The organism is Affinirhizobium helianthi, from assembly GCF_042680945.1.
Taxonomy (GTDB): Bacteria; Pseudomonadota; Alphaproteobacteria; order Rhizobiales; family Rhizobiaceae; genus Neorhizobium; species Neorhizobium helianthi.
The window spans coordinates 113,027-225,558 of record NZ_JBHUEQ010000023.1 but is presented as its reverse complement, the minus strand read 5'-3'; the positions used below and the strand labels follow the sequence as shown (position 1 = coordinate 225,558).

Annotated in this window: 111 protein-coding genes, 1 pseudogene and 1 riboswitch (1 of these 113 cut by a window edge); of the genes and pseudogenes, 39 read left to right on the top strand and 73 right to left on the bottom strand. The window is 59.3% G+C overall.

The window, feature by feature from the left end; translation table 11 throughout:
- Positions 1-276: 276 nt before the first annotated feature.
- From ACFSE1_RS13250 to ACFSE1_RS13215, 8 genes are all read right to left on the bottom strand, one after another.
- Positions 277-684, bottom strand: coding sequence for a F0F1 ATP synthase subunit epsilon (locus ACFSE1_RS13250; RefSeq protein WP_377402043.1), 408 nt, complete (start codon positions 682-684; stop codon positions 277-279).
- A gap of 72 nt (positions 685-756) precedes the next feature.
- Positions 757-2,187, bottom strand: a complete 1,431-nt coding sequence (gene atpD, locus ACFSE1_RS13245; protein ID WP_377402040.1) for a F0F1 ATP synthase subunit beta — start codon at positions 2,185-2,187, stop codon at positions 757-759.
- Between the two features lie 21 nt (positions 2,188-2,208).
- Positions 2,209-3,084, bottom strand: coding sequence for a F0F1 ATP synthase subunit gamma (locus tag ACFSE1_RS13240; RefSeq protein ID WP_377402037.1), 876 nt, complete (start codon positions 3,082-3,084; stop codon positions 2,209-2,211).
- Between the two features lie 27 nt (positions 3,085-3,111).
- Positions 3,112-4,641: a F0F1 ATP synthase subunit alpha gene (gene atpA, locus ACFSE1_RS13235; protein WP_377402034.1), complete on the bottom strand. Its 1,530-nt coding sequence runs from the start codon at positions 4,639-4,641 to the stop codon at positions 3,112-3,114.
- Positions 4,641-5,207, bottom strand: a complete 567-nt coding sequence (locus ACFSE1_RS13230) for a F0F1 ATP synthase subunit delta (protein ID WP_377402031.1) — start codon at positions 5,205-5,207, stop codon at positions 4,641-4,643. The genes atpA and ACFSE1_RS13230 overlap by 1 nt, the downstream gene beginning before the upstream one ends.
- 258 nt (positions 5,208-5,465) lie before the next feature.
- Complete coding sequence (locus ACFSE1_RS13225) at positions 5,466-5,876, bottom strand: AGROH133_08824 family phage infection protein (protein WP_377402028.1); 411 nt, start codon at positions 5,874-5,876, stop codon at positions 5,466-5,468.
- A gap of 45 nt (positions 5,877-5,921) precedes the next feature.
- On the bottom strand, positions 5,922-8,141 hold the full coding sequence (locus ACFSE1_RS13220) for a primosomal protein N' (protein ID WP_377402025.1): 2,220 nt from the start codon (positions 8,139-8,141) through the stop codon (positions 5,922-5,924).
- Positions 8,142-8,193: 52 nt separating this feature from the next.
- Positions 8,194-9,102: a GNAT family N-acetyltransferase gene (locus tag ACFSE1_RS13215; protein ID WP_377402022.1), complete on the bottom strand. Its 909-nt coding sequence runs from the start codon at positions 9,100-9,102 to the stop codon at positions 8,194-8,196.
- 153 nt (positions 9,103-9,255) lie between these two features.
- Between ACFSE1_RS13215 and ACFSE1_RS13210 the strand changes: the two genes are divergently transcribed.
- A complete protein-coding gene (locus ACFSE1_RS13210; RefSeq protein WP_377402019.1) occupies positions 9,256-10,191 on the top strand; it encodes a tyrosine recombinase XerC in 936 nt (311 codons plus the stop codon).
- Between the two features lie 92 nt (positions 10,192-10,283).
- Positions 10,284-11,369 (top strand): TraB/GumN family protein, encoded by a 1,086-nt coding sequence (locus tag ACFSE1_RS13205; protein ID WP_377402016.1) that lies wholly within the window; start codon positions 10,284-10,286, stop codon positions 11,367-11,369.
- 264 nt (positions 11,370-11,633) lie between these two features.
- On the opposite strand, the gene lpdA is transcribed toward ACFSE1_RS13205, so the two are convergent.
- The 16 genes from lpdA to sdhC all read right to left on the bottom strand — a co-directional run bounded on the left by lpdA (position 11,634) and on the right by sdhC (position 29,121).
- A complete protein-coding gene (lpdA, locus tag ACFSE1_RS13200) occupies positions 11,634-13,040 on the bottom strand; it encodes a dihydrolipoyl dehydrogenase (protein WP_377402013.1) in 1,407 nt (468 codons plus the stop codon).
- Positions 13,041-13,123: 83 nt separating this feature from the next.
- Positions 13,124-13,762, bottom strand: a complete 639-nt coding sequence (locus tag ACFSE1_RS13195) for a LysE family translocator (RefSeq protein ID WP_377402010.1) — start codon at positions 13,760-13,762, stop codon at positions 13,124-13,126.
- Positions 13,763-13,794: 32 nt separating this feature from the next.
- Positions 13,795-14,208: an MAPEG family protein gene (locus ACFSE1_RS13190; RefSeq protein WP_377402007.1), complete on the bottom strand. Its 414-nt coding sequence runs from the start codon at positions 14,206-14,208 to the stop codon at positions 13,795-13,797.
- A 204-nt stretch (positions 14,209-14,412) separates the two neighbouring features.
- Entirely contained in the window at positions 14,413-15,651 is a 1,239-nt protein-coding gene (gene odhB / locus ACFSE1_RS13185; protein WP_377402004.1) for a 2-oxoglutarate dehydrogenase complex dihydrolipoyllysine-residue succinyltransferase, read from the bottom strand.
- Between the two features lie 61 nt (positions 15,652-15,712).
- Positions 15,713-18,709: a 2-oxoglutarate dehydrogenase E1 component gene (locus tag ACFSE1_RS13180; protein WP_377402225.1), complete on the bottom strand. Its 2,997-nt coding sequence runs from the start codon at positions 18,707-18,709 to the stop codon at positions 15,713-15,715.
- A gap of 178 nt (positions 18,710-18,887) precedes the next feature.
- Positions 18,888-19,790, bottom strand: a complete 903-nt coding sequence (sucD, locus tag ACFSE1_RS13175) for a succinate--CoA ligase subunit alpha (protein WP_377402001.1) — start codon at positions 19,788-19,790, stop codon at positions 18,888-18,890.
- 2 nt (positions 19,791-19,792) lie between these two features.
- Positions 19,793-20,122 carry a hypothetical protein gene (locus ACFSE1_RS13170; RefSeq protein ID WP_377401998.1) on the bottom strand — a complete coding sequence of 110 codons (330 nt, stop codon included), beginning with the start codon at positions 20,120-20,122 and terminating at the stop codon, positions 19,793-19,795.
- 67 nt (positions 20,123-20,189) lie between these two features.
- On the bottom strand, positions 20,190-21,386 hold the full coding sequence (gene sucC, locus ACFSE1_RS13165; RefSeq protein WP_377401995.1) for an ADP-forming succinate--CoA ligase subunit beta: 1,197 nt from the start codon (positions 21,384-21,386) through the stop codon (positions 20,190-20,192).
- A 34-nt stretch (positions 21,387-21,420) separates the two neighbouring features.
- Positions 21,421-22,383 (bottom strand): malate dehydrogenase, encoded by a 963-nt coding sequence (gene mdh, locus ACFSE1_RS13160; protein ID WP_377401991.1) that lies wholly within the window; start codon positions 22,381-22,383, stop codon positions 21,421-21,423.
- 175 nt (positions 22,384-22,558) lie between these two features.
- The gene (gene zapE, locus ACFSE1_RS13155; RefSeq protein ID WP_377401988.1) at positions 22,559-23,725 is read right to left on the bottom strand and encodes a cell division protein ZapE; all 1,167 of its coding nucleotides are present in this window, start codon (positions 23,723-23,725) and stop codon (positions 22,559-22,561) included.
- A 354-nt stretch (positions 23,726-24,079) separates the two neighbouring features.
- The gene (locus ACFSE1_RS13150; RefSeq protein ID WP_377401985.1) at positions 24,080-24,616 is read right to left on the bottom strand and encodes a protease inhibitor Inh/omp19 family protein; all 537 of its coding nucleotides are present in this window, start codon (positions 24,614-24,616) and stop codon (positions 24,080-24,082) included.
- 169 nt (positions 24,617-24,785) lie between these two features.
- The gene (locus tag ACFSE1_RS13145) at positions 24,786-25,565 is read right to left on the bottom strand and encodes a succinate dehydrogenase iron-sulfur subunit (protein WP_377401982.1); all 780 of its coding nucleotides are present in this window, start codon (positions 25,563-25,565) and stop codon (positions 24,786-24,788) included.
- Positions 25,558-26,484 (bottom strand): glycosyltransferase family 25 protein, encoded by a 927-nt coding sequence (locus ACFSE1_RS13140; protein ID WP_377401979.1) that lies wholly within the window; start codon positions 26,482-26,484, stop codon positions 25,558-25,560. The genes ACFSE1_RS13145 and ACFSE1_RS13140 overlap by 8 nt, the downstream gene beginning before the upstream one ends.
- Before the next feature lie 3 nt (positions 26,485-26,487).
- On the bottom strand, positions 26,488-28,329 hold the full coding sequence (gene sdhA, locus ACFSE1_RS13135) for a succinate dehydrogenase flavoprotein subunit (RefSeq protein ID WP_377401976.1): 1,842 nt from the start codon (positions 28,327-28,329) through the stop codon (positions 26,488-26,490).
- Between the two features lie 7 nt (positions 28,330-28,336).
- Positions 28,337-28,717 (bottom strand): succinate dehydrogenase, hydrophobic membrane anchor protein, encoded by a 381-nt coding sequence (sdhD, locus tag ACFSE1_RS13130; RefSeq protein ID WP_377401973.1) that lies wholly within the window; start codon positions 28,715-28,717, stop codon positions 28,337-28,339.
- An 11-nt stretch (positions 28,718-28,728) separates the two neighbouring features.
- The gene (gene sdhC / locus ACFSE1_RS13125) at positions 28,729-29,121 is read right to left on the bottom strand and encodes a succinate dehydrogenase, cytochrome b556 subunit (RefSeq protein ID WP_377401970.1); all 393 of its coding nucleotides are present in this window, start codon (positions 29,119-29,121) and stop codon (positions 28,729-28,731) included.
- Positions 29,122-29,401: 280 nt separating this feature from the next.
- Between sdhC and ACFSE1_RS13120 the strand changes: the two genes are divergently transcribed.
- On the top strand, positions 29,402-29,881 hold the full coding sequence (locus ACFSE1_RS13120) for a hypothetical protein (RefSeq protein WP_377401967.1): 480 nt from the start codon (positions 29,402-29,404) through the stop codon (positions 29,879-29,881).
- Between the two features lie 12 nt (positions 29,882-29,893).
- On the opposite strand, the gene ACFSE1_RS13115 is transcribed toward ACFSE1_RS13120, so the two are convergent.
- Genes ACFSE1_RS13115 through tsaD form a run of 5 tightly spaced genes read right to left on the bottom strand, consistent with a single transcriptional unit; the run spans position 29,894 to position 33,397 of the window.
- Complete coding sequence (locus tag ACFSE1_RS13115; RefSeq protein ID WP_377402222.1) at positions 29,894-30,541, bottom strand: class I SAM-dependent methyltransferase; 648 nt, start codon at positions 30,539-30,541, stop codon at positions 29,894-29,896.
- A 10-nt stretch (positions 30,542-30,551) separates the two neighbouring features.
- Positions 30,552-30,992 carry an EVE domain-containing protein gene (locus tag ACFSE1_RS13110; RefSeq protein WP_377401964.1) on the bottom strand — a complete coding sequence of 147 codons (441 nt, stop codon included), beginning with the start codon at positions 30,990-30,992 and terminating at the stop codon, positions 30,552-30,554.
- A gap of 6 nt (positions 30,993-30,998) precedes the next feature.
- Positions 30,999-31,295 carry a YciI-like protein gene (locus tag ACFSE1_RS13105; protein WP_377401961.1) on the bottom strand — a complete coding sequence of 99 codons (297 nt, stop codon included), beginning with the start codon at positions 31,293-31,295 and terminating at the stop codon, positions 30,999-31,001.
- Positions 31,296-31,316: 21 nt separating this feature from the next.
- On the bottom strand, positions 31,317-32,306 hold the full coding sequence (locus tag ACFSE1_RS13100) for an NAD(P)H-dependent glycerol-3-phosphate dehydrogenase (RefSeq protein ID WP_377401958.1): 990 nt from the start codon (positions 32,304-32,306) through the stop codon (positions 31,317-31,319).
- A complete protein-coding gene (tsaD, locus tag ACFSE1_RS13095) occupies positions 32,303-33,397 on the bottom strand; it encodes a tRNA (adenosine(37)-N6)-threonylcarbamoyltransferase complex transferase subunit TsaD (RefSeq protein WP_377401955.1) in 1,095 nt (364 codons plus the stop codon). The genes ACFSE1_RS13100 and tsaD overlap by 4 nt, the downstream gene beginning before the upstream one ends.
- Positions 33,398-33,478: 81 nt before the next feature.
- Between tsaD and hemC the strand changes: the two genes are divergently transcribed.
- The 6 genes from hemC (at position 33,479) to ACFSE1_RS13065 (ending at position 39,431) form a co-directional block, all read left to right on the top strand.
- On the top strand, positions 33,479-34,408 hold the full coding sequence (hemC, locus tag ACFSE1_RS13090; RefSeq protein ID WP_377401952.1) for a hydroxymethylbilane synthase: 930 nt from the start codon (positions 33,479-33,481) through the stop codon (positions 34,406-34,408).
- A gap of 3 nt (positions 34,409-34,411) precedes the next feature.
- The gene (locus ACFSE1_RS13085) at positions 34,412-35,107 is read left to right on the top strand and encodes a uroporphyrinogen-III synthase (RefSeq protein WP_377401949.1); all 696 of its coding nucleotides are present in this window, start codon (positions 34,412-34,414) and stop codon (positions 35,105-35,107) included.
- Positions 35,108-35,198: 91 nt separating this feature from the next.
- Positions 35,199-36,545, top strand: a complete 1,347-nt coding sequence (locus ACFSE1_RS13080; RefSeq protein ID WP_377401946.1) for a hypothetical protein — start codon at positions 35,199-35,201, stop codon at positions 36,543-36,545.
- Between the two features lie 11 nt (positions 36,546-36,556).
- Positions 36,557-38,170 carry a heme biosynthesis protein HemY gene (locus ACFSE1_RS13075; protein ID WP_377401943.1) on the top strand — a complete coding sequence of 538 codons (1,614 nt, stop codon included), beginning with the start codon at positions 36,557-36,559 and terminating at the stop codon, positions 38,168-38,170.
- A 9-nt stretch (positions 38,171-38,179) separates the two neighbouring features.
- Positions 38,180-38,656, top strand: coding sequence for a tellurite resistance TerB family protein (locus ACFSE1_RS13070; protein ID WP_377402219.1), 477 nt, complete (start codon positions 38,180-38,182; stop codon positions 38,654-38,656).
- A gap of 13 nt (positions 38,657-38,669) precedes the next feature.
- Complete coding sequence (locus ACFSE1_RS13065; RefSeq protein ID WP_377401941.1) at positions 38,670-39,431, top strand: glutamine amidotransferase; 762 nt, start codon at positions 38,670-38,672, stop codon at positions 39,429-39,431.
- 8 nt (positions 39,432-39,439) lie between these two features.
- Here ACFSE1_RS13065 and ACFSE1_RS13060 read toward each other — a convergent pair.
- Positions 39,440-40,699, bottom strand: a pseudogene (locus ACFSE1_RS13060) (MFS transporter); the annotation flags it as partial.
- A gap of 117 nt (positions 40,700-40,816) precedes the next feature.
- On the opposite strand from ACFSE1_RS13060, the gene ACFSE1_RS13055 reads away from it, so the two are divergent.
- Both ACFSE1_RS13055 and ACFSE1_RS13050 read left to right on the top strand, forming a co-directional pair.
- Positions 40,817-41,110 (top strand): YggT family protein, encoded by a 294-nt coding sequence (locus tag ACFSE1_RS13055; RefSeq protein ID WP_377401938.1) that lies wholly within the window; start codon positions 40,817-40,819, stop codon positions 41,108-41,110.
- Positions 41,077-41,418 carry a DUF167 domain-containing protein gene (locus ACFSE1_RS13050; protein ID WP_377401935.1) on the top strand — a complete coding sequence of 114 codons (342 nt, stop codon included), beginning with the start codon at positions 41,077-41,079 and terminating at the stop codon, positions 41,416-41,418. The genes ACFSE1_RS13055 and ACFSE1_RS13050 overlap by 34 nt, the downstream gene beginning before the upstream one ends.
- Before the next feature lie 108 nt (positions 41,419-41,526).
- Here the strand turns inward: ACFSE1_RS13050 and ppa are convergent, their stop codons facing one another.
- Both ppa and ACFSE1_RS13040 read right to left on the bottom strand, forming a co-directional pair.
- Positions 41,527-42,060, bottom strand: coding sequence for an inorganic diphosphatase (gene ppa / locus ACFSE1_RS13045; RefSeq protein ID WP_377401932.1), 534 nt, complete (start codon positions 42,058-42,060; stop codon positions 41,527-41,529).
- 321 nt (positions 42,061-42,381) lie between these two features.
- Entirely contained in the window at positions 42,382-42,822 is a 441-nt protein-coding gene (locus ACFSE1_RS13040; RefSeq protein WP_377401929.1) for a helix-turn-helix domain-containing protein, read from the bottom strand.
- A gap of 68 nt (positions 42,823-42,890) precedes the next feature.
- Here ACFSE1_RS13040 and ACFSE1_RS13035 point away from each other — a divergent pair, with 68 nt between their 5' ends.
- Positions 42,891-44,138: an MFS transporter gene (locus ACFSE1_RS13035; protein ID WP_377401926.1), complete on the top strand. Its 1,248-nt coding sequence runs from the start codon at positions 42,891-42,893 to the stop codon at positions 44,136-44,138.
- A 403-nt stretch (positions 44,139-44,541) separates the two neighbouring features.
- Here ACFSE1_RS13035 and ACFSE1_RS13030 read toward each other — a convergent pair whose 3' ends face one another.
- The 4 genes from ACFSE1_RS13030 to ACFSE1_RS13015 form a co-directional block, all read right to left on the bottom strand.
- Positions 44,542-45,048 carry a GNAT family N-acetyltransferase gene (locus ACFSE1_RS13030; protein WP_377401923.1) on the bottom strand — a complete coding sequence of 169 codons (507 nt, stop codon included), beginning with the start codon at positions 45,046-45,048 and terminating at the stop codon, positions 44,542-44,544.
- Positions 45,049-45,235: 187 nt separating this feature from the next.
- Positions 45,236-47,056, bottom strand: a complete 1,821-nt coding sequence (gene typA / locus ACFSE1_RS13025; RefSeq protein ID WP_377401920.1) for a translational GTPase TypA — start codon at positions 47,054-47,056, stop codon at positions 45,236-45,238.
- Between the two features lie 139 nt (positions 47,057-47,195).
- Positions 47,196-48,776, bottom strand: coding sequence for an alkaline phosphatase D family protein (locus tag ACFSE1_RS13020; RefSeq protein ID WP_377401917.1), 1,581 nt, complete (start codon positions 48,774-48,776; stop codon positions 47,196-47,198).
- 139 nt (positions 48,777-48,915) lie between these two features.
- Complete coding sequence (locus ACFSE1_RS13015) at positions 48,916-51,009, bottom strand: M3 family metallopeptidase (RefSeq protein ID WP_377401914.1); 2,094 nt, start codon at positions 51,007-51,009, stop codon at positions 48,916-48,918.
- A gap of 172 nt (positions 51,010-51,181) precedes the next feature.
- Here ACFSE1_RS13015 and ACFSE1_RS13010 point away from each other — a divergent pair, with 172 nt between their 5' ends.
- The 3 genes from ACFSE1_RS13010 (at position 51,182) to ACFSE1_RS13000 (ending at position 53,406) form a co-directional block, all read left to right on the top strand.
- Positions 51,182-51,604 (top strand): hypothetical protein, encoded by a 423-nt coding sequence (locus tag ACFSE1_RS13010; RefSeq protein WP_377401912.1) that lies wholly within the window; start codon positions 51,182-51,184, stop codon positions 51,602-51,604.
- Positions 51,605-51,718: 114 nt separating this feature from the next.
- A complete protein-coding gene (locus ACFSE1_RS13005; RefSeq protein ID WP_377401910.1) occupies positions 51,719-52,201 on the top strand; it encodes a MarR family winged helix-turn-helix transcriptional regulator in 483 nt (160 codons plus the stop codon).
- 29 nt (positions 52,202-52,230) lie between these two features.
- A complete protein-coding gene (locus ACFSE1_RS13000; RefSeq protein ID WP_377402216.1) occupies positions 52,231-53,406 on the top strand; it encodes a multidrug effflux MFS transporter in 1,176 nt (391 codons plus the stop codon).
- A gap of 55 nt (positions 53,407-53,461) precedes the next feature.
- On the opposite strand, the gene ACFSE1_RS12995 is transcribed toward ACFSE1_RS13000, so the two are convergent.
- Positions 53,462-54,685: an argininosuccinate synthase gene (locus ACFSE1_RS12995; protein WP_377401907.1), complete on the bottom strand. Its 1,224-nt coding sequence runs from the start codon at positions 54,683-54,685 to the stop codon at positions 53,462-53,464.
- Between the two features lie 195 nt (positions 54,686-54,880).
- Between ACFSE1_RS12995 and ACFSE1_RS12990 the strand changes: the two genes are divergently transcribed.
- Complete coding sequence (locus ACFSE1_RS12990; RefSeq protein ID WP_377401904.1) at positions 54,881-55,741, top strand: SDR family NAD(P)-dependent oxidoreductase; 861 nt, start codon at positions 54,881-54,883, stop codon at positions 55,739-55,741.
- Positions 55,742-55,801: 60 nt separating this feature from the next.
- Complete coding sequence (locus tag ACFSE1_RS12985) at positions 55,802-56,443, top strand: LysE family translocator (RefSeq protein WP_377401901.1); 642 nt, start codon at positions 55,802-55,804, stop codon at positions 56,441-56,443.
- Between the two features lie 22 nt (positions 56,444-56,465).
- On the opposite strand, the gene ACFSE1_RS12980 is transcribed toward ACFSE1_RS12985, so the two are convergent.
- The 9 genes from ACFSE1_RS12980 to ACFSE1_RS12940 all read right to left on the bottom strand — a co-directional run bounded on the left by ACFSE1_RS12980 (position 56,466) and on the right by ACFSE1_RS12940 (position 63,705).
- Positions 56,466-57,260, bottom strand: a complete 795-nt coding sequence (locus ACFSE1_RS12980; protein ID WP_377401898.1) for an ABC transporter ATP-binding protein — start codon at positions 57,258-57,260, stop codon at positions 56,466-56,468.
- Positions 57,257-58,138, bottom strand: a complete 882-nt coding sequence (locus ACFSE1_RS12975; protein WP_377401895.1) for an ABC transporter permease — start codon at positions 58,136-58,138, stop codon at positions 57,257-57,259. The genes ACFSE1_RS12980 and ACFSE1_RS12975 overlap by 4 nt, the downstream gene beginning before the upstream one ends.
- Before the next feature lie 85 nt (positions 58,139-58,223).
- Positions 58,224-59,177, bottom strand: coding sequence for an ABC transporter substrate-binding protein (locus ACFSE1_RS12970; RefSeq protein ID WP_377401892.1), 954 nt, complete (start codon positions 59,175-59,177; stop codon positions 58,224-58,226).
- Positions 59,178-59,293: 116 nt separating this feature from the next.
- Positions 59,294-60,538 carry a dual-specificity RNA methyltransferase RlmN gene (gene rlmN / locus ACFSE1_RS12965; RefSeq protein WP_377401889.1) on the bottom strand — a complete coding sequence of 415 codons (1,245 nt, stop codon included), beginning with the start codon at positions 60,536-60,538 and terminating at the stop codon, positions 59,294-59,296.
- A 279-nt stretch (positions 60,539-60,817) separates the two neighbouring features.
- Complete coding sequence (locus tag ACFSE1_RS12960; RefSeq protein WP_377401886.1) at positions 60,818-61,327, bottom strand: invasion associated locus B family protein; 510 nt, start codon at positions 61,325-61,327, stop codon at positions 60,818-60,820.
- A gap of 297 nt (positions 61,328-61,624) precedes the next feature.
- Entirely contained in the window at positions 61,625-62,020 is a 396-nt protein-coding gene (locus ACFSE1_RS12955) for a YkvA family protein (RefSeq protein WP_377401883.1), read from the bottom strand.
- Positions 62,021-62,074: 54 nt separating this feature from the next.
- Positions 62,075-62,377: a 4a-hydroxytetrahydrobiopterin dehydratase gene (locus ACFSE1_RS12950; protein WP_377401880.1), complete on the bottom strand. Its 303-nt coding sequence runs from the start codon at positions 62,375-62,377 to the stop codon at positions 62,075-62,077.
- Positions 62,378-62,386: 9 nt separating this feature from the next.
- Complete coding sequence (gene thpR / locus ACFSE1_RS12945; protein ID WP_377401877.1) at positions 62,387-62,974, bottom strand: RNA 2',3'-cyclic phosphodiesterase; 588 nt, start codon at positions 62,972-62,974, stop codon at positions 62,387-62,389.
- 86 nt (positions 62,975-63,060) lie between these two features.
- The gene (locus ACFSE1_RS12940; RefSeq protein WP_377401874.1) at positions 63,061-63,705 is read right to left on the bottom strand and encodes an arylesterase; all 645 of its coding nucleotides are present in this window, start codon (positions 63,703-63,705) and stop codon (positions 63,061-63,063) included.
- An 84-nt stretch (positions 63,706-63,789) separates the two neighbouring features.
- Here ACFSE1_RS12940 and ACFSE1_RS12935 point away from each other — a divergent pair, with 84 nt between their 5' ends.
- The 4 genes from ACFSE1_RS12935 (at position 63,790) to ACFSE1_RS12920 (ending at position 68,628) form a co-directional block, all read left to right on the top strand.
- On the top strand, positions 63,790-64,500 hold the full coding sequence (locus ACFSE1_RS12935) for an ABC transporter ATP-binding protein (protein WP_377401871.1): 711 nt from the start codon (positions 63,790-63,792) through the stop codon (positions 64,498-64,500).
- Positions 64,497-67,043, top strand: a complete 2,547-nt coding sequence (locus ACFSE1_RS12930; protein ID WP_377401868.1) for an ABC transporter permease — start codon at positions 64,497-64,499, stop codon at positions 67,041-67,043. Before ACFSE1_RS12935 ends, ACFSE1_RS12930 begins: the two co-directional genes overlap by 4 nt.
- A gap of 169 nt (positions 67,044-67,212) precedes the next feature.
- Positions 67,213-67,959, top strand: a complete 747-nt coding sequence (locus ACFSE1_RS12925; protein WP_377401865.1) for a Bax inhibitor-1/YccA family protein — start codon at positions 67,213-67,215, stop codon at positions 67,957-67,959.
- Between the two features lie 111 nt (positions 67,960-68,070).
- Entirely contained in the window at positions 68,071-68,628 is a 558-nt protein-coding gene (locus ACFSE1_RS12920; RefSeq protein ID WP_377401862.1) for a GNAT family N-acetyltransferase, read from the top strand.
- Positions 68,629-68,636: 8 nt separating this feature from the next.
- Here the strand turns inward: ACFSE1_RS12920 and ACFSE1_RS12915 are convergent, their stop codons facing one another.
- From ACFSE1_RS12915 to ACFSE1_RS12900, 4 genes are all read right to left on the bottom strand, one after another.
- Positions 68,637-69,005 carry a DUF2794 domain-containing protein gene (locus tag ACFSE1_RS12915; RefSeq protein WP_377401859.1) on the bottom strand — a complete coding sequence of 123 codons (369 nt, stop codon included), beginning with the start codon at positions 69,003-69,005 and terminating at the stop codon, positions 68,637-68,639.
- 383 nt (positions 69,006-69,388) lie between these two features.
- The gene (locus ACFSE1_RS12910) at positions 69,389-70,165 is read right to left on the bottom strand and encodes a DUF1223 domain-containing protein (protein ID WP_377401856.1); all 777 of its coding nucleotides are present in this window, start codon (positions 70,163-70,165) and stop codon (positions 69,389-69,391) included.
- 175 nt (positions 70,166-70,340) lie between these two features.
- Positions 70,341-73,037, bottom strand: a complete 2,697-nt coding sequence (gene acnA, locus ACFSE1_RS12905) for an aconitate hydratase AcnA (protein ID WP_377401853.1) — start codon at positions 73,035-73,037, stop codon at positions 70,341-70,343.
- Positions 73,030-73,257: a hypothetical protein gene (locus ACFSE1_RS12900; RefSeq protein WP_377401850.1), complete on the bottom strand. Its 228-nt coding sequence runs from the start codon at positions 73,255-73,257 to the stop codon at positions 73,030-73,032. The genes acnA and ACFSE1_RS12900 overlap by 8 nt, the downstream gene beginning before the upstream one ends.
- Positions 73,258-73,305: 48 nt before the next feature.
- Between ACFSE1_RS12900 and ccmA the strand changes: the two genes are divergently transcribed.
- Genes ccmA through ACFSE1_RS12875 form a run of 5 tightly spaced genes read left to right on the top strand, consistent with a single transcriptional unit; the run spans position 73,306 to position 76,201 of the window.
- Complete coding sequence (ccmA, locus tag ACFSE1_RS12895; protein ID WP_377401847.1) at positions 73,306-73,953, top strand: heme ABC exporter ATP-binding protein CcmA; 648 nt, start codon at positions 73,306-73,308, stop codon at positions 73,951-73,953.
- Positions 73,950-74,609 (top strand): heme exporter protein CcmB, encoded by a 660-nt coding sequence (gene ccmB / locus ACFSE1_RS12890; RefSeq protein ID WP_377401845.1) that lies wholly within the window; start codon positions 73,950-73,952, stop codon positions 74,607-74,609. Before ccmA ends, ccmB begins: the two co-directional genes overlap by 4 nt.
- Before the next feature lie 44 nt (positions 74,610-74,653).
- Complete coding sequence (locus ACFSE1_RS12885) at positions 74,654-75,412, top strand: heme ABC transporter permease (RefSeq protein WP_377401842.1); 759 nt, start codon at positions 74,654-74,656, stop codon at positions 75,410-75,412.
- 4 nt (positions 75,413-75,416) lie between these two features.
- Positions 75,417-75,593 (top strand): heme exporter protein CcmD, encoded by a 177-nt coding sequence (gene ccmD / locus ACFSE1_RS12880; RefSeq protein ID WP_377401839.1) that lies wholly within the window; start codon positions 75,417-75,419, stop codon positions 75,591-75,593.
- Positions 75,590-76,201, top strand: coding sequence for a DsbE family thiol:disulfide interchange protein (locus ACFSE1_RS12875; protein WP_377401836.1), 612 nt, complete (start codon positions 75,590-75,592; stop codon positions 76,199-76,201). Before ccmD ends, ACFSE1_RS12875 begins: the two co-directional genes overlap by 4 nt.
- A 4-nt stretch (positions 76,202-76,205) precedes the next feature.
- Here ACFSE1_RS12875 and ACFSE1_RS12870 read toward each other — a convergent pair whose 3' ends face one another.
- From ACFSE1_RS12870 to ACFSE1_RS12825, 10 genes are all read right to left on the bottom strand, one after another.
- On the bottom strand, positions 76,206-76,793 hold the full coding sequence (locus ACFSE1_RS12870; protein ID WP_377401833.1) for a DUF2585 domain-containing protein: 588 nt from the start codon (positions 76,791-76,793) through the stop codon (positions 76,206-76,208).
- Complete coding sequence (locus tag ACFSE1_RS12865) at positions 76,790-77,437, bottom strand: septation protein A (protein WP_377401830.1); 648 nt, start codon at positions 77,435-77,437, stop codon at positions 76,790-76,792. The genes ACFSE1_RS12870 and ACFSE1_RS12865 overlap by 4 nt, the downstream gene beginning before the upstream one ends.
- Positions 77,438-77,491: 54 nt before the next feature.
- A complete protein-coding gene (gene ftsY, locus ACFSE1_RS12860) occupies positions 77,492-78,838 on the bottom strand; it encodes a signal recognition particle-docking protein FtsY (protein ID WP_377401827.1) in 1,347 nt (448 codons plus the stop codon).
- A 15-nt stretch (positions 78,839-78,853) separates the two neighbouring features.
- Positions 78,854-80,128, bottom strand: a complete 1,275-nt coding sequence (gene mtaB, locus ACFSE1_RS12855) for a tRNA (N(6)-L-threonylcarbamoyladenosine(37)-C(2))-methylthiotransferase MtaB (protein WP_377401824.1) — start codon at positions 80,126-80,128, stop codon at positions 78,854-78,856.
- Positions 80,125-81,027 carry a diaminopimelate epimerase gene (dapF, locus tag ACFSE1_RS12850; protein ID WP_377401821.1) on the bottom strand — a complete coding sequence of 301 codons (903 nt, stop codon included), beginning with the start codon at positions 81,025-81,027 and terminating at the stop codon, positions 80,125-80,127. Before dapF ends, mtaB begins: the two co-directional genes overlap by 4 nt.
- Before the next feature lie 722 nt (positions 81,028-81,749).
- A complete protein-coding gene (locus ACFSE1_RS12845) occupies positions 81,750-82,526 on the bottom strand; it encodes a thiazole synthase (RefSeq protein WP_377401818.1) in 777 nt (258 codons plus the stop codon).
- 1 nt (position 82,527) lies between these two features.
- The gene (gene thiS, locus ACFSE1_RS12840; RefSeq protein WP_377401815.1) at positions 82,528-82,725 is read right to left on the bottom strand and encodes a sulfur carrier protein ThiS; all 198 of its coding nucleotides are present in this window, start codon (positions 82,723-82,725) and stop codon (positions 82,528-82,530) included.
- A complete protein-coding gene (thiO, locus tag ACFSE1_RS12835) occupies positions 82,722-83,702 on the bottom strand; it encodes a glycine oxidase ThiO (RefSeq protein WP_377401812.1) in 981 nt (326 codons plus the stop codon). The genes thiS and thiO overlap by 4 nt, the downstream gene beginning before the upstream one ends.
- A 2-nt stretch (positions 83,703-83,704) precedes the next feature.
- Positions 83,705-85,525: a phosphomethylpyrimidine synthase ThiC gene (gene thiC, locus ACFSE1_RS12830; RefSeq protein ID WP_377401809.1), complete on the bottom strand. Its 1,821-nt coding sequence runs from the start codon at positions 85,523-85,525 to the stop codon at positions 83,705-83,707.
- A 92-nt stretch (positions 85,526-85,617) separates the two neighbouring features.
- A riboswitch (TPP riboswitch) is annotated at positions 85,618-85,742 on the bottom strand.
- A gap of 99 nt (positions 85,743-85,841) precedes the next feature.
- Positions 85,842-86,918 (bottom strand): MBL fold metallo-hydrolase, encoded by a 1,077-nt coding sequence (locus ACFSE1_RS12825; RefSeq protein WP_377401806.1) that lies wholly within the window; start codon positions 86,916-86,918, stop codon positions 85,842-85,844.
- A gap of 344 nt (positions 86,919-87,262) precedes the next feature.
- Between ACFSE1_RS12825 and ffh the strand changes: the two genes are divergently transcribed.
- The 5 genes from ffh to trmD all read left to right on the top strand — a co-directional run bounded on the left by ffh (position 87,263) and on the right by trmD (position 91,162).
- Entirely contained in the window at positions 87,263-88,834 is a 1,572-nt protein-coding gene (ffh, locus tag ACFSE1_RS12820; RefSeq protein ID WP_377401803.1) for a signal recognition particle protein, read from the top strand.
- Between the two features lie 19 nt (positions 88,835-88,853).
- Positions 88,854-89,174 carry a chorismate mutase gene (locus tag ACFSE1_RS12815; RefSeq protein ID WP_377401801.1) on the top strand — a complete coding sequence of 107 codons (321 nt, stop codon included), beginning with the start codon at positions 88,854-88,856 and terminating at the stop codon, positions 89,172-89,174.
- A gap of 68 nt (positions 89,175-89,242) precedes the next feature.
- Entirely contained in the window at positions 89,243-89,605 is a 363-nt protein-coding gene (gene rpsP, locus ACFSE1_RS12810) for a 30S ribosomal protein S16 (protein WP_377401798.1), read from the top strand.
- Positions 89,606-89,854: 249 nt separating this feature from the next.
- Positions 89,855-90,451, top strand: coding sequence for a ribosome maturation factor RimM (gene rimM, locus ACFSE1_RS12805; protein WP_377401795.1), 597 nt, complete (start codon positions 89,855-89,857; stop codon positions 90,449-90,451).
- Positions 90,452-90,457: 6 nt separating this feature from the next.
- Complete coding sequence (trmD, locus tag ACFSE1_RS12800) at positions 90,458-91,162, top strand: tRNA (guanosine(37)-N1)-methyltransferase TrmD (RefSeq protein ID WP_377401792.1); 705 nt, start codon at positions 90,458-90,460, stop codon at positions 91,160-91,162.
- Here trmD and ACFSE1_RS12795 read toward each other — a convergent pair.
- Positions 91,144-91,890, bottom strand: a complete 747-nt coding sequence (locus ACFSE1_RS12795; RefSeq protein ID WP_377401789.1) for a sulfite exporter TauE/SafE family protein — start codon at positions 91,888-91,890, stop codon at positions 91,144-91,146. The two genes, trmD and ACFSE1_RS12795, sit on opposite strands and share 19 nt — an antisense overlap.
- A 309-nt stretch (positions 91,891-92,199) precedes the next feature.
- On the opposite strand from ACFSE1_RS12795, the gene rplS reads away from it, so the two are divergent.
- On the top strand, positions 92,200-92,721 hold the full coding sequence (gene rplS / locus ACFSE1_RS12790) for a 50S ribosomal protein L19 (protein ID WP_377401786.1): 522 nt from the start codon (positions 92,200-92,202) through the stop codon (positions 92,719-92,721).
- A 158-nt stretch (positions 92,722-92,879) separates the two neighbouring features.
- Here rplS and blaOXA read toward each other — a convergent pair whose 3' ends face one another.
- The 3 genes from blaOXA to ACFSE1_RS12775 all read right to left on the bottom strand — a co-directional run bounded on the left by blaOXA (position 92,880) and on the right by ACFSE1_RS12775 (position 95,672).
- On the bottom strand, positions 92,880-93,689 hold the full coding sequence (gene blaOXA / locus ACFSE1_RS12785) for a class D beta-lactamase (RefSeq protein WP_377401783.1): 810 nt from the start codon (positions 93,687-93,689) through the stop codon (positions 92,880-92,882).
- A 68-nt stretch (positions 93,690-93,757) separates the two neighbouring features.
- On the bottom strand, positions 93,758-94,261 hold the full coding sequence (locus ACFSE1_RS12780) for a nuclear transport factor 2 family protein (protein ID WP_377401780.1): 504 nt from the start codon (positions 94,259-94,261) through the stop codon (positions 93,758-93,760).
- 130 nt (positions 94,262-94,391) lie between these two features.
- Complete coding sequence (locus ACFSE1_RS12775) at positions 94,392-95,672, bottom strand: MFS transporter (RefSeq protein WP_377401777.1); 1,281 nt, start codon at positions 95,670-95,672, stop codon at positions 94,392-94,394.
- 169 nt (positions 95,673-95,841) lie between these two features.
- Here ACFSE1_RS12775 and ACFSE1_RS12770 point away from each other — a divergent pair, with 169 nt between their 5' ends.
- Together ACFSE1_RS12770 and ACFSE1_RS12765 are read left to right on the top strand one after the other, a co-directional pair.
- Positions 95,842-96,648, top strand: coding sequence for a transporter substrate-binding domain-containing protein (locus ACFSE1_RS12770; RefSeq protein WP_377401774.1), 807 nt, complete (start codon positions 95,842-95,844; stop codon positions 96,646-96,648).
- Positions 96,645-97,457, top strand: a complete 813-nt coding sequence (locus ACFSE1_RS12765; RefSeq protein WP_377401771.1) for an amino acid ABC transporter permease — start codon at positions 96,645-96,647, stop codon at positions 97,455-97,457. Before ACFSE1_RS12770 ends, ACFSE1_RS12765 begins: the two co-directional genes overlap by 4 nt.
- A gap of 19 nt (positions 97,458-97,476) precedes the next feature.
- Here the strand turns inward: ACFSE1_RS12765 and ACFSE1_RS12760 are convergent, their stop codons facing one another.
- Complete coding sequence (locus ACFSE1_RS12760; protein WP_377401768.1) at positions 97,477-98,496, bottom strand: diguanylate cyclase domain-containing protein; 1,020 nt, start codon at positions 98,494-98,496, stop codon at positions 97,477-97,479.
- Between the two features lie 133 nt (positions 98,497-98,629).
- On the opposite strand from ACFSE1_RS12760, the gene ACFSE1_RS12755 reads away from it, so the two are divergent.
- The 3 genes from ACFSE1_RS12755 to ACFSE1_RS12745 all read left to right on the top strand — a co-directional run bounded on the left by ACFSE1_RS12755 (position 98,630) and on the right by ACFSE1_RS12745 (position 101,254).
- Positions 98,630-98,752 carry a hypothetical protein gene (locus ACFSE1_RS12755; RefSeq protein ID WP_377401765.1) on the top strand — a complete coding sequence of 41 codons (123 nt, stop codon included), beginning with the start codon at positions 98,630-98,632 and terminating at the stop codon, positions 98,750-98,752.
- Between the two features lie 79 nt (positions 98,753-98,831).
- On the top strand, positions 98,832-100,241 hold the full coding sequence (gene leuC / locus ACFSE1_RS12750; RefSeq protein WP_377401762.1) for a 3-isopropylmalate dehydratase large subunit: 1,410 nt from the start codon (positions 98,832-98,834) through the stop codon (positions 100,239-100,241).
- Between the two features lie 182 nt (positions 100,242-100,423).
- Complete coding sequence (locus tag ACFSE1_RS12745) at positions 100,424-101,254, top strand: EamA family transporter (protein WP_377401759.1); 831 nt, start codon at positions 100,424-100,426, stop codon at positions 101,252-101,254.
- Between the two features lie 53 nt (positions 101,255-101,307).
- On the opposite strand, the gene ACFSE1_RS12740 is transcribed toward ACFSE1_RS12745, so the two are convergent.
- A complete protein-coding gene (locus tag ACFSE1_RS12740) occupies positions 101,308-103,302 on the bottom strand; it encodes a PhoX family protein (protein WP_377401756.1) in 1,995 nt (664 codons plus the stop codon).
- A gap of 95 nt (positions 103,303-103,397) precedes the next feature.
- Positions 103,398-103,940 carry a L,D-transpeptidase family protein gene (locus tag ACFSE1_RS12735; protein WP_377401753.1) on the bottom strand — a complete coding sequence of 181 codons (543 nt, stop codon included), beginning with the start codon at positions 103,938-103,940 and terminating at the stop codon, positions 103,398-103,400.
- 115 nt (positions 103,941-104,055) lie between these two features.
- Here ACFSE1_RS12735 and ACFSE1_RS12730 point away from each other — a divergent pair, with 115 nt between their 5' ends.
- A complete protein-coding gene (locus ACFSE1_RS12730) occupies positions 104,056-104,739 on the top strand; it encodes a response regulator transcription factor (protein WP_377401750.1) in 684 nt (227 codons plus the stop codon).
- Positions 104,740-104,753: 14 nt separating this feature from the next.
- Complete coding sequence (locus tag ACFSE1_RS12725) at positions 104,754-105,209, top strand: cyclic nucleotide-binding domain-containing protein (protein ID WP_377401747.1); 456 nt, start codon at positions 104,754-104,756, stop codon at positions 105,207-105,209.
- Here ACFSE1_RS12725 and ACFSE1_RS12720 read toward each other — a convergent pair.
- From ACFSE1_RS12720 to ACFSE1_RS12695, 6 genes are all read right to left on the bottom strand, one after another.
- Positions 105,202-105,951, bottom strand: a complete 750-nt coding sequence (locus ACFSE1_RS12720; protein WP_377401744.1) for an SDR family oxidoreductase — start codon at positions 105,949-105,951, stop codon at positions 105,202-105,204. The two genes, ACFSE1_RS12725 and ACFSE1_RS12720, sit on opposite strands and share 8 nt — an antisense overlap.
- Positions 105,952-106,032: 81 nt before the next feature.
- Positions 106,033-106,833 carry an exodeoxyribonuclease III gene (locus tag ACFSE1_RS12715; RefSeq protein ID WP_377401741.1) on the bottom strand — a complete coding sequence of 267 codons (801 nt, stop codon included), beginning with the start codon at positions 106,831-106,833 and terminating at the stop codon, positions 106,033-106,035.
- Positions 106,834-107,158: 325 nt separating this feature from the next.
- The gene (locus ACFSE1_RS12710; RefSeq protein WP_377402213.1) at positions 107,159-107,746 is read right to left on the bottom strand and encodes an outer membrane lipoprotein carrier protein LolA; all 588 of its coding nucleotides are present in this window, start codon (positions 107,744-107,746) and stop codon (positions 107,159-107,161) included.
- Positions 107,747-107,972: 226 nt separating this feature from the next.
- Complete coding sequence (locus ACFSE1_RS12705) at positions 107,973-110,630, bottom strand: FtsK/SpoIIIE family DNA translocase (RefSeq protein WP_377401738.1); 2,658 nt, start codon at positions 110,628-110,630, stop codon at positions 107,973-107,975.
- Positions 110,631-110,910: 280 nt separating this feature from the next.
- On the bottom strand, positions 110,911-112,275 hold the full coding sequence (locus ACFSE1_RS12700; protein ID WP_377401735.1) for an ammonium transporter: 1,365 nt from the start codon (positions 112,273-112,275) through the stop codon (positions 110,911-110,913).
- Between the two features lie 29 nt (positions 112,276-112,304).
- Positions 112,305-112,532: the 3' portion of a P-II family nitrogen regulator gene (locus ACFSE1_RS12695; protein ID WP_377401732.1), read on the bottom strand. Its footprint extends 111 nt past the window's final position; 228 of the gene's 339 nt are visible here — the last part of the coding sequence; its start codon lies beyond the right edge, outside the window; the stop codon is at positions 112,305-112,307.

Here is a 112,532-nt window from a genome sequence, read left to right as displayed (position 1 = left end):
CCCTCTCCTTCAACCTATCCAATGCCTGCAAGACGGCTGTGATCTGTCATCAATGAACTGAAGTGACCAGAGAACCAGTCGAGCAATGGTCCGTCAGCGGTATTGCGTCCGCATTGCGCCATAACAGGTACTAAGGCGTTTCAGATGATTCCGATCTAGGCGGAAATGCTCTCCTATCCAGAAGAACCCGATACTGATCAAGATCAATCGATAGCGTGCCGAAAACGCAAAACGGCGACCTCTCGGTCGCCGTTTTCAAAATCAGTCTGGCAGGGATCAACCCGGCAGAACATTCTGGTTGAGATGCGTCAACTCGGACAGCATATGCTCAAGCTTGGTGCGATGCTCATCCGTCGGCGCATCCGAAATATCGGCGCGCAGAGCGTCGATACGGGCCTGGAACAAATCGCGGCTTGCCTCTTCCTTGGCAACCGCAGACTCGGCCAAGACCGTGCAACCGGTTGGCAGAATATCGGCAAAACCACCGAAAACGACATATTTGCGCGTCTCGCCAGAAGCGAGTTTAACCGTCAAGACACCTGGCTTGATGGTCGTCATCGCTGGCGCGTGCTTCGCCAGCACGGTCATCTCACCCAGCGTTGCCGGAATGATGACTTCCGTCACCTTTTCGGAAACGAGAAGGCGCTCGGGCGATACCAGTTCAAAATCGAAAGAGTCGGCCATGACGGTCCACTTCTCTGGGCGTTATGCAGGACGGAGCGGCGCGCGATAACCGCGCGCCCTCTCTCAGTGGAATTAAGCGGCAGCTGCCAGCTTCTTTGCCTTTTCGATGGCTTCGTCGATCGAACCCACCATGTAGAAGGCTGCTTCCGGCAGATGGTCGTACTCGCCGTTGACCAGGCCCTTGAAGCCCTTGATCGTGTCTTCGAGCGAAACCAGCTTGCCCGGCGAACCGGTGAAGACTTCGGCAACGAAGAACGGCTGCGACAGGAAGCGCTCGATCTTACGGGCGCGGGCAACAGTCATCTTGTCCTCTTCGGACAGTTCGTCCATACCGAGGATGGCGATGATGTCCTGAAGCGACTTGTAGCGCTGCAGAGTCGTCTGAACCTTACGAGCCACTTCGTAGTGCTCTTCGCCGACAACCATCGGGTCAAGCATACGCGAAGTGGAGTCGAGCGGGTCAACAGCCGGGTAGATACCCTTTTCAGCGATCGAACGGGACAGAACCGTCGTTGCGTCGAGGTGGGCGAACGATGTGGCCGGAGCCGGGTCGGTCAAGTCGTCGGCCGGAACGTAAATAGCCTGAACCGAAGTGATCGAACCCTTCGTCGTCGTGGTGATGCGCTCCTGCATGGCACCCATGTCCGTTGCGAGCGTCGGCTGATAACCAACGGCGGACGGGATACGGCCGAGCAGAGCCGACACTTCGGAACCTGCCTGCGTGAAGCGGAAGATGTTGTCCACGAAGAACAGAACGTCCTGACCCTTGTCACGGAAGTCTTCAGCGATCGTCAGACCGGTCAGAGCAACGCGTGCACGCGCACCCGGAGGCTCGTTCATCTGGCCGTAAACGAGGGCTGCCTTGGAGCCTTCGCCACCGCCATGCTTGTTAACGCCGGACTCGATCATTTCGTGATAGAGGTCGTTACCTTCACGCGTACGCTCGCCAACGCCAGCGAATACCGAGTAACCGCCGTGCGCCTTGGCAACGTTGTTGATCAATTCCATGATCAGAACGGTTTTGCCAACGCCTGCACCGCCGAAGAGGCCGATTTTGCCGCCCTTTGCGTAAGGTGCGAGCAGGTCAACAACCTTGATGCCGGTGACGAGGATCTGACCTTCTGTCGACTGCTCGACATAGGCCGGAGCTTCCTGGTGGATCGAGCGCAGCGTGGACGTGTCCAGCGGACCGGCTTCGTCAACCGGCTCACCGATAACGTTCATGATACGGCCGAGCGTCTGGTCACCGACCGGAACGGAGATCGGCGCACCCATGTCCTTGACCGGCTGGCCGCGAACCAGACCTTCGGTCGAGTCCATGGCGATGGTGCGGACCTGGTTTTCACCGAGGTGCTGAGCGACTTCCAGAACGAGGCGGTTGCCGTTGTTGTCCGTCTCAAGCGCGTTCAGGATTGGCGGAAGGTCGCCATCAAATGCGACGTCAACGACGGCGCCGATAACCTGGGTCACCTTGCCGAGGGACGAGCCCGTTGCGATAGCCATGATTCTTACCCTCTTTGTTCCTTAGAGCGCTTCCGCGCCCGAAATGATTTCGATGAGTTCCTTCGTGATCTGCGCCTGACGCTGGCGGTTGTAGGACAGCGTCAACTTGTTGATCATGTCGCCAGCATTGCGTGTCGCGTTGTCCATTGCGGACATCTGCGCGCCGTAGAAGGAAGCGTTGTTTTCCAGCAGAGCGCGGAAGATCTGTACCGCGATATTGCGCGGCAGCAAGTCCTCCAGGATTTCCTGTTCGCTCGGCTCATATTCATAAAGCGCAGTCGTTGCAGGCACTTCCGCCTGATCGAACTTCGCCGGAATGATCTGCTGCGCCGTTGCCACCTGCGAGATCACAGATGCAAAGCGTGCATAGAACAGCGTGGCGACGTCGAATTCACCAGCATTGAAGAGAGCCAGAACCTTCTGGGCCACTTCATTAGCCTGCACGAAGCCGAGCTGCTTGACTTCGCGGAATGTGACGTAGTCCACGATGTTCTCGCGGAAGCTGCGGCGCAGGATATCGTTGCCCTTGCGGCCAACGGTCAGGATCTTGACGGTCTTGCCTTCCGACAAAAGCTTCAGCGCATGGTCGCGGGCCAGACGGATGATCGAGGAGTTGAAGCCCCCCGCCAGGCCGCGCTCGCCCGTGGCGACGATGAGAAGATGGGTCTGTTCCTTGCCCGTGCCGGTCAGGAGCAGCGGAGCCTCTGCACTATTGGCAGAGGCGGCGCTGAGACCAGCAAGAACACGGTCCATCCGTTCCGCGTAAGGGCGAGCCGCTTCGGCTGCCTCTTGCGCACGGCGCAGCTTCGCCGCAGCGACCATTTTCATCGCCTTGGTGATTTTCTGCGTCGCCTTGACGGAGGCGATCCGGTTTTTCAGATCCTTAAGTGAAGGCATCCGTTATCGGTCCTTGAGCTTATCCGTTCAGGCGAAAGTCTTGGCGAAGTTATCCAGCGCCGACTTCAGCTTTGCGCGTGTGTCGTCAGAGAGCTGCTTCTCCGTGCGGATGGCATCGAGGATAGCCTTGCCGTCATTGCGGAGGTAAGCGAGCAGTGCCTGCTCGTACTTGCCAACCTGGTTGACAGGCAGCTTGTCGAGGTAGCCATTGACGCCAGCGAAGATCACCGCAACCTGCTCTTCCGTCTTGAGCGGCGAGAACTGCGGCTGCTTCAGAAGTTCGGTCAGACGTGCACCACGGTTCAGCAGGCGCTGTGTCGAGGCATCGAGGTCGGAACCAAACTGTGCGAAGGCGGCCATTTCACGATACTGGGCAAGCTCACCCTTGATCGAACCGGCAACCTGCTTCATCGCCTTGATCTGCGCGGCAGAACCAACGCGGGAAACCGACAGACCGACGTTAACGGCCGGGCGGATACCCTGGTAGAAGAGGTCCGTTTCAAGGAAGATCTGACCGTCGGTGATCGAGATCACGTTGGTCGGAATAAAGGCAGAAACGTCGTTACCCTGGGTTTCGATAACCGGCAGAGCCGTCAAGGAACCAGCGCCGCGCTCGTCGGAGAGCTTGGCAGCGCGCTCCAGAAGACGCGAATGCAGATAGAAAACGTCGCCCGGATAAGCTTCGCGGCCCGGCGGGCGGCGCAGCAGGAGCGACATCTGACGGTAGGCAACAGCCTGCTTGGACAAATCGTCGTAAGCAATCAGGGCATGCTGGCCGTTGTCACGGAAGTACTCACCCATGGCGCAGCCGGCAAACGGTGCGAGATACTGCATCGGGGCCGGATCGGAAGCGGTTGCCGCCACAACGATGGAGTACTGCAGAGCGCCACGCTCTTCCAGAACCTTAACAAACTGGGCAACAGTGGAACGCTTCTGCCCGATAGCAACGTAGACGCAGAAAAGCTTGTCGTTTTCCGGACCATTGTCGTGGATCGGCTTCTGGTTGAGGAAGCTGTCGAGAATGATGGCGGTCTTGCCGGTCTGGCGGTCGCCGATCACAAGCTCGCGCTGGCCACGGCCAACCGGGATCAGTGCGTCGATAGCCTTGAGGCCGGTCGACATGGGCTCATGAACCGACTTGCGCGGAATGATGCCAGGAGCCTTCACGTCAACGCGCGCACGGCGGGATGCGTTGATCGGACCCTTGCCGTCGATCGGATTGCCGAGAGCGTCAACAACGCGGCCCAGCAGTTCCGGACCAACCGGAACGTCCACGATTGCACCCGTACGCTTGACGGTGTCGCCTTCCTTGATGTCGCGGTCGGAACCGAAGATAACGACACCGACGTTATCGGCTTCAAGGTTGAGCGCCATACCGCGGATACCGCCTGGGAACTCGACCATCTCACCAGCCTGAACATTATCCAGACCGTAAACACGGGCAATACCGTCACCTACGGAAAGAACCTGGCCGACTTCGGAAACCTCAGCCTCCTGGCCGAAGTTCTTGATTTGATCTTTGAGAATTGCGGAAATTTCCGCGGCGCGGATATCCATCAGCCAACCTCTTTCAGTGCAAGCTTAAGCGTGGAAAGTTTGGTGCGAAGAGACGTATCGATCTGGCGAGAACCGACCTTGACGATCAAGCCACCCAGGATCGACGGATCAACAGTAACATCGAGAGCGACACTCTTGCCCGTTACGCCCTTCAGCGTCGATTTCAGTTCATCTTCCTGCGCCGGAGTGAGCGCATGTGCCGTGCGAACCTGCGCGGTCATCTCACCCTTATGCTGGGCGACAACAGCGCGGAATGCGGTGATCATGCCTGGCAAGGCGAAAAGGCGGCGATTGCCCGCAACGACCTTCAGAAAGTTTGCAACGAGACCGGAAATACCTGCCTTCGCGCAAAGCGCAGCGACCGCACGCGCCTGATCCTCCGAAGAGAAGACAGGGCTTGAGATCAGACGCTTGAGATCATCGCTCTCGTTTATCATTGCCTGAAAACGGTCAAGATCCCCGCGCACGGAGTCAATCGCGTTGGCTTCAAGCGTAAGCTCGAAGAGCGAAATTGCGTAGCGTTCTGCCACGCCGGAGGTCCGATGGGATGTGTCTGCCACGGGCACAAATTCCCTGATTTCTATCCAAGCAACCGGCCCGTTTTCGGACTTCAGACAAGCGCTTGAATTTGCTTCTTTTTCTCAATACGGCCAGAGGCCCCCCTCCGCCGTTCTCCGAAATTCGCGGTTCGTCTAGCATAGGAGATGGGGACGCGCAACACGCGGAAGGGTCAAATCGCCTGACTGGCAAGGCCTTCAAACGATTTCATTGCTTTTAAAGAAATTGCTTCAATGCAAGATAGCGTGCGAGCGTCCGGCAATTTCTCAGAAATAGCCGAGAACATAGCCAAGCGGCAGACCGGCAATGACCATTTGAAGCAGTGCGAGAAGCGTATTGCGGATTGTCAGGCCGCGATCAAACATGAGTGACAGCAGGCGACCGAAAAGGCCGACCGCCACGGAAACGCCGAGTGCGAGATAGGTCCAGTCCTGCGCCAGGAAAAGCGCCGCCAATGCCAGGCCGAGCTGCATGCCGCCGTGGGAGCGTGTCGCCCCGTAGCCTTCCGGTGTAATCTGGCCCACGCTGAAGCCTGCAAATCGCAGGGCGCTGGAGGGCAAAACAAGCTGGAAGAGGCCGACAAGCGCCAGAAGCACCGCTCCGAAGTAAGCCAGCTGTTCCGGCAGTTCGGTGGGAAAATAAAGCTCCATCGCCTTAACCTCGATCTGTTCGTCCACATGCGAATCATTCGGCCAGCGGGATATCAGGAGATGCTTGCCTTTTCAAAGAAAGCTTTGGGGATCGACATCCAGCTGCACATGCACACTTCCGCGCGCCTTGGGGCCTGCCGCCAGCATGGTGCGCAGATAGGCCTGCATGTCGCTGTTCTTGCGTCCATGCACAAGAAGACGGAAGCGATGGCGCCCGCGAACAAGCGCAAGCGGCGCTTCCGCTGGGCCAAGAACGCTGATGCCGGAGACCTTGGGTGCCGCCGCCCTCAAGCCACGCGCATGGGCTTCGGCATCGCCGCGCGAATCGGCGGAAACGATCAGCGAAGCCAGACGGCCGAAAGGCGGCAGAAGCGCCTTTTCCCGCTCGCCGATCTCACGCTCGTAAAAGGCAGACGCATCGCCGGAAACGATGGCCTGCATGACCGGATGCTGCGGCTGGTATGTTTGCAGGAGCCCGTGGCTTTTCAAGCCTGTGCGCCCGGCGCGTCCTGTCACCTGGCTGAGAAGCTGAAAGGTCCGTTCCGCCGCTCGCGGATCGCCGTTTGCAAGCCCCAGATCTGCATCGACAATGCCAACCAGTGTCATGAGCGGAAAGTTGTGGCCCTTTGCCACCAGCTGCGTGCCGATCACGATATCCGCCTCGCCATTGGCGATGGCCTCCAGCTCCAGCCGCATCCGCTTCACACCACCCAGCAGGTCGGATGACATGATGATGGTGCGCGCTTGCGGGAAGTGTCGCTCCACCTCTTCCGCAATTCGTTCCACACCCGGCCCGCAGGCCACCAGATGATCGAACGTACCGCATTCCGGGCAGGCTTCCGGAGTGCGTTCAGAATATCCGCATTGATGGCACTGGATCTGGTTGCGGAAGCGATGCTCCACCAGCCAGCTCGAGCACTGCGGGCATTGGAAGCGATGCCCGCAGACACGGCACAGGGTGAGCGGTGCATAGCCGCGGCGGTTGAGGAAGAGCAGCGCCTGCTGCCCCTTCTCGACGGTCTTGGCCACGGCCCGCAGCATGACCGGCGAAAGGAAGCCGCCTCTTTCCGGCGGGTGCCTGCGCATATCCACAAGATGCAGGTCCGGCATGGCCGCATCGCCATAGCGCGTGGGAAGATGCACGAGGTGATAGCGTCCGGTCTGGCCATTCACCTGGCTTTCGACCGATGGGGTGGCCGATACGAGGACAATCGGAAAATTACCGATTCTGGCACGCACGACTGCCATATCCCGCGCATTGTAGAAGATGCGATCCTCCTGCTTGTAGGCAGGATCGTGCTCCTCATCGACGATAATGAGGCCAAGCTCCTCAAAGGGCAGAAACAGCGCTGAACGCGCACCGGCCACCACGCGGATCTCGCCGGTCACCACGCCCCGCCATACCTTTTCCCGCGCACGCGGCGGAAGATCGGAATGCCATTCGGCGGGCTTTGCACCGAAACGCGCTTCGAATCGCTCCAGAAAGCTGGCGGTGAGTGCAATTTCCGGCAGGAGAATCAGAACCTGCTTGCCGCGGCGCAATGCCTCCGCAATGGCCTCGAAATAGACTTCCGTTTTTCCGGAACCTGTAACGCCATCGATAAGAGAAGCGGCAAAAACACCCGCCTCGACCGTTTCAACAATTTCCGATGCCGCCTGCTTTTGCGGACCTTCAATGCGCGGCAGCGTGTAATCCGGGTCCGGCCGGGCCACAAAGGGCGGCGGCGGCAGGAAGACGGTCTCGAACAGACCCTGTTTCACCAGACCATCCACAACGCTGAGAGAGACACCCGCGGCATGCGCAAGGCCGCTGCGGGTCCAGGGAACATCCTCCTTCACCACATCCAGAACCCGCGCACGCGCCGGCGTCAAGCGATCGGGCTCTCCCCCGGCATAGCGCAAGGCCTCCACCATGGGTTCCGGTTCCAGCGCTGCAGGCGCACGAATGGCCATTCGCGCCACAAGTCCGGGCGGTGAAAGCGTGTAGGAAGAAACCCACTCAATGAAACTGCGCATTTCTGCGGTCAGCGGCGGACAATCGAAAACCAGCGTGATGGGTCTAAGCTTTTTCGGATCAACGGCCTGGGCATCGCCCCCTTCCCACACAACACCAATGTGTTGACGAGGACCGACAGGAACCTGAACGACAGAACCAGGTTCAACGGCCATGCCCTCTGGCACCGCATAGCTGTAGGCTTCCGGCACCGGCAGCGGCACCAGAACCGGAACAACGCGAGCCACGGGCGGCGTATCGAACAGCGCGCCGAAGAGACTTTCCGAATCTTTGGTCATTGGGCCGGAACATGCCCTGACGGAGAACAAAAGGGAACCCGGCTTGAAGGCGTCACGGTCTGAGCGGCTGGAATCGCGCAGCCGGGTTCTTCGCCAGATCGAAGACGGAGTGCTTTTCCAGGGCTTTAGTAACCTCGGCAGGATCGCCATCCAACGCATCCGGAGAAATCATTTGCCCTACGGTGAACTCAAAGAGATCACCCTTCTTGTTCAGAAGCTCGTAGAATACCGTCATGTCGCGCAGTTCGGTGGACCATTTGGCAAACCAGTAAAACAGGCCGGAATTGCGCGCCTTCATGTGCATGGGCAGGATCGGCAGATTGTATTTCTTCGCAAGGCTGACGGCAGATGTTTTCCACGGCCGCTCGTTCAGGCGCCCATTGTCCCAGTAGGCAATGCGGCCGGAAGGAAACAGCACCGTGACCTTGCCCGTCTCAACCGCATGATTCGTCAGCCGGAGCGTTTCGCGTGCCTTCAGCTTGCTTTTGTATTCCTCGCGCCATTCCACCGGAATGATCATCTCGGAAAAACGTGGATTGACACGCACCGCATCCCGGTTTGCGAAGAACATCATGTCAGGCCGCCGCGTCTTCAAAAGATCGAAGACCGCCACCCCATCGGCAATGCCGGTCGGGTGATTGCTGACAAGAATGAAACCGCCCTTTGCCGGAATATTCTCTTCGCCGCGAACGCGGATATCGAGATGCAGCATGTCGCTGAGATGCTGAAAGGACTGGTGGCCGGAAAGTCCCTGAATGTCATTGGCGAAACCTACGGCCCGCCGGTAACGCAGAAGCGAATACAGAAACGGCCGCATGACCGGCCAGAGCGGGTGCTTCACAATTTGTGTTCCGCGCTCTGCGATCAATGTATCGACGATGTGCCCTGGTTGTCCTTGTGAAACCAGAGCGATTGCCTCGGCAATCTGCCCGAAAGTAGATGTCGGTGCTCGGCGTTGCATGAAATCTCCCGCCAACAGGCTGTAATCATTACAGCGCTGTATGATCGAACTATGACATTCCCATGCCGCTAGAGTCTATGAATGCTTAATGGAATGGTAACGCCAAGGGGTGAATCTGGTACCCGACCTGTTAAAATCAACGGATGCTTTGGCGTGAACGAGATTCTCATCCTTGCGGCTCCCGATCTTCTGGAGCAGCGCACCCGCTGGCTGGAAAGCCTGGGAAACGAGCGTCGGCTTTCCGCCAATACGCTGACGGCCTATGAGCGCGATACGCGCCAGTTCCTGCAATTTCTCACAGGGCACCTGGGCGGCCCCGCACGGCTGGCCGATCTCCATACGCTTCGCACGGCAGATCTTCGTGCCTTTCTGGCGCAGCGAAGACGGGATGGTTCGGGATCGCGCTCGCTTGGTCGCCATCTGGCGGGCCTGCGCTCGTTCCTGCGCTATCTGGAGCGCAAGGGCCTGGTGAACGCGGCGGCGGCGGGCGCAATCCGTGCGCCCCGCCAACCGAAATCGCTTCCCAAACCGCTGACCGATCGTCAGGCGCTGGAGGTGGTCAGCAAGCAGGCCCAGATGCATGAGGAACCGTGGATCGCGGCGCGGGATTGCGCCGTCCTGACCCTTCTCTACGGCTGCGGCCTGCGCATATCGGAAGCGCTGGGCCTGACCCCTGTGGATGTTCCTGAAAACGCGACCGCGCTGAGAGTTCTCGGGAAAGGCGGCAAGACGCGCCTTGTGCCGCTCCTGCCTTCCGTTCTGCAGGCCATCCAGCACTACATGTCACTATGCCCCTATCCGCTGGCAGAGGCTCAACCGCTGTTTCGCGGTGCGCGAGGCGGGCCATTGCAACCGGCCATCATCCAGCGGGAAATGCAAAAGCTCAGAAGCGCGCTAGGCCTTCCGGATAATGCCACGCCTCACGCGCTTCGCCATTCCTTTGCCACGCATTTGCTGGCAGGTGGCGGAGATCTGCGCACCATTCAGGAATTGTTGGGCCATGCAAGCCTCTCCACAACCCAGGTCTATACCGGTGTCGATTCCGCCCGCCTTCTTGACGTGTATGACCGGGCACATCCCCGCGCATGAGCCTCAATAAGGCACAATTCCACCTCACAACCCAGGTGGCCTTAACCATTCCCGTTAAGCCAAACTCTATGGCTGGCGGATAAGGAGACAGGATGACCTTACGCCTGAACGAACCCTCGCTGTTTCGCCGTGTCGGCAATGATGTGCTGAGCCTTATGGCGGCGCTCCATACGGCCGCCTTTCTCACCTTCCTTCTGGTGCTGGCTCTGGCTGGCCTTGGCTGGTCGGGCAAGGTGCAGGCGGCCGAGCAGGCCTGCACCGGACAAAATCTGCTGGCCGAATGGAAGCTGAAAGATCCGGCGGCCTATCGGAAAGTTGAGGAAGAGGCCGCGAAAATTGCCAATGGCAAGGGTCTGTTCTGGCAGATCGAAAAGCCGGGCATCGCGAAATCCTATCTCCTCGGCACCATGCATGTCACCGACCCAGCCGTGCTGAAAATGCCGCCCGGTGCACCTTATGCCTTATCGAAGGCCCGGCTGGTGATCGTCGAATCGGATGAAATTCTCGATGAGAAAAAGGCCATGGCTGGCATGTTGGCCAAGCCAGAGCTGAACATGATACCGAACGGCAAAACCATCGAGCAGTATCTAACGCCCGAGAGCAAGGTAAAACTTGAGGCTGCCCTCAAGCAGCGGGGTATTCCGCTGGCTGCCGTTTCCCGCATGCAGCCCTGGCTTCTGGCGAGTTTTCTTGCTCTGCCTGCCTGTGAACTGACGCGCAAGGCGCAAGGTGCGACCTTCCTTGACAAGAAGATTGCGTTGGAAGCCGTCGCCAAAGGCGTTCAGGTCAAGGGGCTCGAGACCATGGAAGAACAACTCTCGGCCATGGCCTCCATTCCGGTTGAATTCCACATCAAGTCGCTGATCGAGATGATCGATCTCGGACCACGGCTGGATGACGTGACCACCACCATGCGCGATCTCTACATTTCCGGAGAGATCGGCATGACCATGCCGATGCTGAAGGCCGTGGCTCCCGATGGTACCGAAGGCGAAGGCTATGCCGAATTCGAAGAACGCATCGTTCGGCAACGAAACCATGTGATGGCGGAGCGTGCGGCGCCCCTGCTGGACAAGGGCGGAGCCTTTATGGCCGTTGGAGCGCTGCATCTTGTTGGAGACGAGGGCCTTGTTGCTCTGCTTCAGGCCAAGGGCTTTACGGTCACCCCTGCAAATTAGAGCATTTACCTGAGAAAGGTGCGTAGCGGTTTTGCGTCCGGACTGCGTAAAAACAAAGATATAGAGTCTTTCAGGTGGCCCCGTTTTCACCGGAAACGCTCTGATTGGATGTGCCCCCCTTCTCTGGCGCGCAGCAGGCGGCTGATCTCGCAAACCTGTTTTTCTTCTGCATCATCACCTTGAGTGGTAAGGGTTGGATACAAAAATGCCCCGCCTGACGAGCAGGCGGGGCATTTTTTTGTGAGATAGAGGTATCGAAAGACCTTACATGTGCAGTGGCTTGAAGAAGGTCGCCAGAGCCGCTTCCTTGACCGCTTCGGACATGGTGGGGTGCGCGTGGCAGGTGCGGCCGAGATCTTCGGAAGAACCGCCAAATTCCATCAGAACCGCGGCTTCATGGATCATTTCGCCTGCGCCGAAGCCGATGATATGCACACCGAGAACGCGGTCCGTATCCTTGTCTGCCAGCACCTTCACGAAGCCGTCAGTTACCTGCATGGCGCGCGCGCGGCCATTGGCGGTGAAGGGGAATTTGCCAACCTTGTAAGATACGCCAGCCGCCTTGAGTTCCTCTTCGGTCTTGCCGACGGAAGCCACTTCCGGCTGCGTATAGACGACGCCAGGGATCACTTCATAATTCACATGGCCATGCTGGCCAGCCAGAATTTCCGCCAGCGCCACACCTTCGTCTTCCGCCTTGTGTGCAAGCATCGGGCCCTTCACCACGTCGCCGATCGCATAGATGCCGGGAACGTTCGTTGCGTAATGACCGTCGATTTCGACACGTCCGCGATTATCAAGCACGACACCCGCTTCTTCCAGGCCGAGGCCCGCCGTGTAGGGCTTGCGGCCGGTTGCAACCAGCACAACGTCGGCATCGATCGTTTGCGGCTCACCGCCCTTCACAGGTTCGAAGGTTACCTTGGCACCGGTATCGGATTTGGCAACCGCAGTTACCTTTGCACCCAGGTTGAACTCCATGCCCTGCTTGGCCAGCATACGCTGGAACTGCTTGGAAACCTCGCCGTCCATGCCGCCAAGAATCGTGTCGAGATATTCGACAACCGTGACCTTTGCGCCGAGGCGCGACCAAACGGAGCCAAGCTCCAGGCCGATAACACCGCCACCGACAACGACCATGTGACCCGGCACTTTTTCAAGCGCGATACCGCCTGTCGAGGACACGATGACCTTCTCGTCTATTTCGACTGGCACGCCGGGAATGCCTGCAACTTCTGAACCGGTGGCAATAACGATGTTCTTGGTTTCGAGCTCCTGCACCTGGCCATCTTCGCCGGTGACGGAAACCTTGCCGGCAGCGACGATCTTGCCTGTGCCGATAAAGCTTTCGATCTTGTTCTTCTTGAACAGGAAGGCGACGCCATCGACGTTAGCCTTTACCGTCGCATCCTTGTGGCCCATCATCTTCTCAAGGTTCAGCGTCGTGCCGGAAACCTCGACGCCCAGATCCGCCATGCCGTGCTTGGCATGCGCGAAAACCTCGGAAGCATGCAGAAGCGCCTTGGAGGGGATGCAGCCCACGTTGAGGCAGGTGCCGCCGAAGGTCGAGCGCTTTTCGACGACGGCTACCTTCATGCCCAGCTGTGCTGCCTTGATCGCGCAGACATAACCGCCAGGGCCGGTACCGATAACAACGACATCATAAGCCATTTCATTCATCCTTTGTCTTGTTTCCGCAGCCGCGCCGGAGCACGGCAGAATTCATGGAGCGCAACGCGCGCAATTGAAGAGGATCAGCCCGCCTTCTCTGTCGCAAGCTTCAGGCCGAGCACGATAAACACCGCACCGCTGACCCGATCGATCCACTGGCTGGCGCGGGAGAAGGCCGCCCTCATCCGCGCCGTCGTCATGAACGTGCTGACGCCGATGAACCAGGCGATCAGGCAGCTTGCCATCACCAGGCCGTAACCGAATTTCACCACCATCGGCGTGTGCACGCTGATGACAGCCGAGAAAATGGAGAGAAAGAAGAAGACCGCTTTCGGGTTCAGCGCATTAGCAGCAAAGCCTAAGATAAAAGCCTTGCGGGCCGACTGTTGCTTCGGTTCTACGTCTGTCGCCTCAGGCGCAGTAATATCGGTCTTGCCCGCTCGCAAGGCTTTCACGCCGATGTAAAGCAAATAGGCGACACCGCACCATTTCACGATGTTGAACAGGTAGATCGACTGGGAAATGATCAGGCCCAGGCCTAAGATCGTGTAGCTAACATGCAGCATGAAGGCCGCACCAATTCCAAAGCTGGTAACGATGGCTTGGCGGCGGCCATGCACAAGTGCCTGCCGAATGACCATTGCCAGATCTGCGCCAGGCGACACGATCACGAAAGCAAAGATTGCCATGAGCGAAGCAAGTTCAAAAAGATAGGGATGCATCTTCTGCTCCTAGAAGCCCGTGTTCGACATCATCAGAACATCAAGACCACAAACATTAACCCGAGCCCCACCATCGATCCTACCCAGACAAACGACCGGATATAGGGAATTCCTGCTAGATAGAGGGGGATATAAATTAGCCGGCAGACCAGCCATAGCCAAGCGCCAATAAGCCCCAGAGTATGCGGGTCACCTGCCAGAATGAGACCGAAGGCCAAGGCAATGAATGCCAGATAGGTTTCGCGAAAATTGGTCGATGCGCGCTCGGCGCGGCCAGCCAGCTTGCCTTCCGGCTTTCTGTTGCCGTCACGCGGACCCGCGTTCCAGTCGGTTCCAAGTTCCTTTGTTGCGGTCACGCCCTGTAGCATGATGTGGCCGATCAACAGCAAAACGCTCAATCCAATGATTGGCAGAAAGGGTGATGCAGCAAGAAAGGTCGGCTCCATGGCAATGGCTCTCCTTCTGCGCATCGGCGTTGCGAAAAGCCTTCGACGCGCTCCCCATAGCATCGGACCGAAAGGTGGGAACCGGTTTTCGGGAAATCCGATGCAGAAACAAACGAATTAGAACATCGAGCTTCGTAGGCCTGTATGCCCGATGCTCCAATATTTAAGCGGCGGAGGTTTTGCCCCCGCCGCCGCATGAACTGATTAGAGGTCGAGAACCAGACGCTCCGGATCTTCCAGGCTTTCCTTGACGCGCACGAGGAAGGTCACCGCTTCCTTGCCGTCAACGATACGGTGATCGTAGGAGAGCGCGAGATACATCATCGGACGGATGACGATCTGACCGCCAACAACGACCGGGCGCTCCTGGATCTTGTGCATGCCGAGAATGCCCGACTGCGGTGCATTGAGGATCGGCGAGGACATCAGAGAGCCGTACACGCCACCATTGGTGATGGTGAAGGTGCCGCCCTGCATGTCGGCCATGCCCAGAGAACCGTCACGGGCAGCCTTGGCAAGGCGACCGAGTTCCTTCTCAACGCCGGCGATGGAAAGCTGGTCAGCGTCGCGGATGACCGGAACAACGAGACCCTTGTCCGTACCAACGGCCATGCCGACGTGGCAGTAGTTCTTGTAAATGATGTCCGTGCCGTCGATCTCAGCATTGACAGCAGGCAGTTCCTTCAGGGCGTGCGTGACAGCCTTGGTGAAGAAGCCCATGAAGCCGAGCTTTACGCCGTGCTTCTTTTCGAACACGTCCTTGTAGCGGTTGCGCAGGTCCATAACCGCCTTCATGTCCACCTCGTTATAGGTGGTCAGCATGGCAGCCGTGTTCTGCGCATCCTTCAGGCGCTTGGCAATCGTCTGACGCAGGCGTGTCATCTTCACGCGCTCTTCGCGAACGGAATCTTCCGCCGTCGAGGGTGCGCGCGGAGCTGCCGGAACGGCAGCCGGTGCAGACGCTGCAGCCGGACCCTTGGCAATCGCCGCCAGCACATCACCCTTCAGAACCTGACCGCGCTTGCCGGAACCATCGACATCCGCGGTGGAGATGTTGTTATCGGCAGCAAGCTTGGCAGCCGCCGGTGCGGCAGGCATGGATGTGCCCTGAGCCGGTGCAGCAGACGCTGCAGGTGCTGGGGCTGCAGCAGGTGCGGGAGCCGCAGGTGCAGCAGCCGGAGCGGAAGTGCCAGCCGAGCCAGCGGCACCTTCGGCGATCTGGCCGAGAAGTGCGCCGAGACCGACGGTTTCGCCAGCCTGGGCGACGATTTCCGTCAGGACGCCAGATGCAGGTGCCGGTACTTCAACCGTAACCTTGTCGGTTTCCAGCTCAACGATCGGCTCGTCGGCCTTTACCGTGTCGCCCACCTTCTTGAACCAGGTGCCGACGGTTGCCTCGCTGACGGATTCGCCGAGGGTAGGGACGCGAATTTCGGTGGCCATGATCTTTTTCCGTTTTTGATCCGATATCGTGTTTCGCTTTTAGAAGAGCGCGACGGCTGAATTAGCCGCCGAGCGCGTCTTCGAGGAAGGCTTCGAGCTGCGCCAGATGCTTGGACATCAGGCCCGTTGCCGGAGAAGCGGCAGCCGGACGGCCCGTGTAACGGACGCGCTGATACTTGGCATCGATATGGGCCAGAACCCACTCGAGGTAAGGGTCGATGAATGCCCATGCGCCCATGTTCTTCGGCTCTTCCTGGCACCATACCATTTCGGCGTGGCGGAAGCGCGAAAGCTCATTGATGAGCGCCTTTGCCGGGAACGGATAGAGCTGTTCCAGACGCAGCAGGTAAACGTCATCGATGCCGCGCTTTTCGCGCTCTTCCAGAAGATCGTAATAGACCTTGCCGGTGCACATGACGACACGGCGGATCTTGTTGTCCTTCTGGAGCTTGATCGGGCCGTCCTTGATCACTTCCGCATCGTCCCACAGCAGGCGGTGGAACGAGCTTTCGCCGGCCATTTCCGCCAGTGTAGAGGTTGCGCGCTTGTGGCGCAGCAGCGACTTCGGCGTCATCAGGATCAGCGGCTTGCGGAAGTCACGCTTCAACTGACGGCGCAGGATGTGGAAGTAGTTCGCAGGCGTGGTGCAGTTTGCAACCTGCATGTTGTCTTCCGCGCAAAGCTGGAGGAAGCGCTCCAGACGTGCGGAGGAGTGTTCCGGGCCCTGACCTTCATAGCCGTGCGGCAGAAGGCAGACGAGGCCGGACATGCGAAGCCACTTGCGTTCACCAGACGAGATGAACTGATCGAACACCACCTGGGCGCCGTTGGCGAAGTCACCGAACTGCGCTTCCCAGAGTGTCAGTGCATTCGGACGCGCCAGCGAATAACCGTATTCGAAGCCCAGAACCGCCTCTTCCGAAAGCATCGAGTTGATGACTTCGTAGCGCGCCTGGTTGGGAGCAAGGTTTGCCAGCGGGATATAACGCTCTTCCGTATCCTGATCGTAGAGAACGGAATGACGCTGCGAGAAGGTTCCGCGCTCGCAGTCCTGTCCGGACAGACGAACCTTGTGGCCTTCCGTGACCAGCGAACCGAAGGCCAGTGCCTCGGCCATGGCCCAGTCGATCCCCTCGCCGGTCTCGATCATCTGCGCACGGTTTTCCATGAAGCGCTTGATCGTGCGGTGCGCGTTGAAACCGTCTGGAACGGTCGCCAGCTTGCGGCCAATTTCCTTCAGGCTCTTCATCGGCACAGCGGTCTTGCCGCGGCGCTGCTCATCCGCATTGTCCGCAGAGCGAAGGCCGGACCACTGACCATCCAGCCAGTCGGCCTTGTTCGGCTTGTAGCTCTGGCCAGCTTCGAATTCCTGCTCCAGATGGGCGCGCCAATCGGCCTTCATCTTCTGGAATTCGCCGTCGGAGATCAGGCCTTCGGAGATCAGGCGAGCAGCGTAAAGCTCGGTGACTGTCTTGTGGCCACGAATGACCTTGTACATCTTCGGCTGCGTGAACGCTGGCTCATCGCCTTCGTTATGGCCGAAGCGACGGTAGCAGAACATGTCCACGACCACCGGCTTGTGGAACTTCATGCGGTATTCGGTAGCGATCTTGGCCGCGTAGGTTACCGCTTCCGGATCGTCGCCGTTCACGTGGAAAATCGGCGCTTCGATCATCTTGGCCACATCCGAAGGATAGGGCGAAGAGCGCGAGAAGGCCGGGTTCGTGGTGAAGCCGATCTGGTTGTTGATGATGAAATGCATGGTTCCCGCAACGCGGTGGCCACGCAGACCCGAAAGGCCGAGGATTTCGGCCACGACGCCCTGACCGGCAAAAGCCGCATCGCCGTGGAGAAGCAGCGGCAGAACCTTTGCCCGCTCCTTCAGCGGCACGATATCGCCGTCCCAGCTCTTGGTCAGCATGTCCTGCTTGGCGCGCGCCTTGCCCATGACGACCGGATTGACAATCTCAAGGTGTGACGGGTTGGCGGTCAACGACAAGTGGACCTTGTTGCCGTCGAACTCGCGGTCGGAAGAGGCACCGAGGTGGTACTTCACGTCACCAGAGCCTTCCACTTCGTCCGGCTTGAACGAACCGCCCTTGAATTCGTGGAAAATTGCGCGGTGCGGCTTGCCCATCACCTGCGAAAGCACGTTCAGGCGGCCGCGGTGCGCCATGCCGAGGACAACTTCCTCAAGCCCGTCCTGACCACCGCGCTTGATGATCTGCTCAAGTGCAGGGATCAGCGCCTCACCACCATCGAGACCGAAACGCTTCGTACCCTTGTACTTGACGTCGATGAACTGCTCGAAACCTTCTGCCTCGACCAGCTTCTGAAGGATTGCCTTCTTGCCGTTGGCGGTAAATTCAACGCCCTTGCCCGGACCTTCGATGCGTTCCTGAATCCAGGCCTTTTCCTCCGGGTTGGAGATGTGCATGAACTCAACGCCGAGCGTGGAACAATAGGTGCGCTGCAGGATCTCCAGCATTTCGCGCACGGTCGCATATTCGAGGCCGAGCACGTTATCGATGAAGATCTTGCGGTCGTAATCGGCCTCGGTGAAACCGTAGGCACTTGGCGAAAGCTCGTTGTAATCATCCACCGGGGCAGCAAGGCCGAGCGGGTCGAGCTTGGCATGCAGATGGCCACGCATGCGGTAGGCGCGGATCATCATGATGGCGCGAACGCTATCACGGGTCGCCTGAAGCACTTCAGCAGGATCGACAGCCTGGCCGGAGGACTTTGCAGCCGCTTCTGCCTTGGCTTTGACCTTCGTCTCGATAGCCTTCTCGACAACAGGCCAGTTACCATCCAGCGCTGACACCAATTCGCCATTGGCGGGAATTGGCCAGTTCTTGCGCTGCCAGGAGGCGCCCTGAGCGGCCTTTTTGACATCTTCCGGGTTATCGGCAAGCGCCTTGAAGAAGGACTGCCACTCGGGTCCGACCGAATTCGGATCCTCCTCATACTTCGCATAAAGCTGCTCGATATAAGCAGCATTCGCGCCGTCGAGGAACGAGGTGATAAGGAACTGCTCGTTGGCTTCTTGCCGTGCCATGGTGCTATCGCGGACGTGGCGCCCGCCTCCTGACGTAATCTTGATGCCGGTTCTCGAAGCGCCGGCCGTCGCTTTCATCTGGTCGCCACAGGGCCAGTTACCCTTAACTGCGGCATAGGCAGGCGATCCTATCAAGGCTCGCCTGCCTGAAGCTTAATCAGCTGGCCAATATGTGGCGTCAGCCCTTGAGGACTTCAACCAGCGTCTTGCCCAGGCGTGCCGGAGATGGCGAAACCTTGATACCGGCAGCTTCCATGGCTGCGATCTTCGATTCCGCGTCACCCTTGCCACCGGACACCACAGCACCGGCATGGCCCATGGTGCGGCCCTTCGGCGCCGTACGGCCAGCGATGAAGCCAGCCATCGGCTTCTTACGGCCTTGTCTGGCTTCGTCGATGAGGAACTGTGCCGCATCTTCTTCTGCCGAGCCGCCGATTTCGCCGATCATGATGATCGAGGTCGTGGCTTCGTCGGCCAGGAACATTTCCAGCACGTCGATGAATTCCGTACCCTTGACCGGGTCGCCGCCGATGCCGACAGCCGTTGTCTGGCCAAGACCTTCATTAGAGGTCTGGAAGACTGCTTCGTAGGTCAGCGTTCCGGAGCGGGAAACGATACCGACAGAACCCTTGCGGAAGATGGAGCCCGGCATGATGCCGATCTTGCACTCTTCCGGCGTCAGAATGCCTGGGCAGTTCGGGCCGAGCAGACGAGACTTCGACTTGTCGAGCTTGGCCTTCACGCGCACCATATCCATCACCGGGATACCTTCGGTGATGCAGGTGATGAACGGGATTTCCGCGTCGATCGCCTCGATGATGGCATCGGCTGCACCTGCCGGCGGAACGTAGATCACGGTCGCATCGGCGCCGGTCTTTTCCTTGCCCTCGGCAACGGAAGCAAAGATCGGCAGGCTTTCGCCCTTGGAGCCGGTCCAGGTTTCGCCACCCTTCTTCGGGTGAATACCGCCGACCATCTGCGTGCCGTAGTAGGCAAGCGCCTGTTCGGTGTGGAAAGTGCCGGTCTTGCCGGTCAGGCCCTGAACCAGGACCTTGGTGTTCTTGTTTACGAGAATAGACATTTTCAAACCTCGCCGCAGCAGCAGGTATACTGCCTGAAAGCTTCGTGATCGTTTAAGTTGGACGTTGTCCATGCAACGCCATGGCATTTCTCAGGCTGTTTAATAGCCTTCAGCCCCGGTGCGGCACCCTGACCCAAGCGCCAGCGTGTGTGAAACCAGTCGACGTGACCATCTTTCACGGCCTTGCCCAGAACGCCCTGCCAAACCGTGATATTCACGTCATGCGTCTTTAAGTCATAGAACGCATCAGCATCACATTTGGCAGAGAATTGCGCCTGGTTTGCCGCAATCTCGGCGTTGGGATTTTCATCCCAGCACACAAAATGCGGCAAACGGCAATCCGTCATGGACGGCCAGAAAATCTGCCTGGTTCGCGCAATCCGGGATAGAGGAGCCATATTACTTCGCTTCGATCGCCGCGACGATCTTCTTGGCAGCATCGTCCAAGTCGTCAGCTGCCGTAATGGCGAGGCCAGATTCGTTGAGAAGCTTCTTGCCGAGCTCAACATTCGTGCCTTCCAGGCGAACGACGAGCGGAACCTTGAGGCCAACTTCCTTCACTGCGGCGATCACGCCTTCAGCGATGACGTCGCACTTCATGATGCCGCCGAAGATGTTGACGAGGATGCCCTCAACCTTCGGATCCGCCGTGATGATCTTGAACGCAGCTGCAACCTTCTCCTTGCCAGCACCACCGCCGACGTCGCAGAAGTTTGCTGGCTCCTTGCCGTACAGCTTGATGATGTCCATCGTTGCCATGGCAAGGCCAGCGCCGTTCACCATGCAGCCGATGTTGCCATCGAGAGCAACATAGGCAAGATCCCACTTGGATGCTTCGATTTCCTTGGCATCTTCTTCCGTCTCGTCGCGCAGCGCACGCACGTCGTCGTGACGGAACAGAGCGTTGCCGTCGAAGGACACCTTGGCGTCGAGAACGCGCAGATGACCATTGGTCATGACGATCAGCGGATTGATTTCGAGAAGGGACATGTCCTTCTCGTTGAAGGCCTTGTAGAGCGCCGGGAACAGCGACTTGGCATCTTCGGCAGCGGCACCATCGAGCGCCAGCGCCGCAGAGATCTTCGCCACGTCATCCGCCGTCACGCCCGTTTCCGGGTCGATAGCGATGGTGTGGATCTTCTCCGGTGTGTCATGGGCCACAGCCTCGATGTCCATGCCACCTTCCGTCGAAACGACGAAGGCAACGCGGCCAACGGAGCGGTCAACCAGCAGCGAGCAGTAGAGTTCGCGTGCAATATCTGCACCGTCTTCGATGTAGAGACGGTTCACCTGCTTGCCAGCCTCGCCGGTTTGGGCAGTCACCAGCGTGTTACCAAGCATATCCTTGGCGTGAGCGACAACTTCCTCGATGGACTTTGCCAGGCGAACACCGCCCTTGGCGTCCGGGCCAAGTTCCTTGAACTTACCCTTGCCGCGGCCGCCAGCATGGATCTGGCTCTTGACCACATAGAGAGGGCCGGGAAGCTGCTTGGCAGCAGCCTCAGCCTCTTCGGCGGAATGGATCGCCACACCTTGGGCGACCGGCGCACCAAAGCCCTTCAGAAGAGCTTTGGCCTGATATTCATGAATGTTCATCGTCTGGTCCTTGGGATACGGGGCCGCTGGGCGATTACTTCAGGGAAGGCGCGATGTTGGTGCAGGCTTCGCAGAGGCCAGCGACAGCACCGACCGACTTTTCAAACGCGGCCTTTTCGTCATTGTTGAGATCGATTTCGATGATGCGCTCCACACCACCGGCACCGATGACAGTCGGAACGCCGACATACATGTCGTTAACGCCATACTGGCCCGACAGATGCGCAGCGCAGGGCAGAACGCGCTTCTTGTCCTTGAGGTAGGACTCAGCCATCTCGATGGCAGAAGCAGCCGGCGCATAATAGGCAGAACCGGTCTTGAGCAGACCGACGATCTCCGCACCGCCATCACGCGTACGCTGGATGATCTGCTCGAGACGCTCGGCGCTGACCCAGCCCATCTTGACGAGATCCGTCAACGGGATGCCGGCAACCGTGGAATAGCGCGCGAGCGGCACCATGGTGTCACCATGACCACCCAGAACAAAGGCCGTCACATCTTCAACGGAAACATTGAATTCTTCCGAGAGGAAGAGACGGAAGCGAGCAGAGTCGAGAACGCCAGCCATGCCGACAACCATGTTCTTTGGCAGGCCGGAGAACTTCTGCAGAGCCCAGACCATCGCGTCAAGCGGGTTGGTGATGCAGATAACGAAAGCATTCGGGGCGTATTTCTTGATGCCCGCACCCACCTGCTCCATGACCTTCAGGTTGATGCCCAGAAGGTCGTCGCGGCTCATGCCCGGCTTGCGGGCAACGCCTGCTGTGACGATGCAGACATCGGCGCCTTCGATCGCAGCATAATCGCTTGCGCCGGAAAGCTTGGCATTGAACCCTTCGACAGGACCGGACTGGGCAATATCCAGACCCTTACCCTGCGGAATACCGTCAGCGATGTCGAACAGGACGATGTCGCCCAATTCCTTCAGGCTGGCCAAATGGGCCAGCGTACCGCCGATCATGCCAGAGCCGATAAGTGCAATCTTCTTGCGAGCCATTGAGAAGCTTCCTCTCTTTCGAAGGCGTGGTCGGCATCAGAACTGTCGACCGATCTGGGCACATCGCATAGCTCTACTGGCTCAAAATGGCAACCGATTCTTTTGAGGCTAGTATTTTCAATCGGTTAAAGCACCAAATTCTTACGTAAACGTAAGATATTTCGTCATCGTTCTGTCAAGATTGCGGGTGTTTTTCCTGATGCAGTGCCAGATAATCCGGGCTGCGCATTTCGAAAAGCCGCGAGACGGTGCGGTCGAACTCGAATCCTTCCGTGCCCATGCGCTCCGTCAGCAGGTCTTCCGGTGTGGCTTCCGCAGAGATGAAGACCCGGATCGTGCGGTCGTAGAATGCATCGATGAGATTAATGAAACGCTTAGTTTCGTTGCGCTTGTTTAGTCCCATTCGCGGCACACGCTCTATGAACACCACGTCATAGCGCTGGGCGATCTGCAGGTAGTCCGCAGCGCCCAGCGGCTTTTCGCAGAGATCGGAAAAGGCGAAACGCGCAGCTTTGCCTGCTGCCTGAGGTACGGGGATGCTTCTGCCTTTGAGCGGAATCTCGGCCGGCACACTCTTCTTTCCCTCGGTCACCTGATGCCAGGCAGCCTCCATTGCCGCATCGGTGGAAGGCCCGAGGGGCGAGAGGTAAACAGGCAGGCTCGCCATCTTCTCCATGCGATAATCGGTCGGCGAGTCCAGCGTGATGACGCCAACATACTGCTTCAACAGATCGACAAAGGGCAGGAAAAGCGAGCGGTTCAGGCCGTCGCGATAAAGATCGTCCGGCGCAACGTTGGATGTGGCAACCAGCACGCAGCCCAGGCGGAACAGTTCTGTGAACAGCCGCCCGAGGATCATGGCATCGGCAATGTCAGTCACGGAAAATTCGTCGAAGCACAGCAATTCGGCTTCTGCGAAAATGCTGGCCGCCACCGGTGGAACCGGATCGGTTTCCTTGGTCTCGCCCGCCTTCAATTTCTGCCGATGCGCGTGGATGCGCCCGTGAACATCCGCCATGAATTCGTGAAAGTGGCAGCGACGCTTTGCTGCCACGGGCGCCTTGCTGAAAAACATATCCATGAGCATGGTCTTGCCGCGCCCCACGGAGCCGTAAATATAGAGGCCCTTGATGTCGGCATCGGCGGTCTTGCGCTTGGCGCCAAACAGCCATCCCAGAGCGCTGGATTTCTTGGCCGGCCCCTTTTCCCGAAGGGACGCCAGAACCCTGTCCAAAGCGCCGGAAACGGCCATCTGCTCCGGATCGGCCTGCAGCGTCCCGGCTGCATTGAGGGCTTTCAGTTCATCACTGACACTGAACTTATAATCGGGAAGAGATGCCATGGAGCTAGATACCTGGGGCAGAGGGCCCGAGGCTCTGACAAGGCAGAGCGACTGGCGGCAGAAGGGAGACGCGGACCGGGATGAACACTTAAGATGACCGGTTCCAACTCGTACAGACGATAGGGGTGATCAAAGAGGCGCAGCAGCCGATCGTGGCGGTCAAGATGAAGCGCGGCTTCGAGCGATGCGGTCGCAACAGGCAGCCCATGCAGCATCCTCAATGCAAAGAAGGCAAAGCAGCTGGACACTCTTGCCAGACCTGTATGCGCACCTCTCCACCCCGCCGTTAATCCTGATGTACGGCAAAGCTGTCTTCCGCTGCCCGCATCTGCTGAAACCCCTATCGGGGTATCATCAACGGCTGAGGCTGAGCTGCTGGCCGGAAGCAGTGGTACCGTCGTAACGTGTATCCGCGCTCTTGTAGACACGGCCAATGACGTCGCCATTGCGGTTCTTGAAGAGTACCGTTTTGCCGGACACTTCCCAGGAACCCATGGTCGTCAACTCGCCGACGCATCCGCGCGTTCCGCCGCGAGCGCCGCTCCCAAGGTTGGTCAGCGTCAGGAACATGTCGCAGCTCGCGCCTGCCGCATTCACGCGCCAGTTGCCAACCAGGGATTCCTTTGACACATCCATCGCCGTGGCAGGCTCCGCACCGCCGCCAGGCGGCAAGGAGGCCATCTGCGTTCCACCAGCATTGGGTGCCGCCGGAAACTGCGACGCATCGGCTGCGCCAGGAGCGGGCAATTGATTGGACTGAACGGAAGGCACCGGCTGGGCTTGCAGGGGCGCGGGCCCTGGCAGATTGCTGTAGGGGCTGGAAGAGGTCCTCTGGCAACCGGTCAATGCCATTGTGATCATAACGCCGGTTACCAAATATCTGAACTGCATCATAAAGCTCCCGCTTTCTGCTTCTGCAAGACTATCACCTGCCGGTACAGCCGAATTATCGCCAAGGACCGTGTCAAATCAAGCCAAGGAGCACAAATCGCTCCCGGCGTGAAGATCCTGAGGGCGCAGATGGAACACATCTGCGCGAGGTCAAGCGATCTTTTGCGCGTCAGATCCGGCGCTCGACCATCATCTTCTTGATTTCAGCGATGGCCTTGGCAGGATTCAGCCCCTTCGGACAGGTCTGCGCGCAGTTCATGATCGTGTGGCAACGATAGAGACGGAAGGGGTCTTCCAGGTTATCCAGACGTTCGCCCTTTGCCTCATCGCGGCTGTCGATCAGCCAGCGATAGGCCTGCAACAGGACTGCCGGGCCGAGATAGCGATCACCATTCCACCAGTAGGACGGACAGGACGTGGAGCAGCAGGCGCAGAGAATGCATTCATAAAGACCATCCAGCTTCAAACGGTCTTCGTGGCTCTGCTTCCACTCCTTGGCGGGCGTCGGGGAAACCGTTTTCAGCCAAGGTTCGATGGAACGGTGCTGTGCGTAGAAATTGGTCAGATCCGGAACCAGATCCTTCACCACCGGCATGTGCGGCAGCGGATAGACCTTCACCGTGCCATTGATGTCTTCCATGCCCTTGGTGCAGGCAAGCGTGTTGGAACCATCGATATTCATGGCGCAGGAACCGCAAATGCCTTCGCGGCACGAACGGCGCAGGGTCAGTGTCGGATCGACCTTGTTCTTGATGTAGAGAAGCGCATCCAGCACCATGGGCCCGCAATCATCGACATCAACGTAATAGGTATCGATGCGGGGGTTATGGCCATCATCGGGATTCCATCGGTAAATGCGGAATTCCCGGACATTTGTGGCACCCGCCGGCTTGGGCCAGACCTTGCCTTCGGTCATCTGGGAGTTTTTGGGGAGAGCGAGTTCAACCATTGCTGGACCTTCGATCCTCGGCGGCTACCGCCTTGCTGTTTACCTTGTTATAGTCTTCCGGCGCCCATTGCGCCATTGTCGCATTCATCAATCGCCACGGTCGCCCGTCACAGGCAGACCACAAAAGAGCCAGGCGCTCCTGCATCCGCTTCAACGCCATCAAGACAGACCGGCCGGGCAAATTTGCCCTTCTGGTCTTTTTCGCATCACGGCTCGTCGCAATCACGCTCTCGGCACCTGATTGCATGACCACCCACGGCGCAACATCCAGAACCTTCAGTCCATGCCATGCAGGAGACCAGAGGAAATCATCCGCAGGAACAAGCGCCGATCCGGTCCGCTCCAGCAGACGTTCTGCCGCTGACCGCGTGATCAGATAGCCTGCCGCCCCGGAGACCGGACGCAGGGAACGCACCAACAGACGGTCGCCAACCTTGCCAAGCGGCAGTACCTTGCGGCCACCTGGCCTGTAGATACCTTCCAGCTTCACAATCGCGGCGCCGAGGTCTTGCGCGAGTAGCTCTTCCACTGCCCCTTCGAAACCGTCCTGCGGCACGGCATCGTCTTCGAGGATGATCGCATGCTCGAAATCCGAAGCCAGAAACACCCGCCAGGCGAGAACATGCCCAACAAAGCATGCCTCTTCTGTCACCATGAACAAGCGGTTGCGGCGAGCGTTCCATCCGACTGCGAAGGGTGGATGGCGCATTTCCAACCCGCGAACCGCCAGAACCTCATCAGGGTTCTGGCGCGCATCGATGCCCGCCACGCGATGCAGCGGCCAGGCGAGCCCGCCAAATCCACGCTCGATCTCTGCCCAGCGATCCGGCGAACGATCGAGGTTGATTGCAAACAGGCCAAGTGGCCTCCCACCAGGAGCGCTTTTCACCAATCCAGGGAGGGGGACCACATTGCTCATCGATCAGTACACGCGTGCCTTCGGCGCGATCTTTGCGAGTTCGATACCATCGGCAATCAGGTCGGTGTGAACCGGACGATAATCCAGCTTCACATCGCCTTCTGCGCCGACCCAGGCAAGCGTATGCTTGCGCCAGTTTTCGTCGTCGCGACCGCCCATCGGGCCGTCCTTGTAGTCTTCGCGTGCATGGGCGCCACGGCTTTCCTTGCGGGCTTCCGCACTGAACACAGTCGTAATCGCGTTGGCCATCAGGTTCTGCAGCTCGAGCGTCTCGACCAGATCCGAGTTCCAGATCATCGAGCGATCGGTAACCTTGATGTCCTTCATCTCGCCCCAGATCGAGGTCAGGCGCTGGCAACCGCTTTCGAGCGATTCCTGCGTGCGGAAGACGGCCGCATCTTCCTGCATGGCCCGCTGCATCTTGTCGCGCAGAACGGCTGTCGGCGTACCGCCAGCGGCATGACGCAGACCGTCGAAACGGTCCATGATCTTGTCGCAGGCCGCCGTATTCAGCGCCGGGATCGGCTCGTCGCGGTTGATGACCTGTGCAGCGCGGATCGCCGCCGCACGGCCGAAGACCACGAGGTCGATCAGCGAGTTCGAACCGAGACGGTTTGCACCGTGAACCGACGCGCAGCCAGCTTCACCGACCGCCATCAGACCGGGCAGAATGCGATCCGGATTATTGGCATCGGCATTCAGCACCTCGCCCCAATAATTGGTCGGAATGCCGCCCATATTGTAGTGAACGGTCGGCAGAACCGGGATCGGCTCACGCGTCACGTCAACGCCCGCAAAGATCTTCGCGCTTTCCGAAATGCCGGGAAGGCGCTCATGCAATACGGCTGGATCGAGGTGGTCAAGATGCAGGAAGATGTGGTCCTTGTTCTTGCCAACGCCGCGGCCTTCGCGGATTTCCATCGTCATGCAGCGGGAAACCACGTCACGCGATGCCAGATCCTTGGCGGATGGAGCATAGCGCTCCATGAAGCGCTCGCCTTCCGAGTTGACCAGATAGCCACCCTCACCACGCGCACCCTCGGTAATCAGGCAGCCTGAACCGTAGATGCCGGTCGGGTGGAACTGAACGAATTCCATGTCCTGCAGCGGGAAGCCGGCGCGGGCAACCATGCCACCGCCATCGCCCGTGCAGGTATGCGCGGACGTCGCGGAGAAATAGGCACGACCATAGCCGCCAGTTGCCAGAACGACCATCTTCGCCGCGAAGCGATGGATCGTGCCATCATCGAGGTTCCATGCCACTACGCCGGTGCAGCGACCGTCATCGGACATGATCAAATCGAGGGCGAAATATTCGATGAAGAATTCGGCGTTGTTCTTCAGGGACTGGCCATAGAGCGTGTGCAGAATGGCGTGACCCGTGCGGTCTGCTGCGGCGCAGGTACGCTGAACCGGCGGACCAGCGCCGAAGTTCTGCATGTGACCGCCGAAGGGGCGCTGATAGATCTTGCCTTCCTCGTTACGCGAGAATGGCACGCCGTAATGCTCAAGCTCATAGACCGCCTTCGGCGCCTCCATGACCATGTACTGCATGGCGTCGACATCGCCCAGCCAGTCGGAGCCCTTCACGGTATCGTAAAGGTGCCACTGCCAGCTGTCCGGCGTCATGTTCTGCAGGGAGGCTGCAATACCGCCTTGCGCCGCGACCGTATGCGAACGGGTCGGAAAAACCTTCGTAATGCAGGCGGTCTTGAAGCCTTGCTCGGCCATGCCGAGTGTCGCTCTCAGACCAGCGCCGCCAGCTCCTACTACGATAACGTCGTAGGAGTGATCGACATAGGTGTAAGCCTTGCCGTTCTGCGCGATGGGAGTGATCGATGCCATGGAATGTTTATCCTGCGAATGCAATCTTCAGGGCAGCGAAAAGACAGAGCCCGCCGGCCAGAAGCGAAAAGAAGGAATTGAGCACCAGAAGCGCAAACTTCGTGGTTTCAGTGTGGATGTAATCCTGAATGATCTCTTCCATGCCGAGCTTCATGTGCACGATGCCGGCAATGATCGTCAGCGCATTGATCGTGGCGATAAACGGGTTGGAAAGAGCCGAAACAACGTCTGCATAGGGCTTGCCCGCATACATGATCAGGAAGACCACGTAGAAAAGCATGAGCGGCACGAGTGCGAGCGAGGTCGTCCGCACCTTCCAGAAGTGATCGGTCCCGCTCTTGGCCGAACCCAGGCCACGAACCTTGCCGAGGGGAGTACGCATATCCATTGATGTTCTCCTCAACGAACGATCAGAACGACGACCCACACCAGAACGGTGAGCACGATGGATGCAACGAGGTTGGCCTTTGCGAGCATGGTCGAGAATTCCTTCTCGAAGCCATAGCCCAGATCCCACATGATGTGGCGCAGGCCACCCAGCAGATGATGCAGCATCGCCCAGGTGTAGCCGAACAGTATGATCTGTCCTACGAGAGAACCGAAGAACCAGTTCACATAATTGAACGCTTCTTCCCCGGAGGCGGCTGCAATCAGCCAGGCCGCCACAAGCACCGTGCCGAAATACAGTGCGCCGCCTGTAATGCGGTGAACAATCGACATGGCCATGGTGGGGATGAAACGGTAAACTTGAAGGTGCGGCGACAGCGGCCGCTTATTTGTCACATTCGCCATCATATCCTCGCGGCGTTCGGTGCGCGGTTTGATACGGGCGCGCTCCCGGCAATGCACTCTGCCGAAGATATGTGCATTGCATCATTGGGTGATTTACCTACGGCGTGGCAAGATCACAAGCCGTTTCAAGAAGGATTTTAAATTTAATCGATTGTGGAGCGGCAGTCGATAGGGTGTCGTGCCTTGTTTGTCTCTGCAAGCGAATCTTTGCTTGATTGGCGAAACCAATAGTTAATGATAAGCGTTAACTTTCTCCTAACGTCACGAGAGAGGCAGCGCCATGATGGCACATCGCTTCAAGCTCTTCGCAGCCGCCGTCACCCTCTTCGCCAGCCTTGCATCGTCAGGTCACGCGGAAAGCTTTTTCTCCGCAGCGCCAAACTCGCTGACACGCTCATCCGGCGGCGACGGCTACCGCCATGGAGAACATCGCCGCTGGGACGCTCGCACCTCTGGCCGTGGCAGCGAGAATGGTTTTCACGGGCATCATGTCTACCGGCATGATATCGTCGGCGGCGACGGGATACCCTCTTATGTGCGCGGCGTCGGCACCTTCGCCGGGGATATGGCGGTCGCACGCTTTCACCGCAACGGCACCTATTATTACGCTCAGGCTTTCTCCACGCGCAGCCCGCAAAAGATCACCTTCCTCGCGCCGAAGGCAAAGGTCATCCTTGTCGAGCAGGAAACCAATGCGCAGGAAACAAAAACGGTCTGCTCCGTGGAGCACGGCGTCTGCGTCATCCGGGGCGCGCCCTGAGTGGCGATGTCGTCAGGGCTTGAAGCGCCAGACGGTCGTGCGCTTCACCTCTGAATCCTCCAAGGCGCGGGTCACCGGCACTTCATACACAGCAAGGGATTCCAGCCGATCCTTGGGCAGATAGTAGCGCCCGGGGTCGCCGACGATCACCTCGACGCCCTGCTTAACCAGCGTGCCGAACCAGTCCACCAGCCGGGCGGCGAAATCGCGGTCATAGAAAACGTCGCCCGCCAGCAGAATGTCGCATGCCAGCGGCTGCCCCACCCAGTCCTCTGAGGTAAAGCTGATGTCGACCGTATTTGCCTGGGCGTTCAGTTGCACGGCGCTTTCGGTCCAGGGATCGATATCGACAGCCAGGACATGGCTCGCCCCCGCCTTGGCGGCAGCAATCGCAACCAGGCCGGAGCCGGTGGCGAAATCCAGCACGCGCTTGCCTGCCACCAGCGAAGGATTATCGAGAACATAGCGGGCAAGCCCCTGCCCTCCGGCCCAGGCGAAGGCCCAGAAGGGCGGCGGCAGACCGATCTGTTCCAGCTCCTCCTCCGTCTTCTGCCACAACTCATGCGCCTCATCCGCCAGATGTAGCCGGATTTCCGGCACATGCGGCGGAGAGGAAAGAGCCGTATTGGCCCGGATGAAAGCCAGAGGATCCGTCTTCAGAACCATATCCCTATTCCGGCGAGCGTGGCGGGTTGTCTAAGCCACCCATGCGGCAAACCTCGAGATATTCCTCTTCGGTCACCGGCTGCACCGAAAGGCGCATGGAGGTGACGAGCGACATCTTCTCCAGCTTGGGGTTTGCCTTGATCGCCTTCAGGGAAACTGGCTTCGGCATGTCGCACACGGCGCGGATATCCACGCAATCCCAGCGCAGATCGCCCTCGGCGGTGGAATCGGGATGGGAAAGTGCGCAGACTTCTGTAATACCCACCACCTCCAAACCCTCATTCGAGTGGTAGAAGAAGCCCTTGTCGCCAATCTTCATGGCTCGCATGTTGTTGCGCGCCAGATAGTTGCGAACGCCGGTCCATTCCTCGCCGGCCTCCCCCTTGGCCTTCTGCATTTCCCAGGACCATTTGAAGGGCTCGGACTTGTAAAGCCAATAGGCCATGATCTCTCACGCCCCCGGCTTGTTGAAGACCCAGTTATAGGGCTTCACGTCAACCGTCTCGAACAGCCCGGCCTTTGCGTAAGGATCGGCATCGGCCAGAGCGCGAGCCTCTTCGAGCGTTTCGGTCTCGACGATGATCAGACTGCCATTCGGCTTGCCTTCGCCATCCAGAAAGGGGCCGGCCATCTTCAGAATGCCCTTTTCGTTCAGCGCATTCAGATGATCCACATGCGCGGGGCGCGTTTCCATGCGCACATTCAAATGTCCGGGCTTGTCGGTGCAGAGGAAGGCAAAAAGTGCCATGCCGCAAATCTCCTGTCTTGATTATTCCGTGGTGATGGGCCTGGACATCAGCTGTTCCAGCGCTGTCGAAACGTCCAGCCGTCCTTCGATCATCGCGGCAACCGCTTCTGTAATGGGAAGCTCCACCTGATGACGCGCCGCAAGATCGGAGGCAATCGCCGCCGTGAAGGCGCCTTCCACCAGTGCGCCGCCGGACATGTCAGCTGGATGCCCCTGACCCAGCGAAATGCCGAAGCGCAGATTGCGGGATTGATGGCTGGTCCCGGTCAGAACGAGGTCGCCGAGGCCAGAAAGTCCGCGAATGGTATCGCCGCGGCCACCCAGCGCTTCAGCCAGACGAGACATTTCCGCCAGCCCTCGCGAGATCAGGGCAGCGCGGGCGGATTCACCCAGCCCCGCGCCCTCGGCAATGCCGCAGGCAATCGCCAGCACGTTCTTCAACGCGCCACCCAATTGCACCCCAACGGGATCGCCAGAGGCGTAAAGGCGGAATGTCCGGCCGGAAATGACCCGCGCCAGACGCTCGGCAATGGCCGGATCGGTAGAGGCCACGGCCATGGCCGTGGGCAGACCGCGCGCAATATCTGCGGCGAAACCGGGACCGGACAGAACGCCGACGGCAAGATGCGGCAATTCCCGGCTCAGCACTTGCGTCAAAAGTCGGCCGCTCGACCGCTCGATCCCCTTTGCGCAGGACACCAGTACCGTGTCCCTGGCCAGATAGGGGCCGTAATGGCGCGCCGCATCCGCATGGGCTTGCGAGGGCATGGCAAACAGCACGATGCTGGCCTCTTCCAGCGCATCCGGCTCTGCGGAAAAATCGAGGCTGTCCGGCAAGGGCACGCCCGGCAGCGCTGCGTTATGAACCCGGTCGTTGCGCAGATCCGCCATGAGCGAAGGATCCCGCCCGATCAGCGTAACGGGCACCCTCCCCTCTAATGCAATCACGGTGGCCAGGGCAGTCCCGAAGGCACCTGCACCGATGACGACGATGTTTTCACGTCCGCTCATGCCTTTGCACCTCGTTTTCCTGATCCAATCAAAGCGGCAGCTTCCTTGTCCAGTGGCCAGCGTGAACGCGGCGCAACGGATATAGGGTCACTTGGCAGGCCCGCCGCCATGCGTTCAAGCCCCGCCCAGGCAATCATGGCCGCATTATCCGTGCAAAGACGAATGGGCGGCGCAATGAAGCGGAAGCGGTGGTGATCGCAAAGCTCCTGCAGGGTTGCGCGCAGAACCTGATTTGCCGCAACACCGCCCGCCACCACCAGAGCCGGTGTTTGGAGCGTGGGATACCGTTCCTGAAAACGCGCCAGACCACGCCCGATACGGTCCTTCAATGTGCGGGAGATTGCGCGCTGGAAGGAGGCGCAGATATCGGCAATATCCTGCTCGCTGAGCGGCTGGATGGCCGTTGCCGCCTGTCTGACTGCCGTCTTCAAGCCGGAGAAGGAAAAATCCAGCCGGCTTTCGCCGACCAGTGGGCGGGGGAAATCGAAGCGGCTGGCATCTCCAGCCCGTGCCGCCTTTTCAACAGCCGGACCGCCGGGATAGGGAAGGCCGAGAAGCTTTGCCGTTTTGTCGAAAGCCTCACCAAGGGCATCGTCGATCGTCGTGCCCCACCGCTCATAATCTCCCACGCCTTTCACCAGCACAAGCTGGGTGTGGCCGCCGGATACGAGAAGCATCAGATACGGAAATTCCAGACCGTCCGTCAGACGCGCAGTCAGCGCGTGCCCTTCGAGATGGTTGATTGCGTAAAGCGGCTTGTTGGCTGCCATGGCAATGGCCTTGCCGGTCATCAGCCCGACCAGCAGGCCGCCAATCAGGCCGGGACCAGAGGTCGCGGCCACCGCATCGACATCGTGAACCGTCAGACCAGCTTGCGACAAAGCCTGCCGGACAAGTCCGTCGAGCGCCTCCACATGGGCGCGGGCGGCAATTTCCGGCACGACGCCGCCAAAGGCGCTGTGTTCTTCCAGCTGCGACAAAACGACGTCGGAGACGATCTCCCCGCTCCCGTTTTCGTGGCGAAGCACCACAGAAGCGGCGGTTTCATCGCAGCTTGTTTCAATGCCGAGAATGCGAAGCGGACGAGTCATGACAGAGGCGAAAGCTCGGATGAATTGCGATACCGGCCAAAGCCGGGTACGAAGCTACCGCGTAACAATGGATGAAGACAGATGCAAACAAAACCTTTCCGCATCGGCACGCGCGGCAGCCCTCTGGCGCTGGCGCAGGCGTCAGAAACGCGTGCCCGCCTCATGGCAGCACATGGTTTGCCGGAGGAAATGTTCGAAATCGTCGTGCTCTCCACGAAGGGAGACCGCATCACGGATCGCTCTCTCGCAGAGGTGGGCGGAAAGGGCCTTTTCACCGAAGAACTCGAGGCACAATTGCTGACGGGTGAGCTGGATTTTGCCGTCCACTCGTCAAAGGACATGCCAACCCTTCTTCCGCCGGGCCTCCAGCTTTCGGCCTATCTTCCCCGCGAAGATTTCCGGGACGCCTTCATCGGGCGCACGGCACCCAGCCTCATGGCCCTGCCGGATGGCGCAACAATTGGCTCCTCCTCCCTGCGCCGCCAGGCGCTCATTCGCCGCCGACGCCCGGATATCACGGTCATCACATTCCGCGGCCTTGTGGAAACACGCCTTCGCAAGCTGGAAGAGGGGCAGGTGGATGCAACGCTTCTGGCGCTTGCAGGCCTCAACCGGCTGCGCATGCCGGATGTTGCAACAGAGCTGATGGATCCGAATGACTTCCCACCGGCACCCGCGCAAGGTGCCATCTGCATTGAAAGCAGAATTGGCGACCAGCGCGTTCTCGATCTCCTCGATCCAATCAATGACCGCCCGACCTGGGACGCCGTGTCCTGCGAACGCGCCTTCCTGGCGGCACTGGACGGCTCCTGCCGCACACCCATCGCGGGCTTCGCAATCTGCGATGGCGAACGCCTGAAGTTCTCGGGCCTCATTCTGACACCCGATGGCCAACAGGAACATTCGGTTGAGATTGAAGGGCTGCGTACAGACGCCGGAACACTTGGCGTAAAGGCGGGCACCATGGTGCGCGAAGCTGCAGGCACCGGCTTCTTCGAAAGCTGGACCTGATCCATGCGGGTGGTGGTAACCCGGCCAGCCACAAGCGGCGCAAAAACCGCCGCAAGGCTTGTCGCGCTCGGCCATCATCCGATCCTCCTGCCGCTCACCGAACCTTTGCACAGGCCACAGGCGGCCTGGGCAGCCTTGCAGGATCGCCCACGCGCGCTGGTGCTGACGAGCAGCGAAGCCCTTCGGGCAATCGCCTCGCTGCCCATGGCGGCCTATCTGGATCTACCCCTCTATGCGGTCGGCAGCGCCAGTGCCGCCAAGGCTCGCAAGGCAGGCTTTACCCATGTGGTGGAAGGCGGCGGCACGGGAAAAGATCTGGCTGCACTGATGATCTCAAGAGGTCTTCAAGACTTCCTCTATCTTGCCGGCTCCCCCCGATCACCAGAACTTGAAGCCGAACTTGCCGCGGCCGGCATCCAGTTTCGCCTTGCCGAATGTTACGAGATGAAACCTCTGTCGTGGGATGAACAGCAACGTGCGCTGCTGACGCCGGTTCCGGATGCCGTGTTGCTCTACTCTCGTGAGGCAGCACGGCTGTTTGCGACGCAGCACGCCCTGTTTGATCGGCCGCAGGCTTGGCGGGAGTGCCGGGCGATTTGCCTCAGCCACAAGGTCGCATCCGGTCTTCCGGCAGAGTTTCCGCTGGTGATTTCGGTCGCAGACAAGCCGACGGAGGATGACCTGCTGGCAAGGCTTTAGAAAGAGGTCTGGAACCAAAATACGTTCAGGCTCTTTCATTCGTCTTTCCGGCTGACTAGTTTGAAGTAGAAATGTTCCAGAAGAGGTTGCTATGGTTTCGGATAAGCCGCCCCGCCGTTCCCGCTCCGGCAAAACGCCGGTCACACTCGATCTGGCGGCTGAGGAGAAGGCGGCCATTGCCGAACCGGTTCGTGCCAACGATACCGATGCCACGACGGATGCCTCTCAGCCCGACCAAAACCCTGAAGCAGGGCAGGCCCCAGCTGGCGCAGCGCAGAGCGCTCCCGCCGCAGGTGACGCCGCTGCACCCGACAAAGAGCCCGTAACGGTGGAAGCACAACCCGGCGAGGAAGTCTCAGACGGTGCCTCAGCCAAGGCCAGCCCGCAATCCTCCGACTTGCCAACCGAGCCACAGACCGCCTCGCCCACAGCCGAACCGACATCTCCATTCGGCCCGAAAAAAGAGAATGAGCCCGAGACGGCAAGCTCACATCCGACCGAGCCCCCGGCCGCTACCACCTCGTCCCGCCCGGTCAAACAGTCTCCGGCAACCTCCTCCATGGTTGCGGCTGGCATTGTTGGCGGCCTTGTCTCGCTTCTGCTGGCGGGCAGCATGCAATATGCGGGCATTCTGCCAAGCCTCACGCAGGAACGAAGCAACAGTTCCGCAGACATAGAGAGCCTGCGCCAGCAGATGGCAACTCTCCAGAAAGCCGGCCCGTCGCAGGATGTCGTCGCAAGACTGGAGGCATTGGAGCAAGGATCCGGCAATGGCGGGGGTGATCTTGCCCAGCAGGTTCAGGCCCTCCAGCAGGACCTCGAGAATGTGAAATCTGCAAGTGCAGCCATGGGCGATAACAGCGCCCAGCTTGGTCAAAAGCTGCAGGCGCTGGAACAGCGGATCAATCAGCCGGGACGTGAGCAGGCCATTGCTCGCGCACTGGCCGCGGCGGGGCTCAAGGCTGCGACGGATCGCGGCGGCTCTTTCGCGGCTGAGCTTGAGACCTATTCCAGCGTTGCGGCTGACGATCCCTCGCTTGCGAAACTGCAGGCCTATGCGGAAAAGGGCGTGCCGACACGCGCCGAACTCGTCCGCCGCTTCCCGGCTGCGGCCAATGCAATGATCGATGCCATTCACCAGCCGACGGAGAATGAGGGCATTGCAAGCCGCCTGTTGTCGAGCGCCATGCGGGTGGTCAAGGTGCGTCCGGTGGGCGAAGCTGAGGGTGACACGCCGGAAGCAAGGATTGCCCGGATCGAAGAGCGCATCAAGAACGGCAACCTGAAAGCCGCTGTCAGCGAATGGGATGGTCTGCCAGAGGCCGCCAGAACAGCGGCTGCGGATTACCGGCAGGCATTGGATGCGCGTATCGAGGTGGATGATCTCGCCGCCAATACATTGACACGCGCCATGGCCGCCAGCGGCACCAAGGGTTGAGGAGAGACTGAATGATCCGTCTGTTTATTTTCGCGGTCGTCACTCTCGCCCTGGGCTGGGGCTTTTCCTGGCTGGCTGACCGTCCGGGCCTCATTGCCATCACCTGGCAGGACCAGCTCATCGAAACCAGCATCATGGTCGCGGCCACCGCTGTCGTGGCCTTGCTCGGTGCGGTCATGTTTCTCTGGTGGTTGATCCAGACGATCTGGACTTCGCCCCACTCCGTTCGTCGCTATTTTCGCGCCCGCAAGCGGGATCGCGGCTATCAGGCCCTGTCGACAGGCCTGATCGCGGCTGGCGCTGGAAATTCGCTTCTTGCACGAAAGATGACGGCACGCGCCCGTGGCCTTCTGAGGGCAGATCAGGAACCGCTGATCCATCTTCTCGAGGCGCAAACAGCCCTCATCGAAGGCCGTCACGAAGAGGCCCGCGAGAAGTTCGAGAAAATGGCAGACGACCCCGAGACCCGCGAACTGGGCTTGCGCGGTCTCTACATGGAAGCGCGGCGTCTGGGAGCAAACGATGCCGCCCGCCAATATGCGGAAGCCGCCGTTGAAAACGCCCCTTATCTGCCCTGGGCTGCGGAAGCCACGCTGGAGCATCGCTGTCAGGCCGGACGCTGGGAGGATGCAATCCGTCTTCTCGATCAGCAGAAGGTTTCCAATGTCATCGACAAGCAGCGGGCTGATCGCTGGAAGGCCGTTCTGCTCACAGCCCGTGCAGCCGAGCGGCTGGAATCGGAGCCCAAGAGCGCAAAGGACGATGCCAAGGCCGCTCTGAAGCTCGCCCGCAATCTTGTGCCCGCTGCCATTGTCGCGGCCAAGGCCTATCTGCGGGAAGACAATCTTCGCCGTGCCGCTGGCGTTCTTGAAAATGTCTGGAAGATCGAGCCGCATCCCGAAGTGGCGCGCCTCTATGTCCGTGCCCGTCCGGGAGATAGTGCGGCAGATCGCATGCTCCGCGCCGAGCGTCTGGAAAAGCTGAAGCCGAACAACCCGGAATCGCTTCTGGCCGTGGCGCAGGCCGCCTTGGACACGCAGAATTTCAAGCTGGCGCGGGAAAAAGCCGAAGCGGCGCTTCGCATGGATGCACGCGAAAGCATCTATCTTCTCCTTGCCGATATTGAAGATCGCGAAACGGGAGATCAGGGCCGCATTCGCCACTGGATGGCGCAGGCGGTGCGGGCACCGCGCGATCCTGCCTGGGTGGCAGATGGCTATGTGTCCGATCACTGGCTCCCCCTGTCGCCCATCACCGGCAGGCTGGATGCCTTCGAATGGAAGCGGCCATTCGGTCAGCTGGAAGGTCCGATCGAGGAAGGCACGCTTGCCGCCGAAACGGCCATCGCCAGCTTGCCACCCGTCACGCAAGGTGGCTCCCCCGATGCAAAGCCGAAGCCTGCGGCAACGGTAAAGCGAGAGGAAGCACGGCAGCCCGCCGCAAAACCGCCGAGCCTGTCCGTCGTCGAACCGGCAAAGCCTGAGGCCAAGCAGGCAGAGGCAAGGGTGGACGTCAAGAAGGAGCCGGAGGCGGCTGATCCTTTCCATGGAAGACCGCCGGATGATCCCGGCGTGAAAGATACCACCACAAGTTCCGAAACGCCCACGAGACTGCGATTGTTCTGACCCATGCCGATGTTTGACCGGATACAGGAATTCTTTCAGGAACTGGGCGTTGGCCGTTCGGATAACGATTACGCGCCGGACGATCCCCGTGTCGCCTTTGCGGCCCTCTGCTTCCAAGTGATGGAGGCAGATGGCAGCGTCTCGGCGAAGGAGAAGACGCGGCTGGAGGATATGCTGCGCGAGCGGTATCAGCTCGACAAAAGCCATGTGGATGCGCTGATGGAGGCGGGCCGCACCGCGGGTTCGGAAGCGGTGGATTATTATCGCTTCACATCCGACCTGAAGCGGCACCTCACCCCGGAAGAATGCGTGGCTCTGGTCGGTGCCTTGTGGGATCTCGTTTATGCCGATGGAGAGCGCAGCGAGATGGAAGATCATGTGATCTGGAGAATTGCCGATCTTCTCGGCGTGTCTGCACGAGACCGGGTAACGGAAAGACAGAAGGTGGCGGCAAGAACCGTCGGAAGGGATAAGGGAGGAGATTGAAGGGTTCCGAGAAATGTTGATGTCGCCAAACCGGGCAATGCCAAAACTTCCAATCCTCATCGTTCTTCATCAGGAGCGCTCGTCCCCCGGACGCGTGGGCCAGATGCTGGAAGCAAAGGGCTATCCCCTGGATATCCGCCGGCCGGCACTGGGCGATCCGCTTCCCGACACCCTGTCGGCGCATTCCGGTGCGGTTATCTTCGGCGGGCCCATGAGCGCCAACGATCCGGAGCCCTTCGTGAAACAGGAGATCGACTGGATCTCCATCCCCTTGAAGGAAAACAAGCCCTATCTCGGCATCTGTCTCGGCGCCCAGATGCTTGTGCGTCAGCTGGGCGGCAAGGTTCAGGCCCACAGGGATGGGTTGACGGAAATCGGCTGGTATCCGCTTCGGCCAACAGAACATGGCCGCCTTCTGATGAACTGGCCCTCGATGGTCTATCACTTCCACCATGAGGGCTTCGATCTGCCGCGTGGCGTGAAGCTTCTGGCGGAAGGCGATGCCTATCCACATCAGGCCATTCGCTTTGGCGAAAACGCCTGGGGGGTGCAGTTCCACGCCGAACTGACACGCGCCATGATGCACAGCTGGGTGGTGCGCGGCGCATCCCGTTTCGGCATGCCCAATGCGCAGCAGGGCCGCGAGCATCTGGAAGGCCGGATGATTTTCGATACGCCCCTCAAGGCATGGCTGAGTGATTTTCTCGATCTGGTGTTCGAGCGTGAGACATGGCTTGCCAACCAGCCTCAGAAGCCGAAGCTGGAGAGCGTATAAATCGAACCTTACCGATCGCTCGGGGCGTCGAGATTGTCGATCTGACGCAGTTTGGGGAAGGAAAAGGCCCAGACGACGGCAACAGCCAGCGTGCCGAAGCCGCCGATCACCACAGCAGGAACCGCCCCGATGATATGCGCCATGGTTCCGGCGCGGAACTCACCCAGTTCGTTCGATGCACCGACGAAAACCATGTTGACCGCGCTCACGCGGCCGCGCACGTCATCGGGCGTCCAGAGCAGGATCAGGCTTTCGCGAACATAGACGGAGATCATGTCGGCGGCCCCCATCAACATCAGCGCGGCAATGGAAAGCCAAGGCGCTTGCGACAGGCCGAAGATAATGGTGCCAACACCGAACAGGGCAACGCCGATGAACATGGCAAGGCCCGCATGCTTGCGGATGGGATAGGCCGCAAGCAGCATGGCAACCGCAACCGCGCCGATCCCCGGCGCCGAACGAAGCAGACCCAATCCCCAGGGACCAAGCTCCAGAACATCGCGGGCGAAGATCGGCATCAGCGCCACGGCGCCGCCGAGGAGCACAGCAAACAGATCGAGCGAGATCGCGCCCAGAACCACCTTCTCGCTGAAGATGAAGCGGAAACCTGCCAGTATGGTCGACCAGCTCACAGCCTTGGAGACGGTGCGTTGTGGCGGTTTGGGAATGCTGATGATCAACAGCATACACACGATCATGAAGATCAGCGCAACGGCATAGGCCGCAACCGGGCTCAACCCATAGAGAAGGCCACCGGCCACCGGCCCCACGATGGAGGCTGTCTGCCAGGAGGAGGAGTTCCAGGCCACCGCATTTGGCAGGTCTTTCTCCGGCACCAGGTTGGGCGCAAGCGATTGCACTGCCGGCCCCATGAATGCACGCTCGATACCGAAGACGATCAGGATTGCGAAAACGGGCCAGGGCGAAAACTGGTGCGTCAGCGTCAGGGCCAGAAGCGCAGCGGTGCAGAGAGTGCCTATCGCCAGGCAGATCGCCACGATGGCACGCCGGTTATAGCGGTCGGCGACGGAACCGGTAACCAGGATCAACAGCAGCGACGGCAGAAACTGGAACAGCCCGATCAGCCCGAGATAGAGCGCGTTACCGGTCACGTCATACATCTGCCAGCCAACAGCAACGCTGACAATCTGGATGGCAAAGGCGGCGAGAAAGCGAGAGAAGAAGAAGCGCGTATAGGCAGAATGCCGAAACGCGGCAAAACGGTCTTCGGAGGCGGAAATGGACATCGGATCGACACGCTTTCGGCGGCGCGGGAGCGCATCGTCTCGCGCGCGTTCACTATGATTCGCCTTCGCTAAAACTCAGGCCTTGTTCCTCAACTCGCCAATGTCTACATGTCTGTCAACCGAGAAATGGAGATATAGATGCTCGCGTTGTTTCAGACCATCGATTTGGCCTTGAACCTCTACACCTGGGTTCTGATCATCAGTGCCATCTTCTCGTGGCTCTATGCCTTCAACGTCATCAATTCCAGCAATCAGTTCGTCAATTCGATCGGCACGATGCTCTTCAACCTGACGGAACCGGCACTCCGCCCCATCCGTCGCATCATGCCAAGCCTCGGCGGCATCGATATTTCGCCGGTCATCCTGCTGCTGATCATTTTCTTCATCCGCTCGCTGATGTGGACGACCATCGCGCCTATGTTCATTCGTTGAGCGCGGCAAAATCCTTTGGCGATCATATTCGCCTCAGCGTTCGGCTGACGCCGAACGCATCGCGCGACGCCGTGGAGCAGATCGAGACCGCCGAAGATGGCGAATCCTGGCTTCGCGCGCGTGTCACTGCCGTTCCCGAGGATGGCAAGGCCAACAAGGCCCTTATTCAGTTGCTGGCAAAATGGCTGCGCGTGCCCAAGAGTGCCATCTCAATTCTCTCCGGTGAAACGGCGCGCAAAAAAATCCTCCGGATCGAGGGCGACCCGGAGGATTTGATCAGCAAACTCAATGAACGCCTGAGAGGCTAGCGCACTTACCTGGGAAAAGCGTGTAGCGGTTTTCCGTCCTGAAATGCGTCAATACAAAGAGTGAGAGCGGTTCAGCGTTTCCGTGAAACGGTGAACCGCTCTCAAGCATTACTTCTGCGCGTTGTAGCGCTCGATTGCTTCCACGATCAAACGCTTGGCAACGGTCACATCCTGCCAGCCGCCGATCTTCACCCATTTGCCGGGCTCCAGATCCTTGTAGTGCTCGAAGAAGTGCTCGATCTGCTTCAGCGTGATTTCCGGCAGATCGGTATAGTTCTCGATCTTGTCGTAACGGCGGGTCAGCTTCGGCACCGGCACGGCAAGGATCTTCTCGTCCTTGCCACCATCGTCTTCCATGACCATGACGCCAATCGGACGTACATTGATCACGCAGCCAGGCACCAGCGGGCGCGTGTTGCAGATCAGAACGTCCACCGGATCGCCGTCTTCAGACAGCGTGTGCGGCACGAAGCCGTAATTGCCCGGATAGGTCATTGGCGTGTAGAGGAAGCGGTCAACGATCAGCGCACCGGCGTCCTTGTCCATCTCGTACTTGATTGGATGGCCGCCAACCGGCACTTCAACGATGACGTTAACGTCGTCCGGCGGGTTCTTGCCGATCTTGATCGCATCAATACGCATGGTTCTCTCCGAGAGCGATTTATGGTGACGCTTCGATAATGGGAAACGCACTGCATTGCAACAAGAGGCGGCGCAAACCCAGCCTTGGCAGGGGTAATTGCGGGTGGGGAGAAACAACATCTCAACAGGCAAAGTCCGGATACGGCCGATTGCGGGCACGCAGACGAACATAATCGTGCGCTTGTTTGAGCCGCAATGTCCGCCGTCTAGCCCCTCAGCCCCCTCTCACAAACAGAAGTTGCGACCAGCCTATTGCTACGCATATTACCACTGTTCATGGGCCAGATGAGCCAGAATTCTGGCACGGAACACGCACCGCCATCAGAAGACAGGTCTCCCTTTGGATTTAACCGTGCTATTTCGCTTGCCGCTGCGTTTGCCTGTCAGATCCACCAATCGCCGAAATGTGGGGCACTCCATATGTGAGGGAGCCGGACAGTCGGCGACGTGACGAAGTGTGTCGCGTAAAGCTGTCAGCTGACGAATTTGCCGATTGATCTCGTCGGCCTTCTTGTGGAGCACATCGCGTGGCAGGTCCGGTGCACCGTTCCGCCCAAACATGCCCGCGATCTCCTCCAGCGAAAAACCAGCAGACTTACCCATGGCGATCAGTTTGAGCTGCAGCAGCACGTCAGGCGGAAACTGTCTGCGCAGACCATGTCGCGAGACTGAAAAAATCAACCCTGCCTCTTCGTAGTAGCGCAATGCGGAGGGTCTGATTCCGCTCAGTGCCGCAACCTCACCTATGTCCAGAAATTTCATGCTTGACCTCAAGTCGTATTGAAGTGGCAGCCTGCTCTCAAATCGAAAACCTGGCAAGAGGACATTCCATGAAAAAGCCAAACACAACGGGATCGGAAAAGGGACAATCGAGTGCAGTGCTTGCACTTGCGCTGTCAATGCTACTGGCATCGCTCGGCACCAGCATCGCCAATATCGCACTGCCGGCACTCACCCAGGCGTTTTCTGCGCCGTTCTCTGAGGTACAAATGGTCGTTGTCGCTTATCTCGCAACCCTGACAGTCTTCGTCGTCATAGCGGGCCGGTTCGGTGACAGTTTTGGCCTGAAACCGATGCTTTTGGCCGGCTTAACTATCTTCACCGCAGCCTCGCTCATGTGCGCCATTGCACCCAATCTGCTGTTTCTGGTCGGCGCGAGAGCGCTTCAAGGTATCGGTGCGGCTTTTCTTATGACACTTGCCATGGCGCTCATGCGCCAAACCGCAAGCGAAGCTCGCGTTGGCCAAGCCATGGGGTTGCTGGGCACGGTATCGGCATTAGGCACCGCACTCGGCCCATCGCTCGGTGGACTGCTGATCACAGTGACGGGATGGCGCGGCATCTTTTGGGTGCAGGTGCCGCTGGCCGTTGTGGCTCTGCTTCTTGCTTTCAGACTGGTGCAGAATCCTCGAGGCAAGAACAAAGTGGTGTCAGCGCGTTTTCGGTCGATGCTGAACAGGAGCGTTACACCCTATCTTTTCGTCAACTTCTTAGTCGCCGCCGTCATGATGACGACATTGGTGGTCGGACCATTTTATCTCGCTCTCGGCCTCGGCCTGAAGGAAACGCTGATCGGACTTGTCATGGCGATTGGCCCGGTAATTTCCATTGTCAGCGGCATTCCATCAGGGCGACTCGTCGATGCATGGGGAGGTGGCCGCGTGCTTGCCATCGGGCTTGCTCTGTTGGCTGTCGGGGCTTTTCTTTTGGCGGTTCTGCCGAATACAGGTGGCATCGTCGGATATGTGCTTTCCATCACTGTCCTGACGCCGGGCTACCAGCTTTTCCAAGCCGCCAACAACACGGCAGCGCTGGCGAAGGTCCCCAAAGAGCAGCACGGCACGATCTCGGGACTTCTTGGCCTTTCGCGTAACTTGGGTCTTATATCAGGCGCATCGTTCATGGGAGCAATCTTCGCCTTCGGCGCCGGAACGGAGGATCTCGTCCACGCGGCACCCATAGCGATTGCAGAGGGCATGGAGATGACTTTCCTGTGCGCAGGCGGGTTGATGATCATCGCAATGGGAATTGCGTTCATGTCCCGCAAGGCCACGAGAACCGATAGCAGCGACCTTTAGCGAAGCAAATCGTTGTCGGAAATCTGGCCTTTCAATCACATTCGCGATCTGTCCCTTTGCCGGACCGGTCGCTTCTTTACTTGGCTTAGCTCGATGGAAGCATACGGTCCGTTTGCATCCTACGATCTAAAGCACATTGCGGCTTATCAGCCTCATGCCACCTGCTTTAACTTCTTGTTTTTATGTATGTCATCATCGCAAAATCACTGCACACTTTTGCGCGACATGCTGTAGCAGCTGTTGATGCCCCTCATGGCGCCGTCCTGCCAAACATCAGCTGTGCTACATGAACTCCAGCCCACTCTGGGCATCACTCAGACAAAAAATAGAGCTTCCGCAACCAGAAAAGTGGTGTTGAAGGGGACCAAAGACGCAGGTTGTCCTAACCCGGAACCGAGCCTCATCAGGGCCAGACAAAGCCAATCTTGCGCAGGCTGACGGAGCCGAAGCCTTCCATACCCTCGGCAATATCCTGGCCGCCGTGACGACGGAAAAAGCGAACCGCATGCTCGCTATCTTCCAGGCACCACACCACAAGGCCATTGCAGCCAAGCGACTTCAACAACCGACGGGATTCGCCGAACAGGCGGCGTCCCATGCCAATGCCCTGAAATTCGGGGCGCAGATAGATTTCGTAGATCTCGCCGTCCTGCGGCAAGGCCCGCGCCCGGTTGAGACCGACCGTGGCATAACCGGCAATCGCTCCGGCGACTTCCAGCACCAGCAGCGTTGCCGGGCCGCGCGTTGCGCGTCGCCACCAGCCTTCGCCGCGCCGTTCCAGCATTTCAATCAGCGGCTTGTGCGGAATAAGGCCCGCATAGGCTTGATGCCATGCCAGGCGATGCACTTCTGACACGGCTGCGGCATCTTCGGGTTCGGCCCGCCGCACATCGATTGTGAGTGTCTTCATGACGTCAACCCGAGTTTGCCACTGAAGCGAGAACATGTATCGCGACAACACCGCACATCATTTGCGGTGCAATCAAGTTAACGCATCTTTAAGGGGTTGAACAAGACTTCGATCATAGCGGTCCAAATAAAAAAGGCCCCGATCTCAACCGGAGCCTTTGGGTCGTCAGTAGTGTCGAGAGGCCTTATTAGGCCACGCGGGACTTCTCGAAACGCTTGCGATCGTTCGGATCGAGATACATCTTGCGCAGACGGATGGACTTTGGCGTCACTTCCATCAGCTCATCGTCCTGAATCCAGGAGAGAGCGCGGTCGAGTGTCATGCGGATCGGCGGCGTCAGCTTCACGGCTTCATCCTTGCCAGCGGCGCGGATGTTGGTCAGCTGCTTGCCCTTCAGCACGTTCACTTCCAGGTCGTTATCGCGCGAGTGAATGCCGATGATCATGCCCTGATAGACCTTCTCGCCCGGCTCGATGATCATCGGGCCGCGATCTTCCAGGTTGAACATGGCGTAAGCAACAGCTTCGCCCGAACCGTTGGACAAAAGAACGCCGTTGTTACGGCCAGCAATCGCACCCTTGAACGGCTGGTAGCTGTGGAACAGGCGGTTCATGATGGCCGTGCCACGGGTATCCGTCAGCAGTTCCGACTGGTAGCCAATGAGGCCACGGGTCGGCGCCAGGAACTTCAGGCGAACGCGGTTGCCGCCGGAGGGGCGCAGTTCCGTCATTTCAGCCTTGCGCTCGGACATCTTCTGCACGACGACGCCGGAATGCTCTTCATCGACGTCGATGACGACTTCTTCGATCGGCTCCATGGTCTCGCCGGTCGTCTCATCCTTGTGCATGACGACGCGCGGACGCGACACGGCAAGCTCGAAGCCTTCGCGGCGCATGGTTTCGATCAGAACGGCCAGCTGCAATTCGCCACGACCGGAAACGAAGAAGGAATCCTTGCCTTCCGCTTCCTCGATCTTGAGGGCAACATTGCCTTCGGCTTCCTTGAACAGGCGGTCGCGGATAACGCGGCTTGTCACCTTGTCGCCTTCTGTGCCAGCCAGCGGGCTGTCGTTGACGATGAAGGACATGGTCACCGTCGGCGGGTCGATGGGCTGCGCCGTCATGGCTTCCGTGACAGACGGATCGCAGAAGGTATCGGCAACCGTCCCCTTGGAAAGGCCGGCAATCGCCACGATGTCACCCGCATGGGCTTCTTCGATGGCGGTGCGTTCGATGCCACGGAACGCCAGGATCTTGGAAATACGGCCGGTTTCGATGGTCTTGCCATCCTGGCCGAGAACCTTGACGGCCTGGTTCGGCTTGACCGAGCCGGAAGCTATGCGGCCGGTGATGATGCGGCCGAGGAAGTTGTTGGCTTCCAGGATCGTGCCGATCATGCGGAACGGGCCTTCTTCGACCTTCGGCTCCGGCACGTGCTTCAGGACGAGATCGAGAAGCGGCGCAAGACCTTCTTCCTTCGGACCTTCCGGGTTGAAGTTCATCCAGCCATCGCGGCCCGAACCGTAGAGGATCGGGAAATCGAGCTGCTCGTCGGTGGCGTCGAGGTTGGCGAAGAGGTCGAAGACCTCGTTGATCACTTCCTCATGACGGCCGTCCGGACGGTCGATCTTGTTGATCGCGACGATCGGGCGAAGACCAACCTTGAGTGCCTTGGAGACCACGAACTTGGTCTGCGGCATCGGGCCTTCGGAGGAATCGACGAGAACGATGGCGCCATCCACCATCGAGAGGATACGCTCCACTTCGCCACCGAAATCGGCGTGGCCGGGGGTGTCGACGATGTTGATGCGAACGCCCTTCCATTCAACCGAAGTCGCCTTGGCGAGAATGGTGATGCCGCGTTCCTTTTCGAGATCGTTCGAATCCATGACGCGTTCTGCAACGCGCTGGTTTTCGCGGAACGAGCCCGACTGCTTCAGAAGTTCGTCGACAAGGGTCGTTTTCCCATGGTCAACGTGCGCGATGATCGCGATGTTGCGAAGTGCCATATTGGTTTCTCTGGGGCTGTGGCGCACGCCGGGGGCTCTACGCGCCAATTTTCATTTGGCGCGCTCATACCCTGTTTTTCGCATTTGCGAAAGGGGGCGAGGCTCCAACAGTTAATTACACCCGCCGACCCGGCAAAAATCATGCACGGCGAACCGGATCGAGCGTCACCTTGTAGAGTTCCGCATCGTCGCGATCCATCAGCCGCACCGTCAACTGTTCCGTCTGCCCGTCGATATCCACCAGTCCGAAGAACTGTAGCCCGGCGGTAGGCGGCAGGTTCTGCCCCTGCTCGGCCGATGGTGCCTTGATGAATTTCAGTTCCGGACCAAAGGTCATGTCCAGATCGTTGGGGCCAAAGGTTCCGGCATGCAGGGGGCCGGAGACAAACTCCCAGAAGGGGTCGAAATCCTGGAACTGTGCCTTGTCGGGATTGTAGTAATGGGCGGCGGTATAGTGCACATCGGCGGTCAGCCAGACCGTATTGGTAATCCCGGCAGTCTTGATGAAGCGCAGAAGGTCGGCAATCTCCAGTTCACGCCCCTTCGGCGTGCCATGATCGCCCTGGGCGACAGCTTCGGTCCCCTTGCGATTGGTATAGTCATCCCAGACGATGACACCAAGCGGCATGTCCGCAGCGATGATTTTCCACGTAGCCTTGGAAGCGGCAAGCTCCTGCTTCAGCCAGGCCACCTGCTGCTCGCCCAGAATACGCGATTCGGGGGTCTGCTCGGTTTCCATCCCATCATGGTTGGAGCCGCGATAGCTGCGCATATCCAGGAAGAACACATCCACCAGCGGCCCATAGGCGATCTTGCGATAGACGCGGCCCGGCTCGGCGGGCGTGTAGCGGATGGGCGTCATTTCATGGAAAGCCCGTGCGGCTCTTGCCGACAGCAGAAAGACGGACTTTTCCTTGTAGCGGTCGTCTGCTGACAGATTCTTGCTGGAAGACCAGTTGTTCACGACCTCATGATCGTCCCACTGGTAGAAGGTCGGACAGATCGCCGAAAGCTCGCGCACATGCTTGTCCATCATGTTGTACTTCCACTGGCCGCGATATTCGTCCAGCGTCTCGGCAACCTTGCGCTTCTCATCGGTCACGATGACATTCTTCCAGGTCGTGCCATCCTTGAGCGCAACCTCTTCCTTCAGCGGGCCATCGGCATAGATTGTATCTCCCGAATGCAGGAAGAAATCGGGCTGATGGCGGGCCATCGTCGCATAGGTCTTCATACCCGTCTCATCGATACCCCAGCCCTGACCAACGGTATCGCCCGACCAGGCGAACCGCACCGACCGCCGCGAGGATGGAGCCGTGCGGAAACGGCCCGTGATCGGCTCCGAGACCTGATTGATGTGAGCGAGATCCGCGGCCACGAAGCGGTAGAAAATATCCTGATCGGATGGCAGATCGGTCAGCAGACGCTTAACGGCAAAATCCGTTTCGCCCAGCGCATCGATGGGCGCGAGACGCACGGCGTTCTTGAAGCTCTCCGTGGTGGAATATTCCATCATGATCCGGGACGGGCGGTCAACGCGCGACCAGATCATTCCCGAAGACATATCGACATCGCCGGACTGCACGCCATGTGTGAAGGAAGGGCGTTCCGCGCCGCGCGCGTAAAAGGGCAAAGCAAGGCCCGAGCCTGCAACAAGTCCACTTGCAGCCGTAGAGACGAGAAAGGATCGACGTGAAACCTGCCCAAGTTTGCGAGACATGAAACTCTCCTGGAGAACGGTGAAAGAAAAGACGTTCACCGAAACCCATCATGAGCAAATGTCAGCCCCTTGACAGGCATATGAAAGTTTCATCACATTCCAAGGGCGAACGCTGATCGCGTCCGCCCTGTCGCACGCCTCAGGCGTCGCTGCCGGCCAGTTCCTGCACCATGGCCAGTCCTTTTTTCTTCAGCATCGCATCCGGGTCCGGCAGCTTGCCACGAAAAGCCCGGTAAGCCTCTTCCGGATCGATCGATCCGCCGACCGAATAGATATTGTTCTTCAGCTTGCGCGCCATTACCGGGTCAAACGCATTGCCCGCCTCTTCGAAGGCGGCAAAGGCATCCGCGTCCAGCACTTCCGACCACATGTAGGAATAGTAGCCCGCCGAATAGCCATCGCCGGAAAACACATGCTGAAAATGCGGCGTTGCATGGCGCATGACGATGGCCGATGGCATGCCGATTTTGTTGAGCACGTCCGCCTGCACCGCCATTGGATCGTCCACGCCATCCTGCGTATGGAAGGCCATGTCCACCAGGGCAGACGAGGTAAACTCCACCGTATTGAACCCGGCATTGAAGGTGCGGGCCGCCAGAACCTTGTCGAGCAGCGCCTTCGGCATAGGTTCACCCGTTTCATAATGAACGGCGTAGCGGGTCAGGATTTCCGGCACGGTCAGCCAGTGCTCGTAAAGCTGCGAAGGCAGTTCCACGAAATCGCGGGACACCCCAGTTCCCGAAACGGAAGGATAGGTCACATTGGATAACATGCCATGCAATCCATGGCCGAACTCGTGGAACAGCGTGCGCGCATCGTCCAGCGAGAGAAGAGCAGGCTTGCCTTCGGCAGGCTTTGCGAAATTGCAGACATTGTAGATGATCGGAAGCTCACCTTCCGCGCCATTCTTCAGCTTCAATCTGTGCTGGCTCTGGAAGGAACTCATCCATGCGCCCGAGCGCTTGGAGGAGCGGGCGAAGTAATCACCGAGGAACATGGCCTTCAGCGCGCCGTCTGCATCCCTCACTTCGAACACGCGCACATCCGGGTGGTAGGCCGCAATGCCCTTCACCTCGGTGATGGTGACATCGAAGAGCCGCTTGGCAACATCGAAGCAGGCTTCGATAATTTTTTCCAATTGCAGATAGGGCTTCAACTCGGATTCGGAGAAGTTGAACATCCGCTCGCGCTGCTTCTCGGCATAATAGCGCCAGTCCCAGGGCTGAACTTCACCATTTACTCCATCTTCCGCCATCAGACCGGCAATGGAAGCTTCCTCTTCCTTGGCCTTGGCCCGCGCCTTCTTCCACACTTTCAGCAGAAGATCGTTCACATTGGCCGGCGTCTTGGCCATGGTGTCATCCAGCTTGTAGGCGGCGAAATTGGAATAGCCCAGCAGCTTGGCCTTTTCCGAGCGCAGGCTGAGAATCTCCCGAACGATGGCGATGTTATCGCGCTCACCACCATTTGCCCCGCGCTTTACCCAGGCCTCGAATGCCTTTTCCCGCAGGTCGCGCCGGCTCGAAAAGGTCAGGAAGGGTTCGATGATGGAGCGGGACAGGGTGACCGCATAGGTGCCGTCGGCAGCGTCACGTTCCTTGGCCGCAGCGGCCATAGCGTCTTTCAGGAAGCCCGGCAGACCGGCAAGGTCTGCCTCGTCGGTCAGGAGAAGCGACCAGTCCTTCTCATCGCCCAGCACATTCTGGCCGAACCTGGCACCGAGACCGGCCAGTTTCTCATTGATGGAGGCAAGACGTTCCTGCTGATCCTTGGAAAGTTTGGCACCGGCACGCACAAAGCCTTTCCAGTGGCGCTCCAGAACCCGAAGCTGCTCGGTCGTCAGGCCCATGCTGTCGCGTGCTTCCCAAAGGCTGTCAACGCGCCGGAAAAGGGCCTCGTTCATGCCGATCTTTGAATAGTGGCGCGACATTTTCGGCGCAATGTCACGCTCCAGCGCCTGAATGGTTTCGTTGGTGTTGGCACCCGCCCGATTCCAGAACAGGGAGGAGACGCGCGAAAGCTCGTCGCCGGCAATTTCCAGTGCCACAATTGTATTGTCGAAGCTTGCGGCCTCGCCATTGTTGGCGATGGCATCGATCTCGGCCTCATGCAGGCGCAGCGCCGTCTCGAAAGCCGCTGCAAAATCCTCATCGCGCACGCTTTCGAAGCGTGGAAGCCCATGCAGGCCGTTCCATTCCACCAGGGCCGGGTTGATATCTGTAGCCAGAGTCATGGGCAAAATTCCTCAAGTTTCACATACATCGATCATACTCGCCAAAAAGGCGATTATGGGAAAGCGCCACGCACCCAATAGAAGAATTATTAACTCATTATTGACAATTGACGAAATTACAGGGTGGGCTAAACGTGCGGCACGCTATCCCAACCAAGTGGATATGGCCACCGTGGAAATTACTTCCTTGCACTGGTCGAGCGGTCTGCTCCATCGCGAACAGACACGCGACACCAGAACTGAGAGACCGCAGTTCACCCTGCCTTCGGAAACCCGCCCGGCTTTCGAAGTGCCGACGGATGCGTCGTCGCCACTCGATTTCACAGCCATCTCCCCCAGGCTTCTGCGTGAACTTGCCCTGCAGCGCTACATTGCCGGAGACATCGACCAGAACACCTATATTGCGATGGCGCAGGAATTGCCGATGGAGGTCTCCGACATGGCAGGCAATGTCATCGATCTTTCCAGGGTAACGGACGATACGGAATTCAATTTCGCCGCCTATTATGCCGATCAGCGTCAGCTGGCCATGGTCATGGGCGATGAGGATAAAACGCAGACGCTGACCTCCGTTCTGAAATTCCTCCGGGGCTAATACACGCGCTCCCGGCACGGAATAACTCTCGCAGCGAAGTGATCCAGATCAATCTGGCCACTGGTCCCCGTGCCGTGATAATAAGGGTTTCTTATTATTCGGAAGAAAACGATCTTGGCAGCAGATAAAACCCTTGGACTTGGCTTCCTGCTCACCGATGCGGCCCGCTGGCTTAGAGCCGCTTTCGAGCGCCGCATATCGGAAGCAGGGCTTGGCATTACCGCAGGTGAAGCGCGCACGCTCCTGAATGTTTACGCGCTCAAGGATTGCCGCCAGCTGGACATAGCCCAGCGCATGGGCGTCGAACCGATGACCGTGTGCGCCTTCCTCGATAAGCTGCAAGCTCTGGATCTCATCGATCGGCAGCCGGATCCGGCAGACCGCCGCGCGAAACGGGTGACACTCACCCCCGCCGCCATTCCTCTCATCACCAAGATCGAGGAGGAACTGGATCGTATGCTGTCTTTCGCCACACGCGATCTGACGGAGGAGCAGGTTGCGGGGCTGCAATCCGGCTTGCGCAGCATGATTGGCAATCTGCAGGAAGATGTGGCCCCCTTGGCCGAATCCCGCGCATCAGAGGCCAAGATCGCTTGAGTTCAGAGGTTTCGCAGGCGCCTGCCCGCATGTCGGAGAGGCAGGTCACCTATCTTGGTGCCTTGCTGACAACGCTTGGCCCCATTTCCATGGCCATCTACACCCCGGCCATGCCGGAGTTGGTGCGCGCCTTTTCCACCACGGAAGCAGCCATCAAGCTCAGTCTCTCCATGTTCTTCGGCGGCTTTGCCGTCGCCCAGCTCGTGGCAGGCCCCCTTTCCGACGCGCTGGGCCGCAAGAAGGCAACCCTGATCTTCATCGGAATCTATCTGCTGGGCTCGCTTGTTGCCGCGCTGGCGCCCACGGTGGAGGCCATTCTGGCAGGACGGCTGATCCAGGGCATCGGCGCTTCCGTTGGTGTGGTCGTTGGCCGCGCCATCGTTCGCGATCTCTATACAGGTGCCAATGCGGCGCGCATCCTGAACACGATCGGCATATTCCTCGCCATCGGTCCCGCCATGGGGCCGACGCTCGGCGGTCTGACCCTTGCCACCTTCGGCTGGCACGCACTGTTTGTGCTGATGATCGGCTTCGGGCTGCTCGCTGCCAGTTGCACCATTCTGTTCCTGCGTGAAACCGTCATCCCCGATCCTGCCAAGCTGAAGGCCGGGCAATTGATCCGCAATTACTGGGAAGTCGCGCGCAGCAGCCGGTTTCTGGCAACCTCGATCATCCTCAGCGGCACCGTGGGCGCCCTCTATGCCCAGTCCACCATGCTTCCCTTCGTGCTGATCAACCAGGTGCATCTCACGCCCACCCAGTTTGGCATCGGCATGTTGATGCAATCGGGGTTTTATCTTCTCGGTTCACTCAGCCTGAAGCTGGTGGCAAAGCGGCTCGGCAATGCCCGTTGCGCCCTGATCGGCATCGTATTCTGCGGCGTGGGTGCGGTCATCATGGCGCTGAGCGTCGCCTATGTTCCACCCTTCTTTCTATCGATCATGGCACCCGTGGCCATCTGCACCTTTGGCCTCGCCTTCCTGACACCCTATGTCGTCACGGTCGGACTTGCGCCATTTCCGCATATCGCAGGCTCGGCCTCTGCCCTGACAGGCTTCATGCAAATGACGGCGGGCTTTTTCGCTGGCTTCGCCGCAGCCTCCATTGGCAACCCGCTCACGGCCTTCGGCATCATCATCCCGATCATGCAGCTCTCTGCCTGCCTTGCTTTCGTCTGGCTGTCGCGCCAGTTGCGGCAGTCATAAAAAAACCCGCCCTTCCCATCAGGAAGAGCGGGCTATCTTTGCGAAAGACGGATGCTTACTTGCCGAGATTGCGCTTGGCGAGCGTGCGCAGGCGCAGTGCATTCAGCTTGATGAAACCGGCCGCATCCTTCTGGTCGTAGGCACCCTGGTCGTCTTCGAAGGTGACCAGCTTGTCGGAATACAGCGACTTTTCCGACTCGCGGCCAATGACCATGACATTGCCCTTGTAGAGCTTCAGGGTCACTTCGCCTTCCACATGCTCCTGGCTCCTGTCGATCAGCGCCTGCAGCATTTCGCGCTCAGGCGAGAACCAGAAGCCGTAATAGATCAGCTCGGCATAGCGCGGCATCAGCTCATCCTTCAGGTGGGCTGCGCCGCGATCCAGCGTGATGCTTTCGATGGCGCGGTGTGCCGCAAGCAGAATGGTGCCGCCGGGGGTTTCGTAAACGCCACGGCTCTTCATGCCGACGAAGCGGTTCTCCACGAGGTCGAGGCGGCCAATACCGTTGTCGCGACCGTAATCGTTCAGCTTGGCAAGCAGCGTGGCAGGCGACAGACGCTCGCCATTGATGGAAACGGCATCACCCTTCTCGAAACCGATCTTGATGACGGTTGCCTTGTCGGGAGCAGCCTCCGGCGAAATTGTGCGCATGTGCACATATTCCGGAGCTTCCTGTGCGGGATCTTCCAGAACCTTGCCTTCGGAAGAAGAGTGCAGCAGGTTCGCGTCGACCGAGAACGGAGCCTCGCCCTTCTTGTCCTTCGCAACCGGGATCTGATGCTGTTCGGCAAAGTTCAAGAGATCGGTACGGCTCTTGAACGACCAGTCGCGCCAGGGAGCAATGATCTTGATATCCGGGTTCAGCGCATAGGCGGACAGTTCGAAACGAACCTGATCGTTACCCTTGCCGGTTGCGCCATGGGCAATCGCGTCAGCGCCGGTCTTCTTGGCAATCTCGATCAGATGCTTGGAGATCAGCGGGCGGGCAATGGACGTGCCCAGCAGGTAGACGCCTTCGTAAACGGCATTGGCGCGGAACATCGGGAATACGAAATCGCGAACGAATTCCTCACGAACATCCTCGATGAAGATTTCCTTGATGCCCAGCATCTCGGCCTTCTTGCGCGCGGGCTCCAGCTCTTCGCCCTGACCGAGATCAGCGGTGAAGGTCACCACTTCTGCGCCCAGTTCCGTCTGCAACCACTTGAGGATGATGGAGGTGTCGAGACCGCCGGAATAGGCGAGAACGACTTTCTTCACGTCTTTCGGGAGTGCCATATCGAATAGTTCCGTCTGGAGGGTGCGGAGCTGCCAGCAGATCCGCCTGAAATCTTGGATGGCGGCACTTTTAGCGGTTTTGCGCCGCCGTGCAAGGGCATGCGCGTCATATGTGTCACACAAGATAAGCAGTTGAAAGCCGGCATGATAATCCCATATGGCCGGAGCGGAGAGCGTTGAAAAAGGAGGACTTCCATGACCATGCAGCACCCTGCATTCGCCAAGGGCCATGTGGCTGTCGTCACAGGCGCTGCATCCGGCATCGGCCTTGCCGCCGCCAGGGAATTTGCCCGGCTTGGCCTATGTGTCGTTCTGGCCGATCTGGAAGGAGACCGTCTGGAAGCCGCCTGCCAGGAGGTTCGGGCGCTTGCCGCCGGTGGCGAGGCAGATGTCGTTGCCATCGCGACGGATGTTTCGCGACCGGATCAGGTGGAATCGCTTGAAAGAGCCGTCATCCAGCGCTTCGGTCGCGTGCATATCCTGATGAACAATGCTGGCATCCAGCCCGGCAGCAGCCTGTTTGGCCCGCAAGCCAACTGGGATAGCGTACTTGCCGTCAACCTGATGGGCGTGATTTACGGCACGCGGACATTTGGTCCGAACATGATGAGCCACAAGGATCCGGCACTCATCATCAACACCGGCTCGAAACAGGGCATCACCACACCGCCCGGCGATCCGGCCTATAATGTGTCCAAGGCGGGCGTGAAGGCCTTCACCGAAGCCCTGCAACACGAGCTGCGCAATACGCAAGGTTGCCGCGTGACCGCCCATCTTCTCATCCCGGGCTTCGTCTACACCGCACTCACAGCCAATGGCCGCACGGAGAAGCCTGCCGGTGCCTGGACGCCGGAACAGACGGTGGAATTCATGATGCGAAGCATCGAGCGCGGCGATTTCTACATTCTTTGCCCGGATAATGATGTGGACCGCGCAACCGACGAGCGCCGCATTGCCTGGGCCGCTGGCGATATCATCGAGAACCGCCCGCCGCTCTCGCGCTGGCATCCTGATCATGCTGACGCTGCACGCGACTTCATCGCCAAACGGGACTGATTGGCAAATACCATAGGGCAGGCTAAAGCTTCGGGATACATTCGTCCCGAGGCTTCACCCATGGACTTTCTGCCAAGCGCCGCCACTCTGGCAACCTTCACCGGCATGTGCCTGCTTCTGGCGATCACGCCGGGGCCGGATATGACACTTTCGATCAGCCGTGCGCTCTCCCAGGGCAGCAAGCGCGCGCTCTATGTGGTGCTGGGCACCACCATCGGAATCATGATCCATACGCTGCTGGTGGCCTTTGGCGTATCCGCGCTCATCACGGCCTCACCCACGGCCTTCTTCCTGCTGAAAACCGGCGGGGCCGCCTATCTTCTGTGGCTTGCCATTCAGGCCGTGCGCTACGGCTCCAACCTGAAGGTGGAAGCCGTTGAAACCGAGAAAACCTCCGTCTGGAGCAATATCTCGACAGGGCTTTGGGTCAATCTCTTGAACCCCAAGGTCATCATCTTCTTCATGACCTTCCTGCCGCAATTCGTCACCGCTGGCGATCCTGCCGTCACGCAGAAACTGATCTTCCTCGGCTTCTTCTTCATTTTCGTCGGAAGTCCGGTCAACGTGCTGGTCATTCTGGCAGCAGATCGGCTTGCAAAATGGCTGCAAGCCAATCCGAAAGTGCTGCGCGGCGTCGATTACACTTTCGCGGGTGTCTTCTCGGTCTTTGCCATCAAGATCTTCATGACCCAGGCAAAATAGGAGACAGGGGGCACAAGCCCCCTTAGCCGATCAGCAATTCGTCGTCGTCCAGTTTCTGGCCACGGATCTTGCGGAACATCTCGATCAGGTCTTCCACCTGAAGATCCTTGCGGCTGTCGCCGGTCACATCCAGCACGATTTCACCGCCATGCAGCATGATGGTGCGCGTGCCGTAATCCAGCGCCTGTCGCATGGAATGCGTCACCATCAGCGTCGTCAGTTTCCGCTCGGACACGACCTTGTCGGTCAGGTTCATCACGAATTCCGCCATGCCCGGATCGAGTGCGGCAGTATGCTCGTCCAGCAGCAGCACGTCCGAGCCGGAAAGTGTCGCCATCACCAGAGATACGGCCTGGCGCTGACCGCCGGAGAGAAGATCCATGCGGTCCTTCAGCCGGTTCTCCAGACCGAGGTTGAGCGAAGCAATCCGCTCCTGGAAAAATGCGCGGCGCTTGGCGCCAAGGGCGGGAAGCAGGCCACGGCGCTGTCCGCGTGCGGCAGCCAGTGCCAGATTTTCCTCAATCGTCAGCGCGCCGCAGCTTCCTGCCAGCGGGTCCTGAAACACGCGAGCCACCTGCCCTGCACGGGCAGCAGTCGGCTTGCGGGTCACATCGGTCGTGCCGATGGTCACCTTGCCCGCCGTCGGCAGCACATCGCCCGCCAGAACGCCAAGAAGCGTCGACTTGCCAGCACCGTTCGAGCCGATCACGGTCACGAAAGAGCCCGTCTCGATGGTCAGGTCGATCTTGGCCAGCGCCTTCTTTTCCAGCGGCGTACCGCGACCGAAGACAACCTGAATGTTTTCAAGCGAAATCATGCAGCACCTCCAGAGCGGCGCAGACGCGGCAGGATGAGTGCAATGGCCACCAGAACCGCCGTGACAAAGTTCAGGTCGGAGGCCTTGAGGCCCAGGATATCGCTGGACAGCGCCAGCTGGATGGCCAGACGATAGGCGATGGAGCCGAAAACGCAGCCGATCAGCGCAATCAGAATGCCGCGCGCACCCAGCAGCGTTTCACCGATGATGACAGCAGCAAGGCCCACAACAATGGTGCCGACACCGGAAGTCACATCGGCAAAGCCATTGGTCTGGGCAAACAAGGCACCACCCAGCGCCACCAGCGCGTTGGAGAGCGCCATACCGAGATAGATCTGGCGGCCGGTACTCACCCCTTGTGCCCGCGCCATCCGGGCATTCGCACCGGTTGCGCGCATGGCCAGCCCCGCATCGCTTTCCAGAAAGCGCCACACCAGGATCAGAGCCACAACAACCAGCAGGCCGACGAACAGCGGACGGACCAGATATTCAGGCAGCCCCTGACCATAGAAGGGCGAGATCATCGTATCCTGATTGAGCAGCGCCACATTGGGCTTGCCCATCACACGCAGGTTCACCGAAAACAGCGCGATCATGGTCAGAATGGATGCAAGCAGGTTGAGGATCTTGAAGCGGACATTCAGCGTCGCCGTAACCAGACCGGCCAGCGCTCCCGCCACCATGGCAACGCCACTGGCGGCCCAGGGGTTCATGCCGTTGATGATCAGAACCGCTGCGACGGCGGCACCGAGGGGGAAGGAACCGTCGACCGTCAGATCCGGAAAGTCGAGAATGCGGAAGGCGAGATAGACGCCAATCGCCACGAAGGCGAACACAAGTCCGAGCTCCACGGCGCCCCAGAAAGCAATTTGGCTCACGGTCGAAGTCCTTGAGATGGAAGCCGTCTCGAATGAGAGGCTGGAAGGGCCGCAGATCGTTCAACCCACGGCCCGCATGATGCGTTTATTCGATGATCTTGGTCGCGCGCTTCAGAGCAGCTTCCGGGAATGTCACGCCAGCGGCTGCAGCGGCCTTCTTGTTCAGCACGAGATCGGTACCGACTGCGACCTTGGCCGGAATATCGCCCGGCTTTTCACCCTTGAGGATGCGAACCACAACTTCGCCGGTCTGCTTGCCCACGTCGAAATAGTTGAAGCCGAGAGCCGCAACGGCACCACGGGCAACGGAATCCGTATCAGCAGCGTAGAGCGGGATCTTGGCTTCAGCCGCAACGCCCGCAGCCGCTTCGAAAGCGGAAACAATCGTGTTGTCGGTCGGCACGTAGATCACGTCGGCCTTGCCAACGAGCGAACGCGCAGCACCCTGCACTTCGGCGGATTTGGTCGCAACCGATTCGACAACCTTCAGGCCAGCCTTGTCAGCCGCAGCCTTGAGGGCCGCCAGCGTGGAAACGGAGTTTGCTTCCGCCGAGTTGTAGAGGTAGCCAACGGTCTTTGCGTTCGGGGTGATTTCCTTGATCAGCGCCAGATGGTCAGCAACCGGCAGCATGTCGGAAAGGCCCGTCACATTGCGGCCCGGCTTGTCCATGTCCTTCACCAGCTGCGCACCGACCGGATCGGAAACAGCCGTGAAGACCACCGGAATATCACGCGTGGCTGCAACGACGGCCTGTGCGGACGGCGTGGAAATCGGCACGATCACATTCGGCGCCTCGCCAACGAACTGGCGCGCAATCTGCGCCGCCGTGCCCGGGTTGCCCTGCGCGGATTCGTAAAGGAACTTGAGGTTTTCGCCTTCCTTGTAGCCGGCATCGGCCAGCGCCTTCTTCACACCGTCGCGTGCGGCATCGAGAGCCGGATGCGCAACGATTGCGGTGACGGCAACAGTAACATTTTCAGCCTTGGCAGGCATGGCCAAAACAGTGGCGGCAGCAAGTGCCAGGATAAGGCGGCGCATAGGGTTCCTCCGAGTGACTATTCTTGCGCCGTTCTTTTATGCATCCAGCGCCCATGTGGGAAGGGACTGAGCCCAGCTTTGCGCGAAAAATGCGCTACTTTAGCAGTCGACCTCACTCAATCGTCATCTTCGCCGTGGCCTGCAATCATCATGGCCTCGAAGGCCAGACGCTCGGTCTTGCGCATGCGCTCGGATTCAGACTTCAGCTGGCCGCAGGCGGCAAGAATGTCGCGCCCACGCGGCGTGCGGATCGGCGAGGCATAACCGGCCTGATTGATGAAATCGGCAAACTTCTCAATCGTCGCCCAATCGGAACACTGGTAGTTGGTGCCGGGCCATGGGTTGAACGGAATGAGGTTGATCTTGGCGGGAATGCCCTTCAAAAGCTGCGTCAGAAGCTTTGCATCTTCCAGGCTGTCGTTCACATCCTTCAGCATCACATATTCGAAGGTAATGCGCCGCGCATTGGAAAGGCTCGGATATTTGCGGCAGGCTTCCAGCAGCTCCTTCAGCGGATACTTCTTGTTGATCGGCACCAGCATGTCGCGCAATTCATCGCGCACGGCATGGAGCGAGATGGCCAGCATCACGCCGATTTCCTCACCCGTGCGGTAGATTTCCGGCACCACACCCGATGTCGACAGGGTAATGCGGCGCTTGGAAAGCGAAAGCCCATCACCGTCGGAGGCAATCAGAAGCGCATTCTTGACGCTCTCGAAATTGTAGAGCGGCTCCCCCATGCCCATCATCACGATATTGGTCACCTTGCGCTCACCCGTCGGCACGAAGGCACCGGGCGGGGAATCGAGACCGGGGAAATCGCCCAGTCGATCGCGCGCCAGAAGAAGCTGGGCCAGTATCTCTTCCGATGTCAGGTTGCGCACGAGGCGCTGGGTCCCGGTATGACAGAAGGAGCAGGTCAGCGAACAGCCCACCTGGCTGGAAATGCACAGCGTGCCGCGTCCTTCCTCGGGAATATAGACGGTTTCTACCTCGACCGGACGACCCGCACCCCGCGGCGGAAAACGCAGCAGCCATTTGCGCGTGCCATCGTTGGAAATCTGTTCTTCAACCACTTCCGGGCGGGCAATGGTGAAATGCTGCTTCAGCATTTCCCGCATGTCCTTGGCCACATTCGACATGGCATCGAAATCGGAAACACCGCGAATATAGAGCCAATGCCACAGCTGGCTCACGCGCATGCGCACCTGCTTTTCCGGCACGCCCTTTTCCTTCAGCGCGGCACCAAGCTCTTCACGCGTCAGGCCGATCAATGACGGCTTGCCCGAAAACAGGTCCGGTTGCGGTACGAGCGGCGCCTTCACCGGGGTTGCAATGGCAGTGGCATCAGATACCGACATCACTCAAGATCCTATTCAGCCGGGCAGTTGCGGCCGCCCTTTCCAGGCATTGCGGAGATCGGGAAAACCTGATGTCCGAAACAGCCAGACCCACGCCGGAAGACGAGGGACACATGTTGCGTTGCGTGTGAAATGCGAACGGCGCTTCCATCTCGCAAGAGTGCACCTCTTGGAAAAGAGCCGTTTTGCCGGGGCGTGTAGCACTCTTTTAGGCTTTCGTCACCCCCAACGCAAAAAGGCCGGCGAACCGGCCTCTGCGTCAACGGTCAACAATGCGGCTTACTTGCAGGTCTCGATCTGCTTCAGCGCCTGCGAAAGACCGGCCAGCGAATAGGAATAGCTGGTGCCGGTTCCACGGGCGGAGGTCGCCTTGACGGTCATGGTCGAACCGCCCTTCATGGCCGCAACCAGGGCCGGCTCTTCAGCCGCGTTTTCCACCCAGGCTGCCTTGTCCTTTACGAACATCACGAAGTTCTTCTTGTCGATGGTCACGTTCACCTTCGAGTCCGCCTTCATGGGATAGCCCATCATGGCCTGCGGCTCGTAGGAAATGTTCTGTCCCGGACGCTGCGAGATAATGAAGAAGATATCTCCGTGATCCACGCTTGCAGGCTCCTTGGTCGTCGGAACGGACAAGACATAGCAAACGGTGGAATTGCCGGATTTGTAGGAATATGCACCCCAGGCCTTGAATTGCTGAATGCGCGTGGGCGACGGTGCCTGAGCCGCGGCGATGGAAGTGCCAGCGAGCAAGAGGGTCGACGCGATGGCGATCTGTTTTAGAAACATTGTGTCCTGCCAGTTTTCTCAAGATGGGGCCGACCGCACGGCATGGCCGGGCCTCAGGGTCGCGATCAGTTAGACTTTGACTTAATTCTGGTTACCAAACCGTCAACAGCGAGATGAAGAAAACTGCCGTTATCCAGTTATGAAAGAGCACCAAAGGGATGAGACGGCACACGGCGCAGTCCTGTCCATACAGGTTGCTCCGCTGCCATCACGATCTGAGAAATGCGGTGATTTGCGGCAAGAATTAGGCCCGCATCGAACACTTGCACTGCGGGCTCGGGAAAGTGATGAGCGATCTCAGCTGGCCGGGGCCGATTTCAGATCCGGATCATCGGCCAGCGCACGGTCCGCCTGCTGGTAATGGTCGTCCTTGATATGGGTCTGAATCATGCGGAAGGCGGTGGCAAGCACTGCCACATCATCGGTAAAGCCCACCATCGCCAGGAAGTCCGGCAGAATATCCAGCGGCATGACGAAATAGGCAAGCGCTGCCAGAAGAACACCGCGAACCCGCGTCGGCGTGCCAGGGTCGGTTGCGCAATAGAAGGCGGCCACAACATCCCGGCTGAACGGCACATAGCGTGCAGCACGCTTCAGCGTCGGCCAGAATTTGGATTGAACCTGTTTGGCGCGGCGCTCCTGCGTCTCATCGTCGCCGGGAGCCAAAATCTCGCCAATCTTCACGTCGTCCATCTGTTCCTCCGAAATTCGGGAGCGCACCCGATATGGGGTGGCAAAAGCCGAGGTTCAATCAGGTCTGGATGAAGCGCGGTTCATGGCCGTCGCCAGTTCAATGTCGCGCCGGGTGATCCCGCCGGAATCATGCGTCGTCAGCGTCACATCCACGCGCGAATACACGTTGAACCATTCCGGGTGGTGATCGAGCTTCTCCGCCATCAGCGCACACTCTGTCATGAAGGCAAAGGCCTGCCGGAAATTTGCGAAGCGAAAGGATCGGGTTATCGCTGCCTCATCCTCGCGCAAGGCCCAGTCCGGCAGCTTTGCGAGCGCCTGCGTCAATTCCTCGGTGCTCAGTTTTGCATCCCGCACAGGCAAGCCTCAATAAAGCGTGGTTTCAGTGGCGAGATCGCTGCCGCCATAGAAAGCGCCGCTTTCCTGAAGCGGGAAAATCTCTTCGGTCAGGTAAGGGCCACCACCGACCGATTCCTTGGAGGACATCAGCACGAAGCGACCCACATGGAAGTCCATGGTGTGAAAATTGCCGCGTCCCGACAGATAATGAACCACATCGTCCAGGCGCGCATTCTTCAGCCGCGCCAAGGTGACATGAGGGGTGAACTTGCGCGGGTCCGGTGCCAGGCCGATCCGCATGCATATCCGGTCGATTTCCGCCTGAAGCGCCATCAATTCCGGTGATGGGGATACGCCTGCCCAGATCGAATGCGGCTTCTTGGAGCCGAATGAGCCAATCCCGGACAGGCTGAGCTGGAACTCCTCGCGGTCGATCCGGTCCAGCCGGTCAACTATCTCGTCGGCGGTACGACCGTCGACATCGCCAATGAAACGCAGAGTGATGTGATAATTCTCGACATCGATCCATCGTGCGCCCGGCAAACCGCCTCGCAAAAGGGAGAGGCTGAGAGCTGCATTACGCGGAATTTCGAGGGCGGTGAAAAGTCTCGGCATCGCGAACCTCCTCGAATCTTATTCGGTAACAATAGCGGAACATGCATTGGGGTTCCGCGCAAGCTGCTTTTTTTGCCCTGCAAAAATCACCTGTGGGTTGGCAGGCTTTTCAGAAAGGTTTCAACGGTAGGAAGAGACCGTTCCACCATGACCGCGACGCCTTTTGCATTGGGATGCATGCCGTCTTCCAGCTGCAGATTGGCCTGTGTGACGACCCCGTCCAGAAAGAAGGGATAGAGCGGCACGCCGTATTTCTGCGAGAGTTTCTGGTAGATGCCATTGAAGCGCTGCGCGTAGTCGCCGCCCATGTTTGGCGGGGCCATCATGCCCGCCAGCAAAACGGGAATGTTTCGCTCTTTCAGGCGCGCCAGCATGGCGTCCAGGTTCTTTTCGGTCTCCTCTGGCGAGACACCGCGCAGCGCGTCATTGGCGCCAAGCTCCAGGATCACCGCATCCGTGCCGTCCGGCACAGACCAGTCCAGTCTTGCAAGCCCGCCCGAGGTCGTGTCCCCGGACACACCGGCATTGGCAATCGACACATCGTGGCCCTTCGCCTTCAGCGCCGCCTCAAGCTGCGCCGTGTAGGATTCGGAAGATGCAAGCTGGTAGCCCGCCATCAGGCTGTCGCCAAATCCGACGATTTGCAGCGTTTTTGCCTGCGCCGGAGACAGAAGGGAAAGGATTGTCCCCGCAATGACAATCACGTGAAGCCAGACTGCTTTGAATTTCATCGCACTATTCCTAGATTGGGCTCTTCTGCCTCACGCGGCGATTCCCGTTTGAGGAGGTTCTCATTCGATATAGGATCGATTTTCGTGAGCAACACCATCATCGAATTGAAGAAGGCGGATCTGACGCTCGGAACTGTAGCGGCTTCCGTCCACGTGCTGAAGAGCATCGACCTCAAGATCGATGAAGGCGAGGCCGTGGGGATTGTCGGCCCCTCCGGCTCCGGAAAATCCACCTTGCTGATGGTCCTTGCAGGACTGGAGCGGCTGGATTCGGGCGAGATCCATATCGGTAAGACGCCGCTGCACACGCTGAACGAAGATCGGCTGGCGGATTTTCGCGGCAAGAATATCGGCATCGTCTTCCAGTCCTTCCATCTCATCGCCAATATGACGGCGCTGGAGAATGTTGCAGTTCCGCTGGAACTGGCGAATGTTCCAAATCCCTTCGATATTGCCCGCAAGGAGCTGACAGCGGTTGGCCTCGGCGAACGGCTGAACCATTATCCCGGCCAGCTTTCCGGAGGCGAACAGCAGCGCGTGGCGATTGCCCGCGCTCTTGCTCCCTCACCTGCCGTCCTCATAGCAGACGAGCCGACGGGCAATCTCGACACCGAAACCGGCAAGCAGATTGCCGACCTTCTGTTCTCGAAACAGGCGGAGCGCCGGATGACGCTGATCCTCGTCACCCACGATACCGCGCTGGCAGCGCGATGCTCCCGGCAGATCCGCGTTCGCTCGGGCCAGATCGAGGCGGATAGCAGGGCCGGAACCGCGACCCGGATGGCCATGGCATGAAGCCCGCGCGTCTTCCCTCGGTTTCCATTGCATGGCGTCTGGCGCTTCGAGAGCTTCGCGGCGGCCTCTCCGGCTTCTACATTTTTCTCGCCTGCATCGCGCTTGGTACTGGCGCGATTGCGGCGGTCAATTCCGTCTCGAAGGCAATTACCGATGCGATTGCAAGCCAGGGGCAAACCCTGCTGGCGGGAGACATCCGCTTCGAGCTGAACAATCGCGAAGCCTCCGGCGAGGAACGCGCCTTCCTCGATAGTCTGGGGCAGGTGGCCGTTTCCACGGGTCTTCGCTCCATGGCGCGGCTGACCGATGGCTCCGGTCAGGCACTGGTCGAAGCCAAGGCGGTCGACAGTCGCTATCCCCTGTATGGCAAGGTCGAATCGAACCCGCAGCAGCCCCTGCCGGATCTTCTGGCGCGGCAAGGCGATACATTCGGCGTGCTGGCAGCACCGCTGCTTCTGGAACGCCTCGGCGTCAAGGTGGGGGACGAGCTTCTGCTGGGCACGGCAAAGCTGAGGATTTCCGCCACTCTGGTCACCGAGCCGGACGCTCTTTCGGAAGGCTTCGGCTTCGCCCCGCGCCTTCTGATGTCACAGGACGCCTTGCGCGCATCGGGCCTGATTCAGACCGGCAGTCTTGTTGAACATGCCTACAAGATCAAACTGAACGATCCCTCCTCCAGAAATACGCTCGGAGCCATTGCCAACAAGCAGTTCCCTGCTGCTGGCTGGTCCATCCGCACGGCAGACCGCGCCGCCCCGTCTCTCACGGAAAATGTGGATCGCTTCTCGCAGTTTCTCACACTGGTGGGCCTCACGGCCTTGATCGTCGGTGGCGTTGGCGTGGCCAATGCGGTACGCGCATTTCTGGATTCGAAGCGCACGACCATCGCAACGTTCAAATGCCTTGGCGCACCCGCCTTTGTCGTCACATTGATCTACCTGTTCCAGATCCTGATGATTGGCGCGGTGGGCATTCTCATCGGCGTGCTTCTGGGCGCAATCGCGCCCTATGCGGCGCTCGGCTTCCTGCGTGATTTCCTGCCGATCGATGCCAGCGCGACACTCTATCCGGGCGCGCTGGGCCTTGCAGCGCTGTTTGGCCTTTTGACCACCTTTGCCTTTGCGGTCCTGCCGCTTGGCCATGCACGCGAAGTTCCCGCAACCGCGCTGTTTCGCGAACAGAGCTTTGATCAGAGCCGCTGGCCCTCTTGGCCTTATCTGCTGGCGGGCGGCATGGCGCTGGCGGCACTTGCGGGCCTTGCCATTTTTGCTGCGGAAGACCGCTTCATTGCCGTCGTCTTTCTCGCTGCCGTCGCCGGCGCATTCGTTCTGCTCCGGCTGGTCGCAAGCGGCATCGCCGCTCTTGCCCGCCGAAGCCCGCGCGTTTCCTCACCCGCTCTTCGCCTTGCCATTGGCAATATTCACCGGCCCGGTGCGTTGACGCCGTCCGTTGTTCTCTCGCTTGGTCTCGGCCTCGCACTGCTGGTGACGCTTGCGCTGATCGACGGCAATATGCGCCGCCAGTTGACGGGAGCCATGGCGCAAAACGCTCCGAACTTCTTCTTTGTCGATATCCAGAGCAATGAGAAGGACGGCGTGGTCGAGACGGTCAAACGCCTCGCCCCGGACGGAAAGATCGTTCAGGTGCCGATGCTGCGCGGTCGAATCCTCGCCTTCAACGGCCAGGATGTCGGCCAGATGAACATACCGCCTGCGGGCAGATGGGTCTTGAGAGGCGATCGCGGCATTACCTATGCACAGAACCTGCCGGAAGGCTCAGAACTGGCGGGAGGCAGTTGGTGGCCGAAGGATTATAGCGGCGAGCCGCTGGTCTCCTTCTCCGAGGAAGAGGGCCGCGAGCTTGGCCTGAAGCTCGGTGACACCGTCACCGTCAATGTCCTTGGCCGCAACATCACCGCCAAGATCGCCAATTTCCGCAAGGTCGAATGGCGCTCGCTCTCGATCAACTTCGTCATGGTCTTTTCGCCCAACACATTCCGCGGTGCGCCGCATGCCTGGCTGGCAACCCTGATGGACAGTTCCGCCTCCCCGGCCCAGGAGGGTGAGATTCTCCGCGCCGTCACGGCAGCCTATCCCACGGTCACCACGGTGCGCGTGAAGGATGCGCTGGATATTGCAAGCCAGCTTCTGGGCCAATTGGCGACCGCCATTCGCGCTGCCGCAGCCGTCGCGCTGATTGCCTCGGTCCTGGTGCTTGCCGGCGCGCTTGCTTCCGGCAATCGGGCAAGAACGCATGATGCGGTGATCCTGAAGACACTCGGCGGCACGCGTTCGATGCTGATGCGCGCCTTCTCCTACGAATACATGATCCTGGGGCTGGCCACGGCCATCTTTGCTCTTTTTGCGGGTGGCATATCCGCCTGGTTCGTGGTCAGCCGCATCATGAAAATGCCGGCGACCTTCCTGCCCGATGTCGCAATCGCAACACTGGTGGGGGCGCTGGTTCTCACCGTCAGCATTGGGCTTGCGGGCACCTGGCGGATCCTCGGGCAGAAAGCTGCACCCGTGCTTCGGGAACTTTAAGCTCAGGCTTGCCTCGCATTAAATTTTGGTCACCTGTCAGATTTGGGGCCTAAACACTTGAACGCTTGGACGTAACCTCGCATATTCAATGCAGGCTTGCTGAGCTTCGCAGCGGCGCCAGGGATTATCCCGACACCGTAATCCATCCGAAGCTTGAGAGGACAAACACATGTCTGACCGTTACAATTTCGACAACCGTGCCGTGCGCGGTGGCGTCCAGGAAGGCGCCATGATCGATCAAGGCCTTCGCACCTATATGCTGAAGGTCTACAATCTCATGGCTCTCGGTCTGGCGATCACGGGCGTTGCGGCCTTCGCAACCTGGCAGCTCGCGGTTCAGGATGGCCAGATCACCGCCTTTGGCGCCGCCGTCTACCAGAGCCCGCTTCGCTGGGTCGTCATGCTGGCTCCGCTTGCCATGGTGATGTTCCTGAGCTTCCGCATCAACCGCATGAGTGTTGCCGCGGCTCAAACCGCATTCTGGGCCTATGCCGCACTGATGGGTCTGTCTCTGTCTTCGATCTTCCTGGTCTATACGGGCCAGAGCATCGTGCAGACATTCTTCATCACGGCGGCGTCCTTTGGCGCGCTCTCGCTCTACGGCTACACGACGAAGCGTGATCTCTCCGCCATGGGCTCGTTCCTGATGATGGGTCTGTTCGGCCTCATCATCGCATCCGTGGTCAACATCTTCCTGGCGTCGTCTGCCCTTGCCTTTGCGGTATCGGTGATCGGCGTGCTGATCTTCGCGGGCCTGACCGCCTACGACACGCAGAAGATCAAGGAAATGTACTATGTGGGCGATGATTCGTCGGTCATGGGCCGCAAGGCCATCATGGGTGCGCTGACGCTGTATCTCGACTTCATCAACCTCTTCCTGTTCCTGATGCAGTTCCTGGGCAACCGGAACAACTAATCTGAACAGCAGGTTTTCGATGCGGAAGGGCGGTCTTTGGGCCGCCCTTTTTGCATTGCAGCAGGCTCATCTCTTTGATTACATAGGCTTCATCGAACCGGATGAAATGCCATGACATACCGCCTGCGCGACGCCATCGTCGCGGATCTTCCCGCCATCACCGCCATCTATAGGGAAAGCGTCCTGAACGGCACGGCAAGCTACGAGCTGACCCCGCCGGACGAGGCGGAGATGATGGGGCGCTTCACGGCCCTGCGCGAGAAGGATTATCCTTACATTGTCGTGGAAGGTGATGACGGGGCCCTGCTCGGCTATGCCTATGCCTCCGCCTTCCGCACCAGGCCTGCCTATCGTTGGCTGGTGGAGGATTCGATCTATCTCGCGCCGGAATCGCGAGGAAAGGGGCTTGGAAAGGCACTGTTACAGGCGTTGATAGACCGCTGCACAGCGCTTGGTTTCCGGCAGATGACGGCGGTCATCGGCGGCGCAAGTCCTGCCTCGGCACGCCTGCATCAAAGCCTTGGCTTTGAACATGTCGGATTGATGAAGGGAACCGGCTTCAAGCATGATCGTTGGCTGGATACCATCATCATGCAGCGGGAACTGGGCGAAGGCACTTCGTCCAAACCGGATATGGCGAGCTATCCCGGCAATCTGTTCAAAGGCTGAGGCGAGCCCTACTCCACCAGCTTCAGCGCCTTGTCGAATATTTTCAAAACCTGCGGCAATTCATGGCCGCGTTTCAGAACCATGCCATGCGTGTTCAACACGCTGTAGGCGCCCTGCTTGTTGGCAAGCTTGGGGTTCTTTTCGATGCGGAAGAGCGGCAGATCGCCGGATCGTTTGAAGATGGAAAACACCGCCCGATCCTTCAGCTGATCGATGGCATAATCCTTCCATTCGCCCTCGCCGACCATGCGGCCGTAGATCTTGAGGATGGCATCCAGTTCCCGCCGGTGGAACATCACTGGCGGCGGTTCGCTATTCTGTTGGCGAAACTGGTTCAACTCGACAACAACGGCACCCTCTGCCTTCTGATCGGTCATGTGCGCTCCTAGAGCATGTCGCGCAAAAGTGTGCAGCGGTTTTGCGGGTATGACATGCGTTAAAACAAAGCCCTAAAGCGTGACGAGCGAATCTGAAAGATCGCGACACGCGTTAGGCAGCATGTGACAGTTTCGTATCAGTGTGCCTCAGGCTTGGCAAAATGCAAGCGGCCCTTGCTTGAACACGGCCACGGTGCCGGGGTTCCGAGGCAGCAAGACCTGAAACTCGAATTTTAGGAAAACTCGCCCCATGCCCGATTTCGGACAAAACACTGCCGGATTTCTCCGACACTTTGCCGCCATCCAGTTGGCGCTCAGCGCCAGTCGGTCCGGCCCAAGGCGTTGACCTTACCCCCAGCCCCCAACGTCTCGGGTCGGACCTTTCAAGGAGTTCGCTTGCGCCCTGCCATCAGCACAGCGGCGCCAATAATGGCGGCAGGCTCGCCATTGGGGCCGGAAGATTGCAGCAGGATCGCGCAACCATCCTTCTTGGAGCTGCCCATGCTCTTGGCCGGCAGGGTAATGTTCAGCTCCTTGCCATCCCACATGCCCACCGTCTGCACGTCATAAACATTGTGCCAATATTCCATCTGGCGGCCGCTATTGTCGCCGCGCTCCACATTCACCGCTTCTTTTTTGGTGAAATAGGCAACCACCACCTCGGCGCGGCCCTCGCCCGGCGGAATGGTAATCTCCATTTCCTCGCCGTTCATGGCAGCCTTGATCGGCACCGAGAGCCCTTGCCCCTCCTTGTGCAGTTCATCCATCTTGCCATTGATGGTGGAGATATCGGTCCCCTTCACATGCACCCGACCGTTGATGATGGCCTGTGGCGTGTAAACCCCGCTGCGCCCCATGGAATGGGCATAGCCATACTGGCGCTCGGTGTTTTCCTTTGAACTCAGCGTGTCAGTCCAGCCGAGATAATTCCAGTAATCCACGTGGTAGGACAGCGCCACCACATCGCCCTGGTCCACCAGACGCTTCAGCGTCTCATCGGCAGGCGGACAGGATGCGCAACCTTGTGAGGTGAACAGTTCCACCACGCCGCGCGGTGAAGCGATGTCGCCAGCCAGTCCTGAACCGGCAGGCAAAAGGCACACGGCGAGCCAGCAAAGCGGCTTGAAGAGGCGCGAAAATGGGTACGACGACAGGGGCATCTTGGTCTTTATCGTATGAGGATCACTGAATTGCTCGCAGCCTACCCCGTGCAGCTCATCAATCGAAAGTCACAACCGGGTGACAAAGAATGCTGAAATGTAGCAACCTGACATTCCTGTCAAAAATGCCGCCGGACAGGCTTGTCCGGCGGCATCAGTTTTAAACATGGACCGATCAGGCAGCCAGATCGCGCAGAACCGTCTGCAGAATGCCACCATTGTTGACGTAGGTGACTTCATCGAGCGTATCGATGCGGCAGAGGATCTTGATTTCCTTCACCGTACCGTCGGCATAGGTGATCTTCGCCGTCTTCCACTCGCGCGGCTTGATATCGCCATTGAGACCCTCGATGGTCACGGTTTCGTCACCCTTCAGGTCAAGGCTCTGCCAGTTGGTGCCCTCTTCGAAGACGAAGGGCACGACGCCCATGCCAACGAGGTTCGAGCGGTGAATACGCTCGAAGGACTGGGCGATCACAGCGCGAACGCCGAGCAGGTTGGTGCCCTTGGCAGCCCAGTCACGCGAAGAACCGTTGCCGTATTCAACGCCTGCAAAGATGACGAGCGGAACGCCCTCAGCCTTGTACTTCATGGCCGCGTCGTAGATCGACATCTCTTCCTTGGACGGATAGTGGACGGTGTAGCCGCCTTCCTTGCCGTTCGGACCGAGCATGTGGTTGCGGATGCGGATATTGGCAAAGGTGCCGCGCATCATCACTTCATGGTTACCACGGCGCGTGCCGTACTGGTTGAAGTCCGCGACGGAAACGCCGTTGCCGAGCAGATAGGCACCTGCCGGAGACTGCGCCTTAATCGAACCGGCCGGAGAAATATGGTCGGTCGTGATCTTGTCGCCGAAGAGACCCAGAATGCGCGCATTGACGATGTTGTCAGTGCCAACGCCAGCCTGCTTCGGCATGCCGACGAAGTAAGGCGGGTTCTGCACATAGGTCGACTTGTCGTCCCAGGCATAGGTCTGGCCTTCCGGAACCTGTACCGCCTGCCAGTTGGCATCGCCCTTGAAGACGTCGGCATAACGGGTTTCGAACAGTTCGCGGGTCACGTATTTCTGGATGAACTCCTGCACTTCGGCAGAGCTCGGCCAGATGTCCTTCAGATAGACCGGGTTGCCGTCACGGTCTTCGCCGAGCGGCTCCTTCGTCAGGTCCTTCTGAACCGTGCCAGCCAGGGCATAGGCAACAACCAGCGGCGGAGAAGCCAGGTAGTTCGCCTGAACGTCCGGCGAGATACGGCCTTCGAAGTTGCGGTTACCGGAAAGAACGCCAGCGGCGATGATGCCCTTGTCGTTGATCGTCTTGGAGATCGGTGCCGGCAGCGGACCGGAATTGCCGATGCAGGTGGTGCAGCCGAAACCGACGAGGTTGAAGCCGAGCGCGTCCAGTTCCTTCTGCAGGCCGGACTTTTCCAGATATTCGCCAACGACCTGGGATCCCGGTGCAAGCGAAGTCTTGACCCAGGGCTTGGACTTCAGGCCCTTGGCAACGGCGTTGCGGGCCAGAAGGCCAGCAGCGATCAGAACGCTCGGGTTCGACGTGTTGGTGCACGACGTGATGGCGGCAATCGCCACGTCACCATGGCCGAGATCGAAATCCGTGCCTTCAACGGCCCAACGCTGGGAAAGCTGACCCGGCTTCTTGTAATCGCCTTCGAGAGCGGTTGCGAAGTTCGGCGCAATGGTTTCCAGCGGCAGACGGCCTTCCGGACGCTTCGGGCCAGCCATGGAGGGCACGACGTCGCCCAGATCGAGTTCCAGCGTATCGGTGAAGACGAGGTCGGAACCGTCACCTTCGCGCCACATGCCCTGTGCCTTGGAATAGGCTTCCACGAGCGCGATACGGTCCTTCGTGCGGCCGGACATGTCGAGATAGCCGACAGTGGCCGAATCGACCGGGAAGAAGCCGCAGGTCGCGCCATATTCCGGACCCATGTTGCCGATGGTTGCGCGGTCGGCAACCGGCAGCGTGTCGAGACCCGTGCCGAAGAATTCGACGAACTTGGAAACGACGCCCTTCTTGCGCAGCATCTGCACGACGGTCAGAACGAGGTCGGTCGCGGTCACGCCTTCCTTCAGCGTACCGGTCAGCTTGAAGCCGATGACTTCCGGCAGAAGCATGGAAACCGGCTGACCCAGCATGGCCGCTTCGGCTTCGATACCGCCAACACCCCAGCCGAGAACGCCGAGACCGTTGATCATGGTCGTGTGGGAATCGGTGCCGACGCAGGTATCCGGATAGGCGATGGTTTCGCCGTCTTCTTCCTTCGTCCAGACCGTCTGGCCGAGATATTCGAAGTTCACCTGGTGACAGATGCCAGTGCCCGGAGGAACGACGCGGAAGTTCTTGAACGCTTGCTGGCCCCACTTCAGGAAGCGATAGCGCTCGCCGTTACGCTCGTATTCCAGCTCGACGTTGCGGGCAAACGCGTTCGGGGTGCCGAATTCGTCCACGATAACGGAGTGGTCGATGACGAGATCAACAGGAACCAGCGGGTTGATCTTCTCCGGGTCGCCGCCCAGAGCCTTGATGCCATCGCGCATGGCAGCGAGGTCCACAACAGCCGGAACGCCGGTGAAGTCCTGCATCAGAACGCGTGCCGGACGATAGGCGATTTCGTTCTCGACCTTGCCCTTGTTGCTCAGCCATTGAGCGACGGACTGGATGTGTTCCTTGGTAACGGACTTGCCGTCTTCAAAGCGCAGCAGGTTTTCCAGAAGCACCTTCATGGAAAACGGCAGCTTGGAGACGCCCGCAAGGCCGTTCGCCTCAGCCTTTGGCAGGCTGTAGTAAACGTAATCCTTGCCGTTGACGGTCAACACGGACCGGCAATTGAAGCTATCGAGAGATTTAGACACGAGAAGTAACCCCGCTGATATCAAGAGCCAACACGCGCGTGCGGACGCCTATGCACTTCATGCACATCAGGATGCGGGTGCGACCATTTCCGCTGTCCGCACGAGAAGATAAAATCCTCAGGTCCGGCGCAAAGTGAAAATCACGCCGGCCGCTGGCGTGGTTGCGTAGCTTATAGATAATTTCTAAGAAGTGTTCCAGACCGAGAAGGGTCATCGGCACGATTTTTTTTCCGATTGCCGCGCAACCGAGTCAACAAGGGATTAACCCATGCGGCTTGCCGCCGAAAACCTGTCTGCGCATCGTGGCGAAGATCTGATATTCTCCAATCTTTCCTTCCACTTGGAAGGGGGAAGCGCTCTGCTTCTGACCGGCCGCAACGGCTCCGGAAAATCCACCCTGCTGAAGGTCGCCGCAGGCCTTCTCAAGCCCGCCTCCGGCCTGATTCTGTTCTGGTACGATACAGACCGGAAGGCTCCCAGACTGGCGGAAGCGGCCCATTATCTCGGCCATCGCAACGCCATGAAGCCGGAGCTTTCGGTTCGCGAGAACCTGACCTTCTGGAAGGATTTCTTCGGCGACCATGAAGGGGGCGAAGGGCTTTCCGTCCTTGATGCCGCGGCGGCGGTGGAGCTGGAAACGGTGCTTCATCTGCCCTTCGGCTATCTGTCGGCCGGGCAACAGCGCCGCATGGCCTTTGCCAAGCTTCTCGTTGCCTATCGCCCGGTCTGGATCGTCGATGAGCCGACGGCAGCGCTTGATACCAGCGCCGAATCCTTGCTGTCCAACCTCATGCGGGAACACCAGAAGGCTGGCGGCATGATCCTTGCTGCCACCCATCAGCCGCTGGAGCTTTTGAACGTCGAGCACCTGGAAATGAAGGGGTTTGAGTTTGCGGCGCAGGAGTTTGTCCCATGATCGCGCTCCTTCTTCGTGACCTGAAGCTTTCCGTTCGCGCCGGTGGCGGCGCCCTCATCGGCATTCTCTTTTTCCTGACGGTCGTCGCTGTCATCCCCTTCGGCGTCGGGCCGGATTTGAACCTTCTGGCGCGAATAGGTCCGGCAATCGTGTGGATTGGCGCACTTCTGGCTGCCTTGCTTGGCTTGGACCGCATGTTTCAGGCCGACCGGGAGGATGGATCGCTGGACCTGCTGTTGATGCAGGAGCATCCGCTGGTGCTGACGGTTCTGGTGAAGTGCCTGGCTCATTGGCTGGCGAATGTTCTGCCGCTGGTCATTGCCTCGCCGCTGCTTGGGCTCTTCATGAATATGAGCGAGGTCGCAATTGGCGCTGTGATGCTGACGCTGCTGGTGGGATCGCCTGCCCTTGCCTTCATCGGCGCGGTCGGTGCGGCCGTTGCCGTCACGCTTCCCCGTGGCGGCCTGCTCGTCTCCATTCTGGTGCTGCCGCTAACGGTGCCGGTGCTTATATTCGGCGTCAGCGCCTCCTATGCCGCTGTGGAAGATCCCGCCCCCTTTCTTCCGCCTTTTCTAATCCTCACCGCCATCACGATGTTTTTTGCGGTCATCGGCCCACTGGGTGCTGCACTAGCGTTGCGCAATGCCGGGGATTGACTAGAATCAACTCCACAGTGGGCTATTTCCCGTAGAAGGACCGCATGAACGAAAGCCTCGCCATCCGCAAAGTCAGCGATCTCGCCAACCCCACGCGGTTTCTCACCCTTGCCGCGCGGCTATTGCCGTGGCTTGCCGGGGTGACGGCGGTTTTGTTCGTCGTCGGGCTCTATCTCGCCTTCACGACGGAGGGAGACTACCAACAGGGCGATACCGTTCGCATCATGTATATCCATGTCCCTGCGGCCTGGCTTTCCATGATGTGCTATTCAGTCATGGCGCTGTCGGCGATCGGCACACTGGTCTGGCGGCATCCGCTCGCCGATGTCAGTCACAAGGCTGCCGCACCGCTCGGCGCTGGCTTCACTTTGATTGCGCTGATCACCGGCTCTCTCTGGGGCAAGCCCATGTGGGGCACCTGGTGGGTCTGGGATGCGCGGCTCACTTCGGTCTTCGTTCTGTTCCTGATGTATCTTGGTATCATCGCGCTGAACCGTGCCATGGACGATCCTTCCCGGGCGGCGCGGGTTTCCGCCGTTTTGATCCTCATCGGTTTCGTGAACATCCCGATCATCAAGTTTTCCGTGGAGTGGTGGAACACGCTGCACCAGCCTGCAAGCGTCATCCGCATGGGCGGCTCGGCCATCGATCCTGAATTCCTGCGCCCGCTGCTGGTGATGGCTGCCGCCTATACCCTTCTGTTCTTCACGCTGCACATTATGGCGATGCGCAACGAAATCTGGCGTCGCCGCATCTCAACGCAACGGCGCATGGCCGCCCGAATGGCAAGCCGCGAAAGCTGATCTCATGAGCCATGCCTTTTACATTTTCACGTCCTACGGGGTCACAGCCCTGATCACGCTCTGTCTTATCGGCTGGACGCTGGCCGATGGCCGGGCGCGCCGTCGCGAGCTGCAGGAGCTGGAAGCCGCCGGTATCCGCCGCCGCTCCGCCCAGGCAAACCCGGAAGCCGCCAAGCCATGAGCAGAAACGAACCGTCAGAACAGGCTCCTCAGAAGCGTGGTATGGGCCGCTACGCGCTGGCGCTCATTCCGCTTGCGGTGTTTGCCGGCTTTGCCGCCATTGCCGGAAAAATGCTTTACGATCAGGATGTGAACGGGCGGGACATTTCCGCTATTCCCTCCGCCCTGATCGGCAAACATGCGCCTTCGCTCAATCTGTCGCCGCTGGACGGCTCGGAGAGACTGGCGCTGACCGATGCTGCCATCAAAGGCAAGCTGACGCTGGTGAATGTGTTTGCCTCCTGGTGTGTGCCCTGCCGCCAGGAGCATCCCCTCTTGACGGAACTGGCGAAAGACAGCCGCATCAGCCTCGTCGGCATCAATTACAAGGATCGCAACGACAACGCGCTCCGCTTTCTCGGCGAGCTCGGCAATCCCTATCAGGCGATTGGTGTTGACCCGAAAGGCCAGGCCGCCATCGATTGGGGTGTCTACGGCATTCCGGAAAGCTATCTCGTCGGGCCGGACGGCACAATTCTGTACAAGCGCGTCGGTCCGTTCGATGAGCGAAGCGTAAAACAGGAACTGCTGCCCGCCATCGAAAAGGCGACCGGCAAGGCAGCGTCCTGAACGGTTAAAGCGCCCCCTGCCAAGCCCTGACCGCATCCAGCGGATAGACCAGCATCAGCACGTTGAGCGTCAGATTATCGCGGATCAGCCAGCCGGTGAAAATCTCGAAGAAAATCGCAACGATCACCGTCAGCCAGACGGGCGCGCGCGCGGCAAAGAGGAAGCCGAGCGCCATGAAAACCGTATCCAGGGCCGAATTCAGGATACTGTCGCCCTCATAGCCGATGGCCATGGTGGCCGAACGATAGCGATCAATGATGATGGGTGAGTTTTCCAGCAGCTCCCAGGCCGCTTCGATGAAGACGGCAAGGCTGAGGCGTTTGGCAAAGGATGTCTTGCGCAGCACCAGCCAGCCAAGACCATAGAACAGAAAGCCGTGGATGATATGCGACGGCGTGTACCAATCGGCCAGATGCTGTGAGTTTCCGGGCGTATTCACCCCCGGCTCGAACAGCTTCACATAGCCACAGGAACAGATCCAGAGGCGGCCCATGACGTATTCCGCCAGAACCTGAACAGCCAGCAGAATAAGGGCGACGGCAAACCAGTAATACTGGCTATCGCGCGATGGGGAGGCGCTAGCAAAGCTCATGGCTTGCCGCTCGTGTCCTGCTCAATCGAATGCTTCATGATGAGAGGCATCTGGGCAAGCGTAAAGGCGATGGTGATGGGCATCGTGCCCCAGACCTTGAAATTCACCCAGGTGGCATCGGAGAAATTGCGCCAGACGACTTCGTTGAGAACGGCGAGGAACAGGAAGAACAGGCCCCAGCGAAGGGTGAGTTTCTGCCACCCCTCAGGTGTCAGCTGGAAGGCGGCATTGAAAACATAGCCGAGCAAGGACTTGCCGAACATGAGGCCGATCAGAAGGGTCACACCGAAGAGCGTGTTCACAATGGTCGGCTTCATCTTGATGAAGGTTTCATCCTGAAGCCAGATCGAGAGGCCGCCAAAAATGACGACAACAATGCCCGATACGAAAGGCATGACCGGCAAATGCTTGAAGACGATCTTCGAGACGATGAGCGAAATCACCGTCGCGGCCATGAAGAGGCCGGTGGCAACGAGCAGCGGTCCGCCGAGCGTTGCGAGAACCGGGAACTTCGACACGAGCCATTCGCCCCGCAGATTGGCGAAGAAGAAGACGAGAAGCGGACCGAGTTCCAGCGCCAGCTTGAGGCCCGGATGTTCCTTTTCCTGCCGGTTTGGCGTGGTATCGCTTTCAAAGCTATGCATGAATATGGTTCTCGATCTTCTTCGGGACAGGAATTTAAAGCGGCTTGTGTGGCATCAATGGGCCACACCGGCAATGGCATGGGCGAAATCTTGTGCCTCAAAGGGTTCGAGATCGTCGATCCCCTCACCCACACCGATGAAATAGACCGGCAGCTTGTGCTTGGCGGCAATGGCAACGAGAATGCCGCCGCGTGCCGTGCCATCCAGCTTGGTCATGATGAGACCGCTGACACCGGCTACATTGCGGAAGATTTCCACCTGGTTCATGGCGTTCTGGCCAGTGGTAGCGTCGAGCGTCTGCAAGACCGTATGCGGCGCATCCGGATCGAGCTTGCCAAGAACGCGCACGATCTTTTCCAGCTCGGACATCAGCTCAGCCTTGTTTTGCAGGCGACCTGCCGTATCGATGATGAGAACATCCGATTTGCGCGCCCTGGCCTGCTCGAAGGCATCATAGGCCAGACCTGCGGCATCCGCGCCAAGCTTGGTGCCGATGAAGTCCGATCCTGTGCGATCCGCCCAGATCTTCAGCTGCTCGATGGCGGCAGCGCGGAAGGTATCGCCCGCCGCCAGCATGACCTTGAGGCCGGAGCCCGAGAGTTTGGCCGCCAGCTTGCCGATGGTGGTGGTTTTGCCCGTACCGTTGACGCCAACGACGAGAATGACATGCGGCTTGTGGGAAAGATCAAGCTCCAGCGGCTTGGCGACCGGCGCCAGAACCTTGGTGATTTCCGCCGACATGATGCGCGACACATCTTCGCCCGTCACATCCTTGCCATAGCGTTCGGAAGACAGCGTATCGGCAATGCGCATGGCCGTTTCCACGCCAAGATCGGCCTGGATCAGCAGGTCTTCCAGCTCCTCAAGCGTGGCTTCGTCCAGCTTGCGCTTGGTAAACAGTGCCGTGATCTGGCCCGTCAGCTGCGCGGAAGTGCGTGACAGACCCTGCCGCAACCGCTGGAACCAGGAAAGCTTGACCTCTGGCGCGGCTTCGACCGGAGCCACTTCCTTGCGGGTGGCGAAACCTTTGGGGAGAACGGGTTCGGCGGGAACTGAGGGGGACTGGCCTTGCTCGCCATCGCTTCCCTCCTCCGCCTCGGCTTCTGCTTGCAACAGAGACAGCGGCACCATGCCAAGCTCACCCGGCGCCTCACCGGAGGGGATCAGTTCCGGCTCGGCATCCTCATCATCATCGGAGGGACCGCCCGCCGTTTCCATTTCCGCTTGGGCGACAGGATCGACAGGCGAGAGAGGCAGATTTTCCTCTCGCGAATGCGGTTCGGTCTCAGAAGCGATTGCGGCTTTTTCTTCCGCCGAAAGCTCGGCCTCCGGCGAACTGGCATCCGCAGGTGCCTTGTCCTTGCCGAAGGTGAAGACTTTTTTGATGAAACCCAGCGCCATGAATGATCCGTTCCGTCACGCAGCTTCAGCAGCGTTGACCTGCATTGTCAGATGTTTGCCGTTGTGACCCGTTATCGTGACCGACACCAGATCGCGCGGTGTCAGTTCCGGCGCTGCCACCAGCGAGAAATTTTCCGTATGCGCAAACCCGCTCATTTCCACGAGAATGGTCTGCCGCGTGCCGACCATGCGGGAAAGATGCCTATTCAGCAGTTCCTCACCGCGAACGCGCAAGCGTGCCGCCCGTTCCTTCACAAGCGCACGGTCCAGCTGCGGCATGCGGGCCGCAGGCGTACCGGGACGTGGGCTATAGGGAAAGACGTGCAGGAAAGAAAGGCCGCAATCATCTGCATGAGCCAGCGCATTGGCGAACATCTCTTCCGTTTCCGTCGGGAAGCCCGCAATCATATCCGCGCCGAAACTCACCTCCGGACGAAGACGGCGCACCTGCTCCACAAAAGCCAGGGCGTCCGCGCTGGAATGACGCCGCTTCATGCGCTTCAGGATCATATCGTCGCCATGCTGCAAGGACAAATGCAGATGCGGCATGAAGCGCGGCTCATCGGCCAAGAGATCGAAGAGATGGCCATCCGCCTCGATGCTATCGATGGAGGAAAGGCGCAGACGGCGGATGTCCGGCACCTGTTTCAGAAGTGTTTTGGCAAGCAGGCCAAGCGTGGGCGTTCCGGCTAAGTCCGCGCCATAGCTGGTGGCATCCACCCCCGTCAGAACGATTTCGCGATAACCTTCCGCCACCAGCTTTCGTGCCTGATCAACCACAGCGCCCATGGGAACCGAGCGGGAATTGCCGCGACCATAGGGAATGATGCAGAAGGTGCAGCGGTGATCGCAGCCGTTCTGCACCTGAATGAAAGCCCGCACATGCCCATCGATGTGCTTGACCATTTGCGGAGCCGTGGCCTTGACGCTCATGATATCGTTGACGCGAAGCTTCTCTTCGGCAGACACGCCGAAATCCGGCAGCGCCCGATAAGAGGCGCTTTTCAGCTTTTCCTCATTGCCGAGAACGGCATCCACTTCCGGCATTTCGCCGAAGGTCTTAGCTTCCGTTTGTGCCGCACAGCCGGTGACGATGATCCGCGCATGGGGATTCTCCCGCCGCGCACGGCGAATGGCCTGCCGCGCCTGCCGCACGGCTTCACTCGTCACGGCGCAGGTATTGACCAGGATGGCATTGTTCAAGCCAGCCTTTTCCGCCTCTGAGCGCATGACTTCGGATTCATAGGTATTGAGACGGCAACCGAAGGTGATGACATCGACGCCACTCACTTCGCCTGCACCTCAGGCTCCTGATCCCGCTCAAAAGTGCCGGACAGCGGATCGAGGCGGCCCGACCATTCCCATTCCGCCGGACCCGTCATGATGACATGATCATCCTGCCGCCATTCGATAGAGAGCTTGCCGCGATTTGGGCTTGAGGCAACGATGATATCCACCTTGCGCTCCGTGCGGCCGGTGCGCGCACCGGAAACACCAGCGGAACAGGCAGCCGAACCGCAGGCAAGCGTAAGCCCAGCGCCGCGCTCCCAGGTGCGGGTGACCATTTCATTGCGCGAGGTGACATGCGCGAGCGTGATATTGGCCTTTTCCGGGAACAGGAGATGGTTTTCAAGAAGCGGGCCGAAACGCTCCAGCTCGAAGGACATGGGATCGCGATCCACCCAGAAGATGGCGTGCGGATTGCCCATGGACATGACGGAAGGCGAATGCAGGATCGGCTGATCGATCGGGCCAATTTGAAGCTCGATGCGGCTGGTATCGAAGAATTCTTCCGACAGCGGGATCTTGTCCCACTCAAAAACCGGCTTGCCCATATCGACGGAAATGGTGCCATCGGCATGTTCTTCCGCGTTCAGAATGCCAGCCAGCGTCTGGAAGGTGAATAGCTTGCGGCCCGTTTCCGCAGACAGCGCCTGCACCACGCAGCGCGTGCCATTGCCGCAGGCCTGCGCCCGCGTGCCATCGCAATTGACAATATCGATATAGGCATCCGTGCCAGCAAGCTTCGGATCGTGGATCGCCATGATCTGATCGAAATTGGTGGCCGGATCGGCAGCAAGCGCAATCGCCGCTTCCGGTGTGACGCGATCCGTGCGGCCACGCATATCGACAACCAGGATCTTGTTGCCAAGCCCGTTCATCTTCGCGAATTCGACCACTGCACTCATTGACGCCACCTTGCCTTGCAGAACCGCCTGCACCTTTGGGCCTAAAGCGCGTCGCGATCTTTCAGATTCGCTCTCCACGCTTTAAGTTTTTGTTTTATCGCATGTTGTTAGCGCAAAACCGCTGCACACTTTTGCGCAACATGCTTTATATGGCGGAAAATGGCAGCTGTTTCCAGTATAGAGCGGACCGGATCTTCGCCCAAGCGCCAATATTCACGCGGCGTTTCAGCCCGTGCTGTGATGCTTGTCAGGCCGGGGCGCTGAAAGCTGCCTCGTATGGTATAAAGTAGGTGACACCTTTCAGCGCCCCGTTCAGCGGTTTTTGCACGCGACTCCGGTCTCTCTGCCTGGAATGATGGGGAAGCCCTTTGACCGCCGCCTGACCGAGACCGGCCGGACTACAGACGGCGAAGCTTTCCCTCACCCTTCCCCATGTGTGCCGCACAGGCACGCCCGGCGCGCTCCTTCGGAGATGAAGAGACAGGCTGACGTCCGACACCTGACCGCTTCCCCCGTTGTCGCCAGAGGGAGACCATTTTCCGCGTGCCCGGACATGAGGGTTTTGCGTCTTGCCCCTCACACCCGCGCCGGCCCCGCATCGCCAGCACGCCTGCTGGTGTAACCGTTGCGGAACGGGCAAATTGAAACACAGGTTTTGGGCGTGGCGTATGGAAAAATGCTAAGTGGTTGATGGGGTTGGGCGGCTCTCAGCAGCTATACACCTACCCGAACACTGCTTTGCCGATGACGGGCGTGGAGGGGACCGCCATATCGCGTGGCTCCAGCAGGCCCGCGGAAAAGCCAAGCCTGCCCGCCTCGATGGCCAGCGCAAAAGCCTTGGCCATGCTTGCCGGATGATCGGCACCGGAGACCGCCGTATTGAGCAGCACCGCATCGAAACCGAGTTCCACGACCGTTGTTGCGTGGGAGGGGCGGCCTATACCGGCATCCACGATCAAGGGAATATCCGGAAACTCCGCCCGCATGGCCCGCAGCCCATGAATATTCTGCGGCCCGAGAGCACTGCCAATGGGCGCGCACCAGGGCATGAGAAGCTGACAGCCCGCTTCCAGCAGACGCTCGCCCACCACAAGATCATCCGTCGTGTAAGGGAAGACCTCAAAGCCATCCTCACACAGGATTCGGGCGGCTTCCACCAGTTGGAACACATCCGGTTGCAGCGTATCCTGATGGCCAATGAGTTCCAGCTTGATCCATTGGGTGCCGAAAAGCTCGCGCGCCATGTGGGCCGTCAAAACGGCTTCCTTGACGGTGTGACAGCCTGCCGTGTTGGGCAGAACATGAACGCCGAGTTCGCGGATCAGATCGAAAAAGGCACCGCCTGTGCGCGCACCCGCCGTTTCCCGCCGCAGCGAGACGGTGACAATGTCACAGGCCGATTGGCGCACCGCCTCCGCCAGATCATCCGGCGAGGGGTAACGGGCCGTGCCGAGAAGAAGGCGGGACTGGACGGTTTTGCCGTAGAGTACCAGGCTCATTTCAACCTCCCTGTCTGGGCGACAGAACTTCGATACGATCTCCCTCACTGAGAGGGAAACCTTCCCTCTCCTCTCGGTGGACCAGTTCGGCATTCACTGCCGTTGCCAGCCATTCGCCCTCATACTCCAGCGCCGCCAGCAGTTCACCAAGCGTTGCGATGGCAAGATCGTGGGTTTCGCCGTTGACGATGAGTTTCATGCGGTCAGCCTCCGCGCATTCATGGTGTGGTCCAACATATCTGCCGCCTGACGAGCAAGCGAAGGAGCCAGCAGAAAGCCGTGCCGGTAAAGCCCGGCAATGGCCAAGCCGTTCGGGGTTTGCAGAACACGCGGCATATTATCGGCAAAGGCGGGGCGAACACCTGCGCCAAGCTCCAAGATGCGGGCCTCGCCGAAAGCCGGATCCAGCGCATAGGCAGTGTTCAACAGTTCCATGACGGAACGGGCGCTTGCGGGCGCATCGTCATTGGCTTCAATCATGGTGGCGCCCAGCATGTAACGCCCCTCCCCCCGCGGCACGAGATAGACCGGGTGGCGCGGATGCAGCACGCGCACGGTTCGGCTGAGGTGAACATCCGGCGCATGGAGCATCAGCATTTCACCGCGAACGCCGCGCAGACCCTCAAGCGAACCAATGGCGGCAGCGCCCGTGCAATCGACAACATGATCAAAGCCATGTGCGGAGAGCGGATCATCTGCGTGAATGAAGCGGACACCTGAGGAAGCCAGTGTTTCGGCCAGCTTTGTGAGCGCCAGTCGCGGATCGAGATGCGCTTCGCCCGCAAAGAAAAGAGCTCGACGGAAGCGACCGGAAAGGGATGGTTCCAGAGCCGCGATGCCCGCCTCATCCAGCCATTCGAAACCGCTGGTGCGCCGGGCAAAGCGCTCCAGCTCGCCCCTATCACGACTGGGGGCAACCACCAGCGTGCCCTTGCGCTCCACGAGGCCGGGGACTGCCTGATCCCACCAATTGGCCGCCGACAGACCCATTTGCAGAACAGCCTCCGATGCCGATTCCCGCTCGCACCACGGGGCCAGCATTCCGCCTGCATAATGGGAGGCGCCGAGCCCTGCGGCGGATTTTCGCTCACGGATCGTGATGGCAAAGCCGCGACGGTGAAGCTCATGCGCCAGTGTGAGGCCGGCAACGCCGGCCCCCTTGATCAGGATGGACATGTTCACTCCTGAGCCGGCTCATGAAGCGGCATATAGAGATCGCCGCCCTCGCGGAACTTGGCCGCCATGGCTTCCAGCCCCTCCTTCTGCGCCTCGGCGCGGATATCGTGCGAAATGCGCATGGAGCAGAATTTCGGCCCGCACATGGAGCAGAAATGCGCCACCTTGTGCGCCTCCTTCGGCAGGGTTTCATCGTGATAGGAGCGCGCCGTTTCCGGATCGAGCGAGAGGTTGAACTGATCTTCCCAGCGGAACTCGAACCGCGCCCGCGACAGGGCATCATCGCGCACCTGTGCCGCCGGATGACCCTTGGCAAGATCTGCCGCATGGGCCGCGATCTTGTAGGTGATCACGCCGACCTTCACATCATCGCGATCCGGCAGGCCGAGATGCTCCTTCGGCGTGACATAGCAAAGCATGGCTGTGCCATACCAGCCGATCATGGCAGCACCGATGCCCGACGTGATGTGATCATAGCCGGGTGCAATATCCGTGGTGAGCGGCCCGAGCGTGTAGAACGGAGCCTCGCCGCAGGTCTTCAGCTGCTTGTCCATATTCTCCTTGATCTTGTGCATGGGAACATGGCCGGGGCCTTCGATCATGACCTGGCAATCCTTCGCCCAAGCAATCTTGGTGAGTTCGCCCAGCGTTTCGAGTTCGGCAAATTGCGCTGCATCATTGGCATCGGCAATGGAGCCGGGGCGAAGACCATCGCCCAGCGAGAAAGAGACATCGTAAGCGCGGCAGATATCGCAGATCTCTTCGAAGTGTTCGTAGAGGAAGCTTTCCTTGTGGTGGTGCAGACACCACTTGGCCATGATGGAGCCGCCGCGCGAGACAATGCCGGTGACACGATTGACCGTGAGCGGGATGTAATGAAGCCGGACACCCGCATGGATGGTGAAATAATCCACCCCCTGCTCCGCCTGCTCGATCAGCGTATCGCGGAAGACTTCCCAGGTGAGATCCTCGGCAATGCCGCCGACCTTTTCCAGCGCCTGATAGAGCGGCACCGTGCCAATCGGCACCGGGGCATTGCGGATGATCCAGTCACGAATGTTATGGATGTTGCGGCCCGTCGAGAGGTCCATCACCGTATCGGCACCCCAGCGGATGGCCCAGACCATTTTCTCCACCTCTTCCGCCATGGAGGAGGTGACGGCGGAATTGCCGATATTGGCGTTGATCTTGACCAGGAAATTGCGGCCGATCGCCATCGGCTCCAATTCCGGGTGGTTGATATTGGCCGGGATGATGGCACGCCCCAGCGCCACTTCCTGCCGCACGAATTCCGGCGTTACATAGTCGGGAATAGATGCGCCGAAGCTTTCGCCGTCGCGCTCCAGCTTCTCCTTCAGCGCCTTGCGTCCGAGGTTTTCGCGAATGGCGACAAATTCCATTTCCGGCGTGATGATGCCCGCCCGCGCATAGGCAAGCTGGGTGACCGCCTTGCCCGCAACGGCGCGGCGCGGCTGTGGCTGGACGGGGAAAGCCGGCGTCAGACGTTCACCGCTGGCAAAGCCGTTATCTTCCGGTTTCACATCGCGTCCAGCGTACAGTTCGGTGTCACCGCGCGCCGCTATCCAGCTTTCGCGCAGGCGCGGCAGGCCCTTCTCGATCTCGATGGCGACGGCAGGATCCGTATAGGGGCCGGAGGAATCGTAGACATTGACAGGCGGCTCGCCGGAGGTGGGGTGAAGCGCGATCTGGCGCAGGGGAACCCGGATATCGGGATGCAGTTCACCCTTCACATGGATCTTCGTCGAGGCCGGAAGCGGCCCTGTGGTGACATCAAGTCGTGGAAAATTGGGGGCAATGTTCATCGTGGAACTCCAAGGTTTTCAGGTTTGGAGATCCAGTCATGTCAGCCGGAAAGATGGATAGACGCCATTTGAGGGCAGCAAAGCCCGCAAAACCTCAAGCGCTCGCACCGTCCCTACGCCAGTATGAACTGGATCAGGTTCAACGGGTCACCGCGCTGCGTGATGTTTCACGCCCAGCGGAATCTCAGCCCCTTGCGGGACACCCCTGGTGAATGGGCGTGAGTGTGCGAGCCAAAATGATGGAAGTCAATGCCCGACTTGGCGAAGGCATAAACAACTTTAGATAGTCATTTTCGACTATAATGGATAAGTCGGCTTACGCATCCGGCACGTCGAACACTTCACCGGGCCGAAGGGCGCGAAACCGTTCCGGCTTCATCTGCGCAGCTTGAAGCGCATTGGAAAGCGCTGCCAGAGGCTCCTCGATGCCCTCATCCGTGAGCTTGACCGTGCCCCAGTGATGACCGATGGCATAAGAGGCCTTGGCCAGCTGCATCCCTGCCACCGCTTCCTCCGGGTTCTGGTGCTGTGCCTGCATGAACCAGCGCGGCTCGTAGGCACCAATGGGCAGGATGGCGAGGCGGAAATTGCCGTGCTTTGCAGCCGCGGCCTTGTAATTAATGCCCTGATGGAAGCCTGTATCGCCGATATGGTAGATCTTGCCCGCCAGCGTTTCGATGACGAAGGCACCCCAGAGCGCCATGCGGCGGTCATTCAGGCCGCGTGCCGACCAATGGTGGCAGGGCTCGCAATGAATGGTGACATTCTTGCCGATATAGTCCTTCGAGCCCCAATCCATGACCGTGATGCGCGGATCGTCCAGCTCCGGGCCGAAAATGGCATCATTGCCAAGCGGCGTGATAAAGCGGGGCCGATGCACCGCATGAATGCGCTTCAGCGTTTCAATATCCAGATGATCGTAATGGTTGTGGGTGACGATCACAATATCGATAGCCGGCAAATCTTCCAGCCGGATACCGGGCTGATTGACGCGCTTGGGCCCGACAAACGAGACGGGACTGGTGCGCTCCGACCAGACGGGGTCCGTCAGGATGTTCAGGCCCGCGACCTGGATGAGCATGGAGGCATGGCCGACCATAGTGACGACCAGTCTGTTTCCGCTGACGCGCTTTTCCGGCACCACAGGCGCAAAGGGGCTGGGATAGCTGGCGGGCCAATCCACGCTCTTGCCGTTGAAGCGCCATTTCAGCAGGCCCATGAACCCTTTCGGTTCCTCCCCACCCGGATTGAAGAAGCGCGTTCCATCGAAATGATCCGAAACCGGACCCGTGTAATAGCGGTTCGCAGCCATCGCTCTCCCTGCGAGCAATCCCCCGCCCAGAAGCGCAAGACCGCCAATCGCTGACAATTTGAGGAAATTCCGTCTCTTCATCTTCAATCTATAGGGTGTGCGTATAAAGCCTTCAAGCGTGATACGAAGACTTCGACGCACAGGATCACCAGCCATCAGGCCCTTGGGCAGGTCATCCATCCGGCGTGAAACGCTTGAAACCCTTGACTCACGCCCGCTTCTCCTGTTTAAGCGGCGCGATCTGCTGAAAGTCGAAGTACTTTAGCCGCCGACCGGGACCCGCAAAGGTATAAAGAGATCCCGGAGGTTAACACCCGACAGCGCGTTGCGCCCTCGGGTGCTTTTTGGCTATGCGTCTTGTTTTTCGGCAGTAGAGACCCGACGTTTCCGGTCTATCCCCGGTCAACGTCTAGAAGGATGAAACGATGTTCGAAAACCTCCAGGACCGTCTTGGCTCCATCTTGAGTGGACTGACCGGCCGTGGCGCGCTCTCCGAGGCCGATGTCTCGGCGGCCATGCGCGAGGTTCGCCGTGCGCTTCTGGAAGCGGACGTGGCGCTGGAAGTCGTTCGCTCCTTTACGGATCGCGTTCGTGAGAAAGCCGTTGGCGCTTCCGTTCTGAAATCGATCAAGCCCGGCCAGATGGTCGTGAAGATCGTTCATGACGAGCTCATCGAAATGCTGGGCTCCGAAGGCGTTTCCATCGATCTGAATGCGCCTGCCCCGGTCGTGATCATGATGGTCGGTTTGCAGGGCTCGGGCAAGACCACCACCACCGGCAAGATTGCCAAGCGCCTGACGGATCGCGACCGCAAGAAGGTGCTGATGGCATCGCTCGACACGCGCCGCCCCGCCGCGCAGGAGCAGTTGCGCCAGCTCGGCATTCAGACGGGTGTCGATACCCTGCCGATCATTGCCGGCCAGTCGCCCACCGATATTGCCTCTCGCGCCGTACAGGCGGCAAAGCTCGGCGGCCACGATGTCGTGATCCTCGATACGGCGGGCCGTACGCATATCGACGAGCCGCTGATGGCGGAAATGGCCGAGATCAAGGCCCGCTCCAAGCCACACGAAATTCTGCTGGTCGCGGATTCGCTGACTGGTCAGGACGCCGTCAATCTCGCCCGCAATTTCGATGAGCGCGTCGGCATTACCGGCCTCGTGCTGACCCGTATGGACGGCGATGGCCGTGGCGGTGCCGCCCTTTCCATGCGCGCCGTCACCGGCAAGCCGATCAAGCTGATCGGTATCGGCGAAAAGATGACGGAACTCGACGAGTTCCATCCGCGCCGGATCGCCGACCGTATTCTCGGCATGGGCGATATTGTTTCGCTGGTCGAGAAGGCCGCCGAGAACATTGACGCCGAAAAGGCGCGCGCCATGGCCGAGAAGATGGCCAAGGGCAAGTTCGACCTGAACGACCTGGCCGAGCAGCTTCGCCAGATGAAGGCCATGGGCGGCATGGGCGGCATCATGGGCATGATGCCGGGCATGGCTGGCATGAAGGACAAGCTGGCCGCTTCCGGCATGAACGACAAGGTATTCGACCGCCAGCTGGCGATCATCTCCTCGATGACCAAGGCCGAGCGCGCCAATCCCGATATCCTCAAGCACTCCCGCAAGAAGCGCATTGCCGCCGGTTCCGGCACGGATGCTGCCGAAATCAACAAGCTTCTGAAAATGCATCGCCAGATGGCCGACATGATGAAAGCCATGGGCGGCAAAGGCAAAGGCGGCATGATGAAGCAGTTGATGGGCGGCCTTGCCGGCAAGATGGGACTTGGTGGCCTGGGGGGCGGAATGCCGGACCTTTCCAGCATGGACCCGAAGCAGCTGGAAGCGCTGGCCAAGCAGGCGGAAGCCGCCGGTTTCAAGCCGGGCTCCATGCCTGGACTGCCGGGTGGCCTTCCCGGTGGTGGTTTGCCGGGTCTCGGCGGCGCAAAGCTTCCGGGTCTGGGCGGCATGCCCGGCCTGCCGGGCTTCCCGAAGAAGAAGTAAGGCTTAAAGGAACGCCAGCATGATCGATCCGAAAGTCAAGGACCAGTTGAGCCGCTACCGCCAGTCGATCGACAATATCGACGCGGCCCTGGTGCATATGCTGGCGGAACGCTTTCGTTGCACAAAGGAAGTGGGCGTTCTGAAAGCACATTACGATTTGCCGCCGGCCGACCCGTCGCGCGAGGAATACCAGATCGAGCGTTTGCGCCGTCTTGCAAAGGACGCGGAACTCGATCCGGATTTTGCGGAGAAGTTCCTGAATTTCATTATCAAGGAAGTGATCCGTCATCATGAAGCCATTGCCGCCGAACATGGCGGCGTAACCGAAAAGACCGCCTGACGGCGGCCTCAACACCATACAGCCCGTCGAAGAAGGCGGCCTGAACAGAAAAACCTAAGGAGTTTGAAATGTCCCTGAAGATCCGTCTCGCCCGTGGTGGTTCCAAGAAACGCCCTTACTACCACGTTGTTATTGCTGACGCCCGTTCGCCGCGCGATGGCCGTTTCATCGCCACTGTAGGCCACTGGAACCCGATGCTCGGCAAGGACAGCGACCAGCGCGTCGTTCTCGATGCTGACGCCATCAAGGCCTGGGTTGCCAAGGGTGCACAGCCGACAGACCGCGTTCTGCGCTTCATGGCAGAAGCTGGCCTTGCAGAGCGTGACGCTCGCAACAACCCGAACAAGGCAAAGCCGGGCAAGAAGGCTCAGGAGCGCGCTGCCGAGAAGGCTCAGAAGGCTGCAGAAGCCGCTGAAGCTGCTGCTGAATAATTCACCCTCGGGTGCAAAATGCCAATGAGCGGGTGGCGTGGCAACACGCCGCCCGCTTTGTTGTTTCAGCTTTCGGTTTTCATCGCGCGAAATCCGGGGTAGAGCGTTCAGCGAAACCTGATGCGTGTTGCAATCTTCGAGATTTTCTCCCCTTGAGATTGGCTCTGCACGCTTCAACCTTTTGTTTTGACGCATATCGTTTCCGCAAAACCGCTACACACTTTTGCGCGACATGCTCTGGGTGATGAGATGGCAAAACTGGAAAATCCCATTCTGATGGCGGTGATCGGCGCGGCGCAGGGCCTGCGCGGAGAAGTGCGCGTGCGTGCCTTTACCGAAGATCCGACCGCGATTGGCGATTATGGCAACCTGCACAGCGCGGACGGCCGGGTTTTCGAAATCCTCGAAATTCGCGAGGCGAAAAACGTCGTTATCGTGCGCTTCCGCGGCGTGAACGACCGCAATGCGGCAGAAGCGCTGAACGGTCTTGAACTGTTCATCGACCGCGACAACCTGCCGGACGACGAGCTGGAAGAGGACGAATTCTACTATGCCGATCTTGAGGGCCTTGAAGCAGTCGATGCCGAGGGCACAAGCTATGGCACGGTGAGCGGCGTTTTCGATTTTGGTGCCGGCGACCTTCTGGAGCTGAAAGGGCCTGGCCGCCGCCCGGCGCTCATTCCCTTTTCCGAAGCCGCCGTGCTGGAGATCGACCTGGAAAACGGCAGGCTTCTCATCGACCCGATGGCCGCAGGCTTGATCGATACGCCGGACACGGACCTGCCCCCGCCGGACGGCAAGCCGAAAGGCGACAAGCCGCAGAAAAAGAAGCCGAAGGAAGACTGATAGCCCATGTCGACGCCCTTCCTTGCGACGGTTCTGACGCTCTACCCGGAAATGTTTCCCGGCCATCTTGGCCACTCCCTCGCAGGCAAGGCGATGGAACGGCAGGACTGGGCGCTGGAGACCGTGCAGATCCGCGACTTTGCGACAGACAAGCACCGGACGGTAGACGATACCCCCGCAGGCGGCGGTGCGGGCATGGTGTTGAAGCCGGATGTGCTGGCACGCGCCATCGATTCCGTGGCCGATGATACGCGTCCGCGCCTGCTGATGAGCCCGCGAGGCAAGCCTTTGAGCCAGGAGCGTGTTCGCCAACTGGCGGAAGGCAAAGGGGTGGTGATTGTCTGCGGCCGTTTCGAGGGTGTTGACCAGCGCGTAATCGAGGCGCGCCAGCTGGAGGAAGTCTCCATCGGCGACTACATTCTCTCCGGCGGCGAACCTGCGGCCCTGACGCTGCTGGATGCCGTGGTTCGCATTCTGCCGGGCGTCATGGGCAATGCTCTATCCGGCACGCATGAAAGCTTCGAGACCGGCCTTCTGGAACATCCGCACTATACCCGCCCGCAGGATTTCGAGGGCCGGACAATCCCGGCCGTTCTGACCTCCGGCAATCACGCAGCCATCGAAAAATGGCGTCATGAGCAGGCGCTGGCGCTGACGAAGGAACGTCGCCCGGATCTGCTGGAAAAATCGCCTCAGCCCGTGACGAAGTAATAGATGGTCAGCGCGATGCCGACACAGATGACCAGCACGCGCATGACCGTTTGCGGCACGCGCCGGGCAAGCCAGACGCCCGCATAGCCACCGGCAGCAACCGCCGGGATCATGACCAGGGCCTGCGCCCAGCCGACCACGCCGCCACTGACAAAGACCACGATAGCAACGGCTGCAATGACCGTGGCCAGCAGGTTCTTCAGCGCATTCATGTGGTGATAGGAGCCGCCGGTGGTCAGCCCCAGCACCGCCAGCATCATGATGCCCATTCCAGCCCCGAAGAAGCCGCCATAAATGGAGGTGAGAAACTGGCCGATGAGCGAGGCAGGCGAGCTTGATGAACGCTCCTGCGAGGCTTTCGGCTTCAACAAAGGCCCTGCCGCGAAGATGGCCGTGGCCGCTGCCAGAAGCCAGGGCACCATGGCGCGGAAGGAGGGATTATCCAGCGCAAGCAGGATAAGCGCACCACCCAGCCCGCCCAACGCCGAAACAATGGTGAGAGCGACAGCGCTTCTCCAGCGCTTCAGAAGCTCGCCCTTATAGGCCAGGGTGGAGGTAATGTAGCCGGGAAACTGGACGATGGATGAGGTGGCATTGGCCGAAATCGGCGGCAAACCGGCGAGCGTGAGCGCACCGAAGGTGAGAAACGTGCCGCCACCGGCAATGGCATTCACCGCACCGGACAGGAAGCCCGAGACGAACAGCAGCAGAATGATCGATAATGTCACACCATGTCCTCCCCCATATGGAGCCCGATCCTCCCACCGATCAGGCTCTTCGCAGATAACCGCCGTTACCTGATGCCACAAGCGAAGATTAGGGCTTTCTGACAGTTGAATCTTCCGCGAGGCGGGGTGACAAGCGTGACAGTTTGGTGTAAAGGCCGACGCGGAAATGGGAGTTGCTCCCGTTGACCGCAACAAAGAATGACGAATCCGCTCCTGCCTGACGGTTTTCAGATGGCACGGTTCCAAGGTTTCATCCAAGGTTCCGACGCTTGAGCGCTCTGGTCGTTTCAGAAGAACCTAGAGGTTAACATGACCAACATCATCGCTCAGCTGGAAGCCGAACAGGCTGCCAAGATCGAAGCCAAGCGCAAGCTGCCTGAATTTTCTCCTGGCGACACGCTGCGCGTCAACGTTACCGTTCGCGAAGGTAACCGTACCCGCGTACAGGCCTACGAAGGCGTTTGCATCGCTCGTTCCGGCGGCGGCATCAACGAAAGCTTCACCGTTCGCAAGATCTCCTACGGCGAAGGCGTCGAGCGCGTATTCCCGGTTTACTCCCCGCTGGTTGACAGCGTTGAAGTGATCCGTCGCGGTAAGGTTCGCCGTGCGAAGCTCTACTACCTGCGCGACCGTCGCGGTAAGTCTGCTCGTATCGTCGAGAACACCGGCACCCGCGCCCGCAAGCTCAACGAAGCTGAACGCGCTGCCGCTGCTGAAGAGCGCGCACGTCTGGAAGCTGAAAAGGTTGCAGCAGCACAGGCTCTGGCCGCCGAAAAGGCAGCAGCAGAAGCCGCTGAAAAGGCTGCCGCTGCCGAAGGTGCAGCAGAATAAGTCATCCTCTACAGCGTCGTGCGTTTTATCAAACGCACAAAGGACGCTGTAACACTATAAATCTGCTGCATAATTTTCACCTTAAATCGATTCTGATTTAAAGAATTATGCAGTAGGGGATGTGACAAAGGCGGGCTTGATGCCCGCCTTTTTTGTTTCTACTCCACCGCACGCAAGGCGGCAGGAAGTTCGTTCAGAATGGCCGTACGGGCTCTGGCGCTGGCCGAACCCGGCAGCTTCTTCTCATCCTGGATCAACCGCGCGAACACGACCTTCCGATCTCCCTGTTCTGCAAAGCCAACGAACCAGCCCCAGGGCCGCGCATAATCGAACTCACCGCTCGCTGAACGGGGATAGGCCATGCCCGTCTTGCCCTTGACCTGCCAGCCAGCTGCATCAATCGGGAAACGCTCCATGGAGGCAATCGCCTGCTCCATGGCCTGCGGTGCGACAGGCAGGCTGCGCTTGGCGAGCTTCTGCAGAAAGGCGATCTGCTCCTGCGGCGAGATTTTCAACGATGAGGCAATCCACGCACGCTCAAGCCCGTTGTTCTTGCCCGGATCGCCGGAGAAATCGGCATTGCCGTAGCCGAACCTGCGGGCGTAATCGGTGAGCTTTTCCTCACCCAGCGCATGGGTGATGCGTTGCGAAAACCAGACGACGGAATATTTCAGCCAATGCTCGGGATCCGTTGGCTTCTTCCACTCGGCCCCGCCCCAATCTGGATCGCCCTTCCTGAAATCGAGCACCGGCGCATGCGGGCTTTTCAGAAAGCTGGAATCAAAGCCGATAACGGCAAGCGGGATCTTGAAGGTGGAGGCGGGTGTGACGCGGCGGGCGCAATCGCCCTCTTGCCGAAGCACCTTGCCGCTTGCGGCATCTGCCACCATGGTGCAGATGGTTTCCGCACTCGCGGGCGCGCCCGCAGCACTGGTGAGAACTGCGGCCGCAACCAGATAAATACGCATGGCTTGTCTCTCCTCTCAAACTTGCCAGCCTGTTTTGGCTGCACAAGATGTCGAGAAAGGGATTCAGCTCACATTTTTACGGCAGAATCCCAATGTTCGTCTGCCTTGCCGTCCTTGATGCGCCAGGTGTCATACCAGGTCGTCGTGTAGGTTTTCGACGGATCCTTGGGATCCTTCTCCGTCCGCACCATGGCAACCGTCACCAGATCGCCTTCCGCCTGCACGAAGACCACCGGCGTCTTGATCTTGTCCGGGATGGGCGTCGGCTGAACCTTCAAGACCTTGGTGAAGAAATCGACCACGCCCTGACGGCCAGAGGCCGCATTCGGATTGTGCTGGATATAGCGCTCGGTGAGGTAATCCCCCGCTCTATCCCAGTGATTGGCTTCCAGAAGATCGCGGATGATCTTGTACACCACCTGCTTGTTGGCATGCAGCTGCGGATCGGGGCTGGTGAACAGAGCCTCCTTGTCGGCAGCTTCAACAACGGCTTCCTGCGCGGAGGCAGAGCTTGCGGCGAATGCACCAACGGAGGCGGTGGCAAGGAAGAGGGCACTAAAGAGGGACTTCATGAAATATCTCCGGCTTGGAATGGAACCGGAAAATAGGCATGTCTGGCGGGTGAAAAAAGGAGGCACATTCCGTGCCCATGGTTCCCGGCAGGGAACCGACCCCGGCAGAGGCTGCCGGGGTCGCACCGCATCAGATGACAGCGGCGCGTTTCTTCGCCAGCATTCTGCCCACCATGATGACCAGCACGCCCGCAGCCGCAAGGCAGGCAGACAGGAAGAACATGGGCGCAATGGTGCTGCCGGTTGAGTCCTTGATCCACGGCACGACATTCTGCGCAATAAAGCCGCCGAGATTGCCGACGGAATTGATGGCGGCAATGCCGGCTGCGGCCCCTGCCCCTTTCAGGAAACGACCGGGCAACGACCAGAACACCGGCTGACCGGCAAAGATTCCGGCAGCGGCGATGCACAGCAGCGTGAACTGCACCACAGGCGCGGTGACAATGGCCGAGAGCGCAAGGCAGATGGCACCAATGAAGGCAGGCCCGACGATATAGGGCGTCTTGTTTTCCGTCTTGTCGGCGGCGGACGGGATGATCCAGAGCGCCAGCGCCACGATGAGCCACGGAATGATATTGATGATGCCGTTCATGGTATTGGACACGCCAAAACCCTGCACAATGGTCGGCAGCCAATAGCTGAGACCATAGGCGGCGAGCGGAAAGCCGATATAGCAAAGCGACATCAGGAGAACGCGCGGATTGACGAGCGCCTTGAAGCCGTTATCGGCATGCTCGTCCATGCCAGAATTTTCAGCCGCCAGACGATCACGCAGCCACTGCTTTTCCGCATCGGTCAGGAAGTGGGCCTTGTCCGGCGTATCATCCAGATAGAAGTAGGTGAAAACGCCCGCAACAACCGCCGGAACGCCGGTGGCGAGAAACACCCATTCCCAGCCAGCCAGGCCCAGCAGGCCATCCAGATCGAGAAGCACGCCGCCCAGCGGCGCACCGATTGCATTGGCAAAGGCGCTGAAGATCATGAAGAGACCGACCATGCGGCCGCGGTAATCCTTGGGGAACCAGAGGGTCAGCAGATAGAGGACGCCGGGAAAGAAGCCAGCCTCCGCAAGCCCCAGAAGAAAGCGCAGGATGTAGAACATCGTCGCATTCTGGGTAAATGCCAGCGCCACCGTCACAAGGCCCCAGCTGACCATGATACGGGTAAACCACACACGGGCGCCGAAGCGGTTGAGGAAGAGGTTGCTCGGCACTTCAAAGATAAAATAGCCGACGAAGAAGAGCGACGCGCCCAGACCATAGGCATATTCGCTAAGGCTGAGCGCATCGACCATTTGCAGCTTGGCATAGGACACGTTCTGCCGGTCGATATAGGCGATCAGATAGAGCAGGCCGAGAAACGGCATGAGGCGCCAGGTGATCTTTGCGATCAGCGACTTTTCAGAAACCAAAGGGCTTCCTCCTAAGAATAGATATAGGGCCCCCGTGCCCCGGTGTGTGAGTGGAAATAGCGGAAGCAAGACGCGCGGCAAGAGCAGCCGGCAGACACTTGCGAAAGCAGGCTCTTGCATAGTGGCCCGTTTCCGTGAAAATCACCCCGCCACACATACAGGAGTTCCCATGCTATCCCGCCGTCTGCTTCTCTCCGGTCTCGCAGCGCTGCTTCTCGCGCCCTTTGCCATAGAGCGGGCACAATCGGCGGAACTCCCAGACCTGTCCGGTCGCACCATTGTGGTGGTGACGGAAAACGCCTATCCGCCGCTGCAATTCGTCGATCCGAAAACCGGCACGGCCATGGGCTGGGAATATGATGCGATGAACGAAATCGCCAAGCGCCTGAAGGCCAAGGTGGAATACCGGACCACCGCCTGGGATGCGATGATCCAGTCCGTTTCCGACGGCCAGTTCGACATCGGCATGACCGGCATCACCATCAAGGACGACCGCAAGGAGAAGGTGGATTTTTCCGACCCCTATATGCGCTCGGAGCAGTTCATGCTGGTGCGCGGCGATGAGAAGCGCTTTTCCGATGCAAAGAGCTTTGCCGATACCAAGGATGCCCTGATTGCCGCCCAGCCCGGCACCACGCCGTTCTACACCGCCGTCTATTCCGTTCTGGATGGCAATGAGCAGAACCCGCGCATCAAGCTGTTCGAGACCTTTGGCGCCACGGTTCAGGCACTGAAGACGGGCGATGTGGACATGGTTCTGACCGATGGGACGGCTGGCAAGGGCTATGTCGATGCCTCAGAGGGCGGCTTGAAGCTGGTGGGCGGCCCGCTCGGATCGGAAGATTTCGGCTTCATCTTCAAGAAGGGTTCGGATCTGGTGAAACCGGTCAATGCCGCGATTGCCAGCCTGAAGGCGGACGGCACCTTCGACGCGCTGAACAAGAAGTGGTTCCTCGATTACAAGATGGGCCAATGACAGCCGTAAACAGGGCAAGGCCACCAGCGGATTTCCCCTGGTGGCTGGCCGTTCTCTGCCTGCTCTTCATCACTTTCGCGGCGGTCATTGCAACAGAGGATCTCTATTCGCAGATCTTCCTGACCGTGGCGAAGGGCTTGGGCATTACCGTGAGCGTGGCGCTTCTCGCCTTCTTCCTGGCCTGCCTGCTTGGAATGGGCATTGCACTGGCCAGCCTTTCGCACATGAGATGGCTTCGCCAATCCGCCCGCTTCTATGTGGAGGTCATTCGCGGCCTGCCGATCCTCGTCCTGTTGTTTTACATCGCCTTCGTGGCAGCACCCGGCATTGTTGCCGCCTATAATTATCTCGCTGCGCCCCTCATCGAAAAAGGGCTTATGCCATCGCTGCTGGTGCGGGATTTTTCACTGCTGGCCCGTGCCGTGATGGCACTGACCATTGCCTATAGCGCCTTCATCGCGGAAATCTTCCGCGCTGGCATTGAGGCAATTCCTCAAGGTCAGGTGGAAGCGGCCAAGGCGCTCGGCCTCTCGCGCTTTCAGCGGTTCAGGCTGATCGTGCTGCCGCAGGCGCTGCGCATCGTCTTTCCGCCGCTGTCGAACGATTTCGTCAGCATGGTCAAGGATTCCTCGCTGGTCTCGGTACTCGGCGTGGCCGACATTACCCAGATGGCGAAGGTCTATGCCTCCGGCTCATTCCGGTTTTTTGAGACCTATTCGATCCTCGCCTATGTGTACCTAGCCTTGACGATCAGCCTCTCGCTGGTGCTGCGACGGTTCGAGCAGAAAATGCGATCGCGCTCGGTGTAGAAACGAGCGTGAGGCACGATCAGGCCGCCTGAATGATTGCCCGGTTTCGACCGGCTGCCTTGGCCTGATAGAGTGCGGTATCGACAATCTGCAGGAGCGTGCCGCGATCAAACCTGCCCACACCCGCCAAAGCGCCACCGACACTCAGGCGCGCCTGCAACTGCTTGTCCTTGACGGTGAAGGGAGGGTGAAAAGCCTTCACCAGCCGATCTGCGAGGCCGGACAGGAAGGCGCTATCCGCCACCCGTTCGATGAAGATGGCAAACTCATCGCCACCCATGCGAACCACAATACCGTTCTGCCCAAGCACCGCGCGGATGCGATCCGCCGCCTGCTGAAGAACGGCATCTCCAACATCGTGACCGAAGGTATCGTTGATTGTCTTGAAGCCATCCATATCCAGATAAAGCACACCCAGTTCCGTGCGGCCTATCGAGGCCGCCTGCAACAGTGGATCGACGAGCACAGGAAGTGCTCCGCGATTGTAGAAGCGGGTCAACGGGTCGGTGAGGGCCGCGAGGCGCAGATGCTGCTCGGCCAGCGTCATCTGGAAATTGTTGCGCTGAAGCTTGAGCAGCGCAGAGGCAACCGTGGCAAACCGCACAAGACTATCGACATCGACTGTTTCGACCGGTCGCGGCTCATCGTCCAGCAGGCAGAACGTACCGACGATGAGCCCTCGCTCCAATTCCACCGGGGCCCCTGCATAAAACCTGAGGAATGGCTCCCCTTCCACATAGGGCATCTCCGCCAGTTCCGGCACGTCCCGCATATCCGGCACCACAAGCACTTGCCGGTTCATGACCACACGGTCGCAGATCGTTATCTCCCGCGTGCATTCCGCCAGCATCATACCTGCCTGGGTGGCAATCCGCAGCCAGTCTTCATCCAGAACGTGGATGGCAGCACGCTTGACCGAAAAGATCTTCTGACCAAGTTCCGCCAGTGCCTTCAGCTCGGAGGTGGGGCCAAAGCAGGAAGGATGGATCATGCGAACCGCTTCCAGCCGGTCCATCTCATCTTGTTCGGGGCCGGCCATTCATCCTTCCTTGCAGAGAAGCTAATTTGATAGTTGCTCATAAATGTAGGGCGGCAGGGGAGGCGAAATCAACCTCTCGTGGCTGCGCTGTTTGGCAATTGCCGGAATATTGAAAAACTGCTAGGAAGCCCGCATGGGATCAAAGTTCGGATGCCTTGCGAACCAGTTTATCGTGCTGCAGGACCACAAGCGTCTGCCGGCACGGTTCTTCGCGCGCATTTCCGGCGCTCTGAACAGCCGACTTCGGTGCGCCTGAGCACTTTCGAAAGCGATGGGCAGCGCGTGCTGCCGAGTTCAAAAATCTCATATTTTCCAAGACCAAATGGATGGCAGCCATGAGCGCACCTCGTACTCTCTACGATAAGATCTGGGACGATCACGTCGTCTCGACCGATGACACCGGCACCTGTCTTCTCTACATCGACCGTCACCTCGTTCACGAAGTGACGTCGCCGCAGGCTTTCGAAGGCCTGCGCCTGGCGGGCCGCAAGGTGCGCGCCCCGGAAAAGACGCTGGCTGTTGTGGACCACAATGTTCCGACGACGCCGGACCGCCACACGGGCATCAAGAACGAAGAGAGCCGCGTGCAGGTTGAGGCACTGGCCCAGAACGCCAAGGATTTCGGCGTTGAGTATTACTCGGAGAAGGACAAGCGCCAGGGCATCGTCCACATCGTTGGCCCCGAACAGGGCTTCACGCTTCCCGGCATGACAATCGTGTGCGGCGACAGCCACACCTCCACGCACGGCGCATTCGGCGCGCTGGCGCATGGCATTGGCACGTCTGAAGTGGAGCATGTGCTGGCGACCCAGACGCTGGTGCAGAAGAAAGCCAAGAACATGCTGGTGCGTGTGGATGGCAAGCTGCCGGAAGGCGTGACCGCAAAGGACATCATTCTCGCCATCATCGGCGAAATCGGCACCGCTGGCGGCACAGGCCACGTCATCGAATTTGCGGGCGAAGCCATTCGTTCGCTCTCGATGGAAGGCCGCATGACCGTCTGCAACATGACGATTGAAGGCGGCGCACGCGCTGGCCTGATTGCGCCGGATGAGACGACCTTCGAATACATCAAGGACAAGCCGCGCGCACCGAAGGGCAAGGCCTGGGACATGGCGCTCGACTACTGGAAGACGCTGCATTCCGACGAGGGCGCACACTACGACCGCGTTGTCGTGCTGGACGCCGCCAACCTGCCGCCCATCGTTTCCTGGGGTTCTTCGCCGGAAGACGTGATCTCCGTTCAGGGCGTCGTTCCAAACCCGGACGATATTGCAGACGAGACCAAGCGCGCTTCCAAGTGGCGCGCATTGGACTATATGGGCCTGAAGCCGGGCACGAAGATCACCGATATTGCGGTTGACCGCGTGTTCATCGGTTCCTGCACCAATGGCCGCATCGAAGACCTGCGCGCTGCCGCCAAGGTTGTCGAAGGCCGCAAGGTGGCATCCACCGTATCCGCCATGATCGTTCCGGGCTCCGGCATCGTGAAGGAACAGGCGGAAGCAGAAGGTCTCGACAAGATCTTCAAGGATGCCGGTTTCGAATGGCGTGAACCGGGTTGCTCCATGTGCCTTGCCATGAACGACGACCGCCTGAAGCCGGGCGAGCGTTGCGCCTCCACTTCGAACCGCAACTTCGAGGGCCGTCAGGGCTACAAGGGCCGCACGCACCTTGTTTCGCCGGCCATGGCTGCTGCTGCTGCCATCGAAGGCCACTTCGTCGATATTCGCGAGTGGAAGTAATTTCGGTATCGCCGCGATACCATGAGGCGTTCAGACCGCCGGACCTTCGGGTTCGGCGGTTTTTGTTTGATTGGGAGAAAGATTGACAGGACGGTGAGCTGCTTCCTACTGTCGCCTCATAACGCAGCCGGTTCCCTTCGCATGTCACTCCTGCCCATTCTCACCTGCCTGTGGGCTCATCGATGAGCCCGACCGTCATTGCGCTCGCGCTGACGGCGGCTGTCATGCATGCCAGCTGGAATGCCTTTTTGCGGTCCGGGGCCGACCGTCTCTGGTCCATTACGGTGATGGGCGTGACGGGCATCGTGGCCGCTTTGCCGCTGATGCTTTACTATCCGCTTCCGAGCCTGACGGGCTTTGGCTTCATCCTGACGTCTGCGCTGTTGCAGGTGGCCTACAGCGTCTTCCTTGTTTTCGCCTATCGGCTAGGGGATCTAGGCCAGGTCTATCCCATCGTGCGCGGCTCTGTGCCGCTTCTGGTCTCCTTTGGGGGCTTTCTCATTACCGGGCAGGTTCTGACAGGCGGCCAGCTGATTGGCGTGGCGCTGGTGGCCATCGGCATCATGAGCCTTTCCATCGGACAGCATCGGGCACCCTTGAGCTCCATCCTGTGGGCGCTGCTGACGGGTGTGATCATCGCGACCTATGCCACGGTGGATTCCAACGGAGTGCGCCATTTTGCCGATCCGAAAGCCTATGCCGCCTGGGTTCTCTTCACTTACGGCGTGGCTCTGATCTTGGCCTACACGATCATGCGCGGGCCGTTCCGCATGAATTTGGCCGACCGCGAATGCAAGAAGGCGCTGCTGGCCGGGGTCTTCGTTCTGATCGCCTATGGCGTGGTGATCATTGCCTATTCCATGGGACCGGCAGGCCCGATCACCGCCATTCGCGAAACCAGCGTGGTGTTTGCCATGATTATCGGAAGGCTGTTTCTCGGCGAGACACTGACCCCGAAGCGCATCATCGCCTGCGTGATCGTGGCAGTGGGCGCAATTGCGATCGGGCGATAATAACAGAAGAGGCCCCGCAACCTTCATGATCGCGGGGCCTCGTTTCATCTCAATCAGACGGCAATCTTGCCGCCGCCGATCTTGGTGATGGCCACAACGGCAGGGCGCACCGGCATATCCGGCTTGAAATCCGGCCAGCGGGTGGAGAGGTCTTCGTAGTAGGACGGACGGCCGTGGCCTTCCCAGTCCTCACCGCCATCGCCCGGATGCTGAACGGCAACGAAGGCCGTCTCATCATCCGGCGTGAACAGCGGGCCGCACATTTCAGCGCCGACCGGCACGCGGAAGAAGAGCTTGGACGTTGCGCGGGCCGAACCTTCCGTATCGACAGCCCAGAGGCCATCGGTACGACCGGTACCCTTCGGGCTGTTGCCATCGGTGGCGACCCACAGACGACCGGCGGAATCGACCGCACAGTTATCCGGCATGCCGAACCAGCCATTCTTGGTGGTTTCCGTGGAGAAGGTGGCACCGACTGCTGCGACCGACGGATCGCCGCACTTCAGAAGCACTTCCCACTTGCCTGCAGTCGCGGCGAAGTCGTTGTCGTTTTCGGCAATCTCGATGATGTGGCCGAACGCGTTTTCCGCACGCGGATTGGCGGCATTCACCTGATCCGCCTTGCGCTTGGTGTTGTTCGTCAACATGACATAGACCTTGCCGTTGACGCTGTTGGGCTGGATATCTTCCGGACGGTCCATCTTGGTGGCGCCCAGAAGGTCGCCAGCGCGACGGGTTTCGATCAGCACATCCGCCTGGCTCTTGAAGCCGTTCTCCGCGGTGAGCGGGCCCTGGCCATGAACCATAGGCAGCCACTTCATGGTGCCATCTTCCTCGAACTTGGCGACATAGAGCGTGCCCTTGTCGAGCAGGTCCATATTGGCCTTGCGGTCGTTCGGGTTGAAGGTGCCGTCGGTGACGAACTTGTAGACGTAATCGAAGCGCTCGTCGTCACCGAGATAGAAGACGACCTTGCCGCTTTTCGAAACAATGCTCTCCGCACCTTCGTGCTTGAAGCGGCCCAGCGCCGTGCGCTTCTTCGGCGTCGAGGTCGGATCCATGGCATCGACTTCCACGATCCAGCCGAAGCGGTTCGGCTCGTTCGGCTCCTTGGAAAGATCGAAGCGGTCGTAGAAGTTGCCCCACTCGTAGGAGCCTTCCGGCACGCCGTAACGCTTGTAGTTGGCGGCCTCGGCGTGTCCTTCCGGCAGCTTGCCCTGGAAGTAGCCGTGGAAGTTCTCTTCCGCCATGATGTAGGTGCCCCACGGGGTCACCCCGCCCGCACAGTTGTTCAGCGTGCCAAACACCTTCGTGCCGGTCGGATCGGCCGAGGTCTTCAGGCGATCATGGCCAGCAGCAGGGCCGGTGATTTCCATGGCCGTGTTGGAGGTGATGCGACGGTTCATCTTGCCGTCCGTCACCGGCTTCCACTTGCCATCGACCTTGCGGATTTCGATGATCGTGCCGCCATGGGCCGCCATCTCGACATCCACCTGCTCCTTGGAAAGCTTGCCCTGGCTGATCTTGCCATCGACAACCTTCACCAGACCGGGGAACATGAGATGCGGATTGGTGTATTCGTGGTTCACGACCAGAAGGCCATGCGTGGAAGAGCCTTCCAGCGGAATGAAGCCGACATAATCGTTGTTGTAGCCGAACTGCTTCGACTGGGCGTCCGCCGTCTGCTTCAAGGGATCGAATTCCGGAGCGCCCGGCAGGACTGCATCGCCCCAACGCAGGAGAATATCGGCATTATAGCCTTCGGCAACGTGGTGCTTGGCATCCACGCCAGCCTCTACTTCGTTGAAGTTGAAGGCAGAGCCGGCCTTGCCTGCAGCGCGCGCTTCATCGGCGCTCATCAGCGCCACGGGGCTGACGGTGGCTGCAATCGCCGACACGGCAAGCGAACCCTGCAGGAAGTTGCGGCGCGAGAAGCGCTTCGAAATGATCTCGCCCATGGTGGCGTTATCGCTGGCATTGTGGCCTTCACCGTCCGCTTCTTCGAGCTGCGTTGTCGGGAAAGGCTTGTGCGTCATATGTTCGTTCATCGAACGGCCTCCATTTTTTTGGCTGTTTAGAGCCATTCAAACCTAGAGGCGGCATATTTCAGGGATGCGACAGTTTCCCCAAATCCATCCAAATCTCAGAGAACGCGGATCCGCGTGCCCTTGCGCAGATGCGGCAACAGGCGGCGCATATCCTTCACCGAAACGGCAACGCAGCCTGCGGTGGGCTCATAGCCCGGCCTTATGAGATGGAAAAAGATGGCTGAACCACGGTAACGCGCCCGTGATCGGATGTTCCAATCCAGCACCAGACAGACATCATAAAGCCCGTCAGTGCGGTACATTTCCTCATGACTGGCCTTGAAGGGCGCCCGCACAAGGCGGTTATAGGCGGGGTGGCGCGGTGCATCGCACCACAGCATATCCTTACGAATACGCGTGAGCGGCAGAGGGCTTTGAAGCGCGGGAAGCCTGCCGCCCCGGACAAAGCCGCCGAGGAGCTTCATTTCGGCAATGGGTGTCGCGCCATCTCCCTCTCTTTTCCGGCTGCTGCGGCCGCTTCTGCCGATGGCTGCGGGGACACGGATCGGGCCAAGTGCGACCACTGCGCGCGAGCGACTGACGGGGCTTTGATGTACCGTGATGAGCTGCCCCTTGTTCTTGGCCTTTTTCCCACCCATTTTGTCTCACACACAATTGCTTTGGATATGATTTGGTTTGAAATCATAGCACGATGACAGTTGAAGCGAAGCTGCCGAACCATTCGGCATAACCTTAAGGAAGGCGAAGATATCGATGGCAGCGCGGACGGTACTGCTGGTGGATGACGACAACGACCTGCGCGAGACGCTGGTCGAGCAACTTTCGCTCTACGAGGAATTCAGCCTCCTGCAGGAAGCCACGGCGACCAAGGCCATGGCAACCGCCAAGGCAACCCAGGTCGATCTTCTGATCATGGATGTCGGTCTTCCCGATATGGATGGACGGGAAGCTGTGAAGCTGATGCGCAAGGGCGGCTTCAAGGCGCCGATCATCATGCTGACGGGCCATGATACCGATTCCGACACGATCCTCGGGCTGGAAGCCGGTGCCAATGATTACGTGACGAAGCCCTTCCGCTTCGCCGTTCTTCTGGCACGCATGCGCGCGCAGCTTCGCCAATACGAGCAGAGCGAGGATGCGACCTTCACCGTCGGCCCGTACGTGTTCAAGCCAAGCCAGAAGCTTCTGACCACCGATGACGGCAAGAAGATCCGCCTGACGGAAAAGGAAGCCGCCATTATCCGCTATCTGTACCGGGCCGGCCAGAAAGTTGTGACCAGGGATATTCTTCTGGAGGAAGTCTGGGGTTATAACTCCGGCGTCACGACCCATACGCTGGAAACGCATGTCTACCGCCTGCGCCAGAAGATCGAGCGTGATCCCTCGAATGCCGAGATTCTGGTGACGGAAAACGGCGGCTACAAGATCGTACCGTAAAGGCAAAACCGCCGATGGCGCTCAGCGACGACATACAGCTCCTCTCCCAGGTTCCGCTGTTCCAGGGCCTTGATGGCGACCAGCTTCGGCTGATCGCCTTTGGTGCGGAGCGGCGCAATGTGCAAAAGGGGCAAGCCCTGTTTCGCGAGCACTCACCCGCCGAATGCGCCTTCGTCGTCGCGCGCGGGCGCATCGATCTCTACTCCGAAGGCCGCGACGGGATTGCCGAACTGAAGGACCGTGCCGAGCCCGGCACGCTTCTTTCAGAACTGGCGCTGGTGACCATGGTGGAACGCAAGTTCACCGCCATTGCCGCCGAAGATGGAGAAGTGGTGCGCATTCCGCGCACCCTCTTCCACCGTCTGCTGGAAGAATATCCGCAAGTGGCGAGCCTGCTTGAAGCGCGCATTCGCCAGAACATCCTCGATCTGGCGCGGGCGGCAACGGCCATGGCCGGGCGCTTCACTTAACCGCGGAATTGCCCCCGTCTGCGAACAAGGCAGTGCCCGTGACAAAGCTGGAGGCGGGACCGGCCAGGAACAATGCCACTTGCGCTATTTCTTCCGGTTCGGCGATGCGCTTCATGGCGTGGAGACCCGCCGCCCAATCCTTCTGCGCCTGATTGCCCGCCATGCCGGTATCCGTGCCGCCGGGAAGCAAAGCATTGGCGCGGATGTTGCGCGCACCGTAATCGGCAGCAATACCCTTCACCAATCCCATAAGGCCAGCCTTGGCCGCCGCATAGGCCGCCATACCGGGCAGACCAACGCTTGTGCCGACGAAGCTGGACGTGAACACGATGGATCCGCCACCGCGCGCCAGCATGGCCGGAATCTGGACGCGGCTGCCGAGGAAGGCAGCGGTCAGATTGGTTGACAGCGTATGCTGCCAGTCCGCCACGTCAATCTCCGCAAGCGGCCTGATGCTGCCGACCGTGCCTGCATTGTTGAAGGCAATATCGAGACCGCCGAAGGCATCGACCGCTTCAGCCACCATCTTTTCCTGCGTGGTCTCGGCGGCAACATCCCCGGCGACAAGCCGGACACGGCCACCCTGCGCCGTGATGATCTTGCCGACATCATCCAGCGCCTCAAGGCGACGCGCATTCAGCACGACACACGCGCCTTGCGCAGCGAACAGAATAGCCGCCGCTCGCCCGATGCCCGAGGAAGCGCCGGTGATGAGTGCGACCTTGCCTTGCAGAATTCCCATATCAGTCTCCTTTGTTACGGAGACCTTTGATTAGGGAGTGGCGATTGACTGCGACACCCGATTCTTGCCGCAGCGGAACACTCAAAACCTGAAGGTCGCTGTTACCGGCACATGGTCTGACGGGCGGTTCCAGCCGCGGGCTTCCTTCAGCACCTCGATCTTCTCAAGGAAGGGACCGAGATCGGGCGAAGACCAGATATGGTCGAGCCTGCGGCCACGATCTGCCGCCTCCCAGTCCTTCGCGCGGTAGCTCCACCAGGTGTAAAGCTTCTCGGAAGCGGGAACATGCTGGCGCATGAGATCCAGCCATCCACCCTTTTCCATCACGTCCGTCAGCCCTTCGGTCTCGACTGGTGTGTGGCTGACGATCTTCAGCATCTGCTTGTGCGACCAGACATCATGTTCCAGCGGCGCGATGTTGAGATCGCCGACAAGGATGGAGGAGACGCCCGGTGTGGAGGCCTTCAACGCCTTCATCTCTTCCACGAAATCCAGCTTATGGCCGAATTTCGGATTGACGCTGCGGTCCGGCTCATCGCCACCGGCGGGCACGTAGAAGTTATGGATGCGGATGCGGCGCGATCCGCGCTCGAAAATTGCCGAGATATGGCGCGCATCGCCAACCCCGCAATAATCCTGGCGATGGTCTTCCGTCAGCGGCACTTTGGAGAGAATGGCAACGCCGTGATAGCCCTTCTGGCCATGCAGGATGATGTGCTCGTAGCCCATTTTTTGCAGGGGCTCGAGCGGGAATTCCTCCGCCCGGCACTTGATCTCCTGAAGGCAGAGAATGTCCGGCTTTTCGCGCACGATAAACTGCTCAACGATCGGCAAGCGCAAGCGAACCGAATTGATGTTCCAGGTGGTGACGGAAAAGCTCATGCAAAAAACCTCGGACCTTTATGCGCCGAGGTTTAGGCCGTTTTGATGGTGGAGGGCAAGGGCCAGTGAGAGGGCTGCGCCATTTGCAGCCCGTTCAGCGGGGTTACAGAATTGCCGATGGCGTGGCGAAAATGGTGGCGTCGAGAACCGGAGCGGAGCGTACTTGAATGTACGTGAGCACCGGAAGCGCAGACGATGCCATTTGCAGCCCGCCAGCGGGAATTCTCAAAGGCTGTCAGGTTCATACTGAACCACACAGCCTTTGAGATTATTGTTTTCGTTTGTCATTAAGGGAAAACCGGCAACCACTTTTCCCTGACAAACTTTAGAGCTTATGAACCTCGTTGTAAGGAATGGTGAACACCTTATCGTCGAAGCGAACGCCCGTCTGGACATTGTAGATCATGACGGAAGTGTCCTTGCCCTGAACATCGGTGATGGTCCACTGGCGCAGGTCAAAGGTCTTTGGATCGAACATCATGGTGATGGTCGAATCGCCGAACACGGTCTTGTTGCCGAGAACGATGGTGACCAGATCGGACTCTTCCTTGACGTTGCGCACCATCTGGTTCGACAGGTCGATCCTGTTGGCCAGAAGCAGGCTGAGCGGCGTCTTGGACAGGGGATAGATGTCCCACGTCTTCAGCTTGAGATTGCCGATGACCACATTATCGCCATCGGAAATGACGCGAATGGGCGAAGGATCTTCAAAGTTGAAGCGCAGCTTGCCGGGACGCTCGATAAAGAACTTGCCGCCCGTCTGTTCGCCGCGCGGACCGAACTGCACGAATTCACCCATCATCGTCTTCACCGACGAGAAATGATCGGCAATCTTCTGGGCTGTCGCAGAGCTTTGCGCCAGCGCTGGAAAGCCGACGAGAGCGCCAGCGCCAAGACCAGCCAGACCCAGCATGATATGACGGCGGGCAATAAGAGCGTTAGACACACGGGTCGACATGATTGTTATTCTCCTTAGGCGTCGGTCTGGCACGTATCGTTCTGGCCGAAAAACGCGGCGTCTCTGTGACGCTACAATCCGGTAAATTATTTGAGGCAAATGACATGTTCGTCATTGCCGTGATTTTCAAACCCGGCAACGGCGAGATGCTCGATCCGGTTCCCGCACAGGAGCTTCATCATCACCTTTCGATGATATCCGCTTCCGTCGGCACCAGAATCTCACGCTTGCCTGCATGGTTGGCGGGGCCGATGATGCCCTCCTGCTCCATGCGTTCGATCAGCGAGGCCGCACGGTTATAGCCAATGCCCAGCCGCCGCTGGATATAGGAGGTCGATGCCTTGCCATCCCGCAGCACAATGGCGACGGCCTGATCGTAGGGATCTTCCGAATCGGACAGGTTCGCGGTGCCCGCCGGTCCGCCGCCTTCGCCATCCTCATCGTCATCGGCCGTGATGGCATCGAGATATTGCGGGGCCCCTTGCGTCTTGAGGTAAGAGACAATCTCTTCCACCTCATTATCCGAGACAAACGGGCCGTGAACGCGCTGAATGCGCCCGCCACCGGCCATATAGAGCATATCGCCCATGCCCAGCAGCTGTTCAGCACCCTGCTCACCCAGAATGGTGCGGCTGTCGATCTTGGAGGTGACCTGGAAGGAAATGCGGGTGGGGAAATTGGCCTTGATCGTGCCGGTGATGACATCGACCGATGGACGCTGGGTCGCCATGATGACGTGAATACCCGCCGCACGCGCCATCTGCGCCAGGCGCTGCACAGCACCTTCAATATCCTTGCCCGCCACCATCATCAGGTCGGCCATTTCGTCGATGATGACGACGATGTAGGGAATGGGCTTCAGATCGAATTCTTCCGTCTCATAGATCGCCTCCCCCGTCTGGCGGTCGAAGCCGGTCTGGACGGTGCGGGTCAGCACCTCGCCCTTGGCAATGGCCTGTTCCACGCGGCTGTTGAAGCCATCGATGTTGCGAACGCCGATCTTGGACATCTTCTTGTAGCGCTCTTCCATCTCGCGGACGGTCCATTTGAGCGCGACGACAGCCTTCTTCGGATCGGTGACGACCGGAGAAAGCAGGTGCGGGATGCCATCATAGACGGAGAGTTCCAGCATCTTCGGATCGATCATAATGAGACGGCACTTCTCCGGCGACAGGCGATAGAGCAGCGACAGGATCATGGTGTTGATCGCAACCGATTTACCCGAACCCGTGGTGCCGGCGACCAAGAGATGCGGCATCTTGGCAAGGTCTGCAATCACCGGCTCGCCGCCGATGGTCTTGCCAAGCGCCATGGCAAGCTTTGCCTTGCTGCTATCGAAATCCTGGCTGCCGATCAGTTCGCGCAGATAAACGGTTTCGCGGGTCTGGTTCGGAAGCTCGATGCCGATGGCATTTCGCCCCGGAACGACCGCCACACGCGCAGCAATCGCACTCATGGAACGGGCAATATCATCCGCAAGGCCGATGACACGCGAGGACTTGATGCCAGGTGCCGGCTCCAGCTCATACAATGTGACGACCGGACCCGGACGCACGTGAATGATCTCGCCCTTCACGCCGAAATCTTCCAGCACGCCTTCCAGCATACGCGCATTCTGTTCCAGCGCATCGGCAGAGAGTGTTGCATCGCGGGCCACGTGGCGCGGCTCTGCCAGAAGATGCACGGAAGGAAGCTGGAAACCTTCGGGATCGATGAAGGAAGACTGCGCCTCCCGCTGCACGCGCGCACCCGGACGCGGTCCGGCGGCAGGTGCTGCCACGCGGGCAGAACCACGCGGGCTGCGGGCCGAGAAAGCCGGCTCATCATCATCGGACAGAATGCCAGCCGGACGCATCGGCAGATCGTCCTCATCCTCCTCATCGTCATCCACGGCGAGCGAAGGCGGTGCAATGCGCCGCCGCGCCGCCATCACGCCAGACATGGAACTATCCAGCGACGGCTCAAGCCGATCCCCGGCGCGCACCTTGGCGCGAACCGGCTCGTTCAGCTTGCCGAACTCGTCTTCATTGAAATCATACGGTGCCTCATAGGCGGCGGACCGGCTGGAGCTTTTCGGCGGCAGACGCAAAAGACGGCGCATGCGCGCCTGTGTGATGTACCAGTAATGCGCCATGGCCCCGAAGGCCACGAAGTTTCCGAAGCTGAAGCCCTCGTCATCCTCATCCAGATCGGCGGCGGTCAGCGCCTTGCGTCGTGGTGGTGCAAAGGGTGCTTCGTCCTCATCCTCTTCGATTTCCTCGTCTTCATTGCCGATGAGCCCGGCAGAAAAAGCAAGGAAGCCCGCAGTGGGAAGGGCAAACACAACGCCAAGCACCATGGCAAAAGCGCCGGTGGGATAGGTGCCGATGAACAGCGCCGGAAAGCGCAGGATCATATCGCCAATGACGCCGCCGATGCCGTTCGGAATGGGCCAGGTGAGCGGAGCGGGAAAACAGCCAAGCGTGGCAGAACCCATGAAGGTGCCGACACCCCAGGCGGCAAGCCGCGCCGGCAGACGCCGGATGCTGCGCCCGACGATGAGCGCCAACGCCCAGGAGAGCACCGGCAGCAGCGCCAGAATGCTGGCCAGCCCCAGAAACTGCATCATCAGATCGGCAAAGACCGAGCCGGGGAAACCGAGAATATTGGTCGGCACATTATCCGTGGCATAGGAGAAGCTCGGATCGGCGACATTCCAGGTGGCGAGCGCCGCAACCGCAAGAGCAAGCCCGATGAAGATGGCAAATCCCAACAGGGCCAGCACCTGCCGCATGATGAAGGCGACAAGCACATGGCGTGTGGAATGATGCGCCATTGCTGTCGATGAACTTCTGCCCATGATGTCTTGCCCGATGGTCCTGTTTTACGGTCGCTGATGCACGTTCGCAGCGGGACGGCCCGCACGGATTGCGCCTCAATATGAAAAACTAACCCGCTTTTGGTTAACGTGGCTTTAACCACATCAGGAAGGCTCATGTTTACCGCAAAACAAAAAAGCCCAGCCGATGGCGGCTGGGCAAGGCGCGCGGAGCCATTCCGAATGGGACAGGTTTCACATGAGACCTGTTCCGGGGAAGGATGCGCAGGCGCCGCCTCGCATGGAGGCGGCGCGACGACACTCAGGAATGATAGGCCGCTTCGCCGTGCGAGGCGAGATCGAGACCTTCGCGCTCTGCTTCCGCAGGAACACGCAGGCCAATGACGACGTCCACGATCTTGTAGAGGATCAGCGAACCGATGCCGGTCCAGGCGAGCGTGACGAGAACAGCCTTGATCTGGACGAAAACCTGACCGCCCATGGTCTGCTCACCCACATAGCCAACGCCGCCGAGCGATGCGGAAGCGAAGATGCCGGTTGCAATGGCACCGAACATGCCGCCAACGCCGTGAACGCCAAAGACATCTGCCGTGTCGTCATAGCCGAACTTGTTCTTCACGACCGATACGAAGAAGTAGCAGAGCGGAGAAACGATGACGCCCATGACAATGGCGCCCATAGGGCCGACGATGCCAGCAGCCGGAGTGATGGCAACCAGGCCCGCAATCATGCCGGAAGCAGCACCCAGCATGGAGGACTTGCCGCGCGTGATGGCTTCCACAACGCACCAGGAAAGCGTTGCCGCAGCCGTGGCAACGAAGGTGTTGACGGTTGCCAGCATGGCGCCGCCGGAGGCTTCCAGGTTGGAACCGGCGTTGAAGCCGAACCAGCCAACCCACAGCATGGCAGAGCCGACATAGGTCAGCGTCATGGAATGCGGAGCCATCATGTCCTTGCCGTAGCCGATACGCTTGCCGACCATGATCGCGCCGATCAGGCCCGCAACACCGGCATTGATGTGAACGACCGTGCCGCCAGCAAAATCAAGCGCGCCCCAGCCGAAAATCAGGCCGTTGGCATCCCAGACCATGTGGGCGACAGGCAGATAGACGAAGGTGATCCACAATACGCAGAAGAGGACAGCAGCCGAGAACTTGATGCGTTCTGCAAAGGCGCCGACGATGAGCGCTGGCGTGATGGCCGCAAAGGTCATCTGGAACATCACGAAGATGTATTCCGGAATGACGACGCCCTTCGAGAAGGTGGCAGCCGTGGTGGTGGGATCGACACCGGCGAGGAAGAGCTTGGCCGTGCCGCCGAAGAAGGCATTGGTTGCGCCACCGAAGGCGAAGGAATAGCCATAGATCACCCAGATGATCATGGCAGCACAGGCAATCACGGTAACCTGCATCAGAACCGACAGCATGTTCTTGGCGCGAACGAGACCGCCATAGAACAGGCCGAGGCCCGGAATGATCATGAACAGCACGAGAATGGTGCAGATGAACATGAAGGCGGTATCACCCTTCACCGGAACCGGCGCGGCTTCTGCGGCGGCCGCAGCAGCAGGCGCGGCATCCTGCGCAAACGCAATCACCGGTGCCAGAAGCGCCGTGGCGGCGGCACCGGCACTCAGGAGCGAGGTTTGGAACTTGTTGAACGACATCTAGAAAAACTCCCCTGAAACTGCCGTGCTTACAGCGCTTCTGTATTGGTTTCGCCGGTGCGGATGCGCACAGCCTGCTCGATCGAATAGACGAAGATCTTGCCGTCACCGATCTGGCCGGTCTTCGCGCTCGATGCGATGGCTTCGACTGCCTTGTCGACGAGATCGGAAGCCACGGCGATTTCCACCTTCAGCTTCGGCAGGAAGCTGACGGCATATTCCGTGCCACGATAGATTTCGGTATGCCCCTTCTGGCG

Coding starts and splice junctions, on each gene's coding strand:
- ACFSE1_RS13020 (WP_377401917.1), bottom strand. CDS start 48,776: ATGTCTCGCAAACTTGGGCAGGTTTCACGTCGATCCTTTCTCGTCTCT.
- ACFSE1_RS12770 (WP_377401774.1), top strand. CDS start 95,842: ATGCTATCCCGCCGTCTGCTTCTCTCCGGTCTCGCAGCGCTGCTTCTC.
- ACFSE1_RS13075 (WP_377401943.1), top strand. CDS start 36,557: ATGATCCGTCTGTTTATTTTCGCGGTCGTCACTCTCGCCCTGGGCTGG.
- sdhD (WP_377401973.1), bottom strand. CDS start 28,717: ATGGATATGCGTACTCCCCTCGGCAAGGTTCGTGGCCTGGGTTCGGCC.
- ACFSE1_RS13180 (WP_377402225.1), bottom strand. CDS start 18,709: ATGGCACGGCAAGAAGCCAACGAGCAGTTCCTTATCACCTCGTTCCTC.
- rlmN (WP_377401889.1), bottom strand. CDS start 60,538: ATGTCGGTATCTGATGCCACTGCCATTGCAACCCCGGTGAAGGCGCCG.
- ACFSE1_RS13195 (WP_377402010.1), bottom strand. CDS start 13,762: ATGCATCCCTATCTTTTTGAACTTGCTTCGCTCATGGCAATCTTTGCT.
- thiC (WP_377401809.1), bottom strand. CDS start 85,525: ATGAACATTGCCCCCAATTTTCCACGACTTGATGTCACCACAGGGCCG.
- ACFSE1_RS12780 (WP_377401780.1), bottom strand. CDS start 94,261: ATGAAGTCCCTCTTTAGTGCCCTCTTCCTTGCCACCGCCTCCGTTGGT.
- ACFSE1_RS12845 (WP_377401818.1), bottom strand. CDS start 82,526: ATGAGCCTGGTACTCTACGGCAAAACCGTCCAGTCCCGCCTTCTTCTC.
- ccmB (WP_377401845.1), top strand. CDS start 73,950: ATGATCGCGCTCCTTCTTCGTGACCTGAAGCTTTCCGTTCGCGCCGGT.
- ACFSE1_RS13035 (WP_377401926.1), top strand. CDS start 42,891: ATGAAAAAGCCAAACACAACGGGATCGGAAAAGGGACAATCGAGTGCA.
- thiO (WP_377401812.1), bottom strand. CDS start 83,702: ATGTCCATCCTGATCAAGGGGGCCGGCGTTGCCGGCCTCACACTGGCG.
- ppa (WP_377401932.1), bottom strand. CDS start 42,060: ATGCGTATTGATGCGATCAAGATCGGCAAGAACCCGCCGGACGACGTT.
- ACFSE1_RS13220 (WP_377402025.1), bottom strand. CDS start 8,141: ATGACCAAAGATTCGGAAAGTCTCTTCGGCGCGCTGTTCGATACGCCG.
- ACFSE1_RS13205 (WP_377402016.1), top strand. CDS start 10,284: ATGACCTTACGCCTGAACGAACCCTCGCTGTTTCGCCGTGTCGGCAAT.
- ccmD (WP_377401839.1), top strand. CDS start 75,417: ATGAGCCATGCCTTTTACATTTTCACGTCCTACGGGGTCACAGCCCTG.
- ACFSE1_RS12870 (WP_377401833.1), bottom strand. CDS start 76,793: ATGAGCTTTGCTAGCGCCTCCCCATCGCGCGATAGCCAGTATTACTGG.
- ACFSE1_RS13190 (WP_377402007.1), bottom strand. CDS start 14,208: ATGGAGCCGACCTTTCTTGCTGCATCACCCTTTCTGCCAATCATTGGA.
- ACFSE1_RS12740 (WP_377401756.1), bottom strand. CDS start 103,302: ATGAACGAACATATGACGCACAAGCCTTTCCCGACAACGCAGCTCGAA.
- sdhA (WP_377401976.1), bottom strand. CDS start 28,329: ATGGCATCGATCACTCCCATCGCGCAGAACGGCAAGGCTTACACCTAT.
- rpsP (WP_377401798.1), top strand. CDS start 89,243: ATGTCCCTGAAGATCCGTCTCGCCCGTGGTGGTTCCAAGAAACGCCCT.
- sdhC (WP_377401970.1), bottom strand. CDS start 29,121: ATGGCGAATGTGACAAATAAGCGGCCGCTGTCGCCGCACCTTCAAGTT.
- ACFSE1_RS13030 (WP_377401923.1), bottom strand. CDS start 45,048: ATGAAGACACTCACAATCGATGTGCGGCGGGCCGAACCCGAAGATGCC.
- ACFSE1_RS13250 (WP_377402043.1), bottom strand. CDS start 684: ATGGCCGACTCTTTCGATTTTGAACTGGTATCGCCCGAGCGCCTTCTC.
- ACFSE1_RS12925 (WP_377401865.1), top strand. CDS start 67,213: ATGTCTGACCGTTACAATTTCGACAACCGTGCCGTGCGCGGTGGCGTC.
- atpD (WP_377402040.1), bottom strand. CDS start 2,187: ATGGCTATCGCAACGGGCTCGTCCCTCGGCAAGGTGACCCAGGTTATC.
- hemC (WP_377401952.1), top strand. CDS start 33,479: ATGCAAACAAAACCTTTCCGCATCGGCACGCGCGGCAGCCCTCTGGCG.
- ACFSE1_RS13105 (WP_377401961.1), bottom strand. CDS start 31,295: ATGGCACTTTTTGCCTTCCTCTGCACCGACAAGCCCGGACATTTGAAT.
- ACFSE1_RS13065 (WP_377401941.1), top strand. CDS start 38,670: ATGTTGATGTCGCCAAACCGGGCAATGCCAAAACTTCCAATCCTCATC.
- sucC (WP_377401995.1), bottom strand. CDS start 21,386: ATGAACATTCATGAATATCAGGCCAAAGCTCTTCTGAAGGGCTTTGGT.
- ACFSE1_RS12760 (WP_377401768.1), bottom strand. CDS start 98,496: ATGGCCGGCCCCGAACAAGATGAGATGGACCGGCTGGAAGCGGTTCGC.
- mdh (WP_377401991.1), bottom strand. CDS start 22,383: ATGGCTCGCAAGAAGATTGCACTTATCGGCTCTGGCATGATCGGCGGT.
- ACFSE1_RS12745 (WP_377401759.1), top strand. CDS start 100,424: ATGAGCCCGACCGTCATTGCGCTCGCGCTGACGGCGGCTGTCATGCAT.
- thpR (WP_377401877.1), bottom strand. CDS start 62,974: ATGCCGAGACTTTTCACCGCCCTCGAAATTCCGCGTAATGCAGCTCTC.
- ACFSE1_RS12990 (WP_377401904.1), top strand. CDS start 54,881: ATGACCATGCAGCACCCTGCATTCGCCAAGGGCCATGTGGCTGTCGTC.
- ACFSE1_RS12920 (WP_377401862.1), top strand. CDS start 68,071: ATGACATACCGCCTGCGCGACGCCATCGTCGCGGATCTTCCCGCCATC.
- ACFSE1_RS12940 (WP_377401874.1), bottom strand. CDS start 63,705: ATGAAATTCAAAGCAGTCTGGCTTCACGTGATTGTCATTGCGGGGACA.
- ACFSE1_RS12960 (WP_377401886.1), bottom strand. CDS start 61,327: ATGTTTCTAAAACAGATCGCCATCGCGTCGACCCTCTTGCTCGCTGGC.
- ACFSE1_RS12700 (WP_377401735.1), bottom strand. CDS start 112,275: ATGTCGTTCAACAAGTTCCAAACCTCGCTCCTGAGTGCCGGTGCCGCC.
- ACFSE1_RS13015 (WP_377401914.1), bottom strand. CDS start 51,009: ATGACTCTGGCTACAGATATCAACCCGGCCCTGGTGGAATGGAACGGC.
- ACFSE1_RS12930 (WP_377401868.1), top strand. CDS start 64,497: ATGAAGCCCGCGCGTCTTCCCTCGGTTTCCATTGCATGGCGTCTGGCG.
- ACFSE1_RS12865 (WP_377401830.1), bottom strand. CDS start 77,437: ATGCATAGCTTTGAAAGCGATACCACGCCAAACCGGCAGGAAAAGGAA.
- tsaD (WP_377401955.1), bottom strand. CDS start 33,397: ATGACTCGTCCGCTTCGCATTCTCGGCATTGAAACAAGCTGCGATGAA.
- ACFSE1_RS12705 (WP_377401738.1), bottom strand. CDS start 110,630: ATGGGCAGAAGTTCATCGACAGCAATGGCGCATCATTCCACACGCCAT.
- rplS (WP_377401786.1), top strand. CDS start 92,200: ATGACCAACATCATCGCTCAGCTGGAAGCCGAACAGGCTGCCAAGATC.
- ACFSE1_RS12915 (WP_377401859.1), bottom strand. CDS start 69,005: ATGACCGATCAGAAGGCAGAGGGTGCCGTTGTTGTCGAGTTGAACCAG.
- ccmA (WP_377401847.1), top strand. CDS start 73,306: ATGCGGCTTGCCGCCGAAAACCTGTCTGCGCATCGTGGCGAAGATCTG.
- odhB (WP_377402004.1), bottom strand. CDS start 15,651: ATGGCCACCGAAATTCGCGTCCCTACCCTCGGCGAATCCGTCAGCGAG.
- ACFSE1_RS13080 (WP_377401946.1), top strand. CDS start 35,199: ATGGTTTCGGATAAGCCGCCCCGCCGTTCCCGCTCCGGCAAAACGCCG.
- ACFSE1_RS13145 (WP_377401982.1), bottom strand. CDS start 25,565: ATGGTTGAACTCGCTCTCCCCAAAAACTCCCAGATGACCGAAGGCAAG.
- blaOXA (WP_377401783.1), bottom strand. CDS start 93,689: ATGCGTATTTATCTGGTTGCGGCCGCAGTTCTCACCAGTGCTGCGGGC.
- leuC (WP_377401762.1), top strand. CDS start 98,832: ATGAGCGCACCTCGTACTCTCTACGATAAGATCTGGGACGATCACGTC.
- ACFSE1_RS12765 (WP_377401771.1), top strand. CDS start 96,645: ATGACAGCCGTAAACAGGGCAAGGCCACCAGCGGATTTCCCCTGGTGG.
- ACFSE1_RS12955 (WP_377401883.1), bottom strand. CDS start 62,020: ATGGACGACGTGAAGATTGGCGAGATTTTGGCTCCCGGCGACGATGAG.
- atpA (WP_377402034.1), bottom strand. CDS start 4,641: ATGGATATCCGCGCCGCGGAAATTTCCGCAATTCTCAAAGATCAAATC.
- ACFSE1_RS12985 (WP_377401901.1), top strand. CDS start 55,802: ATGGACTTTCTGCCAAGCGCCGCCACTCTGGCAACCTTCACCGGCATG.
- dapF (WP_377401821.1), bottom strand. CDS start 81,027: ATGAGTGCAGTGGTCGAATTCGCGAAGATGAACGGGCTTGGCAACAAG.
- sucD (WP_377402001.1), bottom strand. CDS start 19,790: ATGTCTATTCTCGTAAACAAGAACACCAAGGTCCTGGTTCAGGGCCTG.
- ACFSE1_RS13120 (WP_377401967.1), top strand. CDS start 29,402: ATGATGGCACATCGCTTCAAGCTCTTCGCAGCCGCCGTCACCCTCTTC.
- ACFSE1_RS13240 (WP_377402037.1), bottom strand. CDS start 3,084: ATGCCTTCACTTAAGGATCTGAAAAACCGGATCGCCTCCGTCAAGGCG.
- ffh (WP_377401803.1), top strand. CDS start 87,263: ATGTTCGAAAACCTCCAGGACCGTCTTGGCTCCATCTTGAGTGGACTG.
- thiS (WP_377401815.1), bottom strand. CDS start 82,725: ATGAAACTCATCGTCAACGGCGAAACCCACGATCTTGCCATCGCAACG.
- ACFSE1_RS13000 (WP_377402216.1), top strand. CDS start 52,231: ATGTCGGAGAGGCAGGTCACCTATCTTGGTGCCTTGCTGACAACGCTT.
- ACFSE1_RS12715 (WP_377401741.1), bottom strand. CDS start 106,833: ATGAGCTTTTCCGTCACCACCTGGAACATCAATTCGGTTCGCTTGCGC.
- ACFSE1_RS12875 (WP_377401836.1), top strand. CDS start 75,590: ATGAGCAGAAACGAACCGTCAGAACAGGCTCCTCAGAAGCGTGGTATG.
- ACFSE1_RS12885 (WP_377401842.1), top strand. CDS start 74,654: ATGAACGAAAGCCTCGCCATCCGCAAAGTCAGCGATCTCGCCAACCCC.
- ACFSE1_RS12825 (WP_377401806.1), bottom strand. CDS start 86,918: ATGAAGAGACGGAATTTCCTCAAATTGTCAGCGATTGGCGGTCTTGCG.
- ACFSE1_RS13100 (WP_377401958.1), bottom strand. CDS start 32,306: ATGAGCGGACGTGAAAACATCGTCGTCATCGGTGCAGGTGCCTTCGGG.
- ftsY (WP_377401827.1), bottom strand. CDS start 78,838: ATGGCGCTGGGTTTCATCAAAAAAGTCTTCACCTTCGGCAAGGACAAG.
- ACFSE1_RS12970 (WP_377401892.1), bottom strand. CDS start 59,177: ATGCGCCGCCTTATCCTGGCACTTGCTGCCGCCACTGTTTTGGCCATG.
- ACFSE1_RS13085 (WP_377401949.1), top strand. CDS start 34,412: ATGCGGGTGGTGGTAACCCGGCCAGCCACAAGCGGCGCAAAAACCGCC.
- zapE (WP_377401988.1), bottom strand. CDS start 23,725: ATGGCATCTCTTCCCGATTATAAGTTCAGTGTCAGTGATGAACTGAAA.
- ACFSE1_RS12910 (WP_377401856.1), bottom strand. CDS start 70,165: ATGCCCCTGTCGTCGTACCCATTTTCGCGCCTCTTCAAGCCGCTTTGC.
- ACFSE1_RS12730 (WP_377401750.1), top strand. CDS start 104,056: ATGGCAGCGCGGACGGTACTGCTGGTGGATGACGACAACGACCTGCGC.
- ACFSE1_RS12735 (WP_377401753.1), bottom strand. CDS start 103,940: ATGGGTGGGAAAAAGGCCAAGAACAAGGGGCAGCTCATCACGGTACAT.
- trmD (WP_377401792.1), top strand. CDS start 90,458: ATGTCGACGCCCTTCCTTGCGACGGTTCTGACGCTCTACCCGGAAATG.
- ACFSE1_RS13215 (WP_377402022.1), bottom strand. CDS start 9,102: ATGCAACGCCGAGCACCGACATCTACTTTCGGGCAGATTGCCGAGGCA.
- rimM (WP_377401795.1), top strand. CDS start 89,855: ATGGCAAAACTGGAAAATCCCATTCTGATGGCGGTGATCGGCGCGGCG.
- ACFSE1_RS13140 (WP_377401979.1), bottom strand. CDS start 26,484: ATGAGCAATGTGGTCCCCCTCCCTGGATTGGTGAAAAGCGCTCCTGGT.
- ACFSE1_RS13040 (WP_377401929.1), bottom strand. CDS start 42,822: ATGAAATTTCTGGACATAGGTGAGGTTGCGGCACTGAGCGGAATCAGA.
- lpdA (WP_377402013.1), bottom strand. CDS start 13,040: ATGGCTTATGATGTCGTTGTTATCGGTACCGGCCCTGGCGGTTATGTC.
- ACFSE1_RS12980 (WP_377401898.1), bottom strand. CDS start 57,260: ATGATTTCGCTTGAAAACATTCAGGTTGTCTTCGGTCGCGGTACGCCG.
- ACFSE1_RS13055 (WP_377401938.1), top strand. CDS start 40,817: ATGCTCGCGTTGTTTCAGACCATCGATTTGGCCTTGAACCTCTACACC.
- typA (WP_377401920.1), bottom strand. CDS start 47,056: ATGGCACTTCGCAACATCGCGATCATCGCGCACGTTGACCATGGGAAA.
- ACFSE1_RS12725 (WP_377401747.1), top strand. CDS start 104,754: ATGGCGCTCAGCGACGACATACAGCTCCTCTCCCAGGTTCCGCTGTTC.
- ACFSE1_RS12995 (WP_377401907.1), bottom strand. CDS start 54,685: ATGGCACTCCCGAAAGACGTGAAGAAAGTCGTTCTCGCCTATTCCGGC.
- ACFSE1_RS13150 (WP_377401985.1), bottom strand. CDS start 24,616: ATGCAGTTCAGATATTTGGTAACCGGCGTTATGATCACAATGGCATTG.
- ACFSE1_RS12720 (WP_377401744.1), bottom strand. CDS start 105,951: ATGGGAATTCTGCAAGGCAAGGTCGCACTCATCACCGGCGCTTCCTCG.
- ACFSE1_RS12755 (WP_377401765.1), top strand. CDS start 98,630: ATGGGATCAAAGTTCGGATGCCTTGCGAACCAGTTTATCGTGCTGCAG.
- ACFSE1_RS13070 (WP_377402219.1), top strand. CDS start 38,180: ATGTTTGACCGGATACAGGAATTCTTTCAGGAACTGGGCGTTGGCCGT.
- ACFSE1_RS12710 (WP_377402213.1), bottom strand. CDS start 107,746: ATGCTGGGTCTGGCTGGTCTTGGCGCTGGCGCTCTCGTCGGCTTTCCA.
- ACFSE1_RS13110 (WP_377401964.1), bottom strand. CDS start 30,992: ATGGCCTATTGGCTTTACAAGTCCGAGCCCTTCAAATGGTCCTGGGAA.
- ACFSE1_RS12815 (WP_377401801.1), top strand. CDS start 88,854: ATGATCGATCCGAAAGTCAAGGACCAGTTGAGCCGCTACCGCCAGTCG.